The organism is Aidingimonas halophila (assembly GCF_900106955.1).
Lineage (GTDB): Bacteria > Pseudomonadota > Gammaproteobacteria > Pseudomonadales > Halomonadaceae > Aidingimonas > Aidingimonas halophila.
The window spans coordinates 230687-346029 of sequence record NZ_FNNI01000005.1 but is presented as its reverse complement, the minus strand read 5'-3'; the positions used below and the strand labels follow the sequence as shown (position 1 = coordinate 346029).

Below are 115343 nucleotides of genomic sequence, written 5' to 3'. Positions count from 1 at the left end.
TACGGATAAGCCTGCCACCCTTTGGGCGCCGTGCCTAGGTATTGCAGCGCACAAGTTCAGGGTGTACGACGAAAGAAGCGGTTGTCGAAAAAACGACCAAACCGTGTCGTTTCTGCTGCTCGCGCTGGCTGTGTTGATATGTGCAGCGATTTTTCACAGTGTTATCCACAGTATCGGTGAATAACTTTCACCGTGCGACATGGTGGGGGGTGGAAAGCGGGGGTAGAGGTTGTAGAATGCCGTCCGCCATCAACGGTTTCCCGTCATGACCCATTGGTTGAGGAGGGCGTTTTGCGCGGCATCCCGGCAACATTGCCGATCCTGTTCCTATGCGAGATCAGTTTTCTGTTGGGTCATGGGCTGATCATGACGCTGCTTGGCGTGCGCATGTCGCTGGAAGGTTTTCCATCGCAGATGGCCGGGTTGCTGATGTCGAGTTTTTCCGTTGGATTCGTCTGTGGCAGCTACTGGCTTGAAAAGCGTATACGTGCGGTTGGACACATCCGTGTTTTCGCCGCATGTGCCGCCATGCTGGCAGTGACGGCGATGCTGCATGGATTATGGGTCAATCCCTGGGCCTGGCTGGTGTGGCGAGTGTTCGGTGGTGGCGCGACAGCGGGCTTGTTGATGGTAATGGAATCCTGGGTATCGGGGGAGTCGACCAACGATAATCGTGGACGGGTACTGGCGTGGTACATGGTCATTTCCACGTCGTCGCTTGCGGGAGGACAGTGGTTGCTCAACCTGGCCGATCCGGCGACGATGACACTGTTTTCCGTGACCGGCATGTTGTTCGCATTGTCTCTGGTACCGCTGTCGATTCATCGTATTCACGGCCCCAGCCGCACGACTGATCTGGTACCGCTCAAAATTCGCGTGCGGACCTTGTATCAACGGGCACCGGTCGGTCTGGTATCAGCCTTCGTCGCCGGTTTGATGGTTCAGTCGTTTTTTGCCATGACTCCCTATTACGGTCAGGAAATCGGCTTGAGTACCTCGCAAACGGCCCAATTCATGTCGATCACTACTCTGGTTGCGCTGGTCGCTCAGTGGAGCCTGGGACGTATTTCCGATCATTTCGATCGGCGCAAGGTCATCCTGATCATGGCCATCGTCATGGCGATTGCCGGCGTGTTCATCTCGTTGGCCGCTCGGGAAAGCTTTGCCATGCTGTTGGTCGTGGCCTGCTTTCATACGGCAATGTTGCATACGCTGTACTCGATCAGTCTCGCGCATACCAATGATTGGCTGGAACCCGAGGAAATCGTTGCCGCCAATGCCAAACTGATGATGTGGTACGGCATCGGCTCGATCGTGGGTCCGTTCACGGCCTCGTTGGTCATGAAGGTCACCGGTCCGGATGGGCTATGGTTGTTTCTCGGCGCGGTGGCTCTGACACTGGCCATGTTCGTGGTGGTGAATCTGCATGGAGCACGCCGCTATGAGCCCGAAGTGGAACAGGAGCCCTATGTGGCGGTTCCCGTTCTGGAAACCATGCACTATCACAGTGAACTGGATCCACGCCACGAGCCCCAACAATATGAGCTGGATCTGCAGCTGGAGCCGTTGGCGTTCCTGGATGAGGAAGACGCTGGGGAGCACGCCCATCATCGTTGATCGATATCGAGACATATCGGCAAGCGAGTGTGGGGCGAGAGCGTGTGTCTGGCGTGTGGGAAGGCAATCAGGGCGGCGTTACCAGGAGATCCGGTTCGATGGCCTGGAGCGTCATGGCAATACCGCCAAGACACGTCATGTCCCGTTCCCAGGGGCAGGTTGCCAACTGGCTTGCACCGATCAGTTCATCGACCAGAGCCTCGCGAAGCGCTCTCTCCAGCGAAGGACGCATGGCATCGTAGCCTCTCACGCCCGACCCGGTAATCAAGACCAGGTCCGGGTTGAAGAGCGCCAGCACATTGGCGATACCGAAGCCGAGCGCTCGACCGGCCTTGTCGTAAATCTGGCGGGCAACCGGATCGCCCTGAAGCGCTAACTGCGTCAAGGTCTGCATCTGGTCATGTGAAGGGTGCGCACTGTCACCGGCCGGAAGCGCCAGCATGGAACGGGCCTCTCGATAGAGCGCGTAATCGCTGGTGTAGGCTTCAATACAACCACGACGTCCACAGGCGCATAGCGCACCTCCCGGTTCATACTTGCTGTGTCCGAACTCCGCCGCTGATCCCTGCGACCCCAGGAAGGGTTTGCCGTCGATCAACACTGACATGCCGATACCGTAACCCAGCATGATCACGACCAGATTCGGATACGACGAATATTCCGGCTGTTCGGCGAGTATTCTGGCAATGCAGTTGGCATCGTTTTCCAACAGGACGGGGCAGTTGAATACGTCAGCCAGGTGGTCCGCAAAGGAAGCATTGCGAAAACCCAGCGCCGGCGACCAGATGATCGTGCCATTGACCGGCGATACGACGCCCTGAACTGCAAGGCAAATGCCTGCTACCCGCTGCCAAGAGGCTTTCATGGTGGCATGGACCTCGCTGATCCTTGTTTCCAGGAAATCGCTCAGTTGCGCCGGCGTCAATGACTGCGTCGTTAGCGTGAAATGAGCGCTGTGCCGAATATGGCCGCTGAAATCCCCCACCACGATCTGCACCTCGTTGATCGACAACTTCACGCAAATCACACAAGCGGCATCGCGATTGAGTTCGATCAGCGTTTTCGGTCGACCGCGTCCGCCGTTTCGATGCGCATCATGTGGAAGCTCGACAATCAATTCCTGCTTCAGAAGGTCCGCGGTGATCGATGTCACGGTCGCTGAACTGATGCCATTCATGGCGCCCAGATCCACACGGGCCGTGGGGCCATGAGTTCGTAAGCTGCGCAGTAGCGCCAGGGTGTTATCACGGCGGGTGATGTCGTTGAGAGGCAGGGTCATGAGGTAGATGACTCGTTCTGTGTTACTGACAACGTTATATCAAGGGGCGGGAGCCGTAAATCAGGATCGCTGGCATGACCATCGGCGACAGTGCATTGCTTTCCGGGTATCTTTCGGCGCCTGATGCGACAAAAGTGGCATAGGTGGGAATTTAATTTAGTGTCTAAAGTAAAACCAGTTCGGGTGGCGATCCGTGAGCCTGGCTTCGTGGACAATGACCATTGGCAGCGATGCTGGCGCTCATGAAATCAACTAACGAAGCGGTACTGCTCTCGACCAGAATAGGATAGGCGGATGCCGATGAATCAGGACGTCTTGCTGGAAGGACGGCGGATCTGTCGCTTTTTTGGCGACAACCAGGTGTTGTTCGATGTTGACCTGGCGCTGAACGCAGGTGAGGTACACGCCTTGCTGGGCGAAAATGGGGCCGGTAAATCCACGCTGGTGCGTATTCTCTGTGGCTACCTGTCACCGTCGAGCGGAGAGGTGATCATGGGAGGGCAGCCGCGTCGCTATCGTTCCAGTGGCGAGGCGGAAGCGGATGGCGTGGTCATGATTCATCAGGAATTGGCGTTGGCCGATCAATTGACCGTCGAGGAGAACATCTTCCTGGGCCGTGAGATACGTCGTGGTCCATTTCTGGATCATCGGGAGATGCGTCGTCGTAGTCAGGCGGCGTTGGCTGAGCTGGAAACCCATGTCGACCCACGTGCCCGGGTTCGCGATCTGGGGACATCGGACCAGCAGATGGTCGAAATTGCCAAGGCTATCACCCGCGATGTGCGCGTCCTGATCATGGATGAACCGACGGCGTCGTTGACCGAGCAGGAAGTGCAAGTCTTGTTCGACTTGATTTGGCGATTGCGCCAACGTGGCGTAGCGATTCTGTACATTTCCCATAAGCTGCGCGAAATCGAACAGATTGCCGATCGGGTCACGGTATTGCGTGATGGTCATCTGATCGACACTGCGCCAGCGGCTGACCGTGACAAGGAGGGACTTTCACGGCGGATGGTGGGGCGCGAGATCACGGAAATGTATCCTCCCAAGACGCCCGTTGACACTGACGCTCCGACGGTACTTGAGGCGCGTGGCATCTCTGTGCCGGGAGCGGTGCATCACGCCGGTTTTACGTTGCGGCGGGGGGAGGTGCTGGGATTCGGCGGCGTGATCGGTGCAGGACGTACGGCTCTGATCGAGGCGGTTCTCGGACTCCGTCCGCGCTCATCCGGTGAGGTGTGGCATCACGACCAACCGGTGAATTTTCGTCATTTGCGTGACGCCGTACGGCACCGTATTGCCTATCTCACAGAGGATCGCAAGGGGAAAGGGTTGGTACTCAACATGGGGTTGCGTCCGAATCTCACACTCTTGAACCTTCGCGCCTATTGCCATCCGCTGATCGATCGACATCAAGAGGAGCAGGCATTTCAGAAGGCGCTCGACCAGTTCGATATCCGTCTTCGGACCCAAGCCAGGACCGTGGCGGAACTCTCCGGTGGCAATCAGCAGAAGTTGTTGCTGGCAAAGGTGATGTCGATCGACCCCGAGATCGTGATCATCAATGAACCGACACGTGGCATCGACGTCGGAACCAAGCAGGAAATCTATCGCTTTATCCGGGAACTCACCGATGCCGGCCGCTCCGTGATTCTCATCTCTTCGGAGATGGCTGAGCTCATCGGCCTGTCTCATCGCGTTGCCGTGATGTGCGCCGGTGTGCTGACCGGCGTTCTCGAAGGTGAGCGAATCAACGAGGAGGAAATCATGCAGTACGCATCCGGGATCAAGGGGAGGGAAGTGAATGAGCAACGTCTTGCCTGAGAGCAGCCCCGTCAAGCAGCGTCTTACCGGGGTGGATTTCAAAACGTGGGGGCCGTTCATTGCCTTGCTGGCGCTCGCTATTCTCGGGGTGCTGATCAATCCGGCCTTTCTGGGGTTGGACAACCTCTCCAACATGCTCACCCGTAGTGCATTCATCGGAATAATCGCTGTCGGGGCTACCTTCGTCATCACCGCCGGTGGGTTGGATCTTTCGGTGGGCTCGATGGCGGCGTTCATTGCCGGTGTCATGATCCTGATCATGAACAGTCTGGTTGATCAGTTCGGTCCCGGTTTGGTCACGGTGCTGATTGGAGTGGGCGCCTCGTTGATCCTGGGCATCGGTGCCGGCTTCATCAATGGCCTCGTTACGACCAAGGGAAAAATCGAAGCCTTCATCGTGACGCTAGGCACTATGGGGATCTATCGCTCGCTGGTCACGTATCTGGCCGATGGCGGTACCTTGACCCTGGACTGGAATGTTCGCGATGTTTACCGGCCTGTCTATTACGATAGCCTGCTGGGCATCCCGATACCGGTCTGGGCTTTTTTGATAGTCGCTGTAACCGGATACATTCTGCTCAACTACACCCGTTTCGGGCGTTACTGTTTCGCCATCGGCTCGAACGAGAAAGTGGCCGAGTACAGCGCCATTCACGTTGATCGGGTCAAGACATTGACTTATGTCCTGCAAGGGATCTGTGTCGCCCTGGCGACGATGGTCTATGTGCCTCGCCTGGGCTCGGCCTCGGCAGCAACCGGCGTCTTGTGGGAGCTTGAAGCGATTGCGGCGGTAATCATCGGCGGCACCGTTCTCAAGGGAGGGCATGGTCGTATCTGGGGCACGGTGGTCGGGGCGATCATGCTGACCATGATCGGCAATATCCTCAATCTGACCGATGCGATTTCCAACTATCTCAACGGCACGGTGCAAGGAATCATCATCATTGTGGCGGTGTACCTGCAGCGTGCGGCGTGGAGAACTCCGGGGCCATGAGTCGGCGCTTGCCGCCCCCGGCAAATACAACAAGCATAAGCAGGAGAGGAGCATGACAATGTCTGGCATGAAGAAAACACTGGCTGTCTGCGTATCGACAGCGGCATTGGGGATGCCAATGATGGCGTCAGCCGACGAGTACACCATCGGTGTCTCGATTCCGGCTGCCACCCATGGGTGGACGGGTGGAGTCAACTTCCACGCGGAAGAAGCCAAGGAGCGACTGGAGGAATTGTATCCGGATGTCTCCATCACCATCGCTACAGCGAGCGATCCCGGCGAGCAAGCCAATGATCTGGAGGATCTGGTTTCACTGCGCGATATCGATGCGCTGGTGGTGTTGCCGTTCGAATCCGGTCCGTTGACTGACCCGGTAAGGCGGGTGAAAGAGGAGGGCGTTTTCGTCACTGTGGTGGATCGCGGACTGACTGAAGACGGTATCGAAGATCTCTATGTCGCTGGTAACAACTACGAGATGGGGCGTGTCTCCGGTGAGTACATCCGTGACGAACTGGGCGGTGAAGGCGACATCGTGGTGCTGCGCGGCATTCCGACCGTGATCGATGATGAGCGTGTCGAGGGATTCGAGTCCGCCATCGAGGGCTCTGACATCAATATTCTCGATATGCAGCATGCGAACTGGAATCGTGATGACGGTTTCGAGGTGATGCAGGACTTCCTGTCGCGCTTCGACGATATCGATGCGGTCTGGGCCCAGGACGATGATACGGCGCTCGGTGTGATAGAGGCGGTCAAACAGGCAGAGCGCGAGGATGAGCTCTTCATCGTTGGTGGCGCCGGCATGAAGGATATCATCGAACGAGTCATGGAAGGCGATGACCTCGTTCCTGTCGATGTGCTGTATCCACCCGCGATGATTGCCACGGCCATGGATCTGACGGTACAGCACTATATGTCCAACGGGCCGGTTGTCGGTGAGTACATTCTCGGGTCGCCGCTGATCACCGAGGACAATGCCGAGCAGTATTACTATCCCGATTCTCCGTTCTGAGTGCCCCGCCGAACGGGGGGAAGGGACCTCCCGTTCGAACATCAGGTTCATATTGTCGATTTCCGGAGTGGATTATGAAAACGATCAAGGGACCGGCGATTTTTCTCGCCCAATTTGCTGGAGATGAGGCCCCGTTCAACAGTCTCGATACCATTGCAGCCTGGGCGGCGGGCCATGGTTACAAGGGCGTCCAGCTCCCCAGTTGGGATACCCGATTGATTGATCTCAAGCGGGCTGCCGAAAGCACGACCTATTGCGATGAGATCAAGGGCACGTTGGCGGAGAACGGTGTCGAGCTGACCGAGCTTTCCACCCATTTACAGGGACAACTGGTGGCTGTGCACCCGGTCTACGATGACGTCTTCGACGGCTTTGCCGCCCCTGAGGTCAAAGGGGATCCGGCGGCTCGTCAGGCGTGGGCGGTTGAGCAACTGAAGCTGGCGGCACGGGCGTCACGCAATCTCGGCGTTTCTGATCATGGTACCTTTTCGGGCGCGCTGGCGTGGCCTTTCGTTTACCCGTGGCCTCAACGGCCGCCCGGACTGATAGATGCCGCTTTCGATGAACTCGCCAGGCGCTGGCGTCCGATCCTCGACGCCTTTGACGAGGCAGGGGTCAATCTCTGCTATGAAATTCATCCCGGTGAGGATCTGCATGATGGCATCACGTTCGAAATGTTCCTGGAGCGCGTCGGCAACCATCCACGCTGTAATATCCTCTACGACCCCAGCCATCTGATCCTGCAGCAACTGGATTATCTGGGCTTCATGGACATTTATCGTGAACGCATCAAAATGGCGCACATCAAGGATGCCGAGTTCAATCCCAGCCCCAGGCAGGGGGTCTATTCCGGCTACCAGTCCTGGACCGAACGTGCGGGGCGTTTCCGCTCTCTGGGTGACGGGCAGGTTGATTTCAAGCGGATCTTTTCATGGCTTGCCGCCAACGATTACGACGGATGGGCAGTGCTCGAGTGGGAATGCTGTCTCAAGCATCCGGAAGTTGGTGCGCGAGAGGGTGCCGCTTTCATTCGCGATCACATCATAGAGGTGACCGAGCGCGCGTTCGATGATTTCGCGGATGGTGGCTCGGACGATAGAGCCAATCGACGTATTCTGGGACTCGACTGAACGAGGGGAATGACGATGAGCAACGAGGAGACTGCCAACCGTCGACTGAGACTGGGGATGGTCGGTGGTGGACCGGGCGCCTTTATCGGTGGGGTGCACCGCATTGCGGCTCGCCTCGACGATCACTATGAACTGGTGGCAGGGGCGTTTGCCTCTGATCCGCAACGCAGTCAGGCGGCGGCTGCGGAATTGCATGTGCCACAGGCGCGCGCCTATCCCGATTATCGGACGATGGCAGAGAGGGAGAGTGAGCGCGACGATGGTATCGATGTCGTGGCGATTGTCACGCCCAATCATCTGCACTTCGATGTCGCCAAATGCTTTCTGGAAGCCGGTATCCATGTCATTTGCGACAAGCCCATGACGACCTCTCTTGACGATGCCCGGACCTTGGCGACGCTGGTCGCACGTAGTGGTCGCTTCTTCGGACTGACCCATAACTACAGCGGTTATTCGCTGGTGCGCCAGGCCCGTGACATGGTTGCAGCGGGAGAGTTGGGTGAGTTGCGAGTCGTCCAGGTCGAGTACCCGCAGGATTGGCTCGCCACTCGACTGGAAGATAGCGGTGTCAAACAGGCTGAATGGCGGACGGATCCGCAACGCAGTGGCCCGGCGGGTTGTCTGGGCGATATCGGTACCCACGCTTACCATCTGGCGCGATTTGTCACAGGGTTGGAGGTCGACTCTCTGATGGCTGATCTGCATGCATTCGTCGAGGGACGTGTTCTCGATGACAATGTGCAGATGATGCTGCGCTTCAAGGGCGGTGCCCGTGGCATGCTATGGTCGAGTCAAGTGGCTTCGGGGAACGAGAATGGCCTGAAATTGCGCGTGTATGGCAGCCAAGGGGGATTGGAGTGGTACCAGGAGGATCCCAACCACTTGATTCATGCACCACTTGGAGAGCCACCGCGTACGTTGACACGCAATGGGCCGGCGTTGGGTGATGCCGCGCGTGCCGGGGTGCGTATACCGCCCGGGCATCCGGAGGGGTACCTCGAGGCCTTCGCTCAGCTGTACAGTGATTTTGCAGAACGCATTCGGGCACTGGATGCCGGGCGCGATGCCGATCCGCTGACATTGAGTACTCCCGGCATCGATGATGGTGTGGAAGGTATGCTATTCATCACGCGCGCATTGGAATCAGCCGAGGCAGGGGGCGTCTGGGTCGACTTCGTCCTCTGAAGTCGCCTTGTCTCGCTGCTTGTAGATCAGGCAATTTCGCAGCGCGTATGGAGTGGTAGCAATAATTCGGCGGCTCGTTCCTGGTGGCTCGGCAGGCATTTCTGCACCAGCGCGATGCCGCCCAGCGATTCACGATGCTCATCACCGCCGCTAAAAATGAGTCGTTGCGGCGAGCTTGGATAATAGCGGTAGTTGAGCAGTGGAGATATCGGGAACACACCATGATGCCGATCGGGGTGCCCGATGTACCCCGCTTGTTGCATTTGCTGATCCAGATGTGGCAGGTCGCTGCCCAGGCGCTCGCAATCGAATCCGGTGTGATGCAAGCGAGGACCCGTCACGGCGAGCCATGCGGCCATGGGATGTGCCGTTTGGAGCTTCCGGTAGCTTTCTCTGTCGGGCATCGGCCATGGACGCCCATGGCAGAGCCTGTCCTGGCCACGAAAGTGGGATGCTGGAGCTTGTGCGATCAAGGTTTCCAGATAATGGCGGGGATCACGCGTCAATGTGCCCAGCTGCAACTCGCAGAGAATCAACCAGGCTCCATGATCCGGCGGTGCCATGAGTGAAATCAGCAGACCACGGTCAGCCATGGCGTAACGTTCGACCCGCCGGTAGCCGAAATGCCCCAGGGTGGGCATGAGATTCTCGATGGAAAACTGGCGGTGATTGAGCGTCAGTATGACGAAATATTCCGGGATGCTATCTAACGGCCATAAACGTAACGCCCCGATATCGGGGTGCCTGTGAATGTAGTCCAGCCATAATTGTTGCAGGAATTCCTGGCGTTGCATCTGGATGTTCCCTCCGTGCGACTTGTCGGCAAGCGAAGGAAGCGGTCCAATCCCTGGAGGCTATGTGTGGGAACCGTTCCTGTCCCGAGTATAGGCCCAGATAATATATGAGCATTCAACGCCAGAGTGACGATCGGAGAGCATGCCGGTCATTCCCGGCCAGAGGGCCCTGGGTGGGGATATGCCGCCATTCGTCGTGTCGCGATGGCAATTTCTTCTTCTTCATCAGTGGGTATGACGAGTACGGCAGGGCCTCGTCCGGCATCTATCCGTGAAGCGTGACATTCATTGGCATGATCGTCGATCCGGATACCCAGCCATGCCAGTCGGCGGCAAACCGCGTTGCGTATGCTGTGGCTGTGTTCACCGATGCCGGCGGTGAATACCAGCGCATCGAGTCCTTCCAAAAGGGCGCAGAGTGCCCCAATGCCTTGAGTCACACGATTGATGAACAAGTCGATGGCTTGTTGGGCTTTCGGGTCGTCGCTGACTTCGAGATCGCGCAGATCATCGGAGAGTTCGGACACACCGTAAAGGCCACTATCATGGTAAAGCATGTGTTCCACGGCGTCGGCACTCCAACCCTGCTGTCGTTGAAGATAGAGGATGACGCCTGGATCGAGGCTGCCACAACGACGCCCCATCATCAGGCCGTCGAGCGCTGTAAACCCCATGGAGGTGGCTTGGCTCTGCCGGCGGTGCAGTGCACACAGGCTGCATCCTTGCCCCAGGTGGGCAACAATGATGCGACCATCGGCCTTCTCTCCCAGATACTGTCCGAGACGACGGGCAATGGAGGCATAGGAGAGCCCGTGAAATCCGTAACGCAGGATGCCGTTGTCCATGAGGTGGCGAGGTAGGGCAAACTGCTGATTGACCCATGGCTGAGTGCGATGGAAGGCGGTATCGACGCAAACCACATGCGGCAACTCCGGATAACGATCCTGAAGATGTTCGGCGATTGCCAGGGCCTGGGGTTGATGCAGCGGAGCCAGCGGGATCAAGGATGCCAGATAGTCCCTGACAGTCGCATCCAGCAATACCGGTCCTTGCAGGCGTTGTCCGCCGTGCACGACCCGATGGCCGATTGCCTGGATATCGGTCAGGTATTCATGGCTATCGAGCCAATCGAGCAGCGCGGAGGCGGCCGCTTTATGACCTCTCTCCGCGGCAGGAAAATCGTCGCCATCGACATTGTCATGTGAAAGGGTCAACGTCGGTCGAGAGCCGACCCGTTCGACGACACCGCGTATCACAGGCTGCTGATCAGCGTAGATACCGAATTTCAGGCTCGATGACCCGGTATTGATGACCAGAACGGAAGACATGGCACCCAGTTCCTTCATAGATAGTCGGGATGGTAATGGACCAGACGCAGAGCGATGGCCGAGGACGCCAGTCTGCTTGAAATATCGTCGGCCCGACTGGTCAACATGATGGGAACGCGGGCACCGAGGACGATGCCTGCCGCTTGTGCACCGGCAAGATGGATAAGCAGTTTGGCGATCATGTTGGCGGCTTCCAGGTCCGGTGCCATCAGTATATCGGCCTGTCCTGCGACCTCGGACTCGATGCCTTTCTGGCGTGCGGCATCATGAGAGACAGCATTGTCGATGGCCAGAGGTCCATCAAGAATACCTCCCGTAATCTGACCACGCTGGCTCATTTTGCATAATGCTGCGGCGTCCAGCGTCGACGGGATATCGCTCTTGACGGTCTCGACAGCCGACAGGATGGCGACCTTGGGGCATTCGATCGCCAGTGCATGAGCGAGCTCGATGGCATTCTGAACGATGTCGCATTTAGCCGTAAGATCGGGAGCAATATGCAATGCGGCATCGGTGATCAGTAGTGGTAATGGATAGCTGGGCACATCCAGCGCATAAACATGACTCATTTGCCGCTCGGTTCGAAGTCCGGCGGCTCGGGACAATGCTGCAGTCATCAGCTCATCGGTGTGCAGCGATCCTTTCATCAGCGCGGCAACCCCCTTGGTCGCTGCCAGAGCGACGGCACGTTCCGCACTGGCATGACTGTGTGGGGTATCAATGATGTCGAAATCATCGAGATTGACGGCCAGGTCGTCTGCTGCTGCCTTGATACGGGCCCAGGGCCCCACCAGCACCGGTTCGATCAGCCCTTCCCGCCAGGATGCCAATGCGCCGCCGAGCGATGAGGCGCTACAGGGATGAACGACGGCTGTGCGGATCGGCGGATAGTTACGCGTCGACTCGATCAATTGCCTGTGTCGGACGCCGGTATCATGGTGATGTGGGGGGGATGCCGTATCGTCAGCCGAGGAGATGTTCATGGGAGAGGTATCCTGGTGCCCGTTAGGTGTGCGGATGACAATCCTTGACTGTAGAGGATGTGCAGGAGGGTTGCACACTCACTTGCATGAAGATTGATTGAGATCATGATGGGCACGAAAAAGGCCGCTCCCGGGAGCGGCCTTTGATCGACACAGAGAAGTTCTTACCACTGGGCTGTCGTCTCGGGAATCAGGGCCTTGTCTTTCACGTATTGATCGAATTCAGTGAAGCCACCGATGTGCGTCTGGTCGACAAAGATCTGGGGAACGGTTTCCACGGGTTCACCGATGGTCTTCTCCATATCGGCCTTGGTGATTCCTTCTTCGTGGATATCAACATAACGAAAGCCGGAAATGGCTCCAGCGTCGCTAAGTTGGTCTGCGAGTTCTTTGGCCCGTACACAGAACGGGCAGCCGGGACGGCCGAAAATGACAACGAACATCAGTCCCTCCTTGCAACGCAAAATAAGTCATCGGTGAAATGGTGGATAAACTGTTTCGTATCATCCCTTAGTCGAATAGGACAGGCCAATAGTCTCTGACTACGCCAGTCATAAGTCGTCGCTATGGGACGGGGTCATGAGTCGATAACTCTATCGGCATCGGCGCGTTTCAACAAGTCGGTCAGGCTGCCATAAATATCCGGTGCACTGACGACGATATTTTCGCCATACAGGTCGGTTGGCATGCCTTGCGGACAGGGATAGAGATGTCCGGTCCTTGCCCCGGCTTCCCTTGCAATGAGGAGTCCGGCGGCGAAATCCCAGGGCTTGACACTTTCGTAATAGGCATCGAGACGACCACAGGCTACATCACACAGATCAAGCGCGGCCGAGCCATTGCGGCGAATATCCTGGCAGTTGGTCAGTATGGCGGTCAGTCGTCGCATCAGCGGGGTGCGGCTATCACGGCGGTAGGGAAAGCCGGTGGCCACGAGACTTCGCGCCAGTTTGTCAGCACGACTGACACGGATCCGTTCACCATTTCGATAGGCGCCCTGACCGCGAATGGCCGTGAACGTTTCATTGAGGAATGGCGCGTGAACAACACCGAGTTGAACCTGTCCTTCTTTGACCCAGGCAATGGATACGGCAACATGAGCCAGTCCCTGGGCAAAATTGACAGTACCGTCGATCGGGTCAATGACCCACAGCGGTTGCTGAAAGTCCAGTGATTGCTGGTCCGGTGAGAGTTCTTCGGTGAGCCGATGTTCGTCAGGGAACCGGGCTTCCAGGGCGTCACCGATTGCCGTGTCGACGGCGACATCGATGTCAGTGACCAGCTCGCTACCTTGTTTGTAATGGCGGTCGAACTCTTGATGTTGGCGTGCCTCACGGATCTGCTGGCCTGCCCGGGTGGCAATATCGATAGCGCTGTCGAGGCGTTCGGTGAGTCGCATGAACTCTCCTGGCAAACTGTCGTCGGTGATTCACCATTCTAACAGTTCGTGATGACATCCTGCCTGGTCTCAACCTATGATGCCGATGCGAAGGAGAGAGAATCGATGCAGGCGCTGAGCCAAAGCCAGTATGAAGAGTTACGCGAATTGTCGCGCTGTTACTATCGACACCATCTGTCGGCATTCAAGCACTCGGCGCATCGCAACTCGCGTTTGAGCGTCGACCTGCTCTGTTGTCAGCCTTGGGGGGATGAACTGTGTGGTGCATTGATCACGCCACTGGCACTGTCTCTGGTCTTGATACCGGCCACGCCTCACAGGGTGGTCCCGGCGGACGGCGAACAGCGCCTGAAGCGATTGCCTGATGGTGAGTATCCCTTCGTGGCGGAGCATCTCCCTGACGGACGTTGGTTGTGGCGTTGTCAGCTGCTCGATGACATGCATGAGTTCGATGGGGTCGAGGACGCCAATCGGTTGGCTCAGTATTTGCTTCAACGAGTGATGACATCCTCTACCGGGGCTGATCACCAGGGATAATGCTATGCTGGACCAGCGACGAGTATGTCTATCCCCTCACACTCAGGAGTGAAGCATGAACGACAATGCGATACCCAGGGTCGCTTTGGTGACAGGGACTTCCAGCGGGATTGGTGAAGCGGTGGTCGAACAGCTATGCCGATTGGGTCATCAAGTGTTGGCCGTGGATTTCAATGCCGATGGCCAACAGAAGGCCGATCGTGCCGGGGCGGCGTTCATGCAGGGTGATTTGACCGATCCCGAGGCGTGTCGAGGTGCTGTCGCCGAAGCGGTCAAACGTTTTGGTCATTTGGATATTCTCGTCAACAACGCCGGTATTCAGCATGTCGATAGCATCGAGGCCTTTCCCGAAGCCAAGTGGCGTCACATTATCGACCTTATGCTGACGGCTCCCTTCCTGCTGTCTCAGGCAGCCTGGCCCTACATGCGTAAGGGGGGGTGGGGGCGTATCATCAACATTGCCTCGGTTCATGCTCAGGTGGCTTCTCCGGGCAAGGCGGCATATATCAGTGCCAAACATGGCCTGATCGGTTTGACCAAGACCGCAGCGCTTGAAGGGGGTGGTGATGGCATTACCGCCAACGCTATCTGTCCCGCTTATGTAAGGACGCCGCTGGTGGATAACCAGATCGCTGATCAGGCACGTATGCATGGCATGGAAGAGCAGGAAGTGATCGAACAGATAATGCTCAAGAATGCCGCCATCAAGCGGCTGATTGACCCATCGGAAGTTGCTTCGCTGGTTGCCTATCTGGTATCGGATGACGCCAGCGCCGTGACCGGATCGAGCTGGAATATCGACCTGGGGTGGACGGCGCAGTAATGTCGCCAGCGGTTTTATCTTTTGACCGGCCGCTTCTGCAATTTTCTCTGCAAGGTCCGACGATGCATACCCAATGCACGCGCGGTGGCGGAGATGTTGCCATCATTTTCCTGTAGCACCTTCTGGATGTGTTCCCAGGTAACACGGTTGACCGAGGGTGGACTGTCGGCAAGGCTCGCGTCGGGATCGCCTTCTTCTTTGCCGAAAGCGGTCATGATGTCGTCGGCATCGGCCGGTTTACACAGATAGTTCACCGCGCCGAGCTTGATCGCCTCGACCGCGGTAGCAATGCTGGAATATCCGGTCAGTACTACGATCCGGCAATCGGGGACGACGTTGAGAAGGTCGGGAAGTAGCTTCAGCCCGGATGTCTCCTCCAGCTTCAAATCCAGCGTTGCCATCTCTGGTTGCGATTCTTGCGCGAGCGATAGGGCTTGTTCGGCATCGTGGGCCACGCTGACGTCGAAACCGCGCCTCGTCATGGCGCGCTGCATGACATGACAGAACATGTCGTCATCGTCGATGATCAACAGTCGTTGCGAATGCTTTTGCATGATGTCCTCGTATACCTCGTCATGTGGTGCCGCTGTCCGCACGAGGGAGCGTCACCTCGGTCAGCGTGCCTCCCTCTTCGTGATTGTACAGGCTGACGCCACCGCCGAAGCGATTGATGGTGGCATGAGTCAAGAACAATCCGATGCCCATTCCTTTGGATTTGGTCGAAACAAAGGTCTCTCCCAATTGATCGGCAATCGACATGGAGACGCCGGGGCCGTGGTCGCGGATATCGATTATAATCTCGTCCTTGTCCCAGTCCAGGCTGATGATGATTTGGTTCGGGTTGGCATCCGCTGCATTGTTGAGCAGGTTCATCAGTGCCTGTTCCAGCGTGGCATCGACTGCCAGCCGGGGCTGGCCTCGTTTTTCGGCAATTTCCAGCCGATGACTGACATCCGGCCGTAGCACCAGCCAGCGTTGTACGACGTTGGACAACCATTGTTCGGCTGACTTGAATTCCGGTTCGGAAAGACGGCGGCGGTCGGCATTGTCCACCATGGTCTGCAATCGTGACTTGCAGGTATCCACTTGCTGTCGTAGCAGGTCGATGTCCTGCTCGAGAGCGGCGTTGCCTTTGGCGTCCTGTTTCATTTCCGAGAGTAATACCGCCATCGTCGATAGCGGTGTGCCGAGTTCGTGAGCCGTACCGGCGGCCTGGGTGGCGACAGCGAGCACCTGTTCGTTTCGCAGGGAAGCTTCACGGGTTCGTGATAGTGTCTGATCCCGGCGCCTGAGGGCGTGTGCCATCTTGAAAATGAAGAACGTGACCAGTCCCGTGGACAGTCCGAAATTGAGCCACATTCCCAGCACATGGAGGTTGATGCCGGGACCGACAACGCCGTGACTCAGTTGTGGCACTGGCTCATAGAACCACATGAGGTAGGTATAGCTAGCCATGGCCACACAGGCGATGATCCAGGCATAGCGCCAGGGAAGCGTTGCGGCGGCAATGGTGACAGGCACCAGGTAATAGGTGATGAAGGGGTTGGTGGAGCCTCCTGTGTAGTAGAAAAGCAGGGTCAGCCCCGTCAGGTCGATGAGCAGATGGATGAGATACTCGGTATCGGTTACTGCACGTGGACGGCCGAGGCGCCACCAGGTCACGACATTGACGAGCCCCATGGCGATGATCACGCTGATGACTGGGAGAACCCGCAACTGGAATCCCAGAACTTCAATGCCGAAGATGATAGCAGCCAGATAGCCGGTCCAGGTGATCCCTCGTACAATGGTCAGACGAACCAGATTGCGGTTTGGGGTCGACAGTGGTGGAGGTAGGGCTGGGGGCATGTCATCTCCTTGGTCGCCCGATGGATATTCTGGCAGAAAGGGCTACACGAGGCGGCCATGACTCCGTAAAATCTTGGCGTTCCCATTCATCGCATCACGCGCTAAAGGATACTCCGCTTGCGACGTGATGACACAACGTTCGTGAAACACACTCAATGTCAGAGACGCCGTTAGCCCGGGAAGTCGGGCTCAGAAGAACTTTCGCTATCATTTCGCACCCGGATGCGGGCAAGACGACCATCACCGAAAAGATGCTGCTGTTCGGCAATGCCATCCAACTGGCAGGGTCGGTCAAGAGCAAACGTAATGATCGTCACGCGACTTCCGACTGGATGAAGATGGAACAGGAGCGAGGCATTTCTGTCACCACCTCGGTGATGCAGTTTCCTTATCAGGGACGCGTCGTCAACCTGCTGGATACGCCAGGCCATGCGGATTTCTCGGAAGATACCTATAGAACGCTAACGGCGGTGGATTCCGCGCTGATGGTGATCGATGCGGCCAAGGGTGTCGAGGAGCGTACCATCAAATTGATGGATGTCTGTCGCTTGCGGACAACGCCGATTCTGACATTCATCAATAAGCTGGATCGGGATACGCGCGATCCCATCGAAGTCATGGATGAAATCGAAACGGTGCTCAATATCCAGTGTGCGCCGATGACCTGGCCTGTCGGGATGGGGAGACATTTCAAGGGGGTCTACCATCTCTATAATGATGTGATCCACCTTTATACGCAGGGCCAGGGACATCGCATACCCGAGGATCGCCGAATCGAAGGACTGGATAGCCCTGAAGTCGATGAGGTCCTCGGCGAAGCCCAGGCCGAAGAACTTCGCATGGAAGTGGAATTGGTTCGTGGCGCATCGCATGAGTTCGATCTCGATGCTTATCGACGCGGTGAACTCACGCCAGTCTACTTCGGCACGGCCCTGGGTAATTTCGGCGTACGCGAGATGCTCGATGGATTCGTGGAATACGCACCGTCGCCGCAACCCCGGGAAACGGATAAGGAAATCGTCGAGCCGGACGATGAAGCCTTTTCGGGCTTCGTGTTCAAGATCCAGGCCAACATGGATCCTAATCATCGTGACCGCATCGCGTTTCTGCGTGTGTGTTCCGGTACGTACCACAAGAACATGAAGATGCGTCACGTTCGGCTGGGCAAGGACGTCAAGATCGCTGATGCGTTGACGTTCATGGCCTCCGACCGGGAGCAAGTCGAAGAGGCATGGTCCGGTGACATCATTGGCTTGCACAATCACGGCACGATCCAGATAGGTGACTCGTTCACCGTAGGCAAGGATATGCGTTTCACCGGCATTCCGCACTTTGCCCCGGAGCTCTTCAAGCGGGTACGACTCAAGGATCCCATGAAGATGAAGGCGTTGCAGAAAGGGTTGAAGCAGCTTTCGGAAGAAGGTGCGACGCAGGTCTTCATGCCGCTGGATAACAACGATCTGATCCTCGGCGCCGTAGGCTCGCTTCAGTTCGATGTGGTGGCCCACCGTCTGAAGGAAGAGTACAAGGTGGACTGTATCTATGAAGCGGTGAACGTCCATACGGCGCGCTGGGTCTACTGTGATGATCCCAAGATGCTCGAAGACTTCAAGCGCAAGGCGAGCGCGAATCTGGCTTATGATGGTGGGGACTATCTGACCTATATCGCTCCCACCAGGGTGAATTTACAGATGACCCAGGAGCGCTGGCCCGATATTCGTTTTGCTGCAACACGAGAGCATTGAGATAATCTCCAATGTTGATTGACGCCCACTGCCATCTGGATTTTCCGGATTTCGATGCCGATCGAGAGGCAGTATTGGCCCGGGCGAAAAGGGCTGGTGTCAATCATATGGTGGTGCCGGCAACGACCCGGCGGCGCTGGCCGGATGTCTTGGCTCTGGGAAAACGATCCGAAGTGAGTGTTTGTCTGGGCATGCATCCCTGCTTCATGCAGGCTCATGAGCCGGGTGATGAAACGGTGCTGGAGCGGATATTGAGCGAGACGGGTATCGTGGCAGTCGGGGAGTGCGGTATCGATGCACGCTATACCGAGACATGGGAGGCACAGTGGCGAGTGTTTGATATCCAGCTACGTCTCGCCAAACGATACCGCTTGCCGGTCGTGATTCACTGCGTCCGGGCCCAGGATGTGGTGGCAAAGCGCTTGAAACAGCTTGATCTGCCGGCAGGCGGATTGATTCACGCTTTTTCCGGCAGTGTGGAGCAGGCCCGACGCTTCATTGATCTAGGATTCGTGTTGGGGTTGGGAGGGGCGGTCACGTATGAGCGGGCACAGCGATTGCGACGTGCCGTAACGGCGTTGCCTGAAAGCACTTTCGTGCTGGAAACGGATAGCCCTGACATGCCGCTATCGGGATTTCAGGGGCAGCGTAATGAACCAGCGCAGCTCGCCCGTGTGTGCGACGTTGTGGCAGAACTGCGCAGTGACACTGCAGCGAATATAGCCACTGACAGTACGGCGACGGCTCAGCGTTTGTTCGGCCTGTCAGCATGATGTGGTTTCGAGTGATGTCGTATCATTGGCTGGGTTCCGCAAGTGTTTCCGGATCCAGTCGCTCGATAGGATAAGGCAGCTTGAGTGTCTTGAAGCGCTGGCCGGCTACTGATAGCGGGGTGTCGCTATCCCGGGTCGTCATCACCGCCAGGATTTCCACCTGCCCATATGCATCGAGTTCGGCTGTCAGCACCTCTCCCCGTGATTTACCATTGGCATCCTCTACCGATGTGCCTTTGGCTGGTATGACATCGCCTTCCAATTGGGCTCGCACCAACCGTTTCTTCACTTGTCCGCGAAAATGGGCCCTGGCCACGACTTCCTGTCCCGTGTAACAGCCCTTCTTGAAGCTGATACCACCCAGAGCTTCCCAATTCAGCATCTGTGGCAGATAGGTGTCCTGTTGGGATACGTCGAGCCAGGCCAGGCCGGCTTGTATATCGTGCAGACGCCAAACGGCATTTCCGACAGGCTTAGCTTGCAAGGAAAGTTTTTCCCAGGTTGGGATGGCCAGGGAATCCGGTAGACAGAGGAGTAATCTTGGCCGCGGTCCCGGATGGCGCAATACCTGTATGTCATCCTTGGCACGGCCGTACCAGAGTCCGGGGGGCTCGATGTCGAGTCTGGCCTCCAGCAGAGCAGGGGCGTCCGCCCCGGTCAAACCGATCATGGCGATATCGTCGCGATGTGTCATCTCCACCTTGTAGAAGACAGCGAATTTGTCGAGGTGCTGCTTGAGCGACGACGTCAGGGAGGCATCGAGTATCAACCAGAACCGCTCATCGCCGACACGTGCCACCTGGGCATTAGCCAGCATTCGCCCCTTGGGGGAACAGAAACAGGTCAAGGGAGCGAAACCATCGCGCACGAGATCGATCTGGGCACTGGCCTGCCCCTGCAGGAAACGCTCGGCATCCGCTCCGGCCACTTCAAGTATGCCGAGATGGATCAGTGGACTCAGTGTCGTGGTATCCAGGGCCTGACGTGCTGGCGTCGGCGTATCGAAGGTCAGTGTGCGTTCGTCGATGCGGGTGGCGCCCAGGTGATGAGTCCAATCGGTCATGCATTGCTCCCCAAGCATTTACTGGAAGACGATGGTGATTGCGGTCCGTACTCTTTTGATGGGGATGAATAGGCAGGATTCAACCCGAAGTGGCGTGCTAAACTCTACCGTTCCAGGGCGAGAACGTTTACTAAGGGGTTTCATGGCGCATTACTCGCTGACGTTCGAGAACGTCGACAATGCAGATCAGGTCAACCGTATCACCACTGCCTTGATGATGCTCGAAGGTGTCGATAGCGTGGAAGTCGGTCGTTATGGTGCGGATATTGAAGGTACCGTCGGTCGCGATGTCCTGATTTCCGCTGTCCGGAAACTGGGGATCGAGGTTAGCTGAGATGGCCGTAACGGTCGTGAGTCAACGTGATGGGCGTTATCGCCAGAAGGCGCAAATAGGTGAGTTCGAAGCGCTTTTCGTCGATGCGCCGCATGTGGTAGGGGGAGATGAGAGTGCCCCGGATCCTCATGATTACTTCGATCTTTCGCTGGGAGCGTGCAAGGCGATGACGGCTCAGATGTATGCGCGTCGCAAGGGGTGGCCACTCACCGGCGTGACGGCGATCGTCAATCGTGATGAAAGTCGGGAACGACACGGTCTTTACCGACTCGAAGTCGTGCTTCGTTTCGAAGGAATTGATGACCCTGATCAACTGGCTCGATTGACGGAGTTATCCGACCGCTGTCCCATACATCGGTTGATGACGGAATCCACCGTGGAAATCACGACGCGCAGAGAGTGAGAGGTAAACGGGTATCGCATGAGCAAACCCTTTCGTATCGATTCGACATTCCAGCCCGCCGGCGATCAACCCAATGCAATCGATGGGCTCGTGAAGGGACTGGAATCCGGCCTGGCACATCAGACGTTGTTGGGCGTTACCGGATCCGGCAAGACGTTCACCATGGCCAATGTGGTGGAACGACTGCAGCGGCCGACTATCGTCATGGCGCCCAACAAGACGTTGGCTGCACAACTGTATGGTGAGTTCAAGGCGTTTTTCCCGGACAACGCGGTCGAGTACTTCGTCTCCTACTACGACTACTATCAGCCCGAAGCCTATGTGCCTTCATCCGATACCTTTATCGAGAAGGATGCTTCGATCAATGATCATATCGAACAGATGCGGCTGTCGGCGACCAAAGCATTGCTGGAACGCCGTGACGCCCTGATAGTGGTGTCAGTCTCGGCGATCTATGGTCTGGGTGATCCCGATCAATACCTGAAGATGCGCTTGCACTTCAATCGCGGCGAACTGATTGACCAGAGAGCGTTTCTCAGACGGCTGGCCGAGCTTCAATACACACGCAATGACATGGATTTTCGCCGCGGTACCTATCGTGTACGGGGTGACGTCATTGATATCTTTCCTGCCGATGCGGAAGACGAAGCCGTTCGCGTTGAACTCTTCGACGACGAGATCGACTCGATAAGCCTATTCGATCCCTTGACCGGTGAGGTTCGTGGAAAAGTACCGCGAATGACGATCTATCCGAAAACTCACTATGTCACGCCCCGGGAGACGATTCTTCAGGCTGCCGAAAACATCAAGGTAGAATTGGCCGAGCGTCTCGAATGGTTGCGCAAGCATGACAAACTCGTCGAGGCGCAACGGCTCGAGCAACGGACCCTCTACGACATCGAGATGATGTTTGAACTGGGGTATTGTAACGGTATCGAAAACTACTCGCGTTATTTGTCGGGGCGTGCGCCGGGAGAAGCGCCTCCGACATTTTTCGATTACCTGCCCCCGGATGCCATTCTGTTCATTGATGAATCCCACGTGAGTGTTCCCCAGGTCGGCGGTATGTACCGTGGTGACCGTTCGCGGAAAGAAACGCTTGTCGAGTATGGCTTTCGCTTGCCCTCGGCGCTTGATAACCGCCCCATGACATTCGACGAATGGGAGTCGATTTGTCCGCAGACGATATTCGTATCGGCAACCCCCGGCTCTTATGAAGAGGAGCATGCGGGCCAGGTTGTCGAGCAGGTGGTACGCCCAACAGGGTTGGTGGATCCTGAAATCGAGGTTCGCCCGGCGTCGACACAGGTTGATGATTTGCTGTCAGAGATCAAGCTGCGGACAGCCGTCGAGGAGAGGGTATTGGTAACGACCTTGACCAAGCGTATGGCCGAGGACCTGACCGAATACCTTGATGAGCACGATGTTCGCGTTCGTTATCTGCATTCGGATATCGATACGGTAGAGCGTGTCGAAATCATTCGCGACCTTCGATTGGGTAAGTTCGATGTTCTGGTTGGCATCAATCTCTTGCGTGAAGGTTTGGATATTCCCGAGGTGTCGCTGGTGGCCATTCTCGATGCCGACAAGGAGGGGTTCCTGCGTGCCGAACGTTCACTCATTCAGACGATTGGACGTGCTGCTCGCAATGCTCATGGCAAGGCGATCCTCTATGGGGATCGTGTCACTGACTCGATGCGCCGAGCCATTGATGAAACGGAGCGACGTCGTGCCAAACAGATGGCGTTCAATGAAGAGCATGGCATCACGCCGCAGACTGTGACCAAGTCCGTTGCCGACATCATGGAAGGGGCCCAGACGCCAGGCAAGAAAGGAGGGCGTCAACGTAGTGAGCGGAAAGTGGCTGAACAGAGGGGAGAATACGGGATATCGGAAATCAAGGGGCTCTCTGTCGAGGAGCTCTCTCGGGAAATAGGCAAAGTGGAAGATGCCATGTACGAAGCCGCTCAGAACCTGGAATTCGAAGAGGCTGCTCGCCTTCGTGATCGAGTACAGACGCTGAATGCCAGGTTGCTGGATTTGAAGTGACGCGAGAGCTTTCGACAGTTTTATACCGTTATCTTTCTTCTGACAAAAACCTGCCTTGGCTAAAAATTTACGTTAAAATCAAGACCCCAGAAGAACCATACCCGGTGGCAGTGCTGATTCACTGATTGCAACGTGCCAGTCGGGAAACGAACTCTGCTTGCTTTGAGGAGTACCTTCCGCATGACCGTGATACATCAGAACGATCTCATTCAAAGTGTCGCTGATGCTCTTCAATATATTTCCTATTACCATCCGAAGGACTTCATTCAGGCCATGGAGGCCGCTTACACGAAAGAGGAAAACCCTGCGGCCAAGGATGCAATAGCTCAAATCTTGATCAATTCACGGATGTGTGCGACAGGTCACCGTCCCATTTGCCAGGATACAGGCATCGTTACGGTCTTCGTTCATGTCGGCATGGATGTCCGCTGGGATGCCGACATGAGCCTCGACGATATGATCAACGAGGGGGTGCGCCGGGCCTATCAATTACCCGACAATGTCCTGCGTGCTTCGGTCCTTGCCGATCCGGACGGAAAACGGGCGAACACCAAGGACAACACACCCGCAGTCATCCATCATAAGCTGATTCCGGGCAATACTGTCGAGATACATGTCGCCGCCAAAGGTGGGGGGAGTGAGGCAAAGTCCAAATTTGCGATGCTCAATCCTTCCGATAGCGTAGTCGACTGGGTCCTGGAACAGTTACCCAAGATGGGGGCCGGCTGGTGTCCTCCCGGCATGCTGGGGATCGGCATTGGCGGTACGGCAGAGAAGGCCATGGAGCTTGCCAAGGAATCCCTGCTTGACCCGATCGACATTCAGGCGCTCCAGGCGCGTGGTGCCAACACTCGTGCTGAAGAGCTGCGGCTTGAACTCTATGACAAGGTCAACAGAAGTGGCGTAGGTGCACAAGGACTGGGCGGTCTGACGACGGTTCTCGATATCAAGGTCAAGGATTATCCGACCCATGCGGCCAATAAACCGGTCGCGATCATTCCGAATTGTGCTGCGACACGTCATGTCCATTTCACCCTGAATGGAAGTGGTCCCGCCGAGTTGCCGGCCCCCAGGCTGGAAGACTGGCCTGAAATCACTCGCGACGTCGGCGAGAACGTCAAACGTGTCAACCTTGATACCGTCACGCCTGAAGAAGTTCGAGCCTGGGAGCCCGGTGAGACTTTGCTGCTCAACGGTAAGTTGCTGACGGGTCGTGACGCAGCCCATAAACGGATGGTCGATATGCTGGCCAAAGGGCAATCCTTGCCGGTCAATCTAAAAGGGCGCTTTATCTATTATGTCGGCCCTGTCGATCCGGTTGGGAATGAAGTGGTCGGACCGGCAGGCCCCACAACGGCGACCCGCATGGACAAGTTCACCCGAACCATGCTCGAACGAACCGGATTGTTGGGGATGGTCGGTAAAGCGGAACGTGGTACTGAAGCGATCGAAGCCATCAAAGATAATCGTGCTGTCTATCTGATGGCAGTCGGCGGCGCAGCTTACCTGGTCGCTCAGGCCATCAAGAAGTCACGCATTGTCGGTTTTGAAGATCTGGGCATGGAAGCCATCTATGAATTTGAAGTCGAGGATATGCCGGTGACGGTAGCTGTCGACAGCAGCGGGGAATCCGTACATCAGACGGGACCCGCCAGATGGAAAGAGATCATCGCTGAGCAGATTTAAACGCCATCTCCCATGGGGTTGATCAAACCAGCGTGGGGGAGAGAATGACAGGGAGCGGTAATGGCGACGTGGCTTCTGGGACTGGCACTGTTTCTGGTGCATCTGCTGGGTATACTGTCATCGGTCATGGCGCTGATGTCCAGTCGTACTTCTCAAGGGGCCATTGCCTGGATCATTTCGCTGGTCACTTTTCCCTACGTGGCGCTTCCTGCTTACTGGATATTCGGTCGGCCAAGGTTCTATGGTTATGTATCGGCACGTGGGGAGCGCGATACCGTGCTACGCCGTGTGCTCGAACGGCACCGCCCTCAGGTAGCGCCTTATACCAGCAGCGATCATCCATATGAGCTACGTGGGCTAGAATGTCTGGCTCAGATGCCGTTGACTTCAGGTAACCGAGCCGACTTGCTCGTCGATGGTGAAACGACGTTTGATAGCATCTTTGCCGGTATCGACGCTGCTGAAGAGTATGTGTTGATCCAGTTTTTCATCGTGCGTAACGATGATCTGGGTCAGCGCTTCAAGCAACGGCTCGAACAGGCCGCCTCCAAAGGTGTGCGTGTCTACTTTCTTTACGATGAGATAGGCTGTCGTTCACTCAGCGATGGCTACCTGCGGGACCTCAGCAATGCCGGCGTGTATGTCAGTGCCTTTCACTCTTCCCGAGGTCTCCGGCACCGGTTCCAGCTTAATTTTCGCAACCATCGCAAGATTGTCGTCGTGGATGGTTATCTTGGCTGGTTAGGCGGGTTGAACGTCGGTGATGAATACCTTGGACAGCACGCTCGTCACGGTGCCTGGCGTGACACGCATCTGAAATTGACCGGGCCGAGCGCGCTCGGGCTGCAAGAGGCTTTCTGGGAGGATTGGCACTGGGCAACAGGCGAGATATTGCAGCTTGACTGGCAGCCTCGAGTTACCTGCGAAGAGAACCAGGATGTACTCATCATTCCTTCGGGGCCGGCAGACGAGCAGGAAACCGCCAGTTTGATGGTGCAGCAAGCCATTCATGGTGCCAAACACCGCTTCTGGGTCACCAGCCCCTACTTCGTTCCGGATCAAGGCGTTCAGGATGCCCTGCGTCTGGCGGCGATGCGCGGGGTCGATGTTCGAATCATGATGCCCGAACGACCGGATCATCTGTTGGTGTTTCTGTCAGCGTTTGCTTTCCTCCCGGATATGGTGAGAGCGGGGGTTAAAGTCTATCGCTACCAGCCGGGATTTCTTCACCAGAAAGTGATGCTGATCGATAATGCGGGGGCGACCGTTGGAACTGTCAATCTCGACAACCGTTCGTTCCGGTTGAACTTTGAAATTACCGCCTATATCGCGGACTCTCGGTTTGTCGCGGAAGTTGAGTCGATGCTCGAACGTGATTTCGCCAATTGTCGCCAAGTCATGCTTGAAGAACTGCAGCGCCGTCCCATGTGGCGTAAGCTGGTATCACGCGCGACCTATCTGCTAGCCCCTATCCAGTAGGCAGACATTGACTGCATATACGAAATCAGCCGCTATGTTATGAAAACTCGACACCACCATTGGTGATGCGCGAGTCAGTTGAGTAGACTTCGCGATCTGATGGAGAACTATCGGGAGAGACGGTGAACCTCGAAACCAAGTGGCTGGAAGATTTTGTGGCCCTGGCCAATACACGCAGCTTTTCCGCCTCGGCACGTCAACGTCATGTCACGCAACCTGCTTTCAGTCGGCGTATCCGATCGTTAGAGCAGGCGGTAGGCGTGACCCTGGTCGATCGCTCGACAACACCGGTCGGACTGACGCCGGAAGGGCAACTGTTTCTTGTCACGGCGAGAAATCTGGTCGAGCAGCTGGGCGAATGTCTCGGGCACCTACGTGGTGTTTCCATGGACAATGAGGCCCTGGATATCGTCGCTGCCCACTCGCTAGCCCTGGCGTTCTATCCGCAATGGATTTCACGGCTGCAGCAGGGGGTGGGCGAGTTACCGACGCGGTTGGTCGCCATGAATGTCGGCGATGCTATCCATGTGTTGCGTGAAGGTAACTGCGATTTGATGCTCGGCTATTACGATCCCTATGCGACCATGCAGTTGGATGCCGAGGTTTTTCCTTCATTTTCCATCGGCCAGGTCAAGATGTTGCCTGTCTGTCTACCCGATGATCGGGGAGAACCGCGTTATCCGCTGGACGGCGAAGGCCCGATCCCGTTTCTTTCCTACACGCAGGGCGCTTTCCTGGGACGCAGTGTCAGAATGATGCTCAAAAACGATCCACTACGTCTGAAGTTGCGTACAGTCTATGAAACGGCAATGGCGGAAGGGCTGAAGAGCATGATGTTGCAAGGGGCCGGTATGGCCTGGATCCCGGATTTCTGTATCCGGCAGGAGCTTGCCGACGGGCGCCTGGTGCGTGCCGGTGACAACCAATGGGATGTTCCGCTGGAAATACGGCTTTACCGGTGCTCACTGGTCCATAAGCCCGGTGTCGAGAAGTTATGGCGACAGATGATGAAATTGCCACGGGATTTCCTGCAGGCCTGATGATCCCATCCATGGCCATCTGAACACGACTCACGGACCGCTGAAATCCGCGGGCAACCCCAGGAAGTTCTGGATAATGAAAAAGTGATCTTCGAAGAGGCTTTCCGGTTCCAGATCGGCGAGAGCGACCCAACGAGCATGGTCCCCTCCCTTGACAGGCTTGAGGCGGGGCAACTGTTGTTCTGGCCGCAACGCAAAATAGAACGCTTCCGCCAGCGTTCTTCCCCGCCAGCTCCGATGGGGTTCATCGAACAGGCGTTGCCCCTGCAATGATCCTTTCAGCACGGGTTCCGGCACCTTGAGCCGCAACCGTTCGCGCAGCTCGCGCAGACAGGCATCCAGCAACCGTTCATGCGGATTGATGAATCCACCGGGCAGGGCCAGCAATCCCTTGCCGGGAGCTGCGGTACGTTTGACCAGCAACACATGGCCGGATTGTACGACGACGGCGTTGACGGTCACGAAAATAGGCGGATAGGGTGCCTGAGACCATGCTTGGCGGTATTGTTCCAGAAGTGCCTGCTCTTCTCTGAGGCTCTGGTAGTCATCGCTCTGTATGAACGACAGTAGTTCCTGATGAACGCTGGGAGGAAGGTCGTGTGCGGCGCCGGTTGATAAATAATCGCTGGCCGACGACGTGGAACGAAAGAGTCGTTCGCGAATGCTCGTGGCCGAGATTCCTTCCACCAGAGGAACGCTGACAGATTCCCACTGAGGAAACAGGGTAAGATAATAACTCGACTGTCCGCGACTGGCACCTATCAAGCCTATCCGAGGGAGTTTGCCATCACGGGGGGCGGCGATATCCCGGACTTTCCGCTGAACATCGCGTACCCACACATCATCATTGTACAAGGCATCAAGAAGGGGTTCGATTTCCAGTCGGGCATTGTCGTCTGCATCGAAACAACCGCGGATCATGTCGTGGCGTTCCTTGAAACGCCAGGGATTTCGAAGTGAGCGGGCCTGCCAGGCAGACCCGACCAGGACGATGACCTGACGTGCCCGTTTCAGCGCATCGTGGATGACGGCGAGGTGGCCGAGGTGGGCAGGTTGAAAACGCCCGATGAATACCAGGCAGTCGAAATCCAGAGGCGGATTATCATCCCTCGTCGCAGTCATTTTGGCTCCGAAACAGCAATTCGCAACGTTCCATTATCGATTCCGCAGCGCATCGCTGCAATGCAGCTTTTCATATCAATACATTGATTACGGCCGACGGAAACATAACGTATGATGGAAAGGAAGAAGTGCCAAGGAAGGAAGCTGGCTGTGATCGGCAAGACTGTCGTCTATTGGTGGCGGATTACTCGCGATGCGATGAAACTCTGGCTGGAATGCAATGCGTTCAGCTACGCCGGATCACTGGCTTTTTATACGCTATTCTCTTTAGCGCCCACGATCATCATCGCCGTGATGGTCATTGGTATCGTATTGGGCGAAGAGGCGGCACAGGGGCAGATATTCTCGCAACTACAGGGAACGATAGGGGATGAAGCCGCTCATGCTATCGAACGTGCCGTCTCGCAGTCACGCATTGAAGCATCGGGATGGCTACCATCGCTATTGGGTTTCGGCGCGCTGTTCGCGGGTGCAACGACGGTGTTTGCCCAGATGCAGTTTTCTCTCAACATGCTTTGGGGAGTGACAGCGCGTCCTTCCGGTAACAGTCTGCTCATCTTCCTGAAAAACCGTGTCCTGTCTCTGACCGTCGTTCTGTCAATCGGCTTCATTCTACTGGTGTCGCTGGTGTTCGGCATCATGTTGCGTGCCATGTTGAGCCATGCCGAAAACCTTCTGCCATTTGTCGGGCTGTTGGCAGGCAGTGCTGAATTTCTGATTTCGCTGGCCATGATTGCCGTACTGTTCGCCACCATATTCAAGGTGTTGCCGGACGTGGTACTGCGCTGGCGTGATGTAATCATTGGTGCCATCGTCACGGCTATCCTGTTCGCACTGGGCCGTTACGTGATTGCCGCCTATCTGGCTTATACCGCCACAGCATCGGCGTATGGTGCTGCCGGCTCCGTGGTCATGATCTTGCTGTGGGTCTACTACTCCTCGCTGATTCTCTTGTTCGGTGCCGCTTTCACGAAGTGTCACTTACAAGCGCGTGAAAAACCCATCATACCGCGGAATTCCGCCGTGTTAGTCAAACGTGAACTGGCCACTAACTGAGCCCATTGGGGGCTCAGGCTCAGGAATTTATACTGTCCGTAACTGCAATCATGGTGCGCAAGAAGGATATCGGGATGAGTCAGCGTTGTGTCAAAGCGATTGTGACAGGCAAGGTACAGGGCGTCTGCTTTCGCCGTGCGACTCAGGAACGTGCTTTGCAGGCGGGCGTGACAGGCTATGCCAAAAACCTGCCTGATGGACGTGTCGAAGTTCTGCTCTGCGGTGAAGGCGATGCCGTCAATGCCGTCAGTCAATGGCTCTGGCATGGACCACCTGACGCACAAGTCACCCATATCGAATGGGAAGGTGTCGAGTGGCGAGACCGTGATGCCTTTCTGACGCTCTGACGACGCGCTTAGGGTGACTAGCTCAGCGTGTCGACGATCCAGTCCACGACGGATCGCCCGTTGGCTCCGAGACAGACCTCCAGCATCGGCGTCCGAGACCACCGAGTGTCGGCGAACTGCCGATCTTCGGGGGCGAATATTGTCTGCCCCTCAGCAATACCTTCGGTGACGACCGTCAGATGGCCACGCGCGGTCGCGAACAATTCTGGCTCAAGTAGCCAGGCCAGGGCACAACTATCGTGCGGGCAGCATCCATCGAATCCACGTGCCTGTTGGTAGAAAGCCCGATAGAATTCGTAGCTGCCGGCAAGCACAGGTCCCAAGGCGCCCTGACCCGCGGCGATTCTTGCCATGTCGGCGGGTTCGAGAATGCATCGGTGAGTAGCATCCAGGCCTACCAGAGTCAGTGGCCAACCCGCCGTCAAGGTGCGGGATGCGGCATGTGGGTCGTTGAAAATATTGGCCTCGGCAACCGGTGTGACATTCCCCCCTTCCTGAATCGATCCGCCCATGATCACGACATGTTTGACCTTATCAACGATGCCGGGATCGAGCTGAATCGCCGCTGCGAGATTACCCAATGGACCGACGGCAACCAGGGTCACCTCACCCGGCCGAGCATTGACGGTATCGACGATGAACTGCGCTGCACTGGTGGCTAGCGCTTGGCTCTGTATATCAGGCAGTTCGATGTTACCCAGCCCATTCGCGCCATGAATATGTGCCGGTGCCGGATGTCTGGTCTTGACTAGAGGAACGGCCGCACCTTGGGCGACGGGCACTGGATGTTCAGCCAGTTCACTGAGCAGCAACGCATTGTGTGTGGCTGTCGTCACGTCGACGTTCCCATAAGTCGTGGTCAGTCCCAACAGTTCAATGTCAGGATGGGTCAACGCGATGGCGATAGCCTGCGCATCGTCCACGCCGGGATCGGTATCGAAAATGATTGGGTAACCCATGAATGCCTCATCTACAACGGGACAACGGAACGTCAAGCGCCACCGACAGCGGATGGTATCAGTTTTGTCCAATTGGAGAACGCCTGATCGACATCACTCATCTCGGGAATGCTGGGTGCAGCGCCAGTACGCTGTACGCACAACGCGGAAGCCGTGCTGGCACGTTGAAGACAGACATCGATCGGCTGATTGACCTGTCTTGATGCCATGAAATAACCGATAAACGTATCCCCGGCTGCGGTGGTATCGACCGGTGTCACTTGATGGGCCGGCAATGTGAGGCATGTCGAGGGAGATCGATAGCAGACCCCGTCGGCCCCCAATGTCAGTACAATTTCACTATCCGGGAGTCGATGCACCAGCGCATCGAGCAATTCATCAAGCGGTGCATCGTCGTTGACGCCCGTCAGACCGACAGCCTCCCCGCGGTTGACGAAAAGCAACGAACACGTCTCAAGCGGTAGCGTCTTGACGGCCTCCGTCATTGGCGCCGGATTGAAGGCGGTGAACAGGCCATGCTCGTATGCTCGGCGCATGGTGTAGTCAAGAGCATTGCATTCATTTTGTAGCAGTAGCCAGCCCGGGCTCGGCATAGCGGCGATCAGTTGATCGATATCCGCACTCTTGAAGCCATGATTTGCTCCAGGGAACAATATGATGGCGTTTTCACCCTGATCGTCGACTTGTATCAGGGCGTGGCCGCTCGGTTCGTCGGCATGCACGACGTCGTCGGTTCGCACTCCCGAGTGTTGCAACATCTCTCGTGCCCAATCATCGGTCCGGTTCAAGCGTCCCCAGTGACTGACAACGCCACCGGCACGTGCCAAGGCAAGAGACTGGTTGGCCCCTTTGCCGCCCAGTACTTGCTGATAACTGGTGCTGGACAGCGTCTCTCCAGGACGCACGAGATGGGGCACCCGATAGACATGGTCGATATTGATCGATCCCAGGTTGGACACGGCGAGCAGAGTGTCAGCCATGGTTTTCACTCCGCCATTGACGCAGGTTGTCGACGGTGAGTTTGACGACATTGGCACGTGCTTCGGGTGTGATCCAGGCACTATGTGGCGTCACGATCAGGTTGAGGGGTTCCTGCAAGGCAGAAATCAGCGCGTGCCCGTTACGAGGTGGTTCGCCAGGCAGCGTATCGACACCCAGTCCACCGATACGCCCCTGACGCAGGGCATCCAAGGCGGCATCCTCATCGATAATCCCCCCACGTGCGCAATTGATGAGGATCGCTTCCGGCTTCAATGCGTCGAGACACGATGCATCGACAAGGTGGCGGGTTTCATCAGTCAAGGGGCAATGCAGGCTCAATATGTCGGCTTTCGATGCCAGATCGCTGAGTGCGGGTCGTGAATCTTGCCGTTCGTTGCCTGGGCGAGCGCTGAAATGGACGTGCATGCCGAAGGCTTCCGCCAGAGAGGCGACACGCCGTCCCAATTCACCCTGCCCCACGATAACGAGATCCTTGCCCGCCAGTTCCAATGTCCGATGATGCAACAGGCAAAAGAAGGGACTCTCATTCCACCGGCCTTCAGCGACATCGCGTTGATACAACGGCAATCGATTTGCCAGTGCCAGCATCAACATCAAGGTATGCTGCGCGACACTCTCCGTGCCATAGGCAGTGACATTACGCACGGCGATACCCAACCGTTCTGCGGCAGGCATATCGATGTTATTGGTACCTGTGGCCAATACGCAGATCAGCTTCAGATCCGGTAATGACTGCAGCAATTCGGCATCGAGAACCACCTTGTTGACCAGCACCACACTCGCTCCTTGCAAACGCGATGCGCGCTGTTCGGGCGCCGTGTTGTCGTAGACATCGAGGTGGTCGATTTCAGCTCGCAATGGTGACAGATCGATATCATCGCCAAGGGTGGCGGCATCAAGGAGAACGGCGTGCATGACAAAATTCCTTCCAAGTATCGATATTTTGTTGTCTTGCCCGGCAGGGGGCGCAACACGCTATAATGTCGAGTTTTCAGGGGCAGGGCTTGGAAAGCGCGACGATTGGCCTTACATGGCTATCACTGGCCAGCGGCTCGCGGTGCGCCTGCCATCGCGTTCCCATGGTCGTCGTCCCGGAGTGTCGACCTTTTAGGAGTGATAGAACCATGCCCATCTATGAGTATGAGTGCAAGGCCTGTGGCCATCGTCTGGAAAAGCTGCAGAAAATCAGTGCCGCCCCATTGACCGATTGTCCGTCATGCGAAGCCGATCAGTTGACTCGGCTCGTATCGGCTGCCGGTTTCCGGCTTGCGGGAGGCGGCTGGTACGAAACCGATTTTAAATCGGGTGGCAAAAAGAATCTGGCCGGTGATGATGCCGGCTCGAGTTCTTCAGGCGCCCAAGCCGGTGGTTCGGCGGCCAAGTCCTCGACTTCCGCGGGCGATGGAAGTTCGTCCTCCCAGAGTTCGACATCTTCCACGGATGGGGCAGTTGCCTGACAGCAACCATCAACACTATTTTGATAACGCAACAGAACAGGATTTGACATGCGCAGCCATTATTGCGGCCAGCTGAACGAGACTCTGGTAGGACACGACGTCACCTTGTGTGGATGGGTCCACCGTCGTCGTGACCATGGTGGAGTGATCTTCCTCGACATGCGCGATCGTGACGGCATTGCCCAGGTCGTCGTCGACCCGGATACCGCCGAGGCATTCGCCAATGCCGACCGCGCCCGCAATGAATACGTCCTGCGTATTGCCGGTCGGGTGCGGCCACGTCCGGAAGGTACTCAGAATCCCGATATGCCGACCGGCATGATCGAAGTCCTTGCTCATGACGTTGACGTACTGAACACGGCCGCCACTCCGCCATTTCAACTCGATGAACATGGCAAGGTCGGTGAAGAGGTTCGTTTGACGCATCGCTATATCGATCTCCGCCGACCGGAGATGATCGACAAGCTGCGTATGCGTTCACGCATCTCTCACAGTGTGCGCGCTTTCCTGGAAGGTCAGGGGTTTCTGGATATCGAAACGCCTATCCTGACCCGAGCGACGCCGGAAGGCGCACGTGACTATCTCGTGCCCAGCCGCACCCATGCCGGTAGTTTCTTTGCACTGCCGCAATCCCCGCAGCTCTTCAAGCAGCTTCTGATGGTATCGGGATTCGACCGCTACTATCAGATAGCCAAATGCTTTCGTGACGAGGATCTGCGCGCCGACCGTCAACCGGAATTCACACAGATCGACCTGGAAGCCTCGTTCGTTGAAGAGAACGACATCATGGATGTCACCGAGTCCATGATTCGCGCGCTTTTCAAGGATGTGCTCGAGGTTGAACTGCCCGACTTCCCGCGCATGCCTTATGCCGAAGCCATGCGCCGCTACGGCTCCGATAAGCCGGACTTGCGTATTCCGCTGGAGTTGGTCGATGTCGACGACCTGATGAAAGATGTGGACTTCAAGGTGTTCTCAGGCCCAGCCAATGCCAGTGATGGCCGCGTCGCGGCGCTCAAGGTCAGGGGCGGTGCGACACTGACACGCAAGGAAATTGATGATTACACCAGGTTCGTAGGGATTTACGGTGCCAAAGGGCTGGCCTGGATCAAAGTCAATGAGCGTGACAAAGGCATCGAAGGTCTCCAGTCGCCGATCGTCAAGTTCATGGAGGGTGTCGTCGACGCCTTGCTGGACCGCCTTGATGCCCAGGACGGAGACATTATCTTTTTCGGTGCCGACAAGACCCGTGTCGTCAACGAGGCAATCGGTGCTCTGCGTGTCAAGCTTGGTGAAGATCTCGATCTCTACACCCAGGACTGGGCGCCACTCTGGGTCGTTGACTTCCCCATGTTCGAGGCGGACGACAACGGCAAGCTCGCTGCATTGCATCATCCCTTTACGGCACCGTCCTGTTCAGGGGAAGCGCTCAAGGCCGACCCTGCTCAAGCCTTGTCCCGCGCCTATGACATGGTGCTGAACGGAACCGAACTTGGTGGCGGGTCGATTCGTATTCATGATCAGGCAATGCAGCGTGCTGTCTTTGAGGTGCTCGGGATTGGTGAAGCGGAAGCCGAAGAGAAGTTCGGTTTCCTGCTGGATGCCTTGAAATATGGAGCGCCACCGCATGGCGGCCTGGCTTTCGGGCTGGATCGTCTGGTCATGTTGATGACCGGGGCACGTACCATTCGCGAAGTGATCGCTTTCCCGAAAACGCAGAGCGCTGCTTGTCTGATGACCGATGCGCCCGGCGATGTGTCCTCGGAGCAGCTCAAGGAGCTCAATATTCGCCTGCGTCACAAGGCGAAGACGGAGACGACGAGCGAGTAAGTGGCAACATCCTACTTTATTGAACGTAACATATAGTGTGACACTGTCCGACCGGCATCTCAGTCGCGCCGGCGGCATGCCAAAGGAGTCTTTTGCATGGCGGGGCACAGTAAATGGGCCAATATCAAGCACCGCAAGGCCGCTCAAGATGCCAAACGCGGCAAGATATTCACCAAACTGATTCGCGAGTTGACGGTAGCTGCACGACAGGGAGGCGGGGAGCCCGATGACAACCCACGCCTGAGGGCTGCTATCGATAAGGCGCTCGCCAACAACATGACCAAGGATACCATCCAGCGTGCCATCGACCGCGGTGCCGGCAACACCGAGGGCGATGACATGGAGGAAACGGTGTATGAAGGCTACGGTCCGGAGGGAGTAGCCGTCATGGTCGAGTGTATGACGGATAACCGTAATCGTACGGTTTCCGAGGTGCGTCATGCGTTCAACAAGCATGGCGGAAACATGGGAACCTCAGGGTCCGTCTCCTTCATGTTCCATAAGCAGGGACGTCTGCAGCTACCGGAGGGGATTACCGAAGAAGCAGCCATGGAGGCGACACTGGACGCCGAGCCGGAGGAGATCGAACAACTCGATAATGGGGCGCTGGAAGTCGTTACATCGCCTGAAACCTTTGGCACGGTCAAGGATGCACTGGTTGCCGCCGGCATTGAGCCGGTATCCAGCGACGTGGGGCTTTATCCCGACAATTACACTCGAATCGAGGATGTGGAACTGGCACGCCGCATCATCAAGCTGACCGACATGCTCGAGGATCTGGATGACGTCCAGAACGTCTACACCAATGCAGACTTCGACGATGCCATTCTCGATCAACTCGAGTAAGTGCACGGCATGTTGATTCTGGGTATCGATCCTGGTTCCCGGATTACCGGCTACGGACTCATCGATGTCGATAGCGGAAAACCCGTATATGTGGGCAGCGGCTGCATCCGGATCCAGGCTGACGATCTGGCCCAGAAGCTGGCACAGATTTACGCAGGCGTCAGCGAATTGATCGCTATGCATAGGGTAGGGGAGTTTGCCATCGAGCAGGTGTTCATGGCTAAAAATGCCGACTCTGCCTTGAAATTGGGACAAGCGCGAGGCACGGCAATCGTTTGTGCCGCCAATCACGGTTTATCCGTCCATGAATACGGTGCCCGCCAAATCAAGCAAGCTGTCACGGGCACGGGCGCTGCGGATAAGTCCCAGGTTCAGCATATGGTCGTGGCTGTACTGGGGCTGAATGCCGTACCGCAAGCGGATGCCGCCGATGCACTGGCCATTGCCCTCACGCACGCCCATGCTCGACAGGGATTGCTCTCCGGGGGCAAACGGGGTCGTAGGCGTCCTTCACGCGGAAGAGTGACTCGTTGGCGTGATTTCCGTCCCGAATGATCATGGGTATCGAGAAGTGCAACATCACTTGGCGTACCCCGTTATCAAACACTGTTCTTTACCATGCTGGTCAGCCAGGCAGTGGATCAGTATAGTGACTGCGAGTTCTGCATGATGCCGTGTAGCGACTGACTTCACGGCAATCGGCAATGCGCTCCCGTTAAACAAGGACTGTCATGGCATGATAGGACGCCTGTACGGCACATTGATCGATAAGCAACCTCCCTGGCTGATGCTTGATGTCGGGGGCGTGGGCTATGAAATCGAAGCCTCGATGAATACCTTCATGGCGCTTCCCGGTACCGGTGAAACGACCCAACTGTTTACTCACTTGAGTGTTCGGGAGGATGCACATTTGCTTTTCGGCTTTGCCCGTGAGCGGGAGCGGGAGCTGTTCAGGGCGCTGATCAAGGTCAATGGCGTCGGCCCCAAACTAGCCCTGGCTATCCTGTCTGGAATGGATGAAGAGGCCTTCATGCGATGTGTCATGGAGGATGACATCAAGGCATTGACTCGACTACCGGGTGTTGGGCGAAAAACCGCCGAACGCCTTGTCATCGAGATGCGAGATCGATTTCCACAATGGCAGAGCCAAACACCAACAAGCTCCAGCGTGGCAGGAGAGCTGGGGGCATCGGAAAATCGTCACCCCGACACTATGGCCGATGCCGAGTCAGCGCTTGTCTCGCTGGGCTACAAACCGGCGGAAGCGACACGAATGCTCTCCGGTCTTGACGAGACCCAGAGCACGGAAGCCTTGATCAAGTCCGCGCTGACACGCAAGCTATCAGGCTGACATCGTGAAGATGTTGGTCATGTTGAATGGGGAGTCCCATGCTCGAGAGTGATCGCCTGATTGCCGCTGATGAAAAGGAAGGTGAGGCCGGTTTCGACCGGGCGATACGTCCACGAACCCTGTCTGATTACATCGGCCAGCCCCAGGTTCGCGAGCAACTCGATATTTTCATCAGTGCCGCGCGAGGGAGAAAGGAGAGCCTCGATCATACGCTGGTATTCGGTCCTCCCGGCCTGGGAAAGACGACATTGGCCAACATCATCGCTTCTGAGATGAATGTCGATATCAAGTCGACATCGGGCCCAGTACTCGAGCGAGCCGGTGATCTTGCCGCGATGCTGACCAACCTGCAGCCAGGTGATGTCCTGTTTATCGATGAAATTCATCGGCTTTCCCCGGTTGTCGAGGAAATCCTCTATCCCGCCATGGAGGATTTCAAGCTGGACATCGTCATTGGTGAAGGACCAGCAGCACGCTCGATCAAACTGGATCTACCGAATTTCACCCTTGTCGGCGCCACAACGAGAGCCGGCTTGCTGACATCCCCTCTGCGCGATCGCTTCGGCATCGTTCAGCGACTCGAGTTCTATGATATCCACGAACTGACTGAAATCGTTTCCCGTTCAGCTCGATTACTCGGTTTCGAGTCGGATATCGAAGGAGCCACGGAAATCGCACGCCGTTCACGTGGCACTCCGCGTATCGCCAACCGGTTGTTGCGTCGTGTACGTGACTATGCGGAAGTCCGCGGCGACGGTCGTCTTCAAGCAGATATTGCCGATCAAGCGCTCAACCTGCTTCATGTCGACCGCCATGGCCTTGATCATATGGATCGCCGTCTTTTGTTGGCCATGATCGAGAAGTTCGATGGTGGACCGGTCGGTGTTGATTCCCTGGCTGCCGCGATCAGTGAGGAACGAGATACGATCGAAGATGTCATTGAACCGTACCTGATCCAACAAGGATTGATGATGCGCACTGCACGTGGGCGCATGGTCACCCGACAGGCATATCTTCACTTCGGCCTTTCCAGTGGAAGTGACGATGCACCCGAGGCATCGGGAGAAACACGACCATGAGTCAGTTTCAGTGGCCGGTGACCGTGTATATCGAAGATACCGATGCTGGAGGTATCGTCTATTACGTCAATTATCTCAAGTATATGGAGCGGGCGCGCAGTGAATGGCTACGCCGGTATGACGTGACACAACAAGCGTTGCTACAGACCGGTATCCAATTGGTCGTTCATCGACTGGATTGCCGTTATGTCAAGCCCGCCCGGCTCGACGAACAGCTGCAGGTGAGCGTAAGCGTCGAGTCAGCCACTTCCTGTCGCCTGTGTTTCCATCAGGAAGTCACCCGTCGTGGGGAAGGGATCTGTGACGCCCGAGTCGATATCGCTTGTATCGATGCGGCTCGAGGCAAACCGACACGCTGGCCGACGGCGCTTGCCGCGGCTATCCATGGTTAACTGCAAGAATCGACGAGGACACCCGTGAACGACTCCATGTCCATCCCCTATCTGATCATGAACGCCAGCGGCGTCGTGCAAGTTGTCATGTTCATTTTGATTCTGGCATCGATACTGTCCTGGATCGTGATCTTTCAACGCAGTTTCGTCATCCGTCGTGCCAAACGCGCGCATCAGGCTTTCGAAGAACGATTCTGGTCAGGCATCGATCTCAACGAGCTTTACAAGGAAACCCCGTCTGAACAGGAAACCGTGGGTGCCGAACATATTTTTCGCGCCGGTTTCCGTGAGTTCAATCGGTTATTGCCCAAGACGCGTAACCCCCAATCGATCCTGGAGGGTGTGCAGCGGAGCATGCGTGTGGCCTGGTCGCGGGAAGAGGAACGTCTGAATCTTCATCTGGTGTTTCTCGCCACGGTCGCGTCCGCGAGCCCCTATATCGGTCTTTTCGGGACTGTATGGGGCATCATGGGCTCGTTCCAGAGCCTTTCCATGGCGCAACAGGCCACCCTGGCCACAGTAGCACCCTGGATCGCAGAAGCGCTCATTGCCACTGCAATGGGCTTGTTCGCAGCGATTCCTGCGGTCATTTTCTATAACCGGTTGTCTTCTGCTTCAGGAAAGCTTCTCGGCAAATACGAAGACTTTGCCGAAGAATTCCACTCGATCCTGCACCGGAACCTGCAGGGCCGCGGCACTTCAGAAGAGGCTTGAGGAGAACGCTATGATGCAGGGGCCTTTTCACCGCGGCGGTCATAATAAACCAATGGGCGAGATCAACGTCGTTCCCTTCATCGACGTCATGCTCGTTCTGCTGGTGATATTCATGATTGCCGCACCGATGCTGACCCAAGGAGTCCAGGTCGATCTGCCTCAGGTAACTTCGGAACCAATTGAAGATGTCGAGGACAGCGACCCTATTATCGTCTCGGTCGATCGGGACGGGGAATACTACATCTCGCTGGATGATGAAGAGACATCGGTTTCATTGGACAATATAGGCGACCGGATCATCGCCATTCTCGAGCGGCGTCCGGATACCCCTGTAATGGTGCGCGGTGACCGCAATGTTTCTTACGGGCAGGTCGTCACGTTAATGAGTACATTACAAACTGCTGGTGTCGCCAACGTGGGGCTGATTTCCGAACCCCCGAGCGGCGATGAGAACTAAGGTATCGTCATGGCCAGACACGACCAGCGTGTAGGCTATGGCCTGCCAGCAATGCTCGCTATCGGGCTGCACGTATTGGTGGTCATCATCAGTATGCTCAGTTTGCCTTCACGCGATTCCGATCCAACCGATGCGTCGGTCGTTCAGGCAACGCTGATCAGAGCGGAAACGACCACTGACCAGGCACTCCGAAACGAGGACGATAGTGGCGGTGCCGAGTCCTCCGAGGATGACAGTGAATCGGAAGAACCTTCTGAAAGCACTGAGGAGCCCAGCGAGCCGGAAGAGCCTCCGGAACAATCCGAGGAAGAACCTGAGGAGCAAGAGAGCGTTGACCAGGAAGCTGCTGAACAGGAGAGAGAAGAGGCACGACAGGCGGCGCTAGCCGAGGCGGAGCGTCGGCAACAGGAAGCTGAGCGCCTGGAACAGCAACGCGAAGAAGAACAACGACGCAGGGAAGAAGAGCAGCGCCGTCAGGAAGAGGCGGAACGCCAGCGCCAGGAGGAAGAGGAGCAGCGCCGTCAGGAAGAGGCGGAACGCCAGCGCCAGGAGGAAGAAGAGCAGCGCCGTCAGGAAGAGGAGCAGCGCCGTCAGGAAGAGGCGGAACGCCAGCGCCAGGAGGAAGAGGAGCAGCGCCGTCAGGAAGAGGCGGAACGCCAACGCCAGGAGGAAGAGGAGCAGCGCCGTCAGGAAGAGGCGGAACGCCAACGCCAGGAGGAAGAGGAGCAGCGCCGTCAGGAAGAGGCGGAACGCGCAGCTGAAGCGGCAAGCGGCAGTCTGGACCGTGCCATCGCGGGGGAAGAAGAAGCCATTGCCAATGCTCGCCAGGCAGAAGAAGCCGCCAATAGCTTTCAAAATCTGGTAAAACGTTATGTGGAACAGGCATGGAATGTGCCTCCTGACGCTGATTCCGATACCGTCGCACTTGTCAGGTTACGTTTATTGCCAACAGGTGAACTGGTTGAGACCAATGTGATTCAAAGCAGTGGTAGCGACTCGTTCGACCGCTCGGTAATACGTGCTGTCGAGAGAGCAGCACCGTTCAGGGAAATGCGGGATCTACCACCGGGAGCACAACGCCGCTTCCGCGAGTTCAATCTACGATTCAGCCCAGGGGATGTAAGCTGATGAAATACTTACTGAATCTTTGTTTTGGAGCCGCACTGTTACTCAGCAGTGCCATAGCTCAGGCTGACTTGACCATCGAGATCACACAGGGCAGTGACCGCGCCATTCCCATTGCCATCGTGCCTTTTGATGTCGAGGGGGGCGAGTCGCTTCCCGAGGACATGGCTGAAATCGTCAGCAACGATCTGGAACGCAGTGGTGAATTCGAGCCATTGTCTCGTAATGCACTGATCGCCGAGCCCAGCCAAAGCGATGACGTCAATTACCAGGAATGGCGAGCTGTCGATAGTGAATACCTTGTCGTCGGTCGCGTGGAAGAAGAGGGAGGACAATATCGCATTCAGTTCGAGTTGCTCGACATTGTTGGTGAAGAGCGCTTGCTGGGTGAGGTGATTACCAGCGAGCGGGACGAGTTGCGTGCGGCTTCGCATTATATCAGTGACCAGATTTTCGAAGAGATTACCGGTATTCGCGGCGCTTTCTCTACTCAAATTGCGTATGTCACAGCTCAAGGGGGCGAGGATGACCGACGTTATGCCCTCAACATTGCGGATGCCGACGGCCATAACAATCAGGAGATTCTGAGTTCCGATGAACCGATTCTTTCACCCGATTGGTCACCGGACGGCAAGAAGCTGGCTTATGTGTCATTCGAGACCGGCGAACCTGCGATTTATATCCAGGATATTGCTTCCAGCCAGCGCGTCAGGGCTTCGTCTTTCGATGGCATCAATGGAGCGCCTTCCTGGTCGCCGGATGGACGCAAGCTGGCGATGTCACTTTCCAAGGACGGCCAGCCCGAAATCTACGTTCTGGATATCGCCAGCCGGGAATTCGAGCGCATCACCGACAACGATGCCATCGATACCGAACCCAGCTGGTCGCCGGACGGTGATCGCATCCTGTTCACCTCTGATCGCAGCGGGGGCCCGCAACTCTACGAGATCGATTTAAGCAGCCGCGATGTCCAACGCATGACATTTACCGGTAACTACAATGCGCGCGGCAGATACGCCCCCGATGGCGACTCTCTTTTCATGATTCACCGGGACGACAGTGGGTACCGGGTCGCGCGTCAGGATCTGGATGATGATCGGTTGATCACGTTGACCGATTCGAATCGTGATGAATCACCCAGTGTTGCCCCCAACGGAACCATGGTAATCTTCGCCACCCAGCAAGGAAATCGTGGGGAACTCGGGGCGGTATCGGCCGATGGACGGGCATCGTTCCGCCTTCCTTCGACCGAAGGCAATGTACGGGAGCCAGCATGGTCACCGTTCATGAATTAATGCTGAATACTATTGATGTCATTCATTCCTGATAAGGAGTTGACGATGGAACTCAAGCCTTATGCCAAACATCTGGCTGCGGTGATTGCATTGGCCGTACTCGCAGGTTGCTCCAGTACCGGAGGAACCCAGGACGGGGATATGGAAACCGAAGGTGCTGATTCCGGCCGTGATTCTGCATCGGCTCAAGGCGCCTCGAGTGCAGACCAACAAAGTGGTACCGGCACGGGTAGCGGTATGGATGGGGCTGATGCCGATGGCATCCCCGACACCCGCACGATCTATTTCGAATTCGATAGCGATCGTATCCGTAGTGAATTCGAGTCCGTCCTCAATGACCACGCTGAGTACCTTCAAAGCAACGGCAATGCCGAAGTGGTACTGCAGGGGCACACCGATGAACGGGGGACCCGGGAATACAACATGGCGTTGAGCGAGCGTCGTGCCAAAGCCGTGGAACGTTACCTGAACGTGCAGGGTGTATCATCCTCCAAGATCGATATCGTGGCATACGGCGAGGAGCGGCCAGCTGCTGACGGCAGCGATGAAGAGAGCTACGCCAAGAATCGACGAGTGGTATTCTCCTATTGAGATGGCATGACCCTGTCACCAGGAGTCAATGATGAAACATGGTCTGAAATGGCTATGCGGTACGGGAGCCTTGGTGCTCCCGTTGTCCGTATGGGGTGGCCCCGAGATCACTGATCTCTCCGAGGGCAGTCAAGAAGGCAGCCAAGGATCGGGTAGCGGAAGCTCATTCTACGAGCAAACCCAGGCCCAATCCGGTGGCAGTCTCATGTTGCTGAACCAACTGGATGAGCAACAGGAGCAGCTTCGACAGTTACGCGGTCAACTGGAAGAGTTGCGCCACCAGTTTGAACGCGAGAAGCAGCTATCCAGGGAGCGTTATCTCGATCTCGAAGAACGATTATTGTCCATTAGTGAGTCGGAGGACGCATCGCCTCGGGTCGACACGCAATCAGCCCAGGATGTGACTTCAGGTAGCTCGAGTACGAGCAATGGCGATGCTGACGCCCAAGCAGCCTATCAGGATGCGTTTCAATACGTGCAGTCACGAGATTTTCCGGATGCTATCGATGCCTTTGAAGCGTTTGTCGAGGAGTATCCCGACTCCCGCTTCACGGCTAACAGCTATTATTGGCTGGGGGAGCTGTATTCGGCGGAATCGGAGCTTGACGCATCGGCTGACGCCTTCGAACGTGTCCTTGATGACTTCCCGGATAGCAGTAAGGTGCCTGATGCCATGTACAAGTTGGGACTGCTGCGTTCCCGGCAAGGCAACACCGAGGAAGGGCGTGACCTGCTGACACGGGTTCGTGATGAATATCCGGACAGCACTGCGGCCGAGCTGGCCGAAGAATTCCTCCAGCAAAGTGGCGATTGAGTCTTGAGGGAAAATGATGGCGTGTATGATCGATTACCAGGCGCCGCCTGACTTGTTGCAAGGGCGTGTCATTCTGGTGACGGGGGCAGGTGATGGCATTGGACGGGCAGCAGCCAAGCGGTATGCGGCCCATGGTGCGACCGTCATCCTTCTGGGCCGCACGATTCCCAAATTGGAAGCCGTTTACGACGAGATCGAAGCGGCAGGTGGTCCCCAACCGGCCATCTATCCCCTGAATCTCGAGGGTGCCAGCCTGACGGATTACCAGCACATGGCCGAGACCCTGGACAAAGAGTTCGGGCGGCTGGACGGCCTGCTTCACAACGCCGGCCTTCTTGGGCGCTTGACCCCCTTCGAGCAATACGACCCAGCGCTGTGGGAGCAGGTCATGCAGGTCAATATCAATGGACCAATCTGGATGACCCAGTCACTACTGCCCTTGTTGAAGCAGTCGGAAGACGCTTCGGTAATCTTCACGTCTTCAAGCGTGGGGCGCAAAGGGCGCGCTTTCTGGGGCGCCTATGCGGTATCGAAATTTGCAACAGAAGGGTTTGTCGAGATCCTCGCGGATGAACAGGAGAACGTCTCGTCCATCCGTATCAATAGCCTGAACCCCGGGGCGACGCGCACCCAGATGCGCAAGACTGCTTATCCCGGAGAAGATCCGGCCACCTTGCGAACGCCTGAGGACATCATGCCTACTTACCTCTGGCTGATGGGACCTGAGAGTCGTGAACACAGCGGCGAACGCTTCGACGCCCAACCTCCGCGCTCCTGACAGGTATCAAGGCAACGTCGCGCTAGCCGTCAATAATTCCACTAGTGCTTCCGGCGTTGCCGCCCACACATCAGCCGGCCAGTCGCGACAATCCTCCTTGCCATCCAGATAACCATAGGCAGCGGCAACGCCCGTCATTCCGGCTGCTCGGGCCGCTTCCATATCGCGGCGATGATCACCGATATACCAACACTCATCCGCCGATGCATCCAATTGTCTAGCGGCTTCCCAGAGTGGCTCAGGCGAGGGCTTTCTTTCGTCCAGGTCATCGGCACACAGCAGCGTCCCAGGACGTAAGTCCAGGGCATCAAGAAGCGGAATCGTGTAGGCTCGCGGCTTATTGGTGACAATCCCCCACGACCGGGGAGGGACGGACCAGCGATCCAATAATGAGTCCAAGCCCGGGAACAGGCGGCTTTTGGCAGCAACATCCTCACCATAGGCGGAAAGGAGGAAAGTGCGGGCCTTGGCATGGGCCGCATCCTCCTTGTCGATCCCCAGAGCCAGGGAAACCAGGGCATTACCACCATTGGACACTTCGGACCGGATTCGTGGGTACGGCAGCGGTGGCAAGCCATGATGGGCCCTGAGTGCATTGGTCGCTCTGGCAAGGTCCGGTGCCGTATCGACCAGTGTGCCATCGAGGTCGAAGAGCAGGACACGGGGGAGGCGGCGGTGGGTCACGGCATCTCCAGTCGGCAATGCATCAGGTAATTGACGGACACATCGTGCTCAGCCAGACGATAGCGACGTGTTACCGGGTTGTATGTCAGTCCGCACTGTTCCCTGATCTGAAGTCCGGTGTGTCGACACCAACTCGAGAGTTCCGACGGACGAATGAACTTGCTGTAATCATGTGTGCCGCGAGGCAAGAGGCCCAAAACATACTCAGCGCCCAGAATCGCTAAAGCATACGCTTTGGGGTTGCGATTGATCGTGGAGAAGAAAACATCGCCCCCTGGTTTGACCAGCGTGGCACATGCACGGACGACCGATGCCGGGTCCGGGACATGCTCCAGCATTTCCAGACAGGTGACGACGTCATACTCGCCGGGGTGTTCCTCGGCCATGGACTCGGCACTGATTTGCCGGTAATCGATAGTGACGCCACTTTCCTGCTTATGCAGCTCCGCGACAGCCAATGGCTCCTTGCCCATATCGATTCCCGTGACAACGGCACCTCGATGGGCCATGGCCTCACTGAGGATGCCACCACCACAACCGATATCAATGACCTTTTTGCCCGCCAGATTGACGCGTGAGTCGATGAACTCGAGCCGAAGAGGATTGATGTCGTGAAGTGGTTTGCAATCTCCCTCCTTGTCCCACCAGTGGCTGGCCAGCACATCGAACTTGGCGACTTCGATCGCATCGACGTTATCGGATTCCGGAGAGACTGTCGGACGGGTCATGATAGGCCTCTAGCAGCGTTGCATGTTCCTGATTGTACCGTTGGCACATTCTGCGCGCGACATTTTCGCTCGTGTGCAAGAGTCAGCGTTCAGGCTATGGCATAATCTCCCCGTTCATTCACTGCAATGCAAGGACTCGCTATGATCCGCAAGGCCGTATTGCCAGTCGCCGGATTTGGCACACGTTGTCTGCCAGCCTCCAAGGCGATTCCCAAGGAGATGATCACGATCGTCGACAAGCCGGTGATCCAGTATGTCGTGGAAGAAGCCGTCGAAGCCGGGATCAAGGAGATTGTCCTGGTGACGCATTCCAGTAAAGGGGCCATCGAAAATCACTTCGACAAGCATTTCGAACTCGAGACCACGCTGGAAGCCAAGGGAAAGACGGAACTGCTCGAGGAACTACGCAATATCATCCCCGACGACGTCAGGATCATCAGCATTCGCCAGCCTGAACCGCTGGGCCTGGGACACGCCATACTGTGTGCGCGTCCTGTCGTCGGTGACAACGAGTCATTTGCGGTCCTGTTACCGGATGTGTTGGTAGATGATAACGGTATGTCGAAAAACGATCTGGCCGGCATGATCGACGCTTACGAACGCAGTGGTCAGGCCCAGGTCATGGTGGAAAATGTGCCACGCGAGCTCGTCTACAAGTACGGTATCGTTGCATTGGATCAACCTGACCTGGCACCTGGCCAATCGGCCTCGCTGACCGGCATGGTAGAAAAACCCATGATCGATGAGGCGCCTTCGACGTTAGCCGTAATAGGGCGATATCTCCTGCCCGGCTCCATTTTCCCGTTACTGGCTACCACGCCGCCGGGAGCCGGTGACGAAATTCAGTTGACGGACGCGATCGATGCGTTGCGTCACCAGACAGGTGTTTCTGCCTATCGCATGCAGGGTGCCACTTACGATTGCGGTCACCAGCTAGGTTATCTCGAAGCCATTCTGGCCTTCGCCAAGCGGCACCCGAAATATGGTGCCGACTTCGGCGATCTGTTGACCCGTTACTCCTCACAGGGTTGAATCATGCGTGTTCTCGTTCACGGCAGTGAATTGTCATCCGCAACGGCTGCCGCAGCACTGGCAAGTGTCGGCCATCAAGTCAGTTGGTATCCTTATCCCGAGTCGCCTTGGTCGACGCTGCGTGATTCCGGCTGGTTGCAGCGGGAACCGGGGCTCGTGGAGCAGATCGAGTCCTCAGCCAGGACCCGCAGCCTGAATATCGTCGAGTCGCTTTCCGAAGAGCCGACTGACTACGATATCCTCTGGATCGCCTTGGCACCGGATCAACGCGCTGCGGCGCAGACGTGTGTCCGCCACGTTGCCAATCATCAGCAGTCGCCCCTGATCGTGGTCAATAATTCAACCTTCCCTGTCGGCGACACCGAAAATCTCGAACAGGCATTGGGACATGAAGGGCAGGTGGCTGTCAGTCTGCCTGACATGATCGAGGAAGGTCGTGCCTGGCATATTTTTACCCGTCCTGAGCGTTGGTTGCTCGGCTGCGAGGATGCGAAAGCCGAAAACCAGATTCGCGAACTCTTGCGCGCCTTCAATCGACGCGCCGATGTCTTCCAGTGCATGTCGCGTCGTGCTGCCGAACTGACCAAGCTTGCCGTCAACGGTATGCTGGCTACCCGTATCAGTTACATGAACGAAGTCGCTGGATTGGCGGACTCCCTGGGTGTCGATGTCGAGCAGGTGCGCCAGGGAATGGGAGCTGATTCGCGCATCGGATATGAATATCTCTATCCGGGATGCGGATTCGGTGGACCCAACTTCTCCCGGGATTTGATGCGCCTGGCCGATGTGCAGTCGGCCAGTGGCCGTGATTCGGTATTGCTCGAGCGGGTGTTGGATATAAACGAGCACAAGAAGGAAACACTATTTCGCAAATTGTGGGCACATTTCCATGGCCAATTGAAGGGACGTACGGTCGCTATCTGGGGGGCAGCGTTCAAGCCGGGCACGGCACGCATCGACCATGCCCCCGTTTTGACACTGTTGAAGGCCTTATGGGCACAGGATGTCCATGTGCGGGTTCACGACCCGGCCGCTCTGCCGGCATTGCTTGAGCAGGTGGGGGAGCACCCGCTGTTGACCGGATTCAATGGTGATCCCTTGGAGGCTTGTAAAGGCGCTGATGCGCTACTGCTGGTCACCGAATGGAAACAGTACTGGAACCCCGATTGGCGCCAGCTGCGGGATGCCTTGAAAGAGTGTTTGGTCCTGGATGGACGCAATATTTACGACCCGACGTATGTCGCGGCTCGCGGACTGACCTATCGAGGCATTGGACGACGAGCGGACCCTTGATGACTCGCCACCGACGGTGCCTTGGCATTCATGGCGACGAAGTCCCAGTTGATGATGTTCCGTAATGCTGCAAGGTACCGTAGGCCAGCTTTAGCTGGATCGCCATTGTGAGCATAATCTTGGTAATACGCGTGCTTGCAGAGGTCAATACTGAGCAAGGGCGTTTGCCCATGAGCGATGGGGGTATCCGTATCGGGCAATGTGATCACCCGCAGTTCCCCCGTGTCCTCTCTAACGAGCCAGATCCATCCGTCGCCAAGGCAGTTAAGCGCTCGATATGAAAGTGCATCATGAAACGCATCGACACTACCGAATACCGATACCAGTTCACGCGACAATTCTCCTGATGGACCGCCGCCACCAAATGGTGAAAGACAGTGCCAGTAGAAGGTATGATTCCAAGCTTTGACTGCTTGGTCGGATAGCGGAGCCGACTCCTGGAAGATGAGAATTTCCAATGACCTATCGGCTTGAGAGGTAGTGCTCATCAGACGATTGAGATCAGCGATGATTTCCCCGTGATGGTGACGGTAATGATCATCTACCATTCCGGCGGATAAATACGGCTCCAACGACTGCTTATCATAAGGGAGTGCGGGGAGTTCAAACGGCATATCGAGATCACCCGAAGCATTGTGTAAAGATATATTTCGACGGAAAACCCGCGACCCGCTACCGAATCCACTGCAAAAAACCGTACAATACAACTATCTGCAAACGGCGGATCGTCACATCGTAGCAGTATGGGGTATGCTCGCCAATGTCGGGCGACATCGTCTTCCCATGAGCAAGATCGTGAACGCCGCTACCTAGAGAAGTCGTCATCCGGACAGGAGTCCCTTTTTATGGCCGAGCGCCCGGAGGAAGAACGCGTCCCCCCCCGTATCGTGCCTGATGCTGATACCAGTCTGGGGTCTCATCATCCGCCCCGTCAGCGGTATGCTCCAGCCCCTAGGCTCTGGCCGCTTTGGTGCCTGATGTTTCTCATGGTGTTGGCCATGGGGGGTATGGGCTATGTCGGCTGGCAGATCCATCAGGCGCTGCAACGTGATGTCGACAGTCTGGAAGGGCAATTGTCAAACATCCATGCGCGTTTCGACAGTATCGATGAAACCCGGACCACAGGGCTCGATGACATCGAAGAGCAACTTGCCGCGATGGATGAAACCCAGCAGTCACTGGCGAACCGGCTGGATGAGCAGCAAGAGCGAATCGATGGAATGGAAGGCAACGATGAGCTCGAAACCACACTGGCCGATATCGAGGAACGGCTCGATGATACCGACGACAACTACAACAGCCTGAGTGATATCGTCGATGCCACGCGTGAGTCCCTCGACGCGCTGGAGCGTGCCGGCGAGGACAGCCGAGCGACTCTCGCAAGTCGCCAGGAAGACAATAGGGAACGACTCGACAACTGGCAGGAGCGCCTGGATCAGTGGGAAAACCGTCAATCCGCGCAGGATGTCATGGTGTCGTCTCTCATGACCTCGGTTCGCTCACTGGAAGACCAGTTCGAAGCCCTGGAGGGTGCCAGGGACTCCGATCAGGAGACGCTGGGCGAACTTGAGCAGCGTCTTGAAGACACTCGGGACCAGCTCACCGAACTCAGACAATCTCAAGTCGCCATCAACGCCCAGCTCGAAGCGTTGCAAGGACAATGAGGATGTCGTTGCATGGGTGAACGTTTTCTCCGGCAAGTCTGGCGTTTTCTCGCCATGGCCTGCTTGTCGCCTTCCGTTTTGGCACTGGAGGCCCATGTTGACGGTCTTGATCACGAACCAGCGAAAGGTAACGTCATCACCTACCTGGAAGCGATCGAGGGAGAACGCTATAGCCGTAATCGTCTCGCAGCTGTCGTCAGACGCCGGAGCGCCGAAGCCTTGCGAGTCTATGGCTATTACGAACCTCAGTTTGCTGTGGAGCTGGAGGGCGACCCGGTCGACCGGGTCAATGTCACGATCGATCCAGGTCCCCGGGTGACGGTCACAGAGCTCGATATAGGCGTCAGTGGCGATGCCGAAAACGATGACACCTTTCAGGAGGCCCTTGCCGGGTTCCCGCTCCAGGAAGGCGACCCCTTGGAGCACGCCCCCTATGACCGATTGCGCAATCGGTTGTCGGCACTGGCTCTCGAGCGAGGTTATTTCGATTCGCAGTACCGTCAGCGCCGCATGGAGATTCGCCCCTGGGAAGCGAGCGCCCGCTTGTACCTCTTGCTCGATAGTGGCCCTCGGTACCGCTTCGGCGAGGTCAATTATCAAGGCAGTCACATCGACGAGGATCGCCTGCGTCGTATGCAGCCGTTCGATACAGAGACGCCTTATCTCGCCGGTGATCTGGCCACGTTCAACCAACGGCTGGGACAGAGCGAATGGTTTTCCTCGATCAGTGTACGACCCCGCATTCGTCAAGGGGAGCAATTGGCCATCGAGGAACCTTCATCAAGATGGTGGGAGGAAGCGGTACTGGACGATGACCCGGCGGCAGCCCAGCCCCGTCGACACAGATTGTCGGCTCAGGCCCTGATATCGGCCAATGACATCAGTCCACGGCAGTCACATGACGTTCCGATCGATGTCCGCCTGGCCCCCGCCGACCGGCATCAGTTCGAGACCGCAATCGGCTACGCCACCGATGTCGGTCCCAGGGTGCGCTTCTCCTGGGATCAACCGTGGATCAATAGCGATGGCGACAGTCTTGATCACGACTTGTTTCTATCGGCCCCGGAACAGCGTCTGACCGGCGAATATGTCATGCCTCTGGAAGACCCGTTGCGGGATAGTTACCGGCTGCAGTACGGCTTTCGGCAGCGCGATAGCGAGGATACGAACAGCCTTGAAGCTGCCGTGGAACTTGCCAGACGCTGGGAGTTCGACAACGGTTGGACCCAGAGCCTTTACTTCCGTACGCTTTATGAAGATTTCACTCAAGCCGATCAGGAAGATCAGGTGCTGCTGTATTACCCCGGCATCAGTTGGTCAAGGACACGAACTCGAAATCCGACCTTCCCGTCGTGGGGAGACCGCCAGCGATTGGCTATCGAGTACTCCGATAGCACTTGGGGATCGGATGCCACCTTTCTGAGAGCGACGCTGGATTCGCAGTGGATCCGCATGGTCGGCGATGATCTTCGCCTAGTCGGCCGAACCGGTGTCGGGGCGATCGATACCGATGACTTCGACAAGATACCCCCATCATTGCGCTTCTTTACCGGTGGTGATCGCAGTATCCGCGGCTATTCATACGAAAGCCTGGCTCCTCGTAACGACGAGGGTGAATTACGCGGTGGGCAGCATATGTTTACTGCCAGCGCCGAAGTACAAAGACGCATTACCGGCGATTGGTGGGGTGCCGCTTTCACCGATACCGGCAATGCGTTCGACAGCTGGTGGCCCGACACGCTGAATACGGGGGCAGGGCTGGGAGTTCGCTGGATATCACCAGTCGGTCCGATTCGACTCGACATCGCACACCCTTTCGACGACGAGGATGATTCGTGGCGCATCCATTTCGCCATCGGCCCCGAGTTCTAAACGTCCTGGCAGCCCTCTGGGCACTGTCGCGTACACTGATCTGGATCCCTCTATGGTTGATCGGCCTGGTCCTCTTCTCATTGGGCCTGGCGTTATCACCATGGGGGACCGACATGCTCCTCGAACAAGGAGAGTCCAGGGGGTGGCTGAGCTATGATGCCGTCGAAGGCGCTCCCTTGGATACATTCCACATCCAGGGACTGCAGTTTGCGGCGGGACCTGCGAATGTTCAGGTAGCGGATCTACGGCTCGCCTGGGCCGAGGATTGCGTGCTTTCCGGCAGCCTTTGCCTCGACGATCTTTCCATTGACGGTGCCCGCTTAGTCCTGGAAGAAGGCACACCTGCAGAAGCAAACGATACACCTGCCGACGAGAATGGGGGAGGCACTCCTGCCATCAAACTCCCGTTTCCCGTCGATCTTCGGCGTCTCTCGTTAACGGATGTCGACATCGAATTGAGTGATGGCACCCATCTGGGTTGGGAGAATTTCCAGACGGGAGCCTTTGCCCGGGATGAGCGAGTAGAGCTGGCACCAACCCGTTTGACCTCGCCCTACGTCTCCTCACCCCCGACGCCGGGTGAGGCCCTGGCACCATCCAATGAATCGAGAAGCGATACGACGCATCGCATCACGGCTTCAGCCATCGATGCGTCGATTTCTGCTCAATCCCCTTTGCGGACTTCTGCAGACACTACGCGGGCAGAAGCGGAGGAGACCCCACTTGATGCTCGTGACCGTCTGACCTTGCCTGAGATACGCCTGCCTATCGGCTTCGACATCCCGGAACTGACGATCGAGGATTTCCGGTTGAACGGCCCTACCGATTATCAGGTGGAACGATTGGCCCTGACGGCGTCTGGAGAAGGGCATCGCGTGGCTATCGATCCGCTGACCATCGAGTCACAGGATGCCGAGATATCTCTTGGTGCTGACATCGAGTTACGTGATGACTACCCCTTGAAGGCTCGATTGCAGGGTGAACTGTTCCTGCCGGATATCATGCCGGAACTCGCAGGGGAGACAGTGACGTTGGATCTTAACGGCAGCCTGGCTGAACTGGACATGGCTCTGGCGACACAAGGCCCGGTTGCTCTTCAGCTTGATGGAGAACTGGACGCCCTGGATCCTGGCGTTCCATTCGCACTGGAGCTTCGATCCGAACAACTGCAATGGCCTCTCGATACTGGAGAAAGGGAAGACGAAAGCGCTACCGACTCCGTCTACCTTCTCCAGGGAGTCAACCTTCAGGCGAAAGGAGATCTCCAGGGTTACAGCACGTCAGTCTCGATGCAGGCCAGTGGCCCGCAATTCCCCGAGACACAACTGGCCATGACCGGGACCGGAGATCTGGAACAGTTCCAATGGCTGTCCTTGATTCTGGATACCGAACGCGGTTCCCTGGAAAGCCAAGGCCAGGCCGGCTGGTCCGAAGGACTGGATATCGGCGCCCAGCTACGTGTTGAAGACCTTGACCCCAGCCAATTTACCGAGGCAATTGCAGGTCGGATCAATGGAGAGTCACATCTTCGTTTCGCACAAACCGATGGCGGGGGATGGCAACTCGACATCCCTGAACTGGGATTGGATGGTGAACTGCAGTCGTTACCTTTTACTCTGGATGCCGCACTGTCCGGCAACAGCGATATGCAGTGGCAAGTCGATCACCTGGACTTTCGCCAGGGCGATAATCGTCTGACCGCACAAGGGGAAGTCGCCAATCGGCTCGACCTTCAGGGCGAGCTGGATATCGCTCGGCTTGATACGCTGTCGAATGGCCTGGGAGGAAGCATACGGGGGGACATCGTCCTCGGCGGTACATTCGATACGCCTCAACTCGATCTTGATGTTCAAGGAGATTCCCTGCGTTTTGCCGAAAACCGGATCGAAAGCCTTTCTCTCAACGCCGATATCAGGGGAATCGACGACCCGCAGTTGAATGCCGACCTCAATGCCTCGGATATCGTATCCGGCAGCCAGCGTCTCGACTCCGTCACCCTGGGCCTTTCAGGGCGGCTATCCGACCATCGCCTGACCCTTGATGCCAACGCTGACGACACCATGCAGCTTTCCCGTGCGGAAATGGTACTTTCCGGGGGAGTGAATGCCGATCGAACGCGTTACCAGGGACGTATCGATCCTCTCTCGTTGGCAACACGCCAGGGCGACATTCAACTGGATGAAAGCATCGACTTTGCCGTCAACCTGGATGCCGGCCGATTGCAAGCACAGCCATTCTGTCTTCGTCGTGAGACGGGCGGGCATTTGTGTCTCACCGAACCATTGGAAGCCTCCGCGGAATCCGGACGTGTCGTCATTGCCCTTGATGAATTACCGATGGACTTGCTGACGGACTCACTTCCGGAGGGGTGGTCGGTAAGCGGTGACACGCAAGGCGACGTGACGGCGACCTGGCGCCAGGGAGGTGCCAGATGGTCACTGGACACCGAGGTCGATAGTCATCTGTCGCTAAGTGGTGTCGATGCCTATGGGCAACCCTGGGAACTACCGGAATCCAGGTTGGCACTGCGCAGTGAGGCCACTCAGGATCAAGCGGATTTGGCCTTGGATTTGAGCCTGGCCGAAGCCGGCGATATGGGACTGGATCTGACGATCGATCAGCCAATGGAGGTAGGCGATCTGAGCGGCACGCTGTCACTGAACGATATTCGCCTCACGCCATACCAGGCTTTCGTGACAGGCATGGATGAGCTCGAGGGGGAAATCAGCGGTAACGTCGATATCACCGGTAATCTGGAAACCCCTGATATGGACGGTATGGTCCAGTTGTCGGGATTACGGGCCAGTGGCGGCGAGTTGCCACTCGATGTCAGCAATGGAGAGTTGAATATCGAGCTGGCAGGTGACCGCGGTACGATCGGCGGCTTTATCGACGCCGAGGAAGGTCGTCTCGAACTCGACGGCAATGCCGAATGGCCAAGTCGCGACGACTGGCAGGCGGCCATCGACATCGATGGACGTGATTCGCCCCTGCTGATTGACATGCCGGAGTTCGGGCGCCTTCGTGTTGCCCCTGACCTGGCGATTGCTGCCAATCCGTCCCGCCTGCAGATCCGCGGCAATGTCGACGTGCCCTGGGCGCGTCTGGAGATCGGTCAACGACCGGCTTCAGCCGTATCTCCCAGTAGCGATGAAGTGATCATTAGCGAGCGCGACGATCAGGAAGCACGACAAGCAGCCAATGAAACAGATGATGAAGGCGCTGACACCGCGACGTCGGAAACCATGGCTGATGCCGGGATGCAAATGGACATGCAGATCGACCTTTCGCTGGGACCGGATATGTTACTCGAAGCGTATGGACTGGAATCCGGGTTGCGGGGGAATCTTGAGGTGCGGCAGAGCAGTGGACCTCTGCAATTGTTCGGGGATGTCAGTCTCGTTGACGGTCGTTTCAGCGCCTATGGGCAGGAACTATTGATCCGCCGCGGTAAAGTGTTGTTCAGTGGCCCGCCAGATCAACCCTTGCTTGATTTCGAGGCTATCCGCGACCCGGATGTCACGGAAGATGGTGTCATCGCCGGGCTTCGGGTCAGCGGTCCAGCTGAATCCCCGCAGTTACGGGTATTTTCGGAACCCGCGATGGATGAAACGCGCGCCTTGTCATATCTGCTGAGGGGGAGAGCGCCGGAGGATGGTGATGCCGATGGCGCACTTACCTCAGCATTGATCGGGCTATCGTTATCCCGCACAGGCAGTACGGTCGGTCAGCTCGGACAAGTCTTCGGGGTCGATGACCTCGCGCTTGACACCACCGGTACGGGTGACGACAGCCAGGTCGTGGTCAGTGGCTATGTCTTCGATGACCTCAAGGTCAGCTACGGTGTCGGGATATTCTCCCCAATTGCAGAACTCACGCTGCGTTACACTCTCTGGAGAAACCTGTACTTGGAGGCGGTTTCCGGTGCAGCGCAAGCCGTCGATCTCGTCTATCGTTTCAGTCTTGGCAAAGCGCCGAATGCGCCCTGACAATACAGAGACGATCGTTATGGAGGAACCGTCATCATGTTCAAGCATCAACGTGAAGCATCCATGGTCTCGGCCGACCAGGCCCTTCCCGGAAGGGATACACCGTTGAAGATCAGCGGGGTACATGTGATCAATGGTCAAACCATGCTGCCTCCCTACCCGCAAGGGATGGAGGAGGTCGTATTCGGTATGGGGTGTTTCTGGGGTGCCGAACGCTGTTTCTGGGAATTGCCGGGCGTACATGTCACTGCCGTTGGCTATGCGGGCGGCCATACCCCCAACCCAACCTACGAAGAGACGTGTACCGGACTGACAGGGCACGCTGAAGTGGTCAGGGTAGTATTCGACCCATCCCGGATCACTTTTGACACGTTGCTGCAAGTCTTTTGGGAAGCCCACGACCCCACACAAGGCATGCGTCAGGGCAACGACAAAGGAACCCAATACCGTTCAGCGATCTACACCACGAATGATCGCCAGCTGGCAGCCGCCAAAGCGAGCCGTGACCGCTATCAACAGGCCCTTGATGCTGCAGGCAGGGACGCCATTACGACCGAGATCGAACCACTCGAGACATTCTATGTCGCCGAAGAGTATCACCAGCAATATCTAGCCAAGAATCCCGGCGGATATTGCGGACTGAAAGGCACGGGCGTCAGCTGTCCGATCGGCTAGCCGACTGCAACGACCATCCCATCGTGGAAGGGGAGAGAGCCGCCCAATCGTTGAGTTGTGCGGTGATGCGGCGCGCCAACCAGGAACTCAATCGCCACCCGCGCCGCTCCATGAAACCGACGTGCCCACCGTGCCTGGCAATCTCCACACGAACGGCATCCGATGGTGTCGGTAATCGCGAGAACAGTTCGCCCGGCATGAACGGGTCGTCGGCAGCATGAAGAATGAGTGTCGGTATCTCGATATCTCCGAGCAACCGGCCGGCCGAGGCTCGGCGATAATAGTCGCTGGCTGAAGCAAACCCATGCAGGGGGGCGGTCACTTCATTGTCGTAAGCCCAGAAGCTGTCGAGCTCCTTCAACTGGTGCGGCGTCAACGAAATCGGCAAGGGGCCTTGCGACATCTTGGTCGCAATCTTGCGTTTCAATGATTTGAGCAAATGCCGCTGATACACTCTGGCGAACCCCGTATTCAACGCATCCGCGCTGGCAGCCAGGTCCAGGGGCGCACTTACCGCTATCGCACCCGCCAGGTCCAGGCCATCGCCACCCTGCTCGGCAACGAGTTTCACCAGCATATTGGCACCGAGGGAGACACCGGCCGCCACCTTGATGGCATGCGGATAGCGCTGTGCCAATTGCGCGATGATCCAGTAAGCATCGGCCGTGTCACCACTGTGATACGCCCTGGGAAGCCGGTTCGAGGCCTGACCGCACCCACGGAAATGCATCAACACGGCGCGCCAGCCGCATCGTGCTGCGGCGGCCAGCATGTCCCTCGCATAGGGCGAGTCAAACGATCCTTCCAGGCCGTGAAACAGGATGAAAAGCGGAGCGTCATGGCGTACGGGGGCATTCCGCAACCATGCCAATTCGACGAAATCACCATCCGGAAGGTTGATGATTTCGGTGTCTCTGGCCAATCGTCGGCGTGGCAGCAAACGAGGCAATAGCGTTTGAAGGTGCCGGTTAGCCAGTCCCTTGGGGGGACGAAAGTCGGCGGAAACGATGGTGCGTGACATGCCGCCCTCAACGCAGTGGAGCGATACTTGTTAGCTTATCGCGGCTTGACTCCCAAGCAAATGGCTTTACGACCTCATTCCCCGGGACATGTCAGATTCTCATGGCCCTCGTTCGTTATCAGCAGGTTATCCTCAATGCGGATACCACCGTGGGAGATCAGAGGGTCCACGATATTCCATTCGACAGTACGCCCGGCCGGTTGTGCCCGCAAGTTGTCGAGCAGCATCGGAATAAAATACAGTCCGGGCTCGATCGTAACGACCATGCCACTCTCGAGGTAGCGAGTCAGTCGTAGTGCCGGGTCCGATGGAGGTGCTGGCAATGGCGTTCCATCGCTGCTTACGCGGCCGCCGACATCATGGACCTGAATCCCCAATGAGTGGCCCAGACCGTGAGGACAGAATACCCGGGTAATCCCTTGTTCGACAGCTGCCTCGGCAGATCCCCGGACAATGCCGTGCTCACTCAACAGATTACCGAGCCCTTCATGCATCGTTTGGTGCAGCTCGGAGAATGGGAGTCCCGGCCGCAATGCGTCGATTAAACGTTGCTGCAGCACCGACACAGCGTTCAGCAGGGCCGAGAATCGCTCATCGGCTCCCGGCCCGGGCGTGGTACGCGAAATATCGGCACAATATCCCTGATGACGATAGCCGGCATCCACCAGCAAGCTATGTCGCATTGTCGGGGAATCGACAGCGTAGTGTTGGTAATGGAGAACGCCGGCATGTCGGTTGAGAGCGATGATGCTGGGATAGGGCAGAGCGCTTTCGCGTTGTTGGCTCGCGGTAAGATAGGCGAGATGGCATGCCAGCTCGCTTTTTCCAGCGAGGAATGCCTCAGCCGCAGCCTGGTGACCGACGAGTGCTTGTCGATTGGCTTCGCGCAGACACCAGATTTCGAAATCGTCCTTGTACATGCGTAGTTCATCCAATGCCAGCAACAGTGGCGCTGGATTGAGATCGCCCCCCAGTGATAACGCGGTATCACCATCGATATCGCCGAGCAACGCAAAATGCCCCTTTGGCAATGAGGGAGGTGCCGTATTATCACTCCAGTCGATATCGAACGCCGTCACCCACGCTGCATTCGGCAGGGTTTGGGGCAAGTGCCAGAAATCGCTCGGGGCATGAAAACGTAACAGCGGACGATGGCCAGGCCGAATCAGTATCCAGCTGTACTCGATTTCGGGCATGGGAATCCAATGCATGAAATGACCATACGTCACGAAACCGACCGGCTGATCGTCACCGTATTGCGTATATGCCTGTCCGCTGTAAATCAGGACACCATCATACCCCTGGTCAGCCAACACACGTTCATAGCCATCCTGCAACCGCTCGAGATGCTGGTACTGAGCCGTTTCCAGATCATTTGTCATTCCGAAGCTCCCGGAGTAACCTCGCTTGAAGAGGCGATTTGCGACCATAGCTTGTCGAGCTCGTATCGTTGCGTGCCAGCGAGTCGATAGAGCCGTAACTGCAACGGTATGTCCCAGCGTTCATCGCCAGCACGTACGAGTTGACCTTGATCGAGCGCGGGTTTAGCAACCCGTGCCGGCAGCCATCCAAGCCCATAACCCAGGGAGACGAGCTCTTTCACATTGTTTGTCTGTATGGTCTCGTTGAGTACGGTCAAATGCGTTGCCTCGGGCATCCTGGCCAGATGACTCGCGATGGCTGCACTGAGCAACCCTCGGGGATGGTAGGCAATCCATGCTTGGGAATGACGCTTGGTACCGGGAAGTCTGAAGCGAGGCGCCCCATGCTCCCCGGGTGCAGAGCAGGGAATCAGATGCTCGCGCCCCACGATCAGGTATTGATACTCACTGACATCAATATCGATGTCACAACGCCCCACCGGCCAATAACACAGCGCCAGATCACACTCACCACACGCCAGTCCCTGAAAATAATCGGCAATGAGCCACCCCGTTGCGCGCAGATAGGGCTGCAACCGAGCCAATTGGGGTTGGTTGGTCATCCAGTGCGGCAGAAAGTGAGTCAGCAAACTCTGCGGTGCTGCAATTAGTAGTCGACTGGCTTGCTCTGACGTCATGCGATTCAGACGCTCGCGGGTCAGTCGAACACGCTCCGTCACTTGCTCACACAGCTTGAGGAATTCCGCACCGGCTGGAGTCAGCGTAAGCGGCAATGTTTGACGATTGATGAGTGTTGTCCCCATCTCTTCCTCAAGCAGCTTGATCCGTCGCGAGAACGTCGGCTGAGTGACATTCTGCTCCTCGGCAGCCCGCGAGAAGTGCTGGGTACGAGCCAAGGCGATGAAGTCTTCCATCCATCGTAGTTCCATGTCATCCCCTTCATCGGGATCGAGACTGACATCTCATCCCGTCATTGACTCCCGCCTAGCTGATCCTGTCTTCCTCGATCGCATGGCATGCCACCTGGGCACCATTGTCGGTCGTTATCAGGGATGGGATTTCTCGACGGCAACGCTCGTTGGCATGCGGGCACCGCCCATGAAAGACACAACCGGAAGGCAGGTGAACCGGTGTGGGAACTTCGCCTTCGAGGCGGATATGTTGCGGTCGATCGTCTTCGAGACGGGGAATGGCCGACATCAATGCCTTGGTATACGGATGCCTGGGATGGGCGAAGAGGGTTGCCGTATCGGCAATTTCGCAAACACGTCCCAGGTACATGACAGCCACCCGGGTACCGAAGTGCTCGACCACGGCCAGATCGTGCGTGATGAACAGATAGGTCAGGTGGCGCTCCTGACGCGCTTCCATCAGCAGGTTCAGAACCTGAGCCTGAATCGAGACATCCAGTGCCGATATCGGCTCATCAGCGACGATGAACTCCGGATCGACTGCCAGCGCCCGGGCAATGGCGATTCGCTGACGTTGCCCGCCGGAAAATTCATGGCCATAGCGATTACCCCAATCCGGTGCCACTCCGACGGATATCATCACTTCATGGACTTTGTCCCTGATCGCTTGCCGGGACCACTGGGGATGGTGCAGACGGATCGGTTCTTCCAGCGTTTCCTGAATCGTCATGCGGGGATTCAACGACGCATAAGGGTTCTGGAATATCATCTGCATGCGGCGTCGATAAGGAAGCAGAGATCGGGTGGAGAGGTCATCGATACGCTCTCCATCATAACGAACCTCCCCGGCCGAGGGTTTCAGCAGACCCATGACGGTGCGGGCAACAGTGGACTTTCCGCATCCGGACTCACCCACGACACATAGAGCTTCGCCACGCTGAATAGTCAAATCGACGCCATTGATGGCATGAACGTACTCCTGTCGACGCACCAGCCGTCCTTTGTCGAACCGTAGCTGTTCCAGAAAGTCACCGGATAGCGAAAAATGTTTCTCCAGCCCACGGACTTCCAGCAATGGTGAGTGAGCATCCGAATGACGAAGAGATTCAGTGGCATTCATGAGGTCGTCTCCTCGGCCGGTATGCGCTCATATCCAAGCATCTCGGACACCATGTGACAGGCCACCCGACAATTGCCGGACGTGACAAAACCGGGCACGTGTTCGTAACAGGCCTGCCGACGCTGACCATCGGAACGCATGGCGAAATGACAACGCGGATGGAAAGCACACCCGTCGGGCAGATTATCCAGAGACGGCATGCTACCGGGTATCTGATTGAGTCGACTGCCGGGCGTCGCCATCTGTGGCAGGGCATTCATCAGCCCCTGGGTATAGGGGTGCTGCGGGTCGTTGATGATCTCTCGGGTGGGACCCTCTTCAATCACACGACCGGCATACATGACGAGCATGCGTTGTGTCACCTGACTGACGACCCCCAGGTCGTGGGTGATCAGGATCAGGCCGACATTGTGTTTTTCACACAAGGAAAGCAGCAATGCCATGATTTCGGCCTGGATGGTGACATCAAGAGCCGTTGTCGGTTCATCGGCGATGATGATATCGGGGTCGAGCAGCAAAGCGATGGCGATAATGACACGTTGTCGCATGCCACCGGACAGTTCATGCGGATACTGGTCAAGACGAGCCTCCGGAGAGGGTATCTGCACCTGAACCAGCTTGTGCAAAGCAATCCCGCGGGCTTCATGCGTCGATATGCGACGATGCGCCTTGAGACATTCAACCATTTGGTCACCGATGCTCAAGACCGGATTGAGCGTCATCATGGGGTCTTGAAAGATCATCGAAATGCGATGGCCACGAATATGGCGTAGCGCCCGCTCGCTCTGACCAATGAGTTCCTGTCCGTCGAAGCGGATACTGCCCCCGGCGATATAGCCGGGTTTAGAGATCAGATTCAACAAGGAGAAAGCGGCTACCGACTTGCCGGCACCTGACTCACCGACGATGCCCAGTCGCTCACCTCGATCGAGGCTGAAGCTGACGTCACGTAGTGCCTGGATATCGCCATTGCGCAGGGCAAAACGCACGTCGAGATGATTTACGTCGAGAAGGGACATGATATCTCCTGAAACGTGGTCAGCCCTTGTAGAGGCGTGGATTGAGCACATCGCGAAGCCAGTCACCAAGCAGGTTGATCACCAGTACCAACATCACCAGCACGGCCCCGGGAATCAGCGTGATCCACCAGGAACCCGACTGGAGATAATCGAAACCGGACTTGATCAATGACCCCAGGGATGGCTGAGTCTCCGGCATTCCCAACCCCAGGAAGGAAAGCGCCGCTTCCGAAATGATCGCATTCGCCACCTGCACCGTGGAGATGACGAAAATCGGCGATAGTGTGTTCGGCAAGATATGGCGGAACATGATGCGTCGGCTGGACAGCCCCATGACACGTGCGGCGTCGACGTACTCCTTGGCTTTTTCAGCCAATACCGATGCCCTTACCGTTCGTGCATATTGAGGCCATTCCGCCAGGCCGATGATGACGACCAGCAAGGGAACGGCATAAGCGCCAAAGGTATCACCACCGAAAATCGCCTTGACCAGTGCTCCGACCACGATGGCCACCATGAGGGTGGAAAAAGAGAGCTGAATATCGGCCAGGCGCATCAGGAACGCATCAACGCGACCTCCCAGATAGCCGGCCAGGAGTCCGAAGCAGACTCCCAGTGTTGCCTGTAGCGCGACGGCACCAAAGCCGATGATCAACGAGACACGGGCTCCGTAGAGTATCGTCGACAGCAGGTCACGTCCCTGGGCATCCGTGCCCAGCACATAGGCTTCGTCACTCCCGGCGATCCAGAATGGTGGCAACTCCGAGGCCATGATATCGATCGTGGTCAGGTCGTATGGATCAGTGGGCGACAACCACGGCGCCAGCACCGCCACGCCGAGCAGCAGAATGAATGCCACAAGACTCAATTGCGCGATGACATCACGCTTGAAACTGTAAAGCAGATAGGAGTCGCGGAACCGTGTCCAGCGACCCGCTGGAGCAGATGTCGGGTTCATGCGGGTTTTCCTGTCAGTTTGACGGTGGGATTGACCAGTCCGTAGATAAGGTCGACCACGGTATTGGTAATAACGAAAATCAAGCCCACGATCATGAGATAGGTCACGATCAACGGAATATCCGAACGTTCAATGGCATCCAGAAACATCAGACCCATACCCGGCCATTGGAATACCGTTTCCGTCAGAATGGTATAAGCGACAAGGGTACCGATCTGCACCCCACCGACAGTGATGACCGGTAACATGGTGTTCTTCAGCGCATGAAGAAAGTAGATACGGGAGAGGGGCAGCCCCTTGGCTCGAGCGAACTTGATGTAGTCGGATTGCAATACCTCGAGCATTTCGGCACGAATCAAGCGGATGAAAAGCGGCAACATGATCGAGGCTAGCGAGATCGCCGGCAACACGAGATACAGCAACCCCCGGGGTGACGCAAAGTTGGTATACCAGGTGCCAATGACATGCACAGGATCGCCACGACCGTATGCAGGCATCCCCCCCTCGGTGGTTACCAGATCATTGAGCCATGCCCCCCAGGCGGTATCGGCGGGGAAGGGGGTCCAGCTGACACCGATAGCAAAGATTTGAATCAACACGATGGCCGTCAGAAATACAGGGATCGAGATGCCGACAATCGATACCCCCATGAAAAACCGAGACAACCAGGCACGAGGCTTGATCGCACTATAAACGCCAATCGGCACCGACAGCAGGATGATCAGAAATGTTGCTGAAGCGACGAGTTCTAGAGTGGCAGGGAGATGACGCGCAATGACCTCAGTCGTCGGCTGATTGAAGATATAGGAATAACCGAAATCCAGTTGTGCCGCATTGATGGCAAAGCGCAGATACTGGACCAGGAAAGGGTCGTTCAATCCCAGTTCCTCTCGTAACTGGGCACGTTCACTCTCAGGAACCGATTGTCCCACCATCTGCTGGATCGGATCCCCCAGGTTGTCCTGGATGGCAAACGCGATCACGCTGATGACGAACATCACCAACAGCGCATGGAAAAGGCGCTTGATCAGAAAGGCGATCATGAAAGACGTCCCGTACTGGAAAGGGACGCGCCCCACCGGAGCGCGTCATCAATGATTACTCGTCGTTGATGACCAGGTCCCCCAGATAGGGGAAGTTCATCACGTTGAGTATGGGCTCGATCTCGATATGCGATGCCGATGCCCAGGCCAGGTCTTGCCAATGCAGAGGAACGAAAGCGGCTTCGTCGTAGAGTGTCTGCTCGACCTCCTGGAGCATCTCGGCGCGCTTCTCCTGATCGATTTCGAGATTGGCCTCTCTGACCAGCTCATCGAGTTCGGGATTGCAATAATTGCCGGCGTTGTACTGCCCGCCACCAGTCTCGGTATCCGGGCATTCAGTCAGATACTGATGGAAGTTGGCCGAGTCCTCGGTATCGGAGTGCCAGCCGATCATCATCATGTCAGCAGCACGATCATCGTACTCTCCCCAATATTGCGCTTTGGGAAGGGTCTTGAGATCGACATCGACATTGATACGAGCCAGCATTGCCGAAACGGCCTGAGCTATCTTGGCATCGTTCACGTAGCGGTTGTTGGGAGCCATCATGGTGATTTCGAAGCCATCTTCATAACCGGCTTCCGCCATGAGCTCCTGGGCTTTTTCCATGTCATGTCGGATCTCCAGATCCGGTACGTGACCTGCATAGCCCTCCGGCGAGAACTGGGCGGCCGGTGTGGCAAACCCTTTCATCAGCCGGTCGGCAATACCTTCCTGATTGATGGCGTAGGTGAATGCCTTGCGCACTTTCGGATCCTGGAATGCCTCGACGCGCTCCTGGTTCATGTGAAAGAGGATGATCCGTGTACCCGACATCGTTACGAGATTGGCGTCTTCATCCTCGCGTACACGCTCAAGGTCATTGGGCGGTACCGGCGCGATGAAATCGACATCTCCTGAAAGCAGAGCAGCGACACGGGTTGCATTCTCGCTGATGGGGGTGAGCACGATACGATCGACATTGCCGGGGGAGTCGTCGTCCCAATAATTGGGATTCCGTTCGAATTCCATACGATTGCCCGGCTGGTGTTCAGTCACCGTGAACGGGCCGGTTCCGGAAAGGTGTTTCGAGGCATAGGAGTTGCCGTTCTTGACGATCTCATCCTTCGGGTCACCGTCGTCGTCGGTACCGGTATAGAATTCACTATCCATCGGGAAAATGTAGGTGGCGAGATTCAGCAACAACGGATAGGGTTTTTCGGTCTGGAATTCGACGGTCTGTTCGTCGACGGCTGTCACTTTGTCGATCGGCTCGAAGATTGCCTTGAAATCCGAACTGCGTTTGAGGCGATCGACAGTCCAGACGACATCTTCTGCCGTCAGTGTATTGCCGCTATGGAAGCTCACTCCCTCACGGAGCGTCATGCGAAGCGTCGTATCATCGACCTGTTCCCAATCGCTGGCCAGACGTGGCTCGAACTCCAGATCCTGAGTCCAGCGAACCAGAGGATCGAAAGTCATATGGGAGAGCTGCAGTATCCCCCCGGATAACTGTTCGTGAATATCCAATGACACCGGATCGGCATCATAGGCCATTCGCAGGGTATTGATATCGTCGTCCTGGGCAGCGGCAGGCAGCGCAGCGGTACCTGCCATGAGCGCGCCGATAGTGGCGGCCATCAGGGTTTTGTTGAACATTTCAGGGTCCCCAGATTCAAATGGCTGTCTATTGTTGATTGTTGTCAGGCGGCATCGAGCTTGCGCCAACGGTCGCCAAAGACGGCTTAAAGCGTAGACAGACGTTTGATCCGGAGACAATCGAAATTATGACAAACCCCATTCACTGACTGAATATCGCGCGGGGAGTCAGTCGTCCGCCGCCCCCTCGGCCGATCCCTGACGATCGACACGATACAGCTGGGGAACCTGATCGAGCCCCGTTACGCTGCAATCGAGGTCCTGGACGCGTCCATCCGACAGGCCGTACACCCAGCCATGTACCGCCAGATGCTGACCACGCTGCCAGGCTCGCTGGATGATCTTGGTACGGCAGAGATTATCGACCTGTGCCTGGACATTGAGTTCGCATAGACGATCGACCTGCTCATCCTCTGTCAGCGATGCCAGGGCCTCGCGATGGCGACTGTAAAGATCCCGTACCGAATGCAACCAATAATCGACGATGCCGCATTCCCCTCCGGTCACGACGGAACGTACTCCGCCACAGCCGTAGTGCCCTACGATCATGATGTGCTTGACCTTCAGCACATCCACCGCGAACTGAACCACTGACAGGGCATTCATGTCGTTATGGTGCAGCAGGTTGGCGACATTACGATGGACGAAGACTTCGCCGGGGGGAAGATCGATGATTTGATTGGCGGGGACCCGGCTATCGGAACAACCGATCCAGAGATACTCCGGATTCTGTTGTTGTGCCAGACGGGGGAAGAAGTCGGGATCCTGCTTACTGACGGTTTCCGCCCACTGCTGGTTGCGTTCGAGCAGGCGTCGCATCTCTTCTTTCATTGATTTATCCCCTTTTCAGAACTTGGTGGTCAACTTTGCTCGGTTTTTACCTCGTGGCATCAGTCAGGTCAATGCAATCTCTCTGCCGCAAACCTCTATCGGCTGGTATCATCGTTGGCGATGCTTCACCACTTTGCATGCAGGAGAAAATTAAGTGTCCGAGTTTGATTATGATCTCTTTGTCATCGGTGCGGGTTCCGGTGGCGTCCGTGCGGCTCGTACGGCAGCAGCTACCGGCGCCCGGGTGGCTGTCGCGGAAGACCGCTATCTGGGAGGCACCTGCGTCAATGTCGGTTGCGTTCCCAAGAAACTCTATTCGTATGCCGCGCATTTCCATGAATCGTTCAAGGACAGTGCCGGTTTCGGCTGGACATTGCCTGAAGCGCCGCGTTTTGACTGGCCCACGCTACGGGATAACAAGATCGCGGAAATCAAGCGTCTCAATGGTATCTACGGACGCTTGCTCGACGGTGCCGATGTCCGCCTGATCAATGGACGCGCTCGCGTCGTCGATGCCCACCATGTCGAAGTGGCGGGGGAGACGATCAGCTCCGACAAGATCCTCGTGGCCACTGGCGGCTGGCCTTGGGTTCCGGACTTCCCGGGTAACGAACACGTTGTCAACTCCAACCAGGTCTTTGATCTCGATACTTTCCCCAAGCGCTTCCTGGTATTGGGCGGCGGCTATATTGCCATCGAATTTGCAAGCATATTCAATGGATTGGGAAGTGACACGCATTTGGTATATCGCGGCGAGCTATTCCTTCGGGGATTCGATCGAGAAGTGCGGGAGTTCACGCGAGACGAGATGACCAAAAAGGGCGTCAACCTTCATTTCGGGACCAATATCGAGCGTATAGACCGCATCGAAGGTGGTTTGCATGTCACGCTGACCAGCGGCGACGTGATGGAAGTCGATGCCGTGCTGGCAGCGACAGGGCGTAAACCGCACCTGCAGAGTCTCGGCCTGGACAAGCTCGATGTGGAACTCAACGATGATGGTACTCTCAAGGTCAACGAGCGGTACGAGACCTCGGTACCGTCGATTCTGGCCCTGGGCGATGTGACCGGAGGCCCCGAGCTGACTCCCGTGGCGTTGGAAGAAGCGATGCATATGGTTCAGCATCACTTTACTGACGCACCGCCCCGACCGCTGGACTATAAAAACATCGCGACAGCCGTGTTCTGTCATCCGAATATCGGCACCGTCGGTCTCTCAGAAGAGGAGGCCCGTTCCACCTGTGGTGATATTCGTGTCTACAGCGCCGATTTCAGGCCCATGAAACACACACTGTCGGGAAGTGATGAGCGTTGTCTGATGAAGCTCATCGTCGATGATGCATCCGACCGCGTCGTCGGCGCCCATATGGTCGGCGAAGAGGCGGGGGAGGTCATCCAGGGCATCGCGATCGCCGTGCGTTCCGGTCTTACCAAGGATGATTTCGATGCCACGGTTGGCATCCATCCGACAGGAGCCGAGGAATTCGTGACAATGCGAACTGTCACTCGCCGTTGAGACGAGCAAGTAACGCCGATGACCGGTTGTAGCGGAATGGTCAGCTCCTGATCGGGGCTGCTCATTCCGGCCACCCTCACCATAACCTCGATTTATCGATTTTGCGCTGTGAGATAAGAGCCTTTTTGATCTCCTCAAAAGGACTGTTTATAATTAGCGGTGAATTCGCAACAGCGAAATGGAAACATGAACGTATCGACACAGCCTTTCACGCCATCTGCCGACCTGGCACGCCCGAGTGTGGCAGATGCAGTGGTCGGCAATGAGAACACGCCGCTTTTCATACGCAAGCCCAATCCCGACGATGGCTGGGGTATCTACGAGCTGGTCAAATCGTGCCCCCCCCTTGATGTCAATTCCGCCTACGCCTATTTGCTTCTGGCCACCCAGTTCCGCGATAGCTGCGCGGTTGCCACCAATGAAGAGGGGGAAATCGTCGGCTTCGTTTCTGGTTACGTGAAGAGCAATGCGCCGGATACCTATTTCCTGTGGCAAGTCGCTGTCGGTGAAAAGGCGCGTGGTACAGGACTGGCACGCCGTTTGGTCGAGGCCGTGATGAGACGTCCGGAACTGGCTGAAGTGCGTCATCTGGAAACGACGATCACTCCGGACAACGAAGCGTCCTGGGGGTTGTTCACCCGTCTTGCCGATCGTTGGCAAGCGCCTCTTAACAGTCGTGAATATTTTTCCACCGATCAGCTCGGTGGTGAGCACGACCCCGAAAATCTGGTACGTATCGGACCCTTTCAACCCGAGCGTATCTGATGCTTTCCCGAATCCCAGTACTACAGCGGCTTGCTGGTGAACTCCAGGCCGCTGTACTCCCCGTTCATTGCCTGTCGGAGCAGGGCACGTAAGTGCCACCTCAGGCACATTCCATTTTTCCTATACCACACAGGAGATCACGATGCAGACCGAGATTCTCGAACGCATGGAGTCCGACGTTCGGACGTACTCACGCTCATTTCCCGTCGTTTTCACGAAAGCGAAAGGGGCACGCTTGACCGCCGAAGACGGTCGTGAATACATCGATTTTCTGGCCGGTGCAGGCACCCTCAATTACGGTCACAATCATCCGGACCTGAAACAGGCGCTGGTCGACTACCTGATGGATGATGGGGTCGTCCACGGGCTGGATATGTGGACAGATGCCAAGCGCGACTATCTCGAGACGCTCGAAGAAGTGATCTTCAAGCCGCGTGGCCTGAACTACAAGGTACACCTGCCGGGGCCCACAGGCACCAATGCTGTCGAAGCGGCCATCCGTCTGGCACGAGTGGCCACCGGACGTCACAATATCGTGTCATTCACCAACGGTTTCCATGGGGTCACCATGGGCGCATTGGCAACCACCGGAAATCGCAAGTTTCGTGAAGCCACGGGCGGCATTCCCACCCAAGGTGGGGCATTCATGCCGTTTGACGGTTACATGGGCGATGGCATCGATACACTGGCCTATTTCGAGAAGCTGCTCGGCGACAATTCAAGCGGCCTTGATCTGCCCGCTGCCGTGATCATTGAAACGGTGCAAGGTGAGGGCGGTATCAATCCTGCCGGCCTTGACTGGCTCAAGCGCCTCGAAACGATCTGCCGTCGTCACGATATTCTGCTCATCATCGATGATATTCAGGCCGGCTGCGGCCGAACCGGCAAGTTCTTCAGCTTCGAGCATGCTGACATCACCCCGGATATCGTGACCAATTCCAAATCATTGTCCGGTTTCGGGTTGCCATTTGCCCATGTATTGATGCGCCCAGAACTCGACAAGTGGAAGCCAGGCCAGTATAACGGCACGTTCCGCGGCTTTGGGATGGCGATGGTGACGGGCGCGGCGGCACTCAAACGCTTCTGGAGCGACGATACGCTCGAGCGCGATGTACAACGCAAGGGCAGAGTCGTTGCCGATCGCTTCCAGCAACTGGCCGCGTGGTTAACCGACCAGGGGATCGAAAGCTCTGAACGTGGCCGTGGCCTGATGCGCGGACTCGATGTCGGAACCGGTGACAACGCCGACAAGATTAGTGAAGAGGCGTTCAAGCGCGGCCTGATCATCGAAACCAGTGGACACGATGGTCATGTCGTCAAGTGCTTGTGCCCGTTGACCATCAGTGATGAAGATCTGCTGGAAGGCCTGGACATTCTGGATGCCAGCACCAAGGCGGCCTTTTCCTGATCTTGCCGGCGCACTAGACTCAATAACAACGACGGCCCGTTGCGACGGGCCGTCGTCCGTGTATCTACCTGGAGGAAATGCACGATGATCGTTCGTAATCTCGAAGAAGCCCGTCAAACCGATCGCCTGGTCAAGGCCGAGAATGGCAACTGGGATAGCACACGCCTGAGTCTCGCCGATGACGGAGGTAACTGCTCCTTTCACATCACACGGATCTATGCAGGCACCGAGACTCATATCCACTACAAGCATCATTTCGAGGCGGTCTACTGCATTGAAGGTGAAGGCGAGGTAGAAACCCTGGCTGACGGAAAAATCTGGCCGATCAAGCCGGGCGATATCTATATTCTCGACCAGCATGACGAGCATCTGCTTCGTGCCCAGAAGACCATGCATCTGGCCTGCGTCTTCACGCCAGGACTGACTGGCAACGAGGTACACCGAGAAGACGGGTCATATGCGCCATCCGGCGAAGCCGGTGACAATCAGCCGCTCTGACGCTGACACCGAACCCATGACGCCCCGAGATCAATGCCGCCAGGGGCGTCATATGTCACAGAGAGATAATCCTTAGACGATGAACACAGCACGGATTGCAGTGGCAAGATATGATTCATGGCCAATATTTCGCATAATGTATATTATGTTAAATTAAACCTGGAAAATTGGAAGTCTAGCTTTCAAGTCTTTATGATTCCTTAACCTTCAATCATTTTCCTGTTCGCGTTTCCGCAAAGGACCTCCGCCCTCATGCAACGGACTTCCCCTCGTGCAACATTTCGATTACCGGCATGTCTTCTCCTCTGGATCATACCGGCAGCGCTATTGACGGGATGTACGACCCTGCCATGGGATCAGGAAGAGCCTGAACCGACAGTGACGCCTGAAATGTTCGACTCACGCATGGCGGAACTGGAACAAACCATGTCCAGCCAATGTGAAGTCAGCCGTGATGCCAGCGAAGCCTTACGTAACGACACCCTGACACTCACCTCGGATGTTCGTGAAATCGGCAGTCTGCTACGTCGTCTCCGGAGCGATATCAATTTTCTCGGCGGTAATCCCGAAGTGCCTCCCTCGCTTTGTGATATCGACGATGACAGTGATAGCTATCGCAACAAACAGGTTCTGGGACGCAGCGAATGGGTCGGTTTCCCCGATGTCGGCACTTATCTCAAGGCAAGAGTCGATTCCGGCGCCGATACGGCCTCGCTTTCCGCTCGGGATATCACTTCCTTTGAGCGCGACGGTGAAGATTGGGTGCGTTTCAAGCTGGCTCTTGATGATGATGCCGCTGTCGTCGAAAGCGTTCGCGATGAATGGATCGAGGCCCCGGTGGAGAGACAAGTCCGTATATTGCAGGCGTCAGGAACAGAAACCCGGCCGGTTATCAGCCTCTTGATGACACTGGGGCCTATTCGCGAACATGTCGAATTCTCTCTGAGCGACCGTGAGGACATGAGTTTCCCGGTCCTGTTGGGAAGGCGCTTCCTGATGGATATCGCAATTGTCGATGTAGCCGAGAAGTATCGTTATGAACGTCCCGAGTTTCCCGGTGGGGAATCCGCTGACCAAGCGGAAGAGGATGAGGCTCGAGATGACGATGTCGCAGAAAACGAATAACCAACCGGATTAACGACAAGGATCCTCCATGTCACGTCTGCCCTTCTATTTTCTTATCGGGATCCTTCTGGTTGCGGGCATTGCCATGACCATCCATCGGCATGTGCAATTCGATGTTCCCTGGACACCTGACGAAACGCGACAGGTCTGGGAGGTCGAAGCCCAGGTGAGTTTCGATGCCGACGATGGCCCCGCAGTTGTTAATATGGCGTTACCTTCCAATCAGCAAGGCTATCGTGTCTTGACGGAGAACACGGCATCGTCAGGCTATGGTCTCTCGTTCCTTGAAGAGAACAACGGCAGGCGAGCCGAATGGTCGGTTCGGGAAGCCAGCGATACCCAGCGGCTATATTACTCCGTACAGTTGCTGGAGGCACCCGACTCTCGGTCTTCCGAGGCTACAGCGCCCGAGCTGCCCGAGAATATCGTCTGGGAGCGCCCTTTCGATACGGCTGCCGAGGAGATCATCGATCGCGCATACCAGCGATCCGCCGATCCCTACACATTCACCCGGGAGTTGATACGTGAGTTTACCGGTGACCGACAGGGTGAAAACGCGCGCCTGCTCTTGAATGAATTCGATCGTGGTCCGCTACTGGTGCGTCTCTTGAACGAGGCAGGTGTCCATGCACGAACAGTCAGCGGTCTACTGCTCGAGGATGGCCGACGGCGGCAGAAGTTGACCACCTGGCTTCAGGTCTTCGATGATGACCAATGGGCCCTATTCAATCCTAGAACCGGAGAACAGGGCTGGCCGAAAAATCTGCTCTTGTGGGAGACCAGCGGAGAAGCCGTTCTCGAGGTTGAAGGTGGAACCAACTCCGATATCAACTTCTCGATGATCCGGCAAAATCAGCCGGCTGCAGCGGCTGTCCGTAATCAGCTGTCTACCGATACGCTGCTCAATTTCTCCATTCATAGCTTGCCACTGGAAGAACAGGCGCTTTTCCAGACAATACTCCTGATCCCTATCGGCGCATTGGTCGTCGTCTTCTTGCGCGTTCTCGTCGGCATCAAGACATCGGGCACCTTCATGCCAGTGCTTATCGCCCTCGCCTTCATACAGACGTCGTTGTTGACGGGGCTCATCGGTTTTCTGCTGGTGGTTGCAGTAGGCCTGGTCATTCGCAACTATCTGTCCTACCTCAACCTGTTACTCGTGGCGCGCGTCTCCGCCGTTATCATCACCGTCATCGCCATCATTTCAGTGTTTTCGGTACTCTCATACCGATTCGGGCTCAATGCGGGGCTCACCATCACTTTCTTCCCAATGATCATTCTGGCCTGGACCATCGAAAGAATGTCGATCCTGTGGGAAGAAGAAGGCCCCAAAGAGGTGCTCATTCAAGGGGGAGGCAGTCTTGTGACCGCAATTCTCGCCTATCTGGCGATGAACAATCCCTGGGTGCGTCACATCACCTTCAACTTCCTCGGTGTGCAACTGATACTGATGGCATTGATCTTGCTGCTGGGCAACTACACAGGCTATCGATTGCTGGAATTGCGTCGTTTCAAGCCGGTAACGGAGGACTGACGGCATGGTCAACTGGACCACACCCGGGAAGCTGTCAGGAAAAGGCATCATCGGTATGAACCGGCGGAATATCCGTTATATCGGCCGCTACAATAACCGCCGTCTGTACCCTTTGGTCGACGATAAACTCAAGACCAAGCTACTGGCCCGCGAACATGGGATCACGACACCAGCGTTGATCGGCACCATCGAAACGCAGTTTGACGTCAAGCACATCAGTCGTATCGTTCAAGGACATGCCGGTTTTGCCATCAAACCGGCCAAAGGAAGTGGTGGCAAAGGCATTCTGGTCATCGAGCACGTCAACAACGAGGCTTACATCAAGCCCAGTGGTACACGTCTCGGTCGAGAGGCGCTGGAAAGGCATGTCTCCAATATCCTGTCCGGGCTTTATTCATTGGGTGGGTCCCCGGATGTCGCTGTCGTCGAAGCCTTGATAAATTTCGACGAATCCTTATCGGAATACACATACGAAGGTGTCCCCGATATCCGTGTCATTATCTTCCAGGGGTACCCGGTCATGGCGATGATGCGCCTCTCGACCGCTGCCTCGGATGGCAAGGCCAACCTTCATCAGGGAGCTGTCGGCGTCGGTTTGGATATTGCAACCGGCACGGCGCTTCGCGGAGTACAGTTCGATCGTACACGAAACGATCACCCCGACACCGGCCATGAACTTGCCAGCCTAAGAATTCCTGGCTGGGACACATTGCTTCGTCTCGCCGCTCGCTGCTATGAAATGACCGGCCTTGGTTATCTGGGGACAGATATGGTGCTGGATCGCCACCATGGCCCCATGCTGCTTGAGCTCAATGCCCGCCCAGGTCTGGCCATTCAAATGGCCAATGGTGAAGGACTGCGCCCTCGCCTCGATTTAATCGAACAACAGTCTGCAGGGGCGGATGTCGAAACGCGTGTCGCCTTTTCTCAACATCACTTTGCACGCCAGGGAGAACTCCCCCCGGTCCAGAGCGATATCTCTCATCAGGCATCGGTATCGGCTGGCTGATAACGTGTTGGCCACGTAGAATAGGGCCGGTACATTCGATGAATCCAGGCACTCCATGGCCGATACGACCCTTTTAATACAGCAAGCTGAACGCCAATGCCATAATCGAGGCGTCCGTTTCACACCGATACGGCGACGGGTGCTGGAAATGATTGCAACGGCGAGTGGTGGGCTCAAGGCATATGAGTTGCTGGACAAGCTAGCCACCGAGCATGAAGCGGCGAGACCGCCTACCGTTTACCGTGCACTGGACTTCCTGATCGAACAGGGGCTCGTACACCGCATCGAGTCCCTGAATGCCTATGTTGCCTGCCCTTGCCCGGAACATGTGCATGGCTTTCAATTGTTGATTTGCCGTTCGTGCGGTCGTGTCGAGGAGTTGCATCTTGATGACGTCAATACCTTACTTGGAGAACGAGCACGTACGCTTGGATTTGCCATCGAACGCCAGACCATCGAACTTTTAGGGCTTTGTGGCCATTGCTGCGCTTCTTGATGTCTTTTCCGAACCCATAGGGTGTGCCCATGAGTCAGCTATTCCAACATCTCGAGCCGTCGGACAGTCACTTCGAGCCTGACAAGGACGAGGTTCTGAATGCCATTCGCTGGAATGCCGATGGTCTGATTCCGGCCATCGCGCAACAGTACGACAGTGGTGAAGTCCTGATGATGGCCTGGATGAACCGCGAGGCCCTGGAAAAAACATTGCAAAGCCATCGGGTTTGCTACTGGTCCCGTTCGCGATCAACGCTCTGGCGCAAGGGAGAGTCTTCCGGACAGGTTCAGAAACTCAAGGCCATGAACCTCGATTGTGATGGTGACACCCTGCTGCTCCAGGTCGACCAGGAAGGACCGGCTTGCCACACGGGGAGGCGAAGTTGTTTCTATGTGCGACTGGAACAGAACAAAGCCTGGGTGGATCAGGCACCGCTTATTGATCCCAAGACGCTATACACGAACAAGCCATGACATGCCATTGGCCAAAAAAACTGCTTGCCTGGCCGTTGATCGCATTGATCAGAGGATACCAATATCTGATCAGCCCCCTTCTCGGCCCACGTTGTCGCTTCTGGCCAAGCTGTTCTCAATATGCCGTCGAAGCAATACAGTCGTTCGGGCCTGTCAAAGGAGGCTGGTTGGCTCTGAAGCGCGTCGGGAAATGCCATCCCTGGCATCCTGGGGGTATTGATCCCGTCCCCGAACATCACCATGCATCGTCGACAGACCGATCGGGAACACAGCATCGAGAATCGAGATAGGTGGCACGGAATTCGTGTGTTATCCCACCCTCTTAAGCTGCCGCTTCTTCTTCGGCAATATCGTAGATTCGGCCGAGCATGGCATGAAGGCCGTTGCTGCGTGTTGGCGAGAGATGCTTATCGAGCCCTAGGTCCTCGAGAAAGCGGGGAGCGGTTGCTGTGATTTCCGTGGGTTGGCGGCCGTCATAGATACGCATCAATACCGCGATCAAGCCGGATACGATGGCGGCATCCGAAATCGCACTGAAATGCAAGCGTTCCCCATCGAAGTGATGATGCATCCAGACATTGGATTGGCATCCCTTGATCTTCAACTCATCGACTTTCCACTCTTCGGGGAACTCCGGTAGCTGCCGCCCCATATCGATGATGTACTGGTAGCGATCCATCCAGTTATCGAACATGGCGAATTCATCCGCCAACTCTTCCTGGGCTGCCTGCGGGCTCGGGCTCGATGTCATAAGCAATCGATATAACGTGCTTTAACGGTAGTAAGCTTGACTGGTATCGGTATGATCGGTCACATCACGAATACCAGCCAGTTCGGGAATACGCTCCAGCAAGGTACGCTCCACCCCATCCTTGAGCGTCAGATCGACGGCGGCGCAGCCCTGGCATCCGCCACCGAATTGCAGTACGGCCAGGTTATCCTCTGTGAGCTGCACCAGGCGCACTTCCCCACCGTGGGAAGCCAGCCCCGGGTTGATCTCGCTGAACAGGACGTAGTTGACGCGATCTTCCATGGGACTATCGGCGTTGACCTTGGGCATCTTGGCATTCGGTGCCTTGATCGTCAGTTGGCCACCCATGCGATCGGCGTTGAAATCGACCACCGCTTCTTCCAGAAACGGGATGCTGTGCTGATCGATAAAGACGTTGATCTTCTCTAGCTCGAGTTTTTCGTCAGTCGGCTCTTCCTCGCCCGGTCGGCAATAGGCCAGACAGGTCTCGGCATAGGGAGTTCCCGGCTGCGTGATGAAGATACGCACCGCAATACCCTCAACATTCTGCTTCTCGAGCAGTTCGGCCAGGTAATCCTGGGCACTATCGGTAATCTGGATGCTCTCGCTCATGATGACACGGTCCTGAATGCTGAGAACGAATTTGCCTTTAATGGTAAGGAAAATTCGAACTTGACACAATCCCGAGTGAAATACTCAGGCATGGCGAATGTGAATAGGCTTGGTGGTTTCTGATATAGTGGCCTGGCTATCTCATTTTCGACACCACAACGAAAACGCACTTGGATGCGGGAGATTCATTATATATGGCTATTGCCTTTACCCCTGTAACTGACCAACTGAACGCAAGCCTGGCGGAGCGCATTCTGATTCTGGATGGCGGCATGGGCACCATGCTCCAGAACGCCGACCTCAGTGAAGACGAATTTCGAGGTGAGCGCTTCAAGGACTGGCCTGGACAGCTCAAGGGCAATAACGACCTCCTCTCACTGACACAGCCGGATCTGGTCAAGCGCATTCATCGGGATTATCTCGAAGCAGGCGCTGATATCATCGAAAGCAACACGTTCAACAGCACCCGCTTGTCCCAATCCGACTATGAAATGGAGTCTTTGGTTCCCGAGCTCAATCGCGAAGCAGCTCGTCTGGCCCGAGAAGTGTGTGATGAAGTAGCCGCAGAAACCGGCATTCCCCGTTACGTGACCGGGGTCCTCGGTCCCACCAGTCGCACGGCGTCGATTTCCCCGGATGTGAACGATCCATCGAAGCGCAACGTCACGTTCGACGAGCTACGTGACAATTACCGTGAAGCCGCCGAAGCACTCGTCGAGGGCGGGACCGATCTATTCCTGATAGAGACCATCTTCGATACCCTCAATGCCAAAGCGGCAATCTACGCTCTCGAGGAAATGTTCGAAGCGCACGGTCAACGCGTGCCTGTGATGATTTCGGGTACCATCACCGATGCCTCGGGCCGGACACTGTCGGGACAAACCACGGAAGCCTTCTGGAATTCCGTACGTCACGCTCAACCCTTCTCTATCGGCTTGAACTGCGCGCTGGGCGCTGAAGAATTGCGCCCCTATATCGAGGAGCTCTCGAACAAGGCCGACACGCATGTCTCTGCCCATCCCAACGCTGGTCTACCCAACGAGTTCGGTGAATACGACCAGACACCTGATGAAATGGCGGGTATCGTGTCCGAGTTCGCCGCCAGTGGGCTCGTCAACATCATGGGTGGATGTTGCGGCAGTACCCCGGAACACATCCGGGCGGTTGCCGAATCCATCCGTGACATGGAGCCACGCAAGGTTCCCGAACGTCCCAAGGCCTGTCGCCTATCGGGCCTGGAGCCGTTCAATATCGACAGGGACTCGTTATTCGTCAACGTCGGGGAACGGACCAATGTGACAGGTTCGGCACGCTTCAAGCGCCTGATCCAGGAAGAAGACTACACCACGGCACTCGAGGTGGCCCTGGAACAGGTCGAGAACGGCGCCCAGATCATCGACATCAACATGGACGAGGGGATGCTAGAGTCCCAGGAAGCCATGGAGCGCTTTCTCAAGCTGATCGCCGGTGAACCTGACATTTCGCGGGTGCCGATCATGGTCGACTCTTCCAAGTGGGAGATCGTTCAGGCAGGCCTCAAATGTGTTCAGGGCAAGGCCGTGGTCAACTCCATCTCGCTCAAGGAAGGCGAAGACGCCTTTCGTGAGCAGGCAACGGCTTGTCGACGTTTCGGTGCCGCTATCGTCGTCATGGCCTTCGACGAGGAAGGTCAGGCCGATACCTTCGAACGCAAGACCGAAATCAGTGAACGCGCCTACCGGATCCTCGTCGATGAACTCGACTATCCTGCCGAGGATATCATCTTCGATCCCAATATCTTCGCCATTGCGACCGGGATCGAAGAGCACAATAACTACGCTGTGGACTTCATCCAGGCAACCCGGTGGATTCGCGACAACCTTCCCCATGCCATGGTGTCCGGTGGCGTATCCAACGTCTCCTTTTCGTTCCGGGGCAACAACCCGGTGCGCGAAGCCATTCACTCCGTCTTTCTCTATCATGCTGTCCATGCCGGCATGACCATGGGGATCGTCAATGCGGGGCAGCTGGCCGTCTACGATGACCTCCCTGACGAACTGCGCGAGGCTGTCGAGGATGTCGTACTCAATCGCCGCGACGATTCGACGGAACGGTTGTTGGAGATTGCGGATAACTACAAAGGCGATGGCAGCAGTGCCAACAAGCAGGAAGACCTCGAATGGCGCAGTTGGGAAGTGGAAAAGCGCATTGAACATGCGCTGGTCAAAGGCATTACTGCCTACATCGAGGATGACACCGAGGAGGCCAGACAGCGTGCCGAGCGCCCTATCGAAGTCATCGAGGGGCCCTTGATGGACGGCATGAACGTGGTCGGCGATCTATTCGGTGAAGGCAAGATGTTTCTGCCGCAGGTCGTGAAATCCGCCCGCGTCATGAAGCAGGCCGTTGCCCTCTTGATCCCGTATATCGAAGCCGAGAAGACAGCCGATACCAAGCCCAAGGGCAAGATCGTCATGGCGACCGTCAAGGGCGACGTCCATGACATCGGCAAGAATATCGTCGGCGTCGTACTTCAGTGTAACAATTACGATGTCGTCGACCTGGGTGTCATGGTGCCCTGTGAAAAGATCCTGCAGACAGCCAAGGAAGAAAAGGCGGACATTATCGGTCTGTCAGGCCTGATCACTCCCTCGCTCGACGAAATGGTGCATGTCGCCAAGGAGATGAAGCGTCAGGACTTCGAGTTGCCCTTGTTGATCGGTGGTGCGACAACATCGAAAGCTCACACCGCCGTCAAGATCGAGCCGCAATACGATCATCCCGTCATCTATGTCACTGACGCATCCCGAGCTGTCGGTGTGGCGGGACGGCTGCTGTCTGACGAGCTCAAGGACACTTACGTCTCCGAGATTCGTGACGAATACGAGAAGGTGCGTGAACGCAATGCGAAGCGTCGCCCGAAAGCGGCTGACGTCAGCTATGAAGATGCTCGCAAGAACAAGTTCCAGCCCGACTGGGATGATTTCACCCCCACTGAGCCGGGATTCATTGGCGTTAAAAGCTTTGATGACTATGACCTCTCGACACTGATCGAGCGAATCGACTGGACACCGTTCTTCATGAGTTGGCAACTGGCCGGCAAATATCCAAAGATTCTCGATGACGAGAAAGTTGGTGAAGCGGCCCGCAGTCTCTTCGACGATGCCCAGACCATGTTGCGCAAGCTGATCGATGAAAAACTGGTCGAAGCACGAGGTGTCATTGGTTTCTGGCCGGCGAACAGCGTGGATGACGACGTCATCGAGGTCTATGCGGACGATTCTCGCTCCGATGTGATCGAACGGTTGTGTCATATTCGCCAGCAGACCTCCAAGAACCGCGATGGCATCTGTTATAGCCTTGCCGACTTCATAGCGCCCAAGGAAACCGGCAAGCCCGATTGGATCGGTGGGTTCGCCGTCACGACTGGACACGGTGTTCATGAATTGGCTAAACGCTACGAAGCCGATGGTGATGATTACAATGCCATCATGGTCCAGGCGTTGACCGACCGCCTCGCGGAGGCCTTTGCCGAACACATGCATGAACGCGTGCGTAAGGAATTCTGGGGCTATGTACCCGATGAAGAGCTCCCCAACGAGGCGTTGATCGCCGAAAAATATCAAGGCATCCGCCCGGCACCCGGTTATCCGGCCTGCCCGGATCATACGGAGAAAACCAAGCTGTTCGAGTTGCTCGATGCCGAGAAACACACTGGTTTGTCGCTGACGGAAAGCTATGCCATGTGGCCTGCCGCCGCCGTATCGGGTTGGTACTTCGCCCATCCGGAATCGAAGTATTTCTCCACCGGCAAGATCAGTCGCGATCAGGTCGAAGTCCTGGCGGAGCGAAAACAGATGTCGCTTTCCGAACTCGAACGCTGGCTTTCCCCAGTGCTGTCGTATGATCCCTCGTGACGTGAGTCGATGCTGCCGGAACGATCTCGCCGCCATGTCATTTTAAAACTGGCACTGCCGATCATCGGCGGGATGCTGTCTCAAAGCCTGCTCAACCTGATCGATGCCGCATTGGTTGGCAAGCTCGGCGAAACAGCACTGGCGGGAGTCGGTATCGGCGGCTATGCCATGTTCATGGTCACGGCCATCATGTTCGGCCTGTCGTCGGGGGTGCAGGCACAAACCGCCCGACGGCACGGTGAACAGGCATGGAGTCACCGAGCGGGCGCCCTCAACGCAGGTCTGATCATCGCCTTTCTCGTGGCGTTGCCATTGACGTTGTTCTGTCTCTGGCAGGCCCCCTGGCTGTTATCGCTCATCGGCCAGGACGCCGAGGTCAATGACATCGCCATCGACTACTTTCGATGGCGTGTTCTCGGTTTGGTCGCGATAGCCATGATCTTCTGCTTCCGGGGCTTCTGGAATGGCATCCAGCGCACGGGGCTATATCTCGGCATCATCATGGTGACACACCTGGTCAATGTCCTGGCCAGTGTCGGACTGATTTTCGGTCATATGGGGTTGCCCACAATGGGGGCGGCCGGTGCCGGTGCCGGAACGACGATCTCCATCGTCATCGGCCTGTGCCTATGGTTCGGATATAGCCTGCGTTTTGCCATACCCAGTGGTTTCCTGGCGCACCGCCCTACTCTTCGGGTGTTCACCACCACCATACGGCTTGCCGCTCCCCACTCCTTTCAGCAACTGTGGTTCGCAGGAGGGTATGCGGTTCTCTTCTGGATCCTTGGACACCTCAGCACGTCGAGCGTCGCTGTCGGACATGTGCTGGTCAACCTGTCGCTGTTCCTGATTCTGCCCGGCGTTGGCCTGGGACTGGCCGCGATGAGTCTGGTAGGACAGGCCATGGGGCGTGACGAACAGGTGGATGCGCATCGCTGGGGATGGGATGTCGTACGAATCGCTTGGGTCAGCCTGGCATTACTGGCCTTGCCGATGCTCATCTTTCCTGATCAGGTCTTGAGCCTGTTCCTGGCAGAAGAGGAACTGATCGCGATGGGACGCCTCCCCCTTCAGTTGACGGCGCTGATGATCGTACTGGATGCCGCTGCGCTGGTTCTGGGCCAAGCCTTGCTCGGAGCAGGTGCCAATCGAACCGTCATGACAACGACTCTGGCGACCCAGTGGCTTCTCTTTCTCCCATTGGCCTGGTGGGTGGGTGTTACCCTCGGATACGGACTTCTCGGTATCTGGTGGATTCAACTGGCTTACCGATGCCTGAATTCGCTATGGTTTGCGCTGATATGGCAGCGCCGCCGCTGGCAGGAACTCATCTTGTGATTTCCATGCTACCATCAGAAAATAGGACGACCCCTTATAATGCTTCAATAAAATTCTATGACCATTTATTCTTTCATAGAATAAACAGAGAGGAGTATGGTACGAACGTACGGCATATTCCTTCATTCGCCCTGACTAGCAGGACAGTCTGAATGTATCGGTACGACACCTACGATCAGACGCTCGTCGACGAGCGTGTTACCCAGTTCCGTGACCAAATGGAACGTTACCTGGCGGGACGCCTGGGGGAAGATGAATTCCGCCCATTGCGCCTGCAAAATGGTCTGTATATCCAGAAGCATGCGCCCATGCTGCGTATCGCCATTCCTTACGGAATGTTGTCAAGCCGTCAGCTACGTGCGCTCGGAGCCATAACACGCCGTTATGACCGTGGTTACGGGCATTTCTCCACACGGCAGAATCTACAGCTGAACTGGCCGAAACTGGAAGATGTCCCCGATATTCTGGCCGAGCTGGCACAGGTTCAGATGCATGCGATCCAGACCAGCGGCAACTGCATTCGCAATACGACCAGCGATCAGTTTGCCGGTATTGCCAGTGACGAGATCGAAGATCCGCGCCCTTGGTGCGAGTTGATTCGTCAATGGTCAACGCTGCATCCGGAATTCGCTTATCTGCCCCGTAAATTCAAGATCGCCGTGACAGGCGCAGATGCTGACAGGGCGGCGATCCAAGTACACGACATCGGGCTGCGGCTATGGCGCAACGAGCGGAACGAACTGCGCGTCAAAGTCCTGGCAGGTGGCGGTATGGGCCGTACGCCCATGATTGGCGATGTCGTGCGTGAAGACCTCCCCTGGCAGCATTTGTTGACCTACCTGGAAGCGTGTGTCCGCGTTTACAACCAGTTCGGTCGCCGTGACAACAAGTTCAAGGCGCGCATCAAGATTCTGGTCAAAGCTCTCGGCATCGAAGAGTATCGCCGTCGTGTCGAAGAAGAGTGGGCCCACCTCAAGGACGGTCCGCAAACACTGACAGAAGAGGCCGTTGAAGCCGCTCGCTCTCACTTTCCCGAACCAGACCGGCGCCCGGTCGACGAGCAAGCCATTATTGAGCATGAGCGCCTGCGTCAGGAGAACCGCAACTTCGCTCGTTTCGTTACCAACAATGTCACGGATCATAGAGTGCCAGGCTACAAGGCGGTCACGTTATCCCTGAAACGCCGTGAACATGCACCGGGTAATGTGACGGCGGATCAGATGGATGCCATCGCCGACCTGGCCGACACCTACAGTTTTGGGGAAGTCAGGGTGACCCACGAACAGAACGTGGTGTTGTCGGATGTCCCTGTCGATCAACTCGAGGCCCTTTGGCAGGAACTCGAAACGCTCGGCATGGCGAATCCCACGGTCGGCACACTCAACGACATCATCTGTTGTCCCGGCGGTGATTATTGCAGCCTGGCCAATGCAGTGGCGATTCCTGTTGCCCAGGCCATTCAGGAGCGTTTCGAGGACCTGGATTTCCTATACGACCTCGGCCCCCTGGATCTCAACATCTCCGGGTGCATGAATGCCTGTGGCCATCACCATGTCGGCCACATCGGGATTCTCGGCGTCGACAAGAAAGGCGAGGAATATTATCAGGTCTCGTTAGGGGGAAACGCCACCGATGACGCTTCTCTCGGCAAGATTCTGGGCCCCTCGTTCTACCGAGAGGATGTACCTGAAGTGATCGATAAAGTCCTTCAGGTCTATGTCGAACAGCGCCAGGATGAAGAAATCTTCCTGGATACCTACCGCCGTATCGGTATCAAGCCATTCAAGGAGCGGGTCTATGCCTGACAGCCAACTGACCAAAGCCCGATCCTTGATCAAGCTGGGACAACCGGAACAGGACACATGGTCGTTATCAAGGGTTGAAGATGGCATGCCTACATCCAGGCCGGTCATCGTACCTTTAAAACTGTGGTTTGATCACGCTAGCGAAGCGGATGTCGCGCCCTGGTTGCCCAGTAACACCGAACTGACATCCGAGCTGGCGGAACAGTTGGCCACAGCCCCGTTGGTCGCCATCGACTTCCCTGCCTTTACCGATGGCCGAGGCTATACGTTGGCGCGCTTGCTTCGGGAACGCTATCAGTACCGGGGGGAAATCCGGGCGATCGGAGACGTGCTCGTCGATCAACTCTTCTATATGAGCCGTTGTGGATTCGATGCGTTGGCACTTCGGGAGGATCAGCACCTGGACGATGCCCTACGTGCGCTCGGGGCCTTCAGCGTCAGCTATCAACCGGCCGTCGATATCAACGAACCCTTGTTTGCCAGGCGTTTACGCGAAGCCTGATTGCGGTTTCTGCCCGGTATCACCGGGCAGCCCCTACCCTCGACGTTTCTGCTGTCGTTCGCGGTTGCGCTCACGCGCCCGTTCGGATTTTTTCAGCATGACATAGGTTGCTCCCAGACCACCGCGCGATGCTGGCGCCGAAGCATATGCTTGCACTTCATCGAACTGGCATAACCATTTAGCGAGATAGGAGCGCAATATGTTCGCGGGGCTATCGTCGTACTTGCCTCTGCCATGTACCAGCAGCACACAGCGTAGACCATGGGCATGTGCGTCACGCAGAAAGCCGAACAGTTCTCGCCGGCACTCCCTCAGCGGGCGCCTGATGAGATGAAGTTGAGCATCTGGCGTATAGTCTCCGTGGCGTAGCCGATCAAAGACGCCAAGCTGAATACCATCGCGCCGAAAACCGAGTGGATCATGAGCGCCAACAAGCTCCACGAAATCGTCGGAAAGGAAATTGTCATCCTCAATCGCTTTTTCCGCACTCTCACGACGTGCTAACTGTGCCGGACTGGGAGCACCGCCCTGGCGCATCGACACATCCGCCTTGTCCTGTCCTCGAGAGAGGGGCTGTACGTCACTCATCTCACGCCGGAAGTCGAGATCATCTTGCTTCATGCCAACCTCCCCTCGGTCAACGCTTTGCAAAAGTCTATCAAAGCGTGAAATGGTAGTGACAGTGAATCCGACACAGACTACCCAGTTATCCGGAGTACATCACATGCGCCGATGGCGTTATCTCTTGGCGGCGATTGCAGGTGTTCCGGTCTGTATCGCGCTCTATCTTTGGCTTACCTTGTTGAGCCCATTCTTGTATGAGCGTCCTGACAGTCTCGATGCCATTGAACCCGGTACGCATCAGGTCTTCGTCTATGGCACGCTCCAGTATGCGCCGGTCCGCTGGTTGGTCTACGGACGCAGCGGGAATCCGGAAACGGTCTACCTGGAGAACTTTCGACGCGATGGACTGGATTTGGAACCAGTCTCCGGATCACGGGTAGAAGGACTGCTGTTAACGGTCGATGAAAAGGAACTGGCCAAGCTGGATCGGTATGAACGGCTCGGCATTCGCTATGAACGCCAACGACTCACATTATCCGACGGAAGCCGAGCATGGGTGTACATACGGCGGTAACCTCTCATGTTTCGTGGACTCCGGATAGCAGTGTATAGTTGATGGCGCTTCGCCTCCCATGAACGCCCCGGGAGACTCACTAGATCAGGAAGCCTGAAAATGAGCCCATCATTGCCCTATGTACTGATTCTCTATTATTCACGGTATGGTGCCACACGGGCACTGGCAGAGCACATGGTGGCCGGCGTCGAGTCACTGACGGGCATTTCGGCCCGTTTAAGAACCGTTCCCAGTGTTTCCCCTACTTGCGAAGCTGTTGAGCCGGAAATTCCCGAGGAAGGGGCGGTATATGCCAGCCTCGATGATCTCCGTGACTGCGCCGGACTCGCTCTGGGAAGTCCGACCCGGTTCGGTAATATGGCATCCTCGCTCAAGCATTTTCTCGATGGAACCGCTGAACTCTGGATGAACGGGACGTTGATCGATAAACCGGCCACCGCCTTTACGTCCACCTCCAGTCTTCATGGTGGACAGGAAACCACCCTTATTACGATGCTGATGCCTCTACTCCACCAGGGCATGGTTTACGCAGGGCTGCCTTATAGTGAAACAGCGTTGTTCAGGACTGCCAGCGGGGGCACGCCTTACGGTACCAGCCACCTGGCCGGCTCGCGCAGTGACAACCCCATTGACGAGAATGAACGGCAACTCGCCTACGCACAGGGACGGCGCCTGGCACGCCTGGCCAAAGCGTTGTACAGCATGCGGGAGTCGAGTTGATGAGGCGACGTATCGACGCGATGGAAGAGCGCTACGGCCTGGCTCCCCTGACTTACCGAGCCCGACAGCTGGTCGTCGCCAGTTATCTCCTACTATTATTATTACTAGCCGTCGGTGGCTGGATGGTCCAGCAGACTACGGAGGGGGGCATCATGCCTCTACTCATCAGACTCTTGCCATTGGTGCTTTTTCTTCCCTCTATCGTCATGCAACGGCCACGTGGTCATGCCTGGCTCGCTTTTGTCAGCCTCCTGTATTTCATGCAAGGCGTCATGATCGCCACACTGCCAGGATTTGGCATTCTGGGGATACTCGAATGCCTGGCATCACTAGCCCTGTTTCTGGGATGCACTGGTTATGCGCGCTTTAGAAGCAAACAGCTAAGACAACAGGATATCCATGGGCGATGAGCCAGTCAGGCACAAGAGATATTGAGCCGGTGCCAGCCAACAGCCAAGATGAACGTATATTTTTCTGGAGACAGCATGATGCGTGATATCGCCGATATACGACGCGACTATGAAGGAGGCTTTCTGGACGAGTCCAATACGCCGGACACTCCTTTACCCTTGTTTCAGGAATGGCTGTCACTGGCACTCGAAAAGGAAGGCGAAGACAGTAACGCCATGACGCTGGCAACGGTCGACAGTCTTGGTCTGCCCCATGCCCGCATCGTGCTTCTCAAGGGCGTAGATGAACGAGGCATGGTGTTCTATACCAACTATCACAGCCATAAAGGCAGTGAGCTCGCCAATGTTCCTTATACCGCCCTGGTCTTTTGGTGGCCATCGCTTGGCCGACAAGTCCGTGTCGAAGGAGGCGTGGAACAGATACCAGCCGAAGAATCGGATGCCTATTTTGCCTCTCGACCTCGAGGCAGCCAACTCGGCGCCTGGGTCGCGACCCAAAGCGTCGAGATACCGGATCGAAAATGGCTGGAAGAACGTCGACAGCGTTTTGAACAAGCTTACGACAATCAAACGGTCGAACGTCCGGCTAACTGGGGAGGATATCGAGTCTCACTCGATATGGTGGAGTTCTGGCAGGGTCAGCCCAGTCGCTTGCATGACCGTATCCGTTATCAACTCCGCGACAATCAATGGATTAAAGTACGCCTGGCTCCTTGATAGGCAGGACCATCATGCAAGCAATGACAAAGCCGGCCATGTAGGCCGGCTTTGTCGTGGTCGAGAGAATCCCTGAAGCAGGATTCAGTCAGCCAACCACTCTTCAACAACGTCCTGATTATCTTCGACCCATTTCTGGGCATTCTCGTAGGGATCAGCATCCTCTTCCTGGTTCATGAGCATGACTTCACCCATCTGCTCGGGCGTCCAATGGAAGTTGTCCAGAATCGCATAGGCTTCCGGCATATCCTCTTCCAAGCCCGTGCGAACCACGGTGTGGATACGCTCGGCATCGCCGTAGACATTTTTCGGGTCGTCGAGATATTTCAGATCCCAACGGGAGAACTTCCAGTGAGGTGTCCAGCCTGTCACGACGATAGGTTCGTCGTTCTCGATCGCCGTACCAAGCGCAGAGGTCATGGTCGCTCCACTACCACTACGCAAATCGACATCGAGTCCATATTCTTCAATCACCGTTTCCGTCTGAGACATCAGGCCGGCACCCGGGTCGATACCAATGATCTCGCCGTTAAGCTCGTCAGCATGATCATTGATATCTTCAATGGACTCGAGTTCCGAATCCGCTGAGACAACCAGGCCCAGTTTGGTACCTTCAAAATTGGGGCCGAGATCTTCGACGCTGTCTTGCGTCTGTTCCATGTAATCTTCATGGGTCGTCGGCAACCAGGCAGCTACCATGGCATCGGCATCTCCATGGGCAATGGCCTGCCACATGGCTGATGCCGAAAGAGAGTTGATTTCGACATCATAGCCTTGCTGTTCCAGCACTGCGCGGACAACATTGGTGGAGGCAACCTCAGACGACCACTCTACATAGGCCAATTCCACCGTTCCCTTGTCTTCCTGCGCCTGAGCGGAACCCGCTGCCAGACCAAGCCCTGCTGCCAGGGCGAGTACGCTATAGCGCATCGCTGTAGACTTCGGGGTATGTGTCAACATTGCGTACCTCTCCTAATTTTGCTCCATGCTTCATTTAAGCGGCTCGCCACTCGAACCGCTTCCCTACTTCGGTTGGTCAATCTTTCTGTGGGCAGAGACAGCACTGCAGGGTAACCCTGCAACGCTATCCAACGTGACCCGATTAATTGCGCTGCTTTCGCAGCGCCTGTGTCAGTCGATCCAGTATCATGGCCAGAATAACCACTGCAATACCCGCTTCAAAGCCATCACCCGGACGAAGTCGCTGGATCGCGCGCCATACTTCATTGCCCAGTCCATCGGCACCGATCATGGCAGCGATCACGACCATTGACAGTGCCAGCATGATGGTCTGGTTGATACCTGCCATTACTGTAGGCAAGGATAACGGTAATTGCACCTTGAGCAACTTCTGACGACGTGTCGAACCGAAGGCATCAGCCGCCTCGATCAGCTCTATCGGCACCTGACGGATACCCAATGTCGTAAAGCGGATAGCCGGCGGCATCGAAAAGATGACCGTTGCAAAAATGGCTGAAACCGAGCCGATACCGAAGAACGGAATGGCAGGAATCAAATAGACGAAGGCGGGCATCGTCTGCATGAAGTCAAGCACCGGCATGAGCATTCGGTAGAGCCTCTCCGACAGCGCAGCGGCAATGCCGACGGGAATCGCGATGGTCACTGCCACCAATGTCGCTATGACAACCAGTGTCAGTGACTCGATCATCGGATCCCACAATCCCAGGTTCCAGATGAACGCGAGTCCAATGGCCGAGCCGATAGCCAGCCGGGTTCCGGCCAGCTTCCAACTAATCAGCGCAATGATGGCCATCAATGCCCATTCGGGTAACCACATCAGGCCGTCGTTCAATCCGCTGATCCCGGTCTGGGTCACGCGCGAGATACCACGCGTGATCAACGAATACTCTGATGTCAAGTAGCCGAGTCCGCCTTCAATCCACTGACCCAGCGGAATACGTGGAAATTCCATCAGTTCTCTCCTGATTCTGCCAGTTCAGCCAGTACGGCCCCCTTGACTACGACCCCCAGAAGGCGACGCTCCTCATCCACGACTGCGATGGGAAACCCCTTGTCACTGAACATGGCAAAAAGGTTATGCAGCGGCTCATCCGGGCCGACGCAAGCGAAATCCTGATGCCACACGCTGGTGAGGTCCTGCTTCCCTTCCTTGGACGCTTGATCAGCGGCATCGGCTTCGACAAGGCCCAACAATTTGCGGTCACGGCTGGTCACGTAGATGGAATCCAGACCATTCTCGCTCATCTTGCGAAGCGCGGTTCGTGGGCCGTCATCTTCTCTTGCAGTCGCCCTGACCGGACGCATGGCATTGCGTGCCGTCAGGATGCGTGACATGTCCACCCCTTCGATGAAGCGTTCGACATATTCGTCAGCCGGCTGAGTGAGAATCTGCTCGGGTGTGCCGATCTGCACGATCTCTCCATCCTTGAGCAGGATGATACGATCGCCGATATTCAGGGCTTCATCGAGGTCGTGGGTGATAAAGACCGTCGTCTTCTTCATGCGGTGCTGGAGTTCCAGCAATTCTTGCTGCATATCCTTGCGAATCAGCGGATCCAACGCAGAAAACGCCTCGTCCATAAGCAGAACACTGGAGTCATTCGCAAGCGCCCTGGCAAGGCCGACACGTTGCTGCATGCCACCCGACAACTGATTGGGATAGGCATTCTCCCAGCCATCGAGGCCGACCTGCTTGAGCGAGTTTCTCGCCTTTTCGCTGCGCTCTGCCTTATCGACGCCGCGAATTTCGAGTCCATACTCGGCATTCTGCTGCACGGTGCGGTGGGGAAAGAGAGCGAAATTCTGAAAGACCATGGAGAAGTGTCGACGGCGGCACTCCAGCAACTCTTTGTCATTGAGCTTGGGAATGTCCTCGTCATCAATGACGATTTCCCCTTCAGTTGGCTCGATCAGGCGGTTGAGACACCGGATCAGGGTCGACTTGCCTGAGCCGGAGAGCCCCATGATCACCAGTAATTCACCCTCGTGGACATCGAAATTGATATCTGACAGGCCCAATGTCAGGCCCGTTTTTTCGAATATCTCGGGACGCTTCAAGCCCTGGTCACGAAGTTCGAGCCCTTTCTTCGGATTGCTCCCGAAGACCTTGCTCAAGCTCCGGACCTTGATCTTCACAGGTTGTGTGTCGTCGGTCATCTGATTTGCCTGTTATGCCTATTTTTTGGCACACAAGAGAAGGCATGACAGGCCCCTGCTCCTGCGTACCTCGACTGCCCTACCGCAGTGTTTCAGACAGCGCGCGTTTATCGATCGGTTCGTTATACTGGCGCGTATCATAATTTTTTATTGAAGAGTCATCAAATCAGAACACTTGATGATCAACCCCAATGCAATACCTACCGTACCATAGTCCGACGGAACCAACCCGTCGTACGCATGAACGACCCGGCTAGTCGGATTGACTCTCGAGGCGGTGACGTTGCCAATCCGTTTCAGGCTCATTCAGGCGGAGACTGACATCGACGACCTGTTCTTCCATGTTGTAATGCATCCGAAAGCCCAGGTGTTTCATCAGCGCGCGCATGGGGTGATTGTCCAGCATGACCTTCCCGACCATTTCCAGCGTCCCGATATTGGTGCAATAGCGGATCATCTTGTTCATCAACAAGGAACCCAGCCCTACCCCATGCAGGTCATCACGAATGATGATAGAGAATTCGGTACGAATATTGTCGGGGTCGTTCCAGACACGCACGACGCCAAGCATTTCCGGGTTGCCATCATCTTTCTGATGTTCGGCAATGAAGGCCATTTGACGGTCGTAATTGATATGGGCGAGAAGCGAGAGTTCCCGCTTGCTTAGATCACTCTTGTGCTGGAAATAACGAAAGCGGATGCTCTGCTCGGACAGTTGGGTATGAAAATTCGTTATGAGAGGCGCATCCTCTGCTCGTATAGGACGAATCTCGACCTCCATACCATTGTCAAGCGTGACCCACTCTCGCAATTCCTCCGGATACGGCATGATCGCGTATCGGGCCGGCGGCCCCAAGTCCATGGCAAAATCGACGGCCACCACCTCTTCTCGGTTGAGCAATAGCGGGTTGATTTCCAGCCCGCGTAATTCAGGCAGGTCGGAGGCCATCTGAGATAATTTGACCAACAATTCACTGAGTTGCTCGACATCCCTTTCCGGATCACGCGAGTGTTCGTGAACCAGCTTGGCAGCATGAGTGCGTTCAATCAGGTCGTTGGCCAGCGTCATATTCAGTGGCGGTAATGCAACATGCCTGTCGGCCATGACATTGACCTTGTAGCCGCCGATTCCGAAAACGATCACCGGCCCGAATATCGGGTCGCGTGTAATCCCGGCACACAACTGTAATGAATGCCGGCCTCTCAGCATTGGCTGGAGACAGAATTCATGGATGTCGGTATCCGGAAACTTTTCATGCACCTTGTCTTCAAGACGCTGAATACCCTCGGCAACTTGCTGTGGCGTTTCCAGATCCTGTAGCAAGCCAGATGACAACTTGTGCGGATGACGTCGATAACGGTAAGGAACACAATTGTGGGCGTGAACGACTTTCAAGGCCATGCGTCCCGAGAAGGACTCCGCCATGGCAGCCCCCTCCTCAGCTGTGGCTACATACCGGCTGGTTGCTGTGGGTATGCCATAAGCGGCCAGAACAACCGACGTCTGCGAGTGTGTCAAACTTGAGCGCTCAAGGGCTTTTGCTTCAGCAATCAGCTCATGGCAACGGTGGCGAATCTCTGTCGTCGTAGTGAACGGTAAACTCGGCGGTGTTTCCTGCAGTAACGCCTGTACCCGCTGGTAGTTCACCATGTGCATGAAGGCCTTGACCGCCTTCTCGGGAGACATGTAAGTCGGAATACCGGCCAGATGACTCTCATGACGAGCCGACAGCGCCTCTTCCAGGCCCATCCAACTCGTCAGCAGATTGCGGTGAAATGATTTGCGGTGGGCAACCAACGCTTGTGCCGTGGCTTTGGATGGAGCCAGTCGGGTCGGGGCGTGGACGACCAGCACTGCATCGACATTGGGATCATGAGTGACCACTTTCAGCGCATCGACAAAGCTATCCGGTGTCGCATTCCCTCCCAGATCGACCGGATTGCTGCCTGGAAGGCTCATATCGACGTTGCCCTTGAGCAAGTCATCATGCGTTCCATCACTGAAAGCGGCCAGTTTGCCACCGGCACTGATCAACTTGTCGATCGCCAGCAGGGCCGGCCCCAGCCCATTGGAAACGATGGCCAAACGGTCTCCGCGCAGCGGTTTCATTCGAGAAAGCGTTTCCAGCGCGTCGAACAACTCGTCCGAATCATCGACCCTGACGACACCGGCCCTGGCTAGCGCGGCATCGACGATAATGTCTCGGTTGTCGATACCCGGTGTAGAGGGAAGTCCGGACAATTCCGACTGCTTCGTACGTCCACTCTTGATCGCCAACACCAGTCGATTGCGGGACGCTTCCCTCAGCGCCGTCATGAAATGCATCGCATCATGGATGCGTTCCAGGTGCAAGAGAATGGCCTGGCTTGGCGCATACTGGGTGATATAGTCGATCAAGTCCGGCAACAGGACATCGACGCTGTCTCCCAGGGTCAATAAATGCGAAAAACCGATACCACGGCCTGCCGCCCAGTCGATCATGGCATTGCCTAGCATGCCCGACTGCCCCAGATAGGCAACTCGCCCGGGCTTGACCGGCTGACTGGCGTAGGTGGCATTGAGTTTGCGCCCTGGCACGATGACACCCAGACACTCAGGTCCCAACACGCGGATACCCGAGCGACGAGCGGCTTTCAACATGCGCTCGCGGATGGACCCACCATCTTCGCTGCGATCATCCAGAAACGCACCGCCGGAAAGCACCATGGCAGCACGGACCCCGATGCGCCCCAACGCTTCGATCAATGGCGGTACAGTGGCAACGGGAGAACAGATTACCGCCATGTCAGGAACAAATGGCAGCTCAGATACCCGAGAGACGCACGGTACCCCGTGGACTTGCTCATACCCGCTGGGATTGACAACGTGAATCGCGCCCGGAAACCCACCCTCCTGCAGGTTACAGACGACCAGTCCACCCATCGAATAGGGTTCCTCGGACGCACCGATGACGACCAGGCTTTGCGGCTCCAGGAAATGCCGCAGAAAACGAGTTCCCAACGCTTGACCTCCTGATCCGGCGTATCCTTCCTATGTACGATGTATTGACAGCGTCATGCAAGAGGCTTCCTATGAATATCATCATAGCCCGATGGAGCACGCCATGATCACCGCCTATGTAACCCATCGAGATTACCATCTCCATCACATGGGACCTGGCCACCCAGAGTGCCCTGCACGTCTGGAAGCCATTCAGAAACGGCTGGCTCTGGCTGGCGTACTACAGCAAACCATGCAATTCGACGCCAAAGCGGCGACCGATGAGCAACTCGCCAGCGTTCATTCCCCCAGCTACCTGAACTATCTAGCGCAACGTCAGCCAACACGTGAATGGGCGGTTCTCGATGGCGACACCCGACTTAACTCGCACAGTCTCGCCGCGGGCCGATTGGCCGCCGGAGCCGTCGTGAGCGGCGTCGACAAGGTCTATCGGGGGCAGGCGGATAATGTGTTCTGTGCCGTAAGACCACCGGGACATCATGCGGAAACCGCTGCAGCGATGGGATTCTGCTTTTATAACAACGTTGCCGTCGGTGCCACCTATGCCAAACAACGCTACGGCGCTCAGCGTATTGCCATCGCCGATTTTGATGTTCACCAGTGCAATGGCACGATCGATATCTTCAAGAACGATCCCGATGTCTTGATTTGTACCAGTTTTCAACGCTCCTTTTATCCCTGGCGTTATCTTGACGAGGAGTATCCAAACGTCATCAATACCCCTTTACCGGCCGGTGCCGGCAGCGACGCATTCCGTCGGGCCGTAGAACAGCAATGGCTCCCTGCCTTGCACGACTTCCGTCCCGAGCTGGTACTGATATCAGCCGGGTTCGATGCCCATCGAAACGACCCAATGGCCGGGCTATGTCTCGACAACGCCGATTTTTACTGGGTGACCCGCCAACTGATCGATGTGGCATCTCAATATGCCGACAACCGACTGGTATCGACTCTGGAAGGAGGGTATGACCTGGTTACGCTCGGCTACTGTGTTGAGGCCCATCTCAAGGCGTTGCTGGGACAACCCTGGGCGCCGTGACCTCGACTTGTTTCCCATGCTGAGGAAACCCGGCAAATAAATACAGGATGTCTCATATCATGTAAAAAGGTCGGATACCAGCATGATGCAAGCGTATCGAGAACGATAAATCCCCGGAACCTATGGTAGACTATGATGAAAATATGTTTCTTATAGTGAACGTATCATGACCGCCAGCAACGATCAGAATGCCGCCTTGCGAATCGCATCAGGCCGCAAGCCCTTTGTCGAACCACTTCGTTTGGGGGAGCGTCTGAAGGAAATCCGTCTTGCTCAGCACTGGACGCTGGATGACGTCAGCCAACGCACAGGCTTGGCCCGTTCGACACTGTCCAAGATCGAGAATGACCAGATCTCCCCGACATTCAGCGCCGTACAGAAGCTGATTACTGGATTGGGAATCGATCTTCCTCAACTGCTGGCTCCGCCCAAGCCGCAGAGTGCCACCTCAGGACGTCGTGACCTGACCCGCGCCGGTGATGGTCAACGCCATCCAACCCCAACCTATGAGCATGAACTGCTGTCCTGGCAGTTGGCACAAAAACGCATGATCCCATTCAAGACCATCGTTCGTGCCCGTCAATTCGAGGAGTTTACGGAATGGGTTCGCCATGATGGTGAAGAGTTTCTCATCGTCCTGGACGGTGACATCATGCTATATACCGAATTTTATGAACCCCTGACCTTGCACCATGGGGACAGTATCTATTTCGACAGTGAGATGGGGCATGCCCTGGTTTCCGTCAGCGAAGAGGATGCCGTCGTGCTATCGGTCTGCACACGAGGCGATAGTCCCTGACCTGAGATGTACGTCCGTCCCTTTCCTCAACGTCGGTCTCCTGGGCGCTTGGAGGGAATCGCATCATGCACCAGGCGACCGGCGCTACCGATCGCCTGGAAACGTCGCCCTTTGGCCCGGGCTATCAACATCACGCCGAAACGTTGGGCCAGTTCCACGCCCTTTTGAGTCACGCCTGACCGGGACACCAACACACTGATCCCCATTTGCGCGACTTTCAGCACCATTTCGGATGTTAGCCGGCCGGTGGTATAGAAGATATCTGCGGGCTCATCCACGACCGTTCCCTGCAACCATTGGCGACCTGCCAGCGTATCCACGGCATTATGTCGCCCGACGTCTTCGATAAAGTCGATCACCTGGTCTTGATGACAGAGCGCACACCCATGAACGGCCCCGGCACTTCGATACGTTTCGTTATAGGCCCCCAAGTTCTCCAATAAGTGATAGAGCACCGACTGTTTCACGATGGTTTCCGGCAGTGTCGTCATATCCGTCGTCTCCAACAACCGGCCGAAGACCGTTCCCTGGCCACACCCTGTCGTCACTGTCCGCTGTCCCAGACGTTCAGCGAGATCCTCCGGCTCCTGGCGCGTTATGACGGCAGCTGCCTCGACATCCCAGTCGACATGTACGGCGATGAGATCCTCATAACTGTTGATCAGTCCCTGGTTACGCAGATATCCGATAACCAATGCTTCCGGTTCGGCGCCAAGCGTCATCAGTGTCACGATTTCTCGACGGTTGAGATACAGAGTCAACGCCCGTTCAGCGGCAATGGCCTGATCGCGGGAGGCTCCGAACTCATCGATGACCTCGATTTCAAGCGTGGTAGGCATCCGGGCGTGGCTTAACTGGAGATCACTCATCACATCGTTACTCTTATGAAGTACTGCATCATCAGCTAGTGCCAGACAGAAATCGGCTTGACCATCATTGCATGCCTGACGCTTACTGTCGTCATTGTCGCTGCAAAACTCCAGGAGCTATCGATGTCCAGGACGCAACCGGTCATCAACAGCAGACGCACCTTGAGCCTGTCGTTTTCCCAACAGCCCAGTACCGTCAAAGGGTTCACCATCAATCAATGGTATATCGCCTCACTGGCACCAGGGTCGCAGGGACCTCATGTACTGGAATTGCAACTTTACATGACCGAGCGTGCCGCCTATCGGTTCAATTTGAACAGCGATTCTCCCCGACTTTTTGTGTGTGGCGGCATGGCGGGCGAACCTCCCGTTCCCACAGCCATTACCGCAAGTCAGGAAGTCGCTGCAGCCTGGATGGATGGTGAACGTCAAGTCCTTGAAACTGCCATGCCTCTGGCCATTCAGGTATGGATAGAAGCCTACCTCGCTCATCACGGCGAGGCCCCGGTCGAAGGCAGAAAGAAAAAGGGAAAACCCAATCCTCAACCCGAAGAGAAACAGTAATGAACCGGTTATCTCGTTGGTCCCAACGCAAACGTCAACACTCCGATGACGCCAGGACCGCGCCTGGGGTGCCAGAAAACGACGCGATGCCATCAGCCGAGGCATTGTCAGGCGAGGAGCAGGATCCACCCTCGGCATCGTCATCCCCTGAACCCGGCAGTCTGGATGACACACTGCCAGATCCCGAGGACTTGCCGCCCGGTAGCGATATCAAGGCGTTTCTGGTTCCCGGTGTCAGTGCCGGCTTGAGAAAGCGAGCCTTGCGACGCCTATACCAAGCACCACATTACCAGATGCGGGATGGGCTCGATGATTACGATGATGACTATCGACAGCGTCTCAAACCACTTGCCCAGGAAGTTGCCAACCGCTTGCGACGCTGGTCTGACAAGTTGGAAGAGTCCGCTCAGTCAACGGAAGACGAGCTTGCAAACCAGCAACCGACCAATGCAGAACATGGTGATACCACATCACTCAATCCGCGCCATGACGGGGATCCAGGCCGGGAGACTGGCATGTCGGAGAGGCCACCAGACCAGCCGCCACAGACGGATGATGACCATGATGTCGATTCCGACAGCGCTCTCTCGTCCCAAGGTCGTGTTGGCAAAGCATCACAAAATGGCTAACACTTATGATAAGAAACTGATGAAATAGATAAGACGAACGCAATACATAACGACGCAGACGTTCGCTACTAGCTTGATTTGAGGAAACATGAACCAACGCCTTATCGGTGCGGCCACACTGGATGCCGGTGCCAATGAGCAGGCGCGCGACGCTGCAACGCAGCAGGTATCCTGGCCGGTCAACCTGACACCTGCCAGCGTCGAGTATCAAAGCCAGGGAAACTTGCTCATCATCGGCGCTCATGACGACTGTGTTGCGGCGTCACGACGTCTGCATTCCTGCGGGCTGGCATCCGTGACGCTTCTTGCTTATGGGAAACGAAGCGATACCGCGTGGGGGAACGTCCCATGCTGGCATATCGCCCGACAGCAACAATCCATTGACATTCAAGGCTATCTGGGATCGTTCGACGTTTGGCTAGACCATGATGAAGGTCCGATCAACCTGGCCAAGGCCTCGATTGATCGCCCTCATTTCGATCTGATACTGGATCTAGGCGAGCCCCCCCAACTCGCTCTGGAACTCAACCCGCCCGGTTATTTTGCATGCCAATGGCATACGCAGGCATGCGAAGACGTGCTTCAAGCCATTCCCGAGCATATCGGAGCATTCGAAAAACCGCGCTATTTTCAAATCGATCATGATCGCTGTGCACATGACAGCAGCGGCCATACCGGTTGTACACGGTGTTTGTCGGTGTGCCCTGCCGATGCCATCAGTGAGCGACAGCAACGTATCGAGTCATGGATCGAGATCGACCCTTATCGCTGCCAAGGCGCCGGTAGTTGCACCTCGGTCTGTCCGACGGGGGCCATTCAGTACCGACTCCCTCAACCACAGCAGCAACACGATTATATCGGTCGCCTGCTTACGCGATATCGGCAGGCCGGTGGAGGACAACCTGTCGTACGATTCATCGAAGCAGTACACCGTCAAAGCGAGGTAATCCCGACACCAGGCCACTTGCTTGATGTCCCCCTCGATGAGCTGGGTGCGGGAGGGATGGAGCACTGGCTAGGGGCACTGGTTTCTGGCGCCTGTGAAGTTCGTATTCATTGTCATGACACGCTGCCTGCCAGCATCGTGACGATGCTGGAGAACCAGTGGGAACAGACGCGTTCTCTCCTGGTCGCCCTGGGCCATTCTCAGGATCGTGTACAGATTCTCGGAGAGCATGATCAGGACGCTCGGGACGCCCTGCCATGTCATGACAACGCCATTGGCACCAGCAAGGACATCCCGGATGAGATGCTTCACCAAATCAGCCGAAGTGGAGACAAGCGTGAACGACTCAACATGATCCTGGAGTGGCTGGAAGCTCAAGGGACAGTAGATGAACAACGGCATGCACTGCCTGACGATGCCCCTTTCGGCGGCCTGACGGTCGACACCCAAGCATGCACCTTATGCATGAGCTGTGTCGCAGCGTGTCCGACACCGGCATTAGCTGCCGGCGAGTCGACACCACAACTTCGCTTCCGTGAAGCGGACTGTGTGCAGTGTGGTCTGTGTGCCAGCGCCTGTCCGGAGGACGCCATTCGCCTGGTACCGGGCTTCCTCTCCTCTCCAACACGATACCAGCGGCACATCAAACACGAAGAACCGCCTTTCGAATGTATCAGTTGCGGCAAACCATTTGCCACGGTCAGCACGATAGAGGCCATCAAGTCCAAGCTCGCCGATCATCCATACTTTGCCGGCGACGCCATGGCGAGACTGGAAATGTGTGAAGACTGTCGCGTCAAGGATGTGTGGCGGGACATGGCAAAAAATCCTGAATCACAGTTGAAAGTATGACCGATATGCATGATCTCGCTTCAACTGAACCAATGCATGAGCTGTCGGAGATCGACGCGCTCCGGGCCGATATCTATAGACTGCTCGCCACGTATCTGCTTGCGTCACCGGACAGAGAGTCGCTGGTCTGGCTGGCGGAGCTCCAGCCGGTGGATGATGGTTCGCCATTGTTTCCCTGCTGGAGCGCCTTGATCGATGCAGCTGGCAAGGCATCGCCGGAACAACTCGAACGCGCCCACTTCCAGCATTTGGTTGGCGTTATCCAAGGCGATGTCATTCCTTACGCTTCCTGGTATCGAAACGGCACGTTGATGGATGAAGCGTTGGTGACTCTCCGTCAGGATTTGCGTTATCTGGGATTCCAGAGACAAGAGAATCACAACGATCCCGAGGATCACCTGGCGGCATTGTGCGAAGTCATGGCGATGTTGATCGAATCGAATTCCGTGCCACAAGCCGATTTTTTCATGCGCCATCTCGCGCCATGGGCCACGATGTGTTTCAGCGATCTGGCCAACGTCGAAACACCATTTTATGCCCGTCTGGGAGAGCTTGGCCGAACCTTCATGGAACTGGAAACGGATAGATTGTCTGCCCAGGCTGGACACGAACCCGTGCGTCTGACGATGACCTCAGCAGACATGCAGCAAACGAAATGTTAGGACGAAACCGCGACGGCTCCTCATGCCACGGTAGGCTAAACTCAGGAGCCCTCTATTGATGAGGAAATATTCATGAAAACGAAAAAAGCGCCCAACCCTCAACGGCGACATTTCCTTAAGACCCTCGGATGGGGAACGGCTGCCGCGGGTGCAGCCGCGACGGTGGGTCACGTCACTCTGGCCCAGGCGGAGAGTGACGAGAACGATGCCGGCTCTTCCGATACATCGACCCAGTATCGGGAAACCGATCACATCCGCGCGTTTTACGCGACATTGCGCGACTGACAGGCTGCCCCAAACCGAAGGCCAGGAGAACGTTCCATGCGCTTAACTCGTAAATCCGACACGCCCCGCGCCAGTGGACTCGGTATCAGCCGACGCCAGTTTCTCAAACGCAGCGGAGCCGCTACCGGTGGTGTCGCCGCCGTCGGTTTCGTGGGTAATTCGATGATGCAGCGAGCCGACGCTGCCGATGACAAGACCCCGGTCTCCGATGCCCCCGTCGAGACTAAACGTACGGTCTGCTCACACTGTTCCGTGGGTTGTGGTGTCTATGCCGATGTCCAGGAAGGGGTCTGGACTCGACAGGAGCCCGCCTTCGATCATCCGTTCAATCGTGGGGCGCATTGCGCCAAAGGTGCCTCGCTACGTTATCACGGTCACTCCCATCGTCGTCTCAAGTATCCAATGAAACTGGTCGACGGCGAATGGCAGCGCCTTTCCTGGGATGAAGCGATCGAGGAAATCGGTGACAAGGTACTGGAACTGACCGAGCAGCATGGGCCAGACAGTATCTACTGGCTTGGCTCTGCCAAGTTCAACAATGAGCAAGCATACCTGATGCGAAAATTCGCGGCGCTCGCGGGTACCAACAACACCGACCATCAGGCACGCATCTGCCATTCGACCACTGTTGCCGGTGTCGCCAATACCTGGGGCTATGGCGCCATGACCAACTCACTGAACGACCTGCAGAATAGTCGGTCGATCATGTTCATTGGTTCCAATCCCAGCGAAGCACACCCCGTTGCCATGCAGCATATCCTGCTCGCCAAGGAGAAAAGCGAGTGCAACATCATTGTTGTCGATCCGCGATTTACGCGAACCGCGGCCAAAGCCGACAGCTACGTCCGTATTCGGCCCGGCTCGGATGTCGCCTTCATCTGGGGTCTACTGTGGCATATTTTCGAAAATGGCTGGGAAGATCAGGAATATATCAACCAGCGTGTCTATGCCATGGATGAAGTGCGTGATGAAGTCGCGAACTTCTCTCCTGATGTGGTCGAGGATATTACCGGGGTCCCGGAAGAACAGATGTACGATACGGCCAAACGCCTGGCTGACAATCGTCCCGGATGCGTCGTCTGGTGCATGGGGGGCACGCAACACACTACCGGCAACAACAACACCCGAGCCTACTGCATCCTGGAACTGGCACTAGGCAATATCGGCAAATCCGGTGGTGGTGCCAATATCTTCCGTGGTCATGACAACGTCCAGGGTGCCACGGACCTTGGCCTCATGTCGCACTCACTGCCTGGTTATTATGGCCTGGCCGAGGGTGCCTGGCGTCACTGGGCCACTGTCTGGGATCTCGATTATGAATGGCTCGAAAGCCGTTTTGACCAGACGGAATATACCGACGGCAAACCCATGAACAGCAATGGCATCACTGTATCGCGATGGGTTGATGGTGTCCTTGAGCAGGAAGAGGATATTTCTCAGCGGACCCAACTCAAGGCCATGTTCTATTGGGGCCATGCAGTGAATTCCCAGACCCGGGGTCCCGAGATGCAGAAGGCCATGCAGCAACTCGACATGATGGTGGTCGTTGACCCCTACCCCACGGTGGCGAGTGTCATGCACGGCCGATCCGACGGCGTGTACCTGCTGCCTGCTGCGACTCAATTCGAGACGTACGGCAGCGTCACGGCTACCAACCGTGCGCTTCAATGGCGAGACCGCGTCATCGAGCCGATGTTCGAGTCCAAGCCCGACCACGAGATCATGTATCTCCTGGCACAGAAACTTGGCTTCGCCGACGAGTTATGCAAGAACATCGAGGTCAATGGCACGGAACCGCTCATCGAAGATATCACGCGCGAATTCAATCGTGGCATGTGGACCGTAGGGTACACTGGCCAGAGTCCTGAACGACTCAAGACCCACCAGCAGAACTGGCATACGTTCAGCTTCGAAACGACGCAAGCCCAGGGAGGCCCAGCCGACGGTGACTACTACGGCATGCCTTGGCCCTGCTGGGGTAACGCCGAGATGGGGCATCCCGGAACGCCGATCCTCTACGACACCAGCAAGCCCGTCTCTGAAGGCGGTTTGACATTCCGTGCTCGCTTCGGGGTCGAGCATGATGGCAACGACATCCTTGCTGACGGTTCTTATAGCAAGAACTCGGAGCTGGATGACGGCTACCCGGAATTCACGGCGGACATGCTCAAGGACCTCGGCTGGTGGGACGACCTCACCGATGACGAAAAAGAAGCGGCCGACGGCAAAAACTGGAAGACGGACCTGTCCGGCGGCATTCAACGTGTCGTGATCGATCATGAGTGTGCGCCCTTCGGCAATGCCAAAGCGCGCTGCAACGTCTGGACGTTCCCGGATCCGATACCGAAACACCGGGAACCGCTATACACCAGTCGACGCGATCTTGTCGAGAACTACCCTACCTGGGATGACGTATCCTCTCATTACCGTCTCCCGACACTCTATCGTTCGATACAGGAAAAGGACGTCACGGATGAGTATCCCATCATCCTGACATCAGGGCGACTGGTAGAATATGAAGGGGGTGGTGAAGAGACACGTTCCATGTCCTGGCTCGCTGAATTGCAGCAGGAAATGTTCGTCGAGATCAATCCAGCGCTGGCCAATGACCTGGTTATTCAGGATGGCGACATGGTCTGGGTTGAAGGTCCCGAGGGTGGCAGAGTTCGGGTAAAGGCCATGGTAACGCCGCGGGTGGCCAGAGAGGTCGTATTCATGCCATTCCACTTCGGTGGCATGTTCCAGGGCGAGAACCTGGAAAGCCTCTATCCGGAGGGTTCCGCCCCTTATGTCGTGGGTGAAGCGGCCAATACGGCGACAACGTATGGTTACGATTCGGTGACACAGATGCAGGAAACCAAATGCACCCTGTGCCGTATCGAAAAAGCCAGCTGAGAACGATAACGATGAATGATTTTGCCGGGAACATGTGACACCCCGGCAATGAGGAGACTCTCATGGCTCAGATGAAGTTCATGTGTGATGCGGAACGCTGCATTGAGTGCAATGGCTGCGTTACGGCGTGCAAGAATGCCAACGAAGTGGAGTGGGGAGTACAGCGTCGTCGGGTGGTTACACTCAATGACGGCGAATCCGATGAGGTATCCATCTCGGTGGCTTGCATGCACTGCGACGATGCACCCTGCATGGCAGTCTGCCCGACTGACTGCTTCTACAAGACCGACGACGGTATCGTGCTGCATGATAAGGATCTGTGCATCGGCTGCGGTTATTGCCTCTACGCCTGCCCGTTCGGTGCGCCGCAGTTTCCCAAGGAAAACGCGTTCGGTGAACGTGGCAAGATGGACAAATGCACCTTCTGCGCCGGCGGACCTGCTGACAGCAAGGAAGAGGAGTACGAGAAATACGGCGCCAATCGCATCGCTGAAGGCAAGCTCCCGTTGTGCGCCGAGATGTGCTCGACCAAGGCGCTACTTGCCGGTGACGCCCAAACCGTCGCTGACATCTTCCGTCAACGTGTCGTGCAACGTGGTCACAAGGATGGCGGCTGGTCGGGCAATTCACGTGCCGACGCTGACAACCTTGCCTATGATGCCGCCCAAGAGGGGTAAGGAGGCCATACCATGACCGTGTCCGCCCCTCATGCGCTACTGTGGCGAATCTCATTACTTGCCATGCTGTTAATCGGCTTGGCACTAAGCCAACCGACGATTGCCCAGTCCGACCCCGACAAGGAAGCCGGCTTCGCCGTGCCGGCTGTCGATGCCGATATCTGGCGGCAGGTCCGGAGCGGGGAAACTGATGCCAATTATCGCGACACTCGGGCAGAGTCCACCTATAACCTGGTCAATGCCAGCGGTGAGACCTGGCGACAGTGGCGTAATCGTTGGGTTTCTCCCTACGGCTTGATCGTCCTTGGCGGAATGCTGGCCATGATCGCCCTCTTCTACTTCATCTTCGGACGCAAGGAACTGGAAGAGCCCAGAACAGGACGCAAATTGCTTCGATGGTCGGTGCTAGACCGCTCTCTTCACTGGTCCGTGGCGACATTGTTCATCATCCTGGCCTTGACCGGCTTGAATCTGCTGTATGGCAAGTTCGTCTTCAAACCATTGCTCGGAGATGCCTTTTGGGCATCGATGATCTCTGGCTCCAAATTGCTTCATAACTATTTGGGACCGGTATTCGGTATCCTCCTGATCATCATCCTGGCTAAATTCCTGAAGCACAACCTGCCCAAGAAACACGATTGGGTCTGGTTCAAGAAAGGCGGCGGCCTGATCGGCAAAGGGCATGCAGACGCCGGCTTCGCGAATGGCGGGGAGAAGGTCTGGTACTGGCTTTTGGCGACCGCCGGCCTCTTGGTTATTGCCAGTGGCCTTGTTCTCGACTTTCCCAACTACGGTCAGACGCGGGATACCATGCAATGGGCCAATATTATCCATGCGGTTCTGGCTCTGGGTCTGACTGCCGTGGCCTTTGGCCATATCTATATCGGTACGCTAGGTACCGAAGGCTCTATCGAAGGCATGGCGACAGGGTATGTCGATGAAACCTGGGCCAAAGAGCATCACAATCTCTGGTACGAAGAGGTCAAGGATCAGGCCCGAGATGAAACGGAACTGGCCTCCGACGATGCCCAGCGACATCCGCCGGACAATCCTGCACCAGATAGACCAAGTTAGACCGAAAACCCACTCATGGACACCGCCAACGGGCGGTGTCTTTTGTTATGCTTGTCACAGACAACTCAAAGTTATCACCCACTCACGATCCCGTGAGGAGTCCTGTATGAAACACCTGGATGAAAATACTCGCGTTGAACTGGAAGCTGCCGCTTTCCGTCGACTTCTCGAGCACCTGGACGAGAACAAGGATGTCCAGAACATCGACCTGATGAATCTGGCCGGGTTCTGTCGTAACTGCCTCTCCAAGTGGCTGGTAGCAGCAGCTGAAACACGCGAATTGGATCTCGATTACGAAACAGCGCGGGAATATGTCTACGGTATGCCCTATCCCGACTGGAAAGCCAAGTACCAGCAGCCCGCGACACAGGAACAACTCGACGCCATGCAAGCCCGTGAGCAGCGGAACGAGGAGCAGGCATGAGCCAAGCAGGCTTCGTAGCGTTGCGGTGCGCCATTCTGACGATTTCCGATACACGAACGGAAGACACTGATCGCAGCGGGCATCTATTACAGAAGCGACTCACTGAGGCCGGACATGAATTGATGGACAAGCAGATCGTCATCGATGACGTCTACCGTATTAGAGCCAAGGTCGCTGCCTGGATTGCTGATCCAGCCATTCAGATCATACTCACGACCGGCGGTACCGGTTTTACCGGCAGGGATTCCACCCCGGAAGCCGTAAGCGTGCTGTTCGACAAGCCGATTGACGGTTTCGGGGAGCTATTCAGGCAATTGTCGTATCAGGATGTCGGTAGCTCTACGGTTCAAAGCCGCTGTCTTGGCGGCTTGGCCAATGCAACGGCCATCTTCTGTCTACCTGGCTCGAGTGGCGCCTGCCGTACCGCCTGGGACGGGATATTGCATGAGCAGCTGGATGGGAGCCATCAGCCCTGCAATTTCGCCAACCTGGTCATTCCTGAGCGAGGTACCCATGGCGGTTAATCCTCTAACGTCGGTTGAGGATGCTCTTGATGCCCTTCTCAGAGGCATTGAGACACTGGACGGTGAACATATCGATTGTGTAGATGCCGCAGGACGCGTCCTGGCAGAAGACATTTCGGCCCGTCTGGACGTTCCTGGCTTCGATAATAGCGCCATGGATGGCTATGCTTTGCGCCATGCGGAGATAACTCGCCCGCTGCCGATCTCCCAGCGAATTGCGGCAGGACAACCGGCAACAGCGCTGACACCAGGAACCTGTGCTCGAATTTTCACCGGTGGTGAAATTCCTCCTGGTGCCGATACGGTCATCATGCAGGAAAAGGTCTCCTCCAATGACAATGGCCACATTACTGTCGCTGACTCTCTCGGTATCGATATCGAACCGGGCGACAATATTCGCCGGCAGGGTCGGGATGTCAGGGTCGGTGATCGCCTATTGTCAAAAGGCACGAAACTCGAGGCTGCGGCGCTTGGACAGTTGGCCGGTCAGGGCATCACGTCCGTTACTGTCACCAAGGCGCCTCGAGTGGCACTGCTTTCCACCGGCGATGAAATCGTTTCACCGGGAAAGCCGTTGGCCCCAGGGCAGATTTACAACTCCAATCGTCCCATGCTGAAACGCCTTCTTGAGCGCTTCGGAGCACACATTACGATGACGGCGGATGTTCCCGATGCGTTCAAGGAAACGTCCCGACTATTGCGACAAGCGGCGGAAACGGCCGATGTCGTGGTCACGACCGGCGGCGTTAGCGTCGGAGAGGAGGATCACGTCAAGCAAGCGCTCGAACAATTAGGCCAGCTCGATCTCTGGCAACTCGCCATGAAGCCAGGTAAACCGCTCGCCCTCGGACGTCTTCCAACGCATAATGGTGAATCCCGATTCGTCGGGTTGCCAGGCAATCCGGTATCCGGTTATGTGGGAGCCTGGATTTACCTTCGTCCATTGATCGGGGCGCTACTCGGTTGTCCGACTCTATCAAGATTGCCATCGATCCCGGCACGGGCAGCCTTTACCGAACAGACGCAAATTCGTCGACACTATATGCGCGTTACCCTCTCATTTACCGCGCAAGGGCCAGTCGCTCACGCCGCAGCGGATCAGAATTCCGCTGTACTCTCTTCCTGCGTGCAGGCCAATGCCCTTGCCGTGATCCCCGAACACAGCCGAATCAATGAAGGGGATAGTGTCGAATGTTTATGGCTGGTCGAAGGCTGATATGGTTCCCAAGCAAGACACGAGGTCAGGCCACATGATATTGAAGTCTTTCTCAAGCCCAAAATAATCATCGTCCAACCAGGTTGTCAGACGAGCAAGATGGTTGGGCCCCGACAGACGTTGGCCGAGTCCAGCAATAGCACGACAAGTGAAGTCGAAATCGGCATAGGCGGTTAACCAATCCTGATCGACCATGAGCGGAACCATCCGAGCCAAACGCATGGGGGCGGAGCGAGATTCCAGCAATTGATAACAGCGAGCCGTCAGTTCCTGGTGTCTTCGAGAACCGACTTCCTGTCGGGCCAGGAAATGATCCCATAACAGGTCCAAGGCAATGCCTGCATAGCGACGTTGTCCTGAGGGAGCGCGTTGGCGTGCAGTTCTGACTTGTGAATGGGCATCGACATGGGCATCGACATGTCGGTGATGCTTTATCCCACGAGCAATATCATCGGGCCACGCACTTAGATCGGCCCCTTTGACGCCATCAGCGATCAGGTTGCCATACAGAAAGTCGTCGTTGCCTGCCTGGGACAACCAAGCATGGGCTAGGAAATTCATTGGTCATCCATGAAAATCGAGGCCCCCTAGAGACAATTCGCCGGCTTGGGTAGCCCTGCTATCCGAGCGCCCACCTTGGCCGGACTATCCGGAAATAATCGCATTAGATAAATCGACTTTCCCTTTTCAGGGCCATAGGTTTGTGTCATGGCTTTGACCAGCGGTCGCATTGATGGAGCCATTTCGAAACGGTGATAGAAATCGCGCAACACCTCGATGACTTCCCAATGTAAGTCAGTCAACTCACGCCCCTCCTCAGCAGCCATGGCTTGTGCAACTGCGGGGGTCCAGTCGTTGAGGTGAATGAGATAGCTTTCGGTATCTAGTGGCACTTTGTTTCTGCCCACATCAAGATAACGGTATATTTCTGAAGACGGCATCAGAACCAACTCACTATCTTATCCGCTTCTTCAGTAAGAAGCACAAAACCATCGACATTCACCACATGGATACTTGGGTCACACCGTTCTTCCAACCCACGCGATATCACATCTTCCTGGAGGACATACAGCCTGCCTGACAATTCACCAAAAAGCGGACTCAGTGATGGCAATGCCCCTTGAACACCATCTTCAATCAAGAGAAGGCGATCTTCGCTAGCCATCGCGTCCAGTGTTTGCTGATAAACACGACTGGTCGCTGGAGACCGATTGAGTGTGTGCAAGATCATGAAAAGTACGTCACCCAATACTAGAAATTGAGTACCAACCGATGCCGCTGAAAGAGGTCCGATACCTCATGGCGCCCCACTTCCTTGGCCGGGACCACCAATTCATCGAGTGTCAGATCATATGTCGCCAGTGCCTCGGCATCTACCCATAACGACTCGATATCATACATGGGGAGCATTTCCAGCATCGGCTGGGTACCCTTTTGCGCCAGCGGCCCAACCTGCTGTTCCTTCAGCAGTGCCGTGACCCCTTCACCATAGAACAACAACGATACATCCTGCCCCAAAGCAGCGCCCACCAGCGCGACTTCCAGACCTTCACGTAGCCAACTACTGCCGTGCGGCCCATGACGCAAGACGACAAGCAGGCGATTGAAAGCGATATCATTCATGAAGAGAACCTGCCGAAGATACTGTAAGGCAACATCTCACGGGGCAAAAGTCACCAACCGGTCATGCGTCAATCCCGCATCGATCAATTGGCCTAAACCGGTCAATTCGAACGGTGCCTCCAGGCTATGTCCCGTCTTTCCATGGCGTGATGCTTCTTGCTCGTCGACAATGCCGCGACGCAGTCCAGAGGCGATGCATACAAGTAACTCCGTACTCTGACGGACATGCAGTTCACGCCACTCATCGACCAGATGAGGTTCATCCTGAGGAGGTAATGCCAAGCGAGCCGCATTATATACACCATCGTGATAGAAGAAGACAGTCGCCAACTGATGGCCTCTTGCTATCAGCCCATGAGAGAAACGCAGTGCCGAGTGGGAGGCTTGATTACTATAAGGACTCCCCTGCACCAAAAGCGCATAACGCATTCATCATCCTCCAGGTCCTACCCTCTGCTCTGCGTACAGGACGATCGCTGCTGTCACAAACTGGCCCCGCCATGTCGACGGGGCCAGAGGGAGATTCACGAACGAGCCGCTCGGTTCACTCGCTGTTCATGATCCCCAACAGGGACAGCAAGCTTACGAACAGATTATAGATCGACACATAGAGTGTGATCGTTGCCAGGATGTAGTTGGTTTCACCAGCGCGGTGAACAATCTCACTGGTCTGATACAGAATCGCCGCCGAAGAGAACAGGACGAATCCGGCGGATACGGCCAGCGACAGAGTCGGAATATTGAAAATCAACGCTGCCACCATGGCCAGAATCAACACGATCGCGCCAGCCACCAGGAAATTAGCCAGAAAGCTGAAATCCTTCTTGGTGATCAATGCGACAGCCGACAAGCCAATGAAAGTGGCGCCCGTCATGGCCAAGGCGTTCATGATCAACGCCGGCCCGTTGGGTAGTGTCAAATAAGCGCTGAGAATCGGCCCCAGGGTGAAGCCCATGAAACCGGTAAAGGCAAACGTGGCCAACAGGCCGGTTGCCGAGTTAGCCGTCTTATGCACCAGAAACATCAACCCGTAGGCACCGACGAAGAACACCAGTATGTTCATTCGTTCGATTCCCATTGCCATAGCGGCACCAGCCGTGACAGCGGAAAACAGCAATGTCATTGCCAATAACGCATAGGTGTTGCGCAACACCTTATTGGCACTGACTGCGCCTGTCTGATGTTGTGTCACCTGCGTATTATCGTAGGCCATCGATCGATGCTCCTATATAGTTCACATGCCTATGAGCCAAGAATGCCGTCAACTGTCTGACAAGGCAAGCCCCCTGGCCATTTACGCCCATCGTCTGATCAGCGCTCACCCTACACGCCGATGGATCACGTCGTCGAGAGGCAGGAGTGTTAATCTTCCTGTCAGGAAAGCGCCTGTGTCGATATATAGCACATTTCCCAGCCAGACGGGACTCTTGACAATAGTGTGGCCAACGATCACCACATCAATTCCTTGGACAGGGGTTTGATCCTGCCGTTCGATCCGTGATCGCCCCCATACCATCATCCGTTGCTGAGCCTCATCCTCGCTTTCAACGTCACTCCAGTCTGCTGGGGGCTCGGCATGAACGATCCCGACCCGGCTGTTACCGACAGGCACTTCACATGCATAGGGTAGGCACTGCAAGGCCTGAGCGAGCACTTGCCTGAGATGTTGCTTGTCCTGCTTGAAAACCCATGTTCCCCCGTTTTCGAGCCACAAGAAATAATCCGCCCCCTTCTCTTCGACAAGAGCGCGGTAAGCAAGCATCTCGTGGTTCCCACGTACCGCATGAAACCAGGGTTCGAATGCTAACGACAGGCAGTGATAGCTTTCATCCCCCCTATCGATCAAATCCCCCACACAGAAAAGCCGATCCCGGGATTTGTCAAAGGCCACACGGTCCAGTGCTTCCATCAGCAAGCCATACTGTCCGTGGAGATCGCCCACGACGAAATCCCGACCCATCGTATTGTTTTCCGCTACTCGATGCGTCATTCCATCAGTCATAGATTGCTGGTTTCCGTGGAAAGCGTCTGCTGGATCAGTATGCCTCCATCACGGCCAAGACGTCCAAACCCTCTTCAAGGCATACCCCATTTGCGACGCACCTGTATTCCACGATATTAGGAACCAGGCCGTACCCACGCCGCTGTATCGAAGCTCCACTCACATTCTCGTGACATTGGAACACCGGAAAGGGTTGTAGAATCGCTGGAGGACCACCTGAAAAGAAAAAAGGCATCAGCCAAGTAGCTGATGCCTCTCGATATTCTGGTAGTGAGTGGCGGAGGGACAGGGATTCGAACCCTGGGAGGGCGCTAACCCTCGCCGGTTTTCAAGACCGGTGCATTCAACCGCTCTGCCATCCCTCCGGCTCACGGCGAGCAATCATACCAGCTTCTCTGCTATCGTCAATGGTCGGTTTGCTATCAAGATGTTATCGCTCGTGGTCTATTGATACAGGCGCAAGCCAACACGGGTGATTTTGTTGCCTTCCATCTCGCTGACGACCCAGTGGATACCATGCCAGCCAATATCGTCCCCGACGACGGGATGCCCTCCAACTCGCAGCGAAATGAATTCTCCCAACGTCATTTCCTGCTCCCCGGGACTCAGTGTCAGACCGTAGGCATCGGCCACGTCTCGCATCAGCGCATCGCCGGCGAGTGAAAAGGTGCCAAAGAAGGCACGTTCACGCTTGAGCCTGGCTTCGCCATTGAATAGTCGATTCAATGCAGGCAAATCATCGGTCCGACCAATGACGCATACGACATCCCCCAGGCGCAAGCGCGTGCTCCCCTTTGGGTGAAGCATGGCATGCTGGCGAAACAGCGCGGAAATCAATGCACCGGATGGGAAACGCAACAAACGAATCGGCACGTCGTCGAGATGATCGTTTTCAACATGATAAACAAACATTTCGTAGTCATTCTCCGGCAGCACACCCAGTGCACCCCGGCGTTCAGGCGTCGTGCCGGTGGGCACTTCGACTTTCATCCAGCGCGCCATCGGTGACAATGTGCCGCCCTGGATGACTAACGAAAGCAACACGACCGCGAACGCGACATTGAAATACAATGCCGCATTCTCGACCCCACCAATAACCGGGAAAATGGCCAGTACGATAGGAACGGCACCACGCAGACCTACCCAGGCAATGAAACCGGTCTCCCGCCACCGGAACTTGAAGAACGGCTTGATGGCTAACACCACTGCCAATGGTCTGGCCACGAAAATCAGTACCAGGCCGACGACCAATGCCGGCCCCAGATATTCGACCATCTGGCTAGGACTGACAAGCAACCCGAGGACCAGGAACAGTCCGATCTGACTCAACCATGCCAGACCATCATGCACCGGCAGAATAAAATTGAGGTGGCGTCCCGGCTGGTTACCAATCATCAAACCAGTGAGGTAGATCGCCAGAAAGCCGCTACCGCCAAGTACACTGGTTACACCAAACACACAAAAGCCCAGCGCCAACGCCAAAAGTGAGTAAAGCCCCGGGGCCAGATCCAAGAACCGCAGTAACCGCGCAATCAACCATCCAGCGCCAAGCCCGACCACGATACCCAGCCCGAACTGGGTCACCAGAAAAGTCATGGTCTCGACAATCCCGCCGATGTCACCGACCAGGATTTCCACCAGAGTGATCGTCAGGAAGATCGCCATGGGATCGTTCGTACCGGATTCAATCTCCAGAGTCGCCCCGACCCGCTCATTCAGGTTGACCCCGCGGCCACTGAGCATCGAAAACACCGCCGCAGCGTCGGTAGAGCCAACGATGGCGCCAACCAGCATGCCTTGAGTCAATGACAAGTTGAACACCCACATCGCCACGAGGCCGACAATGCCACTGGTAATAAATACACCGAACGTCGCCAGTACCAGAGCCGGCTTGAACCCCACGCGAAATGTCTTGAGGCGGGTGCGCAAACCACCATCCAAGAGGATCATGGCTAGCGCCAGGTGGCCGATCAGAAACGCGAGAGGGTAATCATCGAACTGAATCCCTAATACACCGTCTTCACCGGTCAACATTCCCAACAAGAGGAAGATGACCAGCAAAGGCACCCCGACCAGCGAAGACAGGCGGCTGGCAAGAATGCTGAGCGCAATAAGGGCGCCACTAAGAAGGAAAATACTGTTGATGCTGTCCATTGCTATCCAGTAACCACCCAAATCATCAGTATCTCATGTCACGATTCATGCGGCGATGCCAAGTCCCGGCCGTTTAAAGATCGGCTGGTCACCACCTTGAGCCAAAGGATAAACTGCTCCACTGCCGTATGCTGATGAGGATCTCCATGACCTTACTGACACGTCGCTCGGGATTGCCATGCCTGAAGCGATTTTTCATGCTTTTCGTGTTTTTGATACTGATACAACCGGCTATTGCCCAGGATACCTCTTCGCAGGAAGAAGACACCGCAGAGAACACAACCAATTCACTGCCACTGCTCGTGCCATTGGTCGACGTCGATGCCGCCCTTTCCATCCTGTCCGAATCTGCTCAGAACACTGAGGAAGATACCCCTTCCGTGACGCTGCGCGACCCGGAACCGATTGCGCCCCCACCCTTGCAGCAGATACGCATCATGCTCGACTGGTATCCAAGTCCACAGCATGCTGCATTACTGGTAGCCGAGGAGCGTGGATATTTCGATCGGGAGGGGCTCGACGTCAAGCTGATCTCACCAGCTGACGCATCGGTACCGGCCAAACTACTCGCCGCATCACGCGTCGATCTTGCGCTGAGCCGCCAGCCCGAATTGCATCGATTGGTTGATGATGGCGCCCCTGTCGTTCGGATCGGTACGCTCATCGCAACACCACTTGCCAGTGTATTGGTGCGAAGTGACAGCGAGATTGAATCAATCTCTGAGCTGGCGGGAAAAACGGTCGGATACAGTATGGAGGATAATCTCGATCCCATTCTCGATACCATGTTGGGCCATCACGGTCTCCACCTCAACGATATCGATCCCGAAAACGTCAATTTTTCGCTCCAACAATCACTGGCCACTGAAGAGGTCGATGCCATTGTCGGCAATGCTCGTCATACCGTCCCTTATCAATTGAACCAGGAAGGCATTCCCACACGACAGTTCCTGGCCGAGGAATATGGAGTACCACGCCACGATGGCCTGATCCTCATGGCCAACAGAGACCGACTGGAGTCACAGCGGGGCAATTTCCAACGACTCCTCGTCGCTATCGAGGAGGCAACACTCTGGATGGTCAATCATCCCGACGAGGCCTGGGAGCTCATGGTAGCCAAAGAGCCTGGACTGGACAGCGAAGCCAACCAGAATGCGTGGCCCGAAACGTTGAGACGAATGGCCTTGAGGCCTTCCGCACTCAATGCAAGGCGATACCGACATTTCGAACAATTTCTACACGAACGCAACAACTCTCGGGAGAAGCATCCCGTCGGACGACTCGCTGTAGACCTCAATTCATGAGAGGGATCATGCTTCGATAGCAGCCAGAAAATCATTGACCGCGGCCTGGAAGGCTTCAGGCTGCTCAGCATGCAGCCAATGACCCGCGTCCAGAGTGACAACCTGGACGTGAGGCATCACTTCCCTGACCTGGGGCAGCATCTCATCGCTGGCGTAGTCTGATTGGACCCCCCTCAGTAACAAGCTGGGCCCCAGATAGTGCCCGTCACCGCCTGGCCCAATGCGGATGTTGTCATAATCCGTTTCAATCTCATCCAGGCCGATGCGCCAACGCATGACACCTTCGTCATCACGGACCAGATTGGTGGCCAGAAACAGTCGCGTCGCTTTTTCAGTGATGAAATCGGCCATCAAACGATCCACTCCACGTCGATCAGTCGGCGCATGGTTTTCCACGTGTCGCATCGCTGCAAAAACCGTATCGTGTCCGTGCTGATAGGTGACCGGAGCGATATCCGCCACCATCAGTGACGCAACGCGTTCAGGATGACGCCTGGCCAGCGTCATCGCCACCTTGCCACCCATGGAATGTCCAAGAACATGACAACGACCGATCTCCAAACGATCCAGAACCGCCAACACGTCATGCGCCATATCATCGTAGTGCATACCACTGACATGAGGTGAGCGCCCGTGATTCCGAAGATCAACTGCCACGACACGACGCTCGACTTGCCATTGTTTGATGTGTGACCGCCAGTTATCGACACTTCCCATCAACCCATGAACAATCAATAACGGTAACCGTGTCGATTCACCATCACTTGTGGGTGCCCCGCTATCAACGGCATGTAACTCCAATGGCATATGATCTCATTCCTTGCAGACAGTGGTACGATAAACCCATCACCAAACTGGACATATTGCCTAAACACCTAGTTGGTTTGCTCGACAACGGGAGCTTGATCCTGCTGTCCAGTCCAACGAACCAGCCAACGACTCAGACCGCCAAGCAACAATCCATAAAGTGGCAGAAAGAATACCATGCTGATCAATAGCTTGATGACATAATCAATCGTGGCAATTTCCGGCCAGTGGGCTGCCATGAAAGCATCCGGGCTTTGATGGAAGGCGATGGCAAAAAAGGCGACGGTATCAGCCAGATTTCCAAAAATCGTGGAAACGGCAGGCGCCACCCACCAGGCCCGCTGCCGTCTCAGGCGATCGAACACATGGATATCCAGCAATTGCCCCAATACATAGGCCATGAAACTGGCTAGAGCAATGCGCGCCACGAAAAGATTCCAGTCTCCCAATGCCTGCCAACCAGCGAAACCACCTTGCGGGAACACGACAGACACGACATAAGAAATGACAAGCGCCGGCAACATGACACGAGCGATGATCGTGCGTGCCGGCCCCTTTCCGAACAAACGTACCGTCAGATCCGTGGCGAGAAAGATGAAAGGGAAACTGAACGCTCCCCAGGTCGTATGCCAGCCAAACAGAGTAAACGGCAACTGTACCAGATAGTTGCTAGCCGCAATGACAAGAATATGGAAAGCGACCAACAGCGCCACCAGGCGGCGGGTTTGCAACGGAGTGAGTGAAAACA

At 56.1% G+C, this 115343-nt stretch carries 113 protein-coding genes and 1 tRNA gene (1 of these 114 cut by a window edge); 70 read left to right on the top strand and 44 right to left on the bottom strand.

What is annotated here, in order from left to right; all coding sequences use genetic code 11:
• Window positions 1-291: 291 nt before the first annotated feature.
• The gene (locus BLW01_RS11700; RefSeq protein ID WP_092569875.1) at window positions 292-1617 is read left to right on the top strand and encodes an MFS transporter; all 1326 of its coding nucleotides are present in this window, start codon (window positions 292-294) and stop codon (window positions 1615-1617) included.
• A gap of 67 nt (window positions 1618-1684) precedes the next feature.
• On the opposite strand, the gene BLW01_RS11695 is transcribed toward BLW01_RS11700, so the two are convergent.
• Window positions 1685-2896, bottom strand: a complete 1212-nt coding sequence (locus BLW01_RS11695) for an ROK family transcriptional regulator (RefSeq protein ID WP_092569873.1) — start codon at window positions 2894-2896, stop codon at window positions 1685-1687.
• A gap of 294 nt (window positions 2897-3190) precedes the next feature.
• Between BLW01_RS11695 and BLW01_RS11690 the strand changes: the two genes are divergently transcribed.
• The 5 genes from BLW01_RS11690 (at window position 3191) to BLW01_RS11670 (ending at window position 9041) form a co-directional block, all read left to right on the top strand.
• Window positions 3191-4720: a sugar ABC transporter ATP-binding protein gene (locus BLW01_RS11690; RefSeq protein ID WP_229806415.1), complete on the top strand. Its 1530-nt coding sequence runs from the start codon at window positions 3191-3193 to the stop codon at window positions 4718-4720.
• Window positions 4701-5714 carry an ABC transporter permease gene (locus BLW01_RS11685; protein WP_092569871.1) on the top strand — a complete coding sequence of 338 codons (1014 nt, stop codon included), beginning with the start codon at window positions 4701-4703 and terminating at the stop codon, window positions 5712-5714. The genes BLW01_RS11690 and BLW01_RS11685 overlap by 20 nt, the downstream gene beginning before the upstream one ends.
• Before the next feature lie 52 nt (window positions 5715-5766).
• Window positions 5767-6726, top strand: a complete 960-nt coding sequence (locus BLW01_RS11680; RefSeq protein WP_229806414.1) for an ABC transporter substrate-binding protein — start codon at window positions 5767-5769, stop codon at window positions 6724-6726.
• Window positions 6727-6800: 74 nt separating this feature from the next.
• Complete coding sequence (locus tag BLW01_RS11675) at window positions 6801-7856, top strand: sugar phosphate isomerase/epimerase family protein (RefSeq protein ID WP_092569867.1); 1056 nt, start codon at window positions 6801-6803, stop codon at window positions 7854-7856.
• A 15-nt stretch (window positions 7857-7871) separates the two neighbouring features.
• The gene (locus tag BLW01_RS11670) at window positions 7872-9041 is read left to right on the top strand and encodes a Gfo/Idh/MocA family protein (protein WP_229806413.1); all 1170 of its coding nucleotides are present in this window, start codon (window positions 7872-7874) and stop codon (window positions 9039-9041) included.
• 26 nt (window positions 9042-9067) lie between these two features.
• Here the strand turns inward: BLW01_RS11670 and BLW01_RS11665 are convergent, their stop codons facing one another.
• The 5 genes from BLW01_RS11665 to BLW01_RS11645 all read right to left on the bottom strand — a co-directional run bounded on the left by BLW01_RS11665 (window position 9068) and on the right by BLW01_RS11645 (window position 13545).
• Window positions 9068-9835: a VOC family protein gene (locus BLW01_RS11665; RefSeq protein ID WP_092569865.1), complete on the bottom strand. Its 768-nt coding sequence runs from the start codon at window positions 9833-9835 to the stop codon at window positions 9068-9070.
• Between the two features lie 149 nt (window positions 9836-9984).
• Window positions 9985-11163 (bottom strand): acetate/propionate family kinase, encoded by a 1179-nt coding sequence (locus BLW01_RS11660; protein WP_092569863.1) that lies wholly within the window; start codon window positions 11161-11163, stop codon window positions 9985-9987.
• 14 nt (window positions 11164-11177) lie between these two features.
• Window positions 11178-12146: a bifunctional enoyl-CoA hydratase/phosphate acetyltransferase gene (locus BLW01_RS11655; RefSeq protein ID WP_092569861.1), complete on the bottom strand. Its 969-nt coding sequence runs from the start codon at window positions 12144-12146 to the stop codon at window positions 11178-11180.
• 164 nt (window positions 12147-12310) lie between these two features.
• The gene (locus tag BLW01_RS11650; protein WP_092569859.1) at window positions 12311-12589 is read right to left on the bottom strand and encodes a GrxA family glutaredoxin; all 279 of its coding nucleotides are present in this window, start codon (window positions 12587-12589) and stop codon (window positions 12311-12313) included.
• A 134-nt stretch (window positions 12590-12723) separates the two neighbouring features.
• Complete coding sequence (locus BLW01_RS11645) at window positions 12724-13545, bottom strand: inositol monophosphatase family protein (protein WP_092569857.1); 822 nt, start codon at window positions 13543-13545, stop codon at window positions 12724-12726.
• Between the two features lie 105 nt (window positions 13546-13650).
• Between BLW01_RS11645 and hybE the strand changes: the two genes are divergently transcribed.
• Window positions 13651-14082: a [NiFe]-hydrogenase assembly chaperone HybE gene (gene hybE, locus BLW01_RS11640; RefSeq protein ID WP_175529824.1), complete on the top strand. Its 432-nt coding sequence runs from the start codon at window positions 13651-13653 to the stop codon at window positions 14080-14082.
• 55 nt (window positions 14083-14137) lie between these two features.
• Window positions 14138-14905, top strand: coding sequence for a 3-hydroxybutyrate dehydrogenase (locus BLW01_RS11635; protein ID WP_092569853.1), 768 nt, complete (start codon window positions 14138-14140; stop codon window positions 14903-14905).
• A gap of 14 nt (window positions 14906-14919) precedes the next feature.
• On the opposite strand, the gene BLW01_RS11630 is transcribed toward BLW01_RS11635, so the two are convergent.
• Together BLW01_RS11630 and BLW01_RS11625 are read right to left on the bottom strand one after the other, a co-directional pair.
• On the bottom strand, window positions 14920-15459 hold the full coding sequence (locus BLW01_RS11630) for a response regulator transcription factor (RefSeq protein WP_092569851.1): 540 nt from the start codon (window positions 15457-15459) through the stop codon (window positions 14920-14922).
• 19 nt (window positions 15460-15478) lie between these two features.
• Entirely contained in the window at window positions 15479-16753 is a 1275-nt protein-coding gene (locus BLW01_RS11625; protein ID WP_092569849.1) for an ATP-binding protein, read from the bottom strand.
• Between the two features lie 155 nt (window positions 16754-16908).
• On the opposite strand from BLW01_RS11625, the gene BLW01_RS11620 reads away from it, so the two are divergent.
• Both BLW01_RS11620 and BLW01_RS11615 read left to right on the top strand, forming a co-directional pair.
• A complete protein-coding gene (locus BLW01_RS11620) occupies window positions 16909-18498 on the top strand; it encodes a peptide chain release factor 3 (RefSeq protein ID WP_092569847.1) in 1590 nt (529 codons plus the stop codon).
• Window positions 18499-18509: 11 nt separating this feature from the next.
• Entirely contained in the window at window positions 18510-19271 is a 762-nt protein-coding gene (locus BLW01_RS11615; RefSeq protein ID WP_092569845.1) for a TatD family hydrolase, read from the top strand.
• A 22-nt stretch (window positions 19272-19293) separates the two neighbouring features.
• On the opposite strand, the gene ygfZ is transcribed toward BLW01_RS11615, so the two are convergent.
• Window positions 19294-20334 (bottom strand): CAF17-like 4Fe-4S cluster assembly/insertion protein YgfZ, encoded by a 1041-nt coding sequence (ygfZ, locus tag BLW01_RS11610; RefSeq protein WP_092569843.1) that lies wholly within the window; start codon window positions 20332-20334, stop codon window positions 19294-19296.
• 142 nt (window positions 20335-20476) lie between these two features.
• On the opposite strand from ygfZ, the gene BLW01_RS11605 reads away from it, so the two are divergent.
• From BLW01_RS11605 to BLW01_RS11580, 6 genes are all read left to right on the top strand, one after another.
• Window positions 20477-20668: a hypothetical protein gene (locus BLW01_RS11605; RefSeq protein ID WP_092569841.1), complete on the top strand. Its 192-nt coding sequence runs from the start codon at window positions 20477-20479 to the stop codon at window positions 20666-20668.
• A 1-nt stretch (window position 20669) separates the two neighbouring features.
• Window positions 20670-21071, top strand: a complete 402-nt coding sequence (locus BLW01_RS11600) for an OsmC family protein (RefSeq protein ID WP_092569839.1) — start codon at window positions 20670-20672, stop codon at window positions 21069-21071.
• Window positions 21072-21089: 18 nt separating this feature from the next.
• Complete coding sequence (gene uvrB, locus BLW01_RS11595) at window positions 21090-23120, top strand: excinuclease ABC subunit UvrB (RefSeq protein ID WP_092569837.1); 2031 nt, start codon at window positions 21090-21092, stop codon at window positions 23118-23120.
• A 180-nt stretch (window positions 23121-23300) separates the two neighbouring features.
• A complete protein-coding gene (locus tag BLW01_RS11590; protein ID WP_092569835.1) occupies window positions 23301-24806 on the top strand; it encodes a fumarate hydratase in 1506 nt (501 codons plus the stop codon).
• A gap of 60 nt (window positions 24807-24866) precedes the next feature.
• Entirely contained in the window at window positions 24867-26285 is a 1419-nt protein-coding gene (gene cls, locus BLW01_RS11585) for a cardiolipin synthase (RefSeq protein ID WP_092569833.1), read from the top strand.
• A 122-nt stretch (window positions 26286-26407) separates the two neighbouring features.
• Window positions 26408-27325, top strand: a complete 918-nt coding sequence (locus BLW01_RS11580; RefSeq protein ID WP_092569831.1) for a LysR substrate-binding domain-containing protein — start codon at window positions 26408-26410, stop codon at window positions 27323-27325.
• 30 nt (window positions 27326-27355) lie between these two features.
• Here the strand turns inward: BLW01_RS11580 and BLW01_RS11575 are convergent, their stop codons facing one another.
• Window positions 27356-28447: a bifunctional nicotinamide-nucleotide adenylyltransferase/Nudix hydroxylase gene (locus BLW01_RS11575; RefSeq protein WP_092569829.1), complete on the bottom strand. Its 1092-nt coding sequence runs from the start codon at window positions 28445-28447 to the stop codon at window positions 27356-27358.
• Window positions 28448-28645: 198 nt separating this feature from the next.
• On the opposite strand from BLW01_RS11575, the gene BLW01_RS11570 reads away from it, so the two are divergent.
• Together BLW01_RS11570 and yccX are read left to right on the top strand one after the other, a co-directional pair.
• A complete protein-coding gene (locus BLW01_RS11570; RefSeq protein WP_373294133.1) occupies window positions 28646-29503 on the top strand; it encodes a YihY/virulence factor BrkB family protein in 858 nt (285 codons plus the stop codon).
• A gap of 74 nt (window positions 29504-29577) precedes the next feature.
• The gene (gene yccX, locus BLW01_RS11565) at window positions 29578-29850 is read left to right on the top strand and encodes an acylphosphatase (RefSeq protein ID WP_092569997.1); all 273 of its coding nucleotides are present in this window, start codon (window positions 29578-29580) and stop codon (window positions 29848-29850) included.
• Window positions 29851-29867: 17 nt separating this feature from the next.
• Here yccX and BLW01_RS11560 read toward each other — a convergent pair whose 3' ends face one another.
• From BLW01_RS11560 to BLW01_RS11550, 3 genes are read right to left on the bottom strand one after another with little or no spacing between them, the layout of a single operon-like run.
• The gene (locus BLW01_RS11560) at window positions 29868-30809 is read right to left on the bottom strand and encodes a nucleoside hydrolase (protein WP_092569827.1); all 942 of its coding nucleotides are present in this window, start codon (window positions 30807-30809) and stop codon (window positions 29868-29870) included.
• 32 nt (window positions 30810-30841) lie between these two features.
• Window positions 30842-31789, bottom strand: a complete 948-nt coding sequence (locus BLW01_RS11555; RefSeq protein WP_092569825.1) for a ribokinase — start codon at window positions 31787-31789, stop codon at window positions 30842-30844.
• Window positions 31782-32726, bottom strand: a complete 945-nt coding sequence (locus tag BLW01_RS11550) for a D-2-hydroxyacid dehydrogenase (protein ID WP_092569823.1) — start codon at window positions 32724-32726, stop codon at window positions 31782-31784. Before BLW01_RS11550 ends, BLW01_RS11555 begins: the two co-directional genes overlap by 8 nt.
• Before the next feature lie 209 nt (window positions 32727-32935).
• Between BLW01_RS11550 and BLW01_RS11545 the strand changes: the two genes are divergently transcribed.
• The 14 genes from BLW01_RS11545 (at window position 32936) to BLW01_RS11480 (ending at window position 44540) form a co-directional block, all read left to right on the top strand.
• A complete protein-coding gene (locus BLW01_RS11545; protein WP_092569821.1) occupies window positions 32936-33268 on the top strand; it encodes an FmdB family zinc ribbon protein in 333 nt (110 codons plus the stop codon).
• 48 nt (window positions 33269-33316) lie between these two features.
• Window positions 33317-35098, top strand: coding sequence for an aspartate--tRNA ligase (gene aspS / locus BLW01_RS11540; RefSeq protein ID WP_092569819.1), 1782 nt, complete (start codon window positions 33317-33319; stop codon window positions 35096-35098).
• A 96-nt stretch (window positions 35099-35194) separates the two neighbouring features.
• Window positions 35195-35944, top strand: a complete 750-nt coding sequence (locus BLW01_RS11535) for a YebC/PmpR family DNA-binding transcriptional regulator (protein ID WP_092569817.1) — start codon at window positions 35195-35197, stop codon at window positions 35942-35944.
• A gap of 9 nt (window positions 35945-35953) precedes the next feature.
• Window positions 35954-36499 carry a crossover junction endodeoxyribonuclease RuvC gene (ruvC, locus tag BLW01_RS11530; protein WP_092569815.1) on the top strand — a complete coding sequence of 182 codons (546 nt, stop codon included), beginning with the start codon at window positions 35954-35956 and terminating at the stop codon, window positions 36497-36499.
• A gap of 181 nt (window positions 36500-36680) precedes the next feature.
• Complete coding sequence (gene ruvA / locus BLW01_RS11525; RefSeq protein ID WP_092569813.1) at window positions 36681-37295, top strand: Holliday junction branch migration protein RuvA; 615 nt, start codon at window positions 36681-36683, stop codon at window positions 37293-37295.
• Between the two features lie 38 nt (window positions 37296-37333).
• Window positions 37334-38374, top strand: a complete 1041-nt coding sequence (ruvB, locus tag BLW01_RS11520; RefSeq protein ID WP_092569811.1) for a Holliday junction branch migration DNA helicase RuvB — start codon at window positions 37334-37336, stop codon at window positions 38372-38374.
• On the top strand, window positions 38371-38766 hold the full coding sequence (gene ybgC, locus BLW01_RS11515; RefSeq protein WP_092569809.1) for a tol-pal system-associated acyl-CoA thioesterase: 396 nt from the start codon (window positions 38371-38373) through the stop codon (window positions 38764-38766). The genes ruvB and ybgC overlap by 4 nt, the downstream gene beginning before the upstream one ends.
• Window positions 38767-38790: 24 nt before the next feature.
• Entirely contained in the window at window positions 38791-39480 is a 690-nt protein-coding gene (tolQ, locus tag BLW01_RS11510) for a protein TolQ (protein ID WP_092569807.1), read from the top strand.
• A 13-nt stretch (window positions 39481-39493) separates the two neighbouring features.
• A complete protein-coding gene (gene tolR, locus BLW01_RS11505; RefSeq protein WP_092569995.1) occupies window positions 39494-39937 on the top strand; it encodes a protein TolR in 444 nt (147 codons plus the stop codon).
• Between the two features lie 9 nt (window positions 39938-39946).
• A complete protein-coding gene (tolA, locus tag BLW01_RS11500; protein WP_092569805.1) occupies window positions 39947-41065 on the top strand; it encodes a cell envelope integrity protein TolA in 1119 nt (372 codons plus the stop codon).
• Window positions 41065-42357, top strand: coding sequence for a Tol-Pal system beta propeller repeat protein TolB (gene tolB / locus BLW01_RS11495; RefSeq protein WP_092569803.1), 1293 nt, complete (start codon window positions 41065-41067; stop codon window positions 42355-42357). The genes tolA and tolB overlap by 1 nt, the downstream gene beginning before the upstream one ends.
• A gap of 45 nt (window positions 42358-42402) precedes the next feature.
• On the top strand, window positions 42403-42948 hold the full coding sequence (gene pal, locus BLW01_RS11490) for a peptidoglycan-associated lipoprotein Pal (protein WP_092569801.1): 546 nt from the start codon (window positions 42403-42405) through the stop codon (window positions 42946-42948).
• 31 nt (window positions 42949-42979) lie between these two features.
• Entirely contained in the window at window positions 42980-43762 is a 783-nt protein-coding gene (gene ybgF, locus BLW01_RS11485) for a tol-pal system protein YbgF (protein ID WP_092569799.1), read from the top strand.
• Between the two features lie 16 nt (window positions 43763-43778).
• Window positions 43779-44540 (top strand): YciK family oxidoreductase, encoded by a 762-nt coding sequence (locus BLW01_RS11480; protein WP_092569993.1) that lies wholly within the window; start codon window positions 43779-43781, stop codon window positions 44538-44540.
• A gap of 6 nt (window positions 44541-44546) precedes the next feature.
• On the opposite strand, the gene BLW01_RS11475 is transcribed toward BLW01_RS11480, so the two are convergent.
• Both BLW01_RS11475 and ubiG read right to left on the bottom strand, forming a co-directional pair.
• Entirely contained in the window at window positions 44547-45224 is a 678-nt protein-coding gene (locus BLW01_RS11475; RefSeq protein ID WP_092569797.1) for an HAD family hydrolase, read from the bottom strand.
• The gene (gene ubiG, locus BLW01_RS11470) at window positions 45221-45952 is read right to left on the bottom strand and encodes a bifunctional 2-polyprenyl-6-hydroxyphenol methylase/3-demethylubiquinol 3-O-methyltransferase UbiG (RefSeq protein ID WP_092569795.1); all 732 of its coding nucleotides are present in this window, start codon (window positions 45950-45952) and stop codon (window positions 45221-45223) included. Before ubiG ends, BLW01_RS11475 begins: the two co-directional genes overlap by 4 nt.
• A gap of 141 nt (window positions 45953-46093) precedes the next feature.
• On the opposite strand from ubiG, the gene galU reads away from it, so the two are divergent.
• Entirely contained in the window at window positions 46094-46984 is an 891-nt protein-coding gene (gene galU, locus BLW01_RS11465; protein WP_092569793.1) for a UTP--glucose-1-phosphate uridylyltransferase GalU, read from the top strand.
• A 3-nt stretch (window positions 46985-46987) separates the two neighbouring features.
• Complete coding sequence (locus tag BLW01_RS11460; protein ID WP_092569791.1) at window positions 46988-48277, top strand: nucleotide sugar dehydrogenase; 1290 nt, start codon at window positions 46988-46990, stop codon at window positions 48275-48277.
• Here the strand turns inward: BLW01_RS11460 and BLW01_RS11455 are convergent.
• Window positions 48244-48891, bottom strand: coding sequence for a Fe-Mn family superoxide dismutase (locus tag BLW01_RS11455; protein ID WP_092569789.1), 648 nt, complete (start codon window positions 48889-48891; stop codon window positions 48244-48246). The genes BLW01_RS11460 and BLW01_RS11455 overlap by 34 nt on opposite strands.
• A gap of 231 nt (window positions 48892-49122) precedes the next feature.
• On the opposite strand from BLW01_RS11455, the gene BLW01_RS11450 reads away from it, so the two are divergent.
• The 4 genes from BLW01_RS11450 to msrA are packed head-to-tail and all read left to right on the top strand — an operon-like array spanning window position 49123 to window position 56477.
• A complete protein-coding gene (locus BLW01_RS11450; RefSeq protein WP_092569787.1) occupies window positions 49123-49941 on the top strand; it encodes a coiled-coil domain-containing protein in 819 nt (272 codons plus the stop codon).
• Window positions 49942-49953: 12 nt separating this feature from the next.
• Entirely contained in the window at window positions 49954-51813 is a 1860-nt protein-coding gene (gene tamA, locus BLW01_RS11445) for an autotransporter assembly complex protein TamA (protein ID WP_092569785.1), read from the top strand.
• The gene (gene tamB, locus BLW01_RS11440; RefSeq protein ID WP_229806411.1) at window positions 51777-55802 is read left to right on the top strand and encodes an autotransporter assembly complex protein TamB; all 4026 of its coding nucleotides are present in this window, start codon (window positions 51777-51779) and stop codon (window positions 55800-55802) included. Before tamA ends, tamB begins: the two co-directional genes overlap by 37 nt.
• Before the next feature lie 36 nt (window positions 55803-55838).
• Window positions 55839-56477 carry a peptide-methionine (S)-S-oxide reductase MsrA gene (msrA, locus tag BLW01_RS11435; protein ID WP_092569783.1) on the top strand — a complete coding sequence of 213 codons (639 nt, stop codon included), beginning with the start codon at window positions 55839-55841 and terminating at the stop codon, window positions 56475-56477.
• Here msrA and BLW01_RS11430 read toward each other — a convergent pair.
• From BLW01_RS11430 to can, 9 genes are all read right to left on the bottom strand, one after another.
• On the bottom strand, window positions 56458-57498 hold the full coding sequence (locus BLW01_RS11430) for a hydrolase (RefSeq protein ID WP_092569781.1): 1041 nt from the start codon (window positions 57496-57498) through the stop codon (window positions 56458-56460). The two genes, msrA and BLW01_RS11430, sit on opposite strands and share 20 nt — an antisense overlap.
• 74 nt (window positions 57499-57572) lie before the next feature.
• Entirely contained in the window at window positions 57573-58880 is a 1308-nt protein-coding gene (pepQ, locus tag BLW01_RS11425; RefSeq protein ID WP_092569779.1) for a Xaa-Pro dipeptidase, read from the bottom strand.
• A complete protein-coding gene (locus BLW01_RS11420; protein WP_092569777.1) occupies window positions 58877-59809 on the bottom strand; it encodes a LysR family transcriptional regulator in 933 nt (310 codons plus the stop codon). The genes pepQ and BLW01_RS11420 overlap by 4 nt, the downstream gene beginning before the upstream one ends.
• Before the next feature lie 55 nt (window positions 59810-59864).
• The gene (locus BLW01_RS11415) at window positions 59865-60911 is read right to left on the bottom strand and encodes an ABC transporter ATP-binding protein (protein ID WP_092569775.1); all 1047 of its coding nucleotides are present in this window, start codon (window positions 60909-60911) and stop codon (window positions 59865-59867) included.
• Entirely contained in the window at window positions 60908-61930 is a 1023-nt protein-coding gene (locus BLW01_RS11410) for an ABC transporter ATP-binding protein (protein ID WP_092569773.1), read from the bottom strand. The genes BLW01_RS11415 and BLW01_RS11410 overlap by 4 nt, the downstream gene beginning before the upstream one ends.
• A gap of 19 nt (window positions 61931-61949) precedes the next feature.
• On the bottom strand, window positions 61950-62888 hold the full coding sequence (locus BLW01_RS11405) for an ABC transporter permease (RefSeq protein ID WP_092569771.1): 939 nt from the start codon (window positions 62886-62888) through the stop codon (window positions 61950-61952).
• Complete coding sequence (locus tag BLW01_RS11400; RefSeq protein ID WP_092569769.1) at window positions 62885-63931, bottom strand: ABC transporter permease; 1047 nt, start codon at window positions 63929-63931, stop codon at window positions 62885-62887. The genes BLW01_RS11405 and BLW01_RS11400 overlap by 4 nt, the downstream gene beginning before the upstream one ends.
• 55 nt (window positions 63932-63986) lie before the next feature.
• Window positions 63987-65567 carry an ABC transporter substrate-binding protein gene (locus tag BLW01_RS11395; protein WP_092569767.1) on the bottom strand — a complete coding sequence of 527 codons (1581 nt, stop codon included), beginning with the start codon at window positions 65565-65567 and terminating at the stop codon, window positions 63987-63989.
• 168 nt (window positions 65568-65735) lie between these two features.
• A complete protein-coding gene (gene can / locus BLW01_RS11390; protein WP_092569765.1) occupies window positions 65736-66398 on the bottom strand; it encodes a carbonate dehydratase in 663 nt (220 codons plus the stop codon).
• Between the two features lie 154 nt (window positions 66399-66552).
• On the opposite strand from can, the gene gorA reads away from it, so the two are divergent.
• The 10 genes from gorA to yidD all read left to right on the top strand — a co-directional run bounded on the left by gorA (window position 66553) and on the right by yidD (window position 75512).
• Window positions 66553-67914 carry a glutathione-disulfide reductase gene (gene gorA, locus BLW01_RS11385; protein ID WP_092569763.1) on the top strand — a complete coding sequence of 454 codons (1362 nt, stop codon included), beginning with the start codon at window positions 66553-66555 and terminating at the stop codon, window positions 67912-67914.
• 186 nt (window positions 67915-68100) lie between these two features.
• A complete protein-coding gene (gene ectA, locus BLW01_RS11380; protein WP_092569762.1) occupies window positions 68101-68679 on the top strand; it encodes a diaminobutyrate acetyltransferase in 579 nt (192 codons plus the stop codon).
• A 142-nt stretch (window positions 68680-68821) separates the two neighbouring features.
• The gene (ectB, locus tag BLW01_RS11375; protein WP_092569760.1) at window positions 68822-70087 is read left to right on the top strand and encodes a diaminobutyrate--2-oxoglutarate transaminase; all 1266 of its coding nucleotides are present in this window, start codon (window positions 68822-68824) and stop codon (window positions 70085-70087) included.
• A gap of 84 nt (window positions 70088-70171) precedes the next feature.
• On the top strand, window positions 70172-70585 hold the full coding sequence (locus BLW01_RS11370) for an ectoine synthase (RefSeq protein WP_092569758.1): 414 nt from the start codon (window positions 70172-70174) through the stop codon (window positions 70583-70585).
• 252 nt (window positions 70586-70837) lie between these two features.
• On the top strand, window positions 70838-71710 hold the full coding sequence (locus BLW01_RS11365; protein WP_092569756.1) for an ATP-dependent zinc protease family protein: 873 nt from the start codon (window positions 70838-70840) through the stop codon (window positions 71708-71710).
• 28 nt (window positions 71711-71738) lie between these two features.
• Window positions 71739-73244 (top strand): UUP1 family membrane protein, encoded by a 1506-nt coding sequence (locus BLW01_RS11360; RefSeq protein ID WP_092569754.1) that lies wholly within the window; start codon window positions 71739-71741, stop codon window positions 73242-73244.
• A gap of 4 nt (window positions 73245-73248) precedes the next feature.
• Entirely contained in the window at window positions 73249-74253 is a 1005-nt protein-coding gene (locus BLW01_RS11355) for an alpha-L-glutamate ligase-like protein (protein ID WP_092569752.1), read from the top strand.
• A gap of 55 nt (window positions 74254-74308) precedes the next feature.
• Window positions 74309-74749 (top strand): transcriptional repressor, encoded by a 441-nt coding sequence (locus tag BLW01_RS11350; protein WP_092569750.1) that lies wholly within the window; start codon window positions 74309-74311, stop codon window positions 74747-74749.
• 29 nt (window positions 74750-74778) lie between these two features.
• Complete coding sequence (gene hisI / locus BLW01_RS11345) at window positions 74779-75222, top strand: phosphoribosyl-AMP cyclohydrolase (protein WP_092569748.1); 444 nt, start codon at window positions 74779-74781, stop codon at window positions 75220-75222.
• A complete protein-coding gene (gene yidD, locus BLW01_RS11340) occupies window positions 75219-75512 on the top strand; it encodes a membrane protein insertion efficiency factor YidD (RefSeq protein ID WP_092569746.1) in 294 nt (97 codons plus the stop codon). The genes hisI and yidD overlap by 4 nt, the downstream gene beginning before the upstream one ends.
• A gap of 32 nt (window positions 75513-75544) precedes the next feature.
• Here the strand turns inward: yidD and BLW01_RS11335 are convergent, their stop codons facing one another.
• Window positions 75545-75973 carry a SufE family protein gene (locus tag BLW01_RS11335; RefSeq protein WP_092569744.1) on the bottom strand — a complete coding sequence of 143 codons (429 nt, stop codon included), beginning with the start codon at window positions 75971-75973 and terminating at the stop codon, window positions 75545-75547.
• 21 nt (window positions 75974-75994) lie between these two features.
• Window positions 75995-76585, bottom strand: a complete 591-nt coding sequence (gene nfuA, locus BLW01_RS11330) for a Fe-S biogenesis protein NfuA (protein WP_092569742.1) — start codon at window positions 76583-76585, stop codon at window positions 75995-75997.
• 194 nt (window positions 76586-76779) lie between these two features.
• On the opposite strand from nfuA, the gene metH reads away from it, so the two are divergent.
• From metH to BLW01_RS11310, 4 genes are all read left to right on the top strand, one after another.
• Complete coding sequence (metH, locus tag BLW01_RS11325; RefSeq protein ID WP_092569740.1) at window positions 76780-80481, top strand: methionine synthase; 3702 nt, start codon at window positions 76780-76782, stop codon at window positions 80479-80481.
• A gap of 9 nt (window positions 80482-80490) precedes the next feature.
• Window positions 80491-81819, top strand: a complete 1329-nt coding sequence (locus tag BLW01_RS11320; RefSeq protein WP_092569738.1) for an MATE family efflux transporter — start codon at window positions 80491-80493, stop codon at window positions 81817-81819.
• Window positions 81820-81971: 152 nt separating this feature from the next.
• Complete coding sequence (locus BLW01_RS11315; protein ID WP_092569736.1) at window positions 81972-83624, top strand: nitrite/sulfite reductase; 1653 nt, start codon at window positions 81972-81974, stop codon at window positions 83622-83624.
• Window positions 83617-84126: a DUF934 domain-containing protein gene (locus tag BLW01_RS11310; protein WP_092569734.1), complete on the top strand. Its 510-nt coding sequence runs from the start codon at window positions 83617-83619 to the stop codon at window positions 84124-84126. Before BLW01_RS11315 ends, BLW01_RS11310 begins: the two co-directional genes overlap by 8 nt.
• 33 nt (window positions 84127-84159) lie before the next feature.
• Here the strand turns inward: BLW01_RS11310 and smrA are convergent, their stop codons facing one another.
• On the bottom strand, window positions 84160-84747 hold the full coding sequence (gene smrA / locus BLW01_RS11305) for a DNA endonuclease SmrA (protein ID WP_092569732.1): 588 nt from the start codon (window positions 84745-84747) through the stop codon (window positions 84160-84162).
• Between the two features lie 103 nt (window positions 84748-84850).
• On the opposite strand from smrA, the gene BLW01_RS11300 reads away from it, so the two are divergent.
• From BLW01_RS11300 to pdxH, 4 genes are all read left to right on the top strand, one after another.
• Window positions 84851-85264: a gamma-glutamylcyclotransferase family protein gene (locus BLW01_RS11300; protein ID WP_092569730.1), complete on the top strand. Its 414-nt coding sequence runs from the start codon at window positions 84851-84853 to the stop codon at window positions 85262-85264.
• A 99-nt stretch (window positions 85265-85363) separates the two neighbouring features.
• Window positions 85364-85984, top strand: coding sequence for an NAD(P)H:quinone oxidoreductase (wrbA, locus tag BLW01_RS11295; RefSeq protein WP_092569728.1), 621 nt, complete (start codon window positions 85364-85366; stop codon window positions 85982-85984).
• Window positions 85984-86394 (top strand): DUF2069 domain-containing protein, encoded by a 411-nt coding sequence (locus BLW01_RS11290; protein WP_092569726.1) that lies wholly within the window; start codon window positions 85984-85986, stop codon window positions 86392-86394. The genes wrbA and BLW01_RS11290 overlap by 1 nt, the downstream gene beginning before the upstream one ends.
• Before the next feature lie 75 nt (window positions 86395-86469).
• Window positions 86470-87111 (top strand): pyridoxamine 5'-phosphate oxidase, encoded by a 642-nt coding sequence (pdxH, locus tag BLW01_RS11285; protein WP_092569724.1) that lies wholly within the window; start codon window positions 86470-86472, stop codon window positions 87109-87111.
• An 84-nt stretch (window positions 87112-87195) separates the two neighbouring features.
• Here pdxH and BLW01_RS11280 read toward each other — a convergent pair whose 3' ends face one another.
• The 4 genes from BLW01_RS11280 to BLW01_RS11265 form a co-directional block, all read right to left on the bottom strand.
• Complete coding sequence (locus BLW01_RS11280) at window positions 87196-88071, bottom strand: glycine betaine ABC transporter substrate-binding protein (protein WP_229806410.1); 876 nt, start codon at window positions 88069-88071, stop codon at window positions 87196-87198.
• Window positions 88072-88213: 142 nt separating this feature from the next.
• Window positions 88214-89044 (bottom strand): ABC transporter permease, encoded by an 831-nt coding sequence (locus BLW01_RS11275; protein ID WP_092569722.1) that lies wholly within the window; start codon window positions 89042-89044, stop codon window positions 88214-88216.
• Window positions 89044-90249: a quaternary amine ABC transporter ATP-binding protein gene (locus BLW01_RS11270; protein WP_092569720.1), complete on the bottom strand. Its 1206-nt coding sequence runs from the start codon at window positions 90247-90249 to the stop codon at window positions 89044-89046. Before BLW01_RS11270 ends, BLW01_RS11275 begins: the two co-directional genes overlap by 1 nt.
• Window positions 90250-90502: 253 nt before the next feature.
• Window positions 90503-93250 (bottom strand): bifunctional acetate--CoA ligase family protein/GNAT family N-acetyltransferase, encoded by a 2748-nt coding sequence (locus tag BLW01_RS11265; RefSeq protein ID WP_092569718.1) that lies wholly within the window; start codon window positions 93248-93250, stop codon window positions 90503-90505.
• Between the two features lie 103 nt (window positions 93251-93353).
• Here BLW01_RS11265 and BLW01_RS11260 point away from each other — a divergent pair, with 103 nt between their 5' ends.
• On the top strand, window positions 93354-94289 hold the full coding sequence (locus tag BLW01_RS11260) for a histone deacetylase family protein (protein ID WP_092569716.1): 936 nt from the start codon (window positions 93354-93356) through the stop codon (window positions 94287-94289).
• Window positions 94290-94455: 166 nt separating this feature from the next.
• Window positions 94456-95088, top strand: coding sequence for a helix-turn-helix domain-containing protein (locus BLW01_RS11255; protein WP_092569714.1), 633 nt, complete (start codon window positions 94456-94458; stop codon window positions 95086-95088).
• Between the two features lie 26 nt (window positions 95089-95114).
• Here the strand turns inward: BLW01_RS11255 and BLW01_RS11250 are convergent, their stop codons facing one another.
• Window positions 95115-95957: a formate dehydrogenase accessory sulfurtransferase FdhD gene (locus BLW01_RS11250; RefSeq protein WP_092569712.1), complete on the bottom strand. Its 843-nt coding sequence runs from the start codon at window positions 95955-95957 to the stop codon at window positions 95115-95117.
• Between the two features lie 123 nt (window positions 95958-96080).
• On the opposite strand from BLW01_RS11250, the gene BLW01_RS11245 reads away from it, so the two are divergent.
• From BLW01_RS11245 to BLW01_RS11195, 11 genes are all read left to right on the top strand, one after another.
• Window positions 96081-96521 (top strand): DUF3305 domain-containing protein, encoded by a 441-nt coding sequence (locus tag BLW01_RS11245; RefSeq protein WP_092569710.1) that lies wholly within the window; start codon window positions 96081-96083, stop codon window positions 96519-96521.
• The gene (locus BLW01_RS11240; protein ID WP_175529823.1) at window positions 96521-97150 is read left to right on the top strand and encodes a DUF3306 domain-containing protein; all 630 of its coding nucleotides are present in this window, start codon (window positions 96521-96523) and stop codon (window positions 97148-97150) included. Before BLW01_RS11245 ends, BLW01_RS11240 begins: the two co-directional genes overlap by 1 nt.
• Window positions 97151-97238: 88 nt before the next feature.
• A complete protein-coding gene (locus BLW01_RS11235) occupies window positions 97239-98948 on the top strand; it encodes a 4Fe-4S binding protein (protein ID WP_092569706.1) in 1710 nt (569 codons plus the stop codon).
• Entirely contained in the window at window positions 98945-99610 is a 666-nt protein-coding gene (locus tag BLW01_RS11230; RefSeq protein WP_229806409.1) for a TorD/DmsD family molecular chaperone, read from the top strand. The genes BLW01_RS11235 and BLW01_RS11230 overlap by 4 nt, the downstream gene beginning before the upstream one ends.
• Window positions 99611-99682: 72 nt before the next feature.
• Window positions 99683-99895: a twin-arginine translocation signal domain-containing protein gene (locus tag BLW01_RS11225; RefSeq protein ID WP_092569704.1), complete on the top strand. Its 213-nt coding sequence runs from the start codon at window positions 99683-99685 to the stop codon at window positions 99893-99895.
• Between the two features lie 36 nt (window positions 99896-99931).
• The gene (locus tag BLW01_RS11220; protein WP_092569703.1) at window positions 99932-102790 is read left to right on the top strand and encodes a molybdopterin-dependent oxidoreductase; all 2859 of its coding nucleotides are present in this window, start codon (window positions 99932-99934) and stop codon (window positions 102788-102790) included.
• A gap of 62 nt (window positions 102791-102852) precedes the next feature.
• Window positions 102853-103467, top strand: coding sequence for a formate dehydrogenase FDH3 subunit beta (gene fdh3B / locus BLW01_RS11215; protein WP_092569701.1), 615 nt, complete (start codon window positions 102853-102855; stop codon window positions 103465-103467).
• A 12-nt stretch (window positions 103468-103479) separates the two neighbouring features.
• Window positions 103480-104541, top strand: a complete 1062-nt coding sequence (locus BLW01_RS11210) for a formate dehydrogenase subunit gamma (protein ID WP_092569699.1) — start codon at window positions 103480-103482, stop codon at window positions 104539-104541.
• Window positions 104542-104647: 106 nt separating this feature from the next.
• A complete protein-coding gene (locus BLW01_RS11205) occupies window positions 104648-104965 on the top strand; it encodes a DUF1244 domain-containing protein (RefSeq protein WP_092569697.1) in 318 nt (105 codons plus the stop codon).
• Entirely contained in the window at window positions 104962-105489 is a 528-nt protein-coding gene (gene moaB, locus BLW01_RS11200; RefSeq protein ID WP_092569695.1) for a molybdenum cofactor biosynthesis protein B, read from the top strand. The genes BLW01_RS11205 and moaB overlap by 4 nt, the downstream gene beginning before the upstream one ends.
• A complete protein-coding gene (locus BLW01_RS11195) occupies window positions 105479-106705 on the top strand; it encodes a molybdopterin molybdotransferase MoeA (protein ID WP_092569693.1) in 1227 nt (408 codons plus the stop codon). Before moaB ends, BLW01_RS11195 begins: the two co-directional genes overlap by 11 nt.
• On the opposite strand, the gene BLW01_RS11190 is transcribed toward BLW01_RS11195, so the two are convergent.
• The 9 genes from BLW01_RS11190 to BLW01_RS11150 form a co-directional block, all read right to left on the bottom strand.
• Complete coding sequence (locus BLW01_RS11190) at window positions 106685-107266, bottom strand: acyl carrier protein phosphodiesterase (protein ID WP_092569691.1); 582 nt, start codon at window positions 107264-107266, stop codon at window positions 106685-106687. The genes BLW01_RS11195 and BLW01_RS11190 overlap by 21 nt on opposite strands.
• Window positions 107267-107292: 26 nt before the next feature.
• Window positions 107293-107646 carry a TusE/DsrC/DsvC family sulfur relay protein gene (locus tag BLW01_RS11185; protein ID WP_092569689.1) on the bottom strand — a complete coding sequence of 118 codons (354 nt, stop codon included), beginning with the start codon at window positions 107644-107646 and terminating at the stop codon, window positions 107293-107295.
• Entirely contained in the window at window positions 107646-107936 is a 291-nt protein-coding gene (gene tusB / locus BLW01_RS11180) for a sulfurtransferase complex subunit TusB (RefSeq protein WP_092569687.1), read from the bottom strand. Before tusB ends, BLW01_RS11185 begins: the two co-directional genes overlap by 1 nt.
• A 20-nt stretch (window positions 107937-107956) precedes the next feature.
• Window positions 107957-108328, bottom strand: a complete 372-nt coding sequence (gene tusC, locus BLW01_RS11175; protein WP_092569685.1) for a sulfurtransferase complex subunit TusC — start codon at window positions 108326-108328, stop codon at window positions 107957-107959.
• 36 nt (window positions 108329-108364) lie between these two features.
• Complete coding sequence (gene tusD, locus BLW01_RS11170; protein ID WP_092569683.1) at window positions 108365-108757, bottom strand: sulfurtransferase complex subunit TusD; 393 nt, start codon at window positions 108755-108757, stop codon at window positions 108365-108367.
• 115 nt (window positions 108758-108872) lie between these two features.
• Entirely contained in the window at window positions 108873-109541 is a 669-nt protein-coding gene (locus BLW01_RS11165) for a Bax inhibitor-1/YccA family protein (protein ID WP_092569681.1), read from the bottom strand.
• Window positions 109542-109646: 105 nt separating this feature from the next.
• A complete protein-coding gene (locus BLW01_RS11160) occupies window positions 109647-110318 on the bottom strand; it encodes a metallophosphoesterase (protein WP_092569985.1) in 672 nt (223 codons plus the stop codon).
• A gap of 287 nt (window positions 110319-110605) precedes the next feature.
• Window positions 110606-110695, bottom strand: a tRNA-Ser gene (locus BLW01_RS11155).
• Window positions 110696-110774: 79 nt separating this feature from the next.
• Window positions 110775-112484: a potassium/proton antiporter gene (locus BLW01_RS11150; RefSeq protein WP_092569679.1), complete on the bottom strand. Its 1710-nt coding sequence runs from the start codon at window positions 112482-112484 to the stop codon at window positions 110775-110777.
• A gap of 146 nt (window positions 112485-112630) precedes the next feature.
• On the opposite strand from BLW01_RS11150, the gene BLW01_RS11145 reads away from it, so the two are divergent.
• On the top strand, window positions 112631-113788 hold the full coding sequence (locus BLW01_RS11145; RefSeq protein ID WP_175529822.1) for an ABC transporter substrate-binding protein: 1158 nt from the start codon (window positions 112631-112633) through the stop codon (window positions 113786-113788).
• Window positions 113789-113794: 6 nt separating this feature from the next.
• Here the strand turns inward: BLW01_RS11145 and BLW01_RS11140 are convergent, their stop codons facing one another.
• Window positions 113795-114595: an alpha/beta fold hydrolase gene (locus BLW01_RS11140; protein WP_092569675.1), complete on the bottom strand. Its 801-nt coding sequence runs from the start codon at window positions 114593-114595 to the stop codon at window positions 113795-113797.
• Window positions 114596-114663: 68 nt separating this feature from the next.
• Window positions 114664-115343 carry the 3' portion of a 7-cyano-7-deazaguanine/7-aminomethyl-7-deazaguanine transporter gene (locus BLW01_RS11135; RefSeq protein ID WP_092569673.1) on the bottom strand. Its footprint extends 1 nt past the window's final position, so 680 of the gene's 681 nt are visible here — the last part of the coding sequence; only part of the start codon is in view: it crosses the right edge, with 2 bases visible at window positions 115342-115343; its stop codon occupies window positions 114664-114666.

Excerpts from the sequence above, each read along its gene's own strand:
- ruvA (WP_092569813.1), top strand. The coding sequence starts at position 36,681 with ATGATAGGACGCCTGTACGGCACATTGATCGATAAGCAACCTCCCTGG.
- yidD (WP_092569746.1), top strand. The coding sequence starts at position 75,219 with ATGACATGCCATTGGCCAAAAAAACTGCTTGCCTGGCCGTTGATCGCA.
- BLW01_RS11615 (WP_092569845.1), top strand. The coding sequence starts at position 18,510 with ATGTTGATTGACGCCCACTGCCATCTGGATTTTCCGGATTTCGATGCC.
- BLW01_RS11405 (WP_092569771.1), bottom strand. The coding sequence starts at position 62,888 with ATGAACCCGACATCTGCTCCAGCGGGTCGCTGGACACGGTTCCGCGAC.
- tolR (WP_092569995.1), top strand. The coding sequence starts at position 39,494 with ATGCAGGGGCCTTTTCACCGCGGCGGTCATAATAAACCAATGGGCGAG.
- moaB (WP_092569695.1), top strand. The coding sequence starts at position 104,962 with ATGAGCCAAGCAGGCTTCGTAGCGTTGCGGTGCGCCATTCTGACGATT.
- cls (WP_092569833.1), top strand. The coding sequence starts at position 24,867 with ATGGCGACGTGGCTTCTGGGACTGGCACTGTTTCTGGTGCATCTGCTG.
- ygfZ (WP_092569843.1), bottom strand. The coding sequence starts at position 20,334 with ATGACCGATTGGACTCATCACCTGGGCGCCACCCGCATCGACGAACGC.
- metH (WP_092569740.1), top strand. The coding sequence starts at position 76,780 with ATGGCTATTGCCTTTACCCCTGTAACTGACCAACTGAACGCAAGCCTG.
- tusC (WP_092569685.1), bottom strand. The coding sequence starts at position 108,328 with ATGAATGATATCGCTTTCAATCGCCTGCTTGTCGTCTTGCGTCATGGG.
- BLW01_RS11410 (WP_092569773.1), bottom strand. The coding sequence starts at position 61,930 with ATGTCCCTTCTCGACGTAAATCATCTCGACGTGCGTTTTGCCCTGCGC.
- BLW01_RS11570 (WP_373294133.1), top strand. The coding sequence starts at position 28,646 with ATGAAACTCTGGCTGGAATGCAATGCGTTCAGCTACGCCGGATCACTG.
- BLW01_RS11590 (WP_092569835.1), top strand. The coding sequence starts at position 23,301 with ATGACCGTGATACATCAGAACGATCTCATTCAAAGTGTCGCTGATGCT.
- hybE (WP_175529824.1), top strand. The coding sequence starts at position 13,651 with ATGCAGGCGCTGAGCCAAAGCCAGTATGAAGAGTTACGCGAATTGTCG.
- BLW01_RS11270 (WP_092569720.1), bottom strand. The coding sequence starts at position 90,249 with ATGACCGACGACACACAACCTGTGAAGATCAAGGTCCGGAGCTTGAGC.
- BLW01_RS11630 (WP_092569851.1), bottom strand. The coding sequence starts at position 15,459 with ATGCAAAAGCATTCGCAACGACTGTTGATCATCGACGATGACGACATG.
- msrA (WP_092569783.1), top strand. The coding sequence starts at position 55,839 with ATGTTCAAGCATCAACGTGAAGCATCCATGGTCTCGGCCGACCAGGCC.
- BLW01_RS11150 (WP_092569679.1), bottom strand. The coding sequence starts at position 112,484 with ATGGACAGCATCAACAGTATTTTCCTTCTTAGTGGCGCCCTTATTGCG.
- BLW01_RS11635 (WP_092569853.1), top strand. The coding sequence starts at position 14,138 with ATGAACGACAATGCGATACCCAGGGTCGCTTTGGTGACAGGGACTTCC.
- BLW01_RS11460 (WP_092569791.1), top strand. The coding sequence starts at position 46,988 with ATGCGTGTTCTCGTTCACGGCAGTGAATTGTCATCCGCAACGGCTGCC.
- BLW01_RS11290 (WP_092569726.1), top strand. The coding sequence starts at position 85,984 with ATGAGGCGACGTATCGACGCGATGGAAGAGCGCTACGGCCTGGCTCCC.
- ruvC (WP_092569815.1), top strand. The coding sequence starts at position 35,954 with ATGTTGATTCTGGGTATCGATCCTGGTTCCCGGATTACCGGCTACGGA.
- nfuA (WP_092569742.1), bottom strand. The coding sequence starts at position 76,585 with ATGAGCGAGAGCATCCAGATTACCGATAGTGCCCAGGATTACCTGGCC.
- BLW01_RS11430 (WP_092569781.1), bottom strand. The coding sequence starts at position 57,498 with ATGTCACGCACCATCGTTTCCGCCGACTTTCGTCCCCCCAAGGGACTG.
- BLW01_RS11685 (WP_092569871.1), top strand. The coding sequence starts at position 4,701 with ATGAGCAACGTCTTGCCTGAGAGCAGCCCCGTCAAGCAGCGTCTTACC.
- BLW01_RS11675 (WP_092569867.1), top strand. The coding sequence starts at position 6,801 with ATGAAAACGATCAAGGGACCGGCGATTTTTCTCGCCCAATTTGCTGGA.
- BLW01_RS11680 (WP_229806414.1), top strand. The coding sequence starts at position 5,767 with ATGACAATGTCTGGCATGAAGAAAACACTGGCTGTCTGCGTATCGACA.
- tusB (WP_092569687.1), bottom strand. The coding sequence starts at position 107,936 with ATGATCTTGCACACACTCAATCGGTCTCCAGCGACCAGTCGTGTTTAT.
- BLW01_RS11415 (WP_092569775.1), bottom strand. The coding sequence starts at position 60,911 with ATGAATGCCACTGAATCTCTTCGTCATTCGGATGCTCACTCACCATTG.
- tolB (WP_092569803.1), top strand. The coding sequence starts at position 41,065 with ATGAAATACTTACTGAATCTTTGTTTTGGAGCCGCACTGTTACTCAGC.
- BLW01_RS11645 (WP_092569857.1), bottom strand. The coding sequence starts at position 13,545 with ATGCGACTCACCGAACGCCTCGACAGCGCTATCGATATTGCCACCCGG.
- BLW01_RS11665 (WP_092569865.1), bottom strand. The coding sequence starts at position 9,835 with ATGCAACGCCAGGAATTCCTGCAACAATTATGGCTGGACTACATTCAC.
- BLW01_RS11620 (WP_092569847.1), top strand. The coding sequence starts at position 16,909 with ATGTCAGAGACGCCGTTAGCCCGGGAAGTCGGGCTCAGAAGAACTTTC.
- BLW01_RS11190 (WP_092569691.1), bottom strand. The coding sequence starts at position 107,266 with ATGAATTTCCTAGCCCATGCTTGGTTGTCCCAGGCAGGCAACGACGAC.
- BLW01_RS11145 (WP_175529822.1), top strand. The coding sequence starts at position 112,631 with ATGACCTTACTGACACGTCGCTCGGGATTGCCATGCCTGAAGCGATTT.
- BLW01_RS11255 (WP_092569714.1), top strand. The coding sequence starts at position 94,456 with ATGACCGCCAGCAACGATCAGAATGCCGCCTTGCGAATCGCATCAGGC.
- BLW01_RS11625 (WP_092569849.1), bottom strand. The coding sequence starts at position 16,753 with ATGCCCCCAGCCCTACCTCCACCACTGTCGACCCCAAACCGCAATCTG.
- BLW01_RS11185 (WP_092569689.1), bottom strand. The coding sequence starts at position 107,646 with ATGCCGTCTTCAGAAATATACCGTTATCTTGATGTGGGCAGAAACAAA.
- BLW01_RS11205 (WP_092569697.1), top strand. The coding sequence starts at position 104,648 with ATGAAACACCTGGATGAAAATACTCGCGTTGAACTGGAAGCTGCCGCT.
- BLW01_RS11450 (WP_092569787.1), top strand. The coding sequence starts at position 49,123 with ATGGCCGAGCGCCCGGAGGAAGAACGCGTCCCCCCCCGTATCGTGCCT.
- BLW01_RS11600 (WP_092569839.1), top strand. The coding sequence starts at position 20,670 with ATGGCCGTAACGGTCGTGAGTCAACGTGATGGGCGTTATCGCCAGAAG.
- pdxH (WP_092569724.1), top strand. The coding sequence starts at position 86,470 with ATGATGCGTGATATCGCCGATATACGACGCGACTATGAAGGAGGCTTT.
- BLW01_RS11690 (WP_229806415.1), top strand. The coding sequence starts at position 3,191 with ATGCCGATGAATCAGGACGTCTTGCTGGAAGGACGGCGGATCTGTCGC.
- BLW01_RS11555 (WP_092569825.1), bottom strand. The coding sequence starts at position 31,789 with ATGGCTGACACTCTGCTCGCCGTGTCCAACCTGGGATCGATCAATATC.
- BLW01_RS11315 (WP_092569736.1), top strand. The coding sequence starts at position 81,972 with ATGTATCGGTACGACACCTACGATCAGACGCTCGTCGACGAGCGTGTT.
- hisI (WP_092569748.1), top strand. The coding sequence starts at position 74,779 with ATGAGTCAGCTATTCCAACATCTCGAGCCGTCGGACAGTCACTTCGAG.
- BLW01_RS11210 (WP_092569699.1), top strand. The coding sequence starts at position 103,480 with ATGACCGTGTCCGCCCCTCATGCGCTACTGTGGCGAATCTCATTACTT.
- BLW01_RS11695 (WP_092569873.1), bottom strand. The coding sequence starts at position 2,896 with ATGACCCTGCCTCTCAACGACATCACCCGCCGTGATAACACCCTGGCG.
- BLW01_RS11575 (WP_092569829.1), bottom strand. The coding sequence starts at position 28,447 with ATGACTGCGACGAGGGATGATAATCCGCCTCTGGATTTCGACTGCCTG.
- BLW01_RS11655 (WP_092569861.1), bottom strand. The coding sequence starts at position 12,146 with ATGAACATCTCCTCGGCTGACGATACGGCATCCCCCCCACATCACCAT.
- BLW01_RS11605 (WP_092569841.1), top strand. The coding sequence starts at position 20,477 with ATGGCGCATTACTCGCTGACGTTCGAGAACGTCGACAATGCAGATCAG.
- BLW01_RS11670 (WP_229806413.1), top strand. The coding sequence starts at position 7,872 with ATGAGCAACGAGGAGACTGCCAACCGTCGACTGAGACTGGGGATGGTC.
- BLW01_RS11240 (WP_175529823.1), top strand. The coding sequence starts at position 96,521 with ATGAACCGGTTATCTCGTTGGTCCCAACGCAAACGTCAACACTCCGAT.
- BLW01_RS11275 (WP_092569722.1), bottom strand. The coding sequence starts at position 89,044 with ATGGAATTTCCACGTATTCCGCTGGGTCAGTGGATTGAAGGCGGACTC.
- BLW01_RS11250 (WP_092569712.1), bottom strand. The coding sequence starts at position 95,957 with ATGAGTGATCTCCAGTTAAGCCACGCCCGGATGCCTACCACGCTTGAA.
- BLW01_RS11310 (WP_092569734.1), top strand. The coding sequence starts at position 83,617 with ATGCCTGACAGCCAACTGACCAAAGCCCGATCCTTGATCAAGCTGGGA.
- BLW01_RS11355 (WP_092569752.1), top strand. The coding sequence starts at position 73,249 with ATGGTCAACTGGACCACACCCGGGAAGCTGTCAGGAAAAGGCATCATC.
- BLW01_RS11420 (WP_092569777.1), bottom strand. The coding sequence starts at position 59,809 with ATGGAACTACGATGGATGGAAGACTTCATCGCCTTGGCTCGTACCCAG.
- BLW01_RS11350 (WP_092569750.1), top strand. The coding sequence starts at position 74,309 with ATGGCCGATACGACCCTTTTAATACAGCAAGCTGAACGCCAATGCCAT.
- can (WP_092569765.1), bottom strand. The coding sequence starts at position 66,398 with ATGAAAGAAGAGATGCGACGCCTGCTCGAACGCAACCAGCAGTGGGCG.
- BLW01_RS11455 (WP_092569789.1), bottom strand. The coding sequence starts at position 48,891 with ATGCCGTTTGAACTCCCCGCACTCCCTTATGATAAGCAGTCGTTGGAG.
- BLW01_RS11160 (WP_092569985.1), bottom strand. The coding sequence starts at position 110,318 with ATGACGCATCGAGTAGCGGAAAACAATACGATGGGTCGGGATTTCGTC.
- tusD (WP_092569683.1), bottom strand. The coding sequence starts at position 108,757 with ATGCGTTATGCGCTTTTGGTGCAGGGGAGTCCTTATAGTAATCAAGCC.
- wrbA (WP_092569728.1), top strand. The coding sequence starts at position 85,364 with ATGAGCCCATCATTGCCCTATGTACTGATTCTCTATTATTCACGGTAT.
- smrA (WP_092569732.1), bottom strand. The coding sequence starts at position 84,747 with ATGAAGCAAGATGATCTCGACTTCCGGCGTGAGATGAGTGACGTACAG.
- ubiG (WP_092569795.1), bottom strand. The coding sequence starts at position 45,952 with ATGACCCGTCCGACAGTCTCTCCGGAATCCGATAACGTCGATGCGATC.
- BLW01_RS11280 (WP_229806410.1), bottom strand. The coding sequence starts at position 88,071 with ATGTTGACACATACCCCGAAGTCTACAGCGATGCGCTATAGCGTACTC.
- BLW01_RS11300 (WP_092569730.1), top strand. The coding sequence starts at position 84,851 with ATGCGCCGATGGCGTTATCTCTTGGCGGCGATTGCAGGTGTTCCGGTC.
- pal (WP_092569801.1), top strand. The coding sequence starts at position 42,403 with ATGGAACTCAAGCCTTATGCCAAACATCTGGCTGCGGTGATTGCATTG.
- BLW01_RS11535 (WP_092569817.1), top strand. The coding sequence starts at position 35,195 with ATGGCGGGGCACAGTAAATGGGCCAATATCAAGCACCGCAAGGCCGCT.
- BLW01_RS11370 (WP_092569758.1), top strand. The coding sequence starts at position 70,172 with ATGATCGTTCGTAATCTCGAAGAAGCCCGTCAAACCGATCGCCTGGTC.
- ybgC (WP_092569809.1), top strand. The coding sequence starts at position 38,371 with ATGAGTCAGTTTCAGTGGCCGGTGACCGTGTATATCGAAGATACCGAT.
- yccX (WP_092569997.1), top strand. The coding sequence starts at position 29,578 with ATGAGTCAGCGTTGTGTCAAAGCGATTGTGACAGGCAAGGTACAGGGC.
- BLW01_RS11225 (WP_092569704.1), top strand. The coding sequence starts at position 99,683 with ATGAAAACGAAAAAAGCGCCCAACCCTCAACGGCGACATTTCCTTAAG.
- BLW01_RS11320 (WP_092569738.1), top strand. The coding sequence starts at position 80,491 with ATGCTGCCGGAACGATCTCGCCGCCATGTCATTTTAAAACTGGCACTG.
- BLW01_RS11195 (WP_092569693.1), top strand. The coding sequence starts at position 105,479 with ATGGCGGTTAATCCTCTAACGTCGGTTGAGGATGCTCTTGATGCCCTT.
- BLW01_RS11230 (WP_229806409.1), top strand. The coding sequence starts at position 98,945 with ATGACCGATATGCATGATCTCGCTTCAACTGAACCAATGCATGAGCTG.
- BLW01_RS11140 (WP_092569675.1), bottom strand. The coding sequence starts at position 114,595 with ATGCCATTGGAGTTACATGCCGTTGATAGCGGGGCACCCACAAGTGAT.
- BLW01_RS11260 (WP_092569716.1), top strand. The coding sequence starts at position 93,354 with ATGATCACCGCCTATGTAACCCATCGAGATTACCATCTCCATCACATG.
- ectB (WP_092569760.1), top strand. The coding sequence starts at position 68,822 with ATGCAGACCGAGATTCTCGAACGCATGGAGTCCGACGTTCGGACGTAC.
- aspS (WP_092569819.1), top strand. The coding sequence starts at position 33,317 with ATGCGCAGCCATTATTGCGGCCAGCTGAACGAGACTCTGGTAGGACAC.
- BLW01_RS11235 (WP_092569706.1), top strand. The coding sequence starts at position 97,239 with ATGAACCAACGCCTTATCGGTGCGGCCACACTGGATGCCGGTGCCAAT.
- ybgF (WP_092569799.1), top strand. The coding sequence starts at position 42,980 with ATGAAACATGGTCTGAAATGGCTATGCGGTACGGGAGCCTTGGTGCTC.
- galU (WP_092569793.1), top strand. The coding sequence starts at position 46,094 with ATGATCCGCAAGGCCGTATTGCCAGTCGCCGGATTTGGCACACGTTGT.
- BLW01_RS11360 (WP_092569754.1), top strand. The coding sequence starts at position 71,739 with ATGTCACGTCTGCCCTTCTATTTTCTTATCGGGATCCTTCTGGTTGCG.
- pepQ (WP_092569779.1), bottom strand. The coding sequence starts at position 58,880 with ATGACAAATGATCTGGAAACGGCTCAGTACCAGCATCTCGAGCGGTTG.
- BLW01_RS11245 (WP_092569710.1), top strand. The coding sequence starts at position 96,081 with ATGTCCAGGACGCAACCGGTCATCAACAGCAGACGCACCTTGAGCCTG.
- fdh3B (WP_092569701.1), top strand. The coding sequence starts at position 102,853 with ATGGCTCAGATGAAGTTCATGTGTGATGCGGAACGCTGCATTGAGTGC.
- BLW01_RS11395 (WP_092569767.1), bottom strand. The coding sequence starts at position 65,567 with ATGTTCAACAAAACCCTGATGGCCGCCACTATCGGCGCGCTCATGGCA.
- BLW01_RS11560 (WP_092569827.1), bottom strand. The coding sequence starts at position 30,809 with ATGGGTTACCCAATCATTTTCGATACCGATCCCGGCGTGGACGATGCG.
- BLW01_RS11545 (WP_092569821.1), top strand. The coding sequence starts at position 32,936 with ATGCCCATCTATGAGTATGAGTGCAAGGCCTGTGGCCATCGTCTGGAA.
- uvrB (WP_092569837.1), top strand. The coding sequence starts at position 21,090 with ATGAGCAAACCCTTTCGTATCGATTCGACATTCCAGCCCGCCGGCGAT.
- BLW01_RS11660 (WP_092569863.1), bottom strand. The coding sequence starts at position 11,163 with ATGTCTTCCGTTCTGGTCATCAATACCGGGTCATCGAGCCTGAAATTC.
- BLW01_RS11220 (WP_092569703.1), top strand. The coding sequence starts at position 99,932 with ATGCGCTTAACTCGTAAATCCGACACGCCCCGCGCCAGTGGACTCGGT.
- BLW01_RS11400 (WP_092569769.1), bottom strand. The coding sequence starts at position 63,931 with ATGATCGCCTTTCTGATCAAGCGCCTTTTCCATGCGCTGTTGGTGATG.
- BLW01_RS11335 (WP_092569744.1), bottom strand. The coding sequence starts at position 75,973 with ATGACATCGAGCCCGAGCCCGCAGGCAGCCCAGGAAGAGTTGGCGGAT.
- BLW01_RS11480 (WP_092569993.1), top strand. The coding sequence starts at position 43,779 with ATGGCGTGTATGATCGATTACCAGGCGCCGCCTGACTTGTTGCAAGGG.
- BLW01_RS11165 (WP_092569681.1), bottom strand. The coding sequence starts at position 109,541 with ATGGCCTACGATAATACGCAGGTGACACAACATCAGACAGGCGCAGTC.
- BLW01_RS11365 (WP_092569756.1), top strand. The coding sequence starts at position 70,838 with ATGCAACGGACTTCCCCTCGTGCAACATTTCGATTACCGGCATGTCTT.
- ruvB (WP_092569811.1), top strand. The coding sequence starts at position 37,334 with ATGCTCGAGAGTGATCGCCTGATTGCCGCTGATGAAAAGGAAGGTGAG.
- tolA (WP_092569805.1), top strand. The coding sequence starts at position 39,947 with ATGGCCAGACACGACCAGCGTGTAGGCTATGGCCTGCCAGCAATGCTC.
- BLW01_RS11650 (WP_092569859.1), bottom strand. The coding sequence starts at position 12,589 with ATGTTCGTTGTCATTTTCGGCCGTCCCGGCTGCCCGTTCTGTGTACGG.
- tamA (WP_092569785.1), top strand. The coding sequence starts at position 49,954 with ATGGGTGAACGTTTTCTCCGGCAAGTCTGGCGTTTTCTCGCCATGGCC.
- BLW01_RS11550 (WP_092569823.1), bottom strand. The coding sequence starts at position 32,726 with ATGCACGCCGTTCTCCTTGATGCCGCCACCCTTGGCGATGATATCGAT.
- ectA (WP_092569762.1), top strand. The coding sequence starts at position 68,101 with ATGAACGTATCGACACAGCCTTTCACGCCATCTGCCGACCTGGCACGC.